General features: G+C 42.1%; 119 protein-coding genes, 1 pseudogene and 1 riboswitch (2 of these 121 cut by a window edge). Of the genes and pseudogenes, 29 read left to right on the top strand and 91 right to left on the bottom strand.

The annotated features are described in order from the left end of the window. The 5 genes from esaA to NSU11_RS15525 all read right to left on the bottom strand — a co-directional run. Positions 1 to 2,392 carry the 5' portion of a type VII secretion protein EsaA gene (gene esaA / locus NSU11_RS15505; RefSeq protein WP_342493659.1) on the bottom strand. Its footprint begins 518 nt before the window's first position, so only the first 2,392 of its 2,910 coding nucleotides appear in the window; the start codon lies at positions 2,390 to 2,392; its stop codon lies off the left edge, out of view. Continuing rightward, entirely contained in the window at positions 2,389 to 6,864 is a 4,476-nt protein-coding gene (gene essC, locus NSU11_RS15510; protein WP_024423339.1) for a type VII secretion protein EssC, read from the bottom strand. The genes esaA and essC overlap by 4 nt, the downstream gene beginning before the upstream one ends. 51 nt (positions 6,865 to 6,915) lie before the next feature. After that, positions 6,916 to 8,229, bottom strand: a complete 1,314-nt coding sequence (gene essB / locus NSU11_RS15515; RefSeq protein WP_024423340.1) for a type VII secretion protein EssB — start codon at positions 8,227 to 8,229, stop codon at positions 6,916 to 6,918. A gap of 14 nt (positions 8,230 to 8,243) precedes the next feature. After that, complete coding sequence (locus NSU11_RS15520; protein ID WP_003213579.1) at positions 8,244 to 8,483, bottom strand: EsaB/YukD family protein; 240 nt, start codon at positions 8,481 to 8,483, stop codon at positions 8,244 to 8,246. Between the two features lie 95 nt (positions 8,484 to 8,578). Beyond that, positions 8,579 to 8,872 carry a WXG100 family type VII secretion target gene (locus NSU11_RS15525; protein WP_003213769.1) on the bottom strand — a complete coding sequence of 98 codons (294 nt, stop codon included), beginning with the start codon at positions 8,870 to 8,872 and terminating at the stop codon, positions 8,579 to 8,581. A gap of 406 nt (positions 8,873 to 9,278) precedes the next feature. Between NSU11_RS15525 and NSU11_RS15530 the strand changes: the two genes are divergently transcribed. From NSU11_RS15530 to NSU11_RS15540, 3 genes are all read left to right on the top strand, one after another. After that, positions 9,279 to 10,508 (top strand): PucR family transcriptional regulator, encoded by a 1,230-nt coding sequence (locus NSU11_RS15530; RefSeq protein WP_024423341.1) that lies wholly within the window; start codon positions 9,279 to 9,281, stop codon positions 10,506 to 10,508. A gap of 110 nt (positions 10,509 to 10,618) precedes the next feature. Beyond that, positions 10,619 to 11,755 carry an alanine dehydrogenase gene (gene ald, locus NSU11_RS15535; protein ID WP_025094176.1) on the top strand — a complete coding sequence of 379 codons (1,137 nt, stop codon included), beginning with the start codon at positions 10,619 to 10,621 and terminating at the stop codon, positions 11,753 to 11,755. A gap of 116 nt (positions 11,756 to 11,871) precedes the next feature. Then, positions 11,872 to 12,468, top strand: coding sequence for a biotin transporter BioY (locus NSU11_RS15540; protein ID WP_042968120.1), 597 nt, complete (start codon positions 11,872 to 11,874; stop codon positions 12,466 to 12,468). Positions 12,469 to 12,506: 38 nt separating this feature from the next. Here the strand turns inward: NSU11_RS15540 and NSU11_RS15545 are convergent, their stop codons facing one another. The 3 genes from NSU11_RS15545 to NSU11_RS15555 form a co-directional block, all read right to left on the bottom strand. Beyond that, the gene (locus NSU11_RS15545; protein WP_197172932.1) at positions 12,507 to 13,283 is read right to left on the bottom strand and encodes a sporulation protein; all 777 of its coding nucleotides are present in this window, start codon (positions 13,281 to 13,283) and stop codon (positions 12,507 to 12,509) included. A 159-nt stretch (positions 13,284 to 13,442) separates the two neighbouring features. Then, positions 13,443 to 14,771, bottom strand: a complete 1,329-nt coding sequence (locus NSU11_RS15550) for a Na+/H+ antiporter family protein (RefSeq protein ID WP_342493660.1) — start codon at positions 14,769 to 14,771, stop codon at positions 13,443 to 13,445. Positions 14,772 to 15,112: 341 nt separating this feature from the next. Beyond that, entirely contained in the window at positions 15,113 to 16,603 is a 1,491-nt protein-coding gene (locus NSU11_RS15555; protein ID WP_056765881.1) for a leucyl aminopeptidase, read from the bottom strand. A 324-nt stretch (positions 16,604 to 16,927) separates the two neighbouring features. Here NSU11_RS15555 and NSU11_RS15560 point away from each other — a divergent pair, with 324 nt between their 5' ends. Next, the gene (locus NSU11_RS15560; RefSeq protein WP_024423347.1) at positions 16,928 to 17,404 is read left to right on the top strand and encodes a divergent PAP2 family protein; all 477 of its coding nucleotides are present in this window, start codon (positions 16,928 to 16,930) and stop codon (positions 17,402 to 17,404) included. 40 nt (positions 17,405 to 17,444) lie between these two features. Here the strand turns inward: NSU11_RS15560 and NSU11_RS15565 are convergent, their stop codons facing one another. The 4 genes from NSU11_RS15565 to NSU11_RS15580 form a co-directional block, all read right to left on the bottom strand. Continuing rightward, positions 17,445 to 18,089, bottom strand: a complete 645-nt coding sequence (locus NSU11_RS15565; protein ID WP_024423348.1) for a 3D domain-containing protein — start codon at positions 18,087 to 18,089, stop codon at positions 17,445 to 17,447. A 99-nt stretch (positions 18,090 to 18,188) separates the two neighbouring features. Beyond that, the gene (locus NSU11_RS15570) at positions 18,189 to 18,509 is read right to left on the bottom strand and encodes a YuiB family protein (protein WP_024423349.1); all 321 of its coding nucleotides are present in this window, start codon (positions 18,507 to 18,509) and stop codon (positions 18,189 to 18,191) included. 81 nt (positions 18,510 to 18,590) lie between these two features. Continuing rightward, positions 18,591 to 18,716, bottom strand: coding sequence for a YuiA family protein (locus NSU11_RS15575; protein WP_157834354.1), 126 nt, complete (start codon positions 18,714 to 18,716; stop codon positions 18,591 to 18,593). 135 nt (positions 18,717 to 18,851) lie between these two features. Then, positions 18,852 to 20,069, bottom strand: a complete 1,218-nt coding sequence (locus tag NSU11_RS15580; RefSeq protein WP_024423350.1) for an NAD(P)/FAD-dependent oxidoreductase — start codon at positions 20,067 to 20,069, stop codon at positions 18,852 to 18,854. 391 nt (positions 20,070 to 20,460) lie between these two features. Between NSU11_RS15580 and yumC the strand changes: the two genes are divergently transcribed. Further along, a complete protein-coding gene (gene yumC, locus NSU11_RS15585) occupies positions 20,461 to 21,459 on the top strand; it encodes a ferredoxin--NADP reductase 2 (RefSeq protein ID WP_024425964.1) in 999 nt (332 codons plus the stop codon). A 47-nt stretch (positions 21,460 to 21,506) separates the two neighbouring features. On the opposite strand, the gene NSU11_RS15590 is transcribed toward yumC, so the two are convergent. Beyond that, positions 21,507 to 21,713 carry a hypothetical protein gene (locus NSU11_RS15590; protein WP_024423352.1) on the bottom strand — a complete coding sequence of 69 codons (207 nt, stop codon included), beginning with the start codon at positions 21,711 to 21,713 and terminating at the stop codon, positions 21,507 to 21,509. Between the two features lie 239 nt (positions 21,714 to 21,952). Here NSU11_RS15590 and NSU11_RS15595 point away from each other — a divergent pair, with 239 nt between their 5' ends. Continuing rightward, positions 21,953 to 22,720 (top strand): MerR family transcriptional regulator, encoded by a 768-nt coding sequence (locus NSU11_RS15595; RefSeq protein ID WP_208945965.1) that lies wholly within the window; start codon positions 21,953 to 21,955, stop codon positions 22,718 to 22,720. A gap of 297 nt (positions 22,721 to 23,017) precedes the next feature. On the opposite strand, the gene NSU11_RS15600 is transcribed toward NSU11_RS15595, so the two are convergent. The 3 genes from NSU11_RS15600 to NSU11_RS15610 form a co-directional block, all read right to left on the bottom strand. Further along, positions 23,018 to 23,380, bottom strand: a complete 363-nt coding sequence (locus tag NSU11_RS15600; RefSeq protein ID WP_024423354.1) for an iron-sulfur cluster assembly accessory protein — start codon at positions 23,378 to 23,380, stop codon at positions 23,018 to 23,020. A 73-nt stretch (positions 23,381 to 23,453) separates the two neighbouring features. After that, positions 23,454 to 24,308: a diaminopimelate epimerase gene (gene dapF, locus NSU11_RS15605; protein ID WP_024423355.1), complete on the bottom strand. Its 855-nt coding sequence runs from the start codon at positions 24,306 to 24,308 to the stop codon at positions 23,454 to 23,456. Between the two features lie 270 nt (positions 24,309 to 24,578). After that, positions 24,579 to 24,815, bottom strand: a complete 237-nt coding sequence (locus NSU11_RS15610) for a YuzB family protein (RefSeq protein ID WP_008346813.1) — start codon at positions 24,813 to 24,815, stop codon at positions 24,579 to 24,581. Positions 24,816 to 25,070: 255 nt separating this feature from the next. On the opposite strand from NSU11_RS15610, the gene NSU11_RS15615 reads away from it, so the two are divergent. After that, complete coding sequence (locus NSU11_RS15615) at positions 25,071 to 26,138, top strand: NAD(P)/FAD-dependent oxidoreductase (RefSeq protein WP_024423356.1); 1,068 nt, start codon at positions 25,071 to 25,073, stop codon at positions 26,136 to 26,138. A gap of 50 nt (positions 26,139 to 26,188) precedes the next feature. Here the strand turns inward: NSU11_RS15615 and NSU11_RS15620 are convergent, their stop codons facing one another. Further along, on the bottom strand, positions 26,189 to 26,419 hold the full coding sequence (locus NSU11_RS15620; RefSeq protein WP_024423357.1) for a hypothetical protein: 231 nt from the start codon (positions 26,417 to 26,419) through the stop codon (positions 26,189 to 26,191). Between the two features lie 101 nt (positions 26,420 to 26,520). Then, positions 26,521 to 26,850 carry a YuzD family protein gene (locus NSU11_RS15625; protein ID WP_024423358.1) on the bottom strand — a complete coding sequence of 110 codons (330 nt, stop codon included), beginning with the start codon at positions 26,848 to 26,850 and terminating at the stop codon, positions 26,521 to 26,523. Between the two features lie 121 nt (positions 26,851 to 26,971). On the opposite strand from NSU11_RS15625, the pseudogene NSU11_RS15630 reads away from it, so the two are divergent. Continuing rightward, positions 26,972 to 27,271 (top strand): annotated as a pseudogene (locus NSU11_RS15630) (NifU family protein). 216 nt (positions 27,272 to 27,487) lie between these two features. Here NSU11_RS15630 and NSU11_RS15635 read toward each other — a convergent pair. The 6 genes from NSU11_RS15635 to yutH all read right to left on the bottom strand — a co-directional run bounded on the left by NSU11_RS15635 (position 27,488) and on the right by yutH (position 35,141). After that, complete coding sequence (locus NSU11_RS15635; protein ID WP_024423359.1) at positions 27,488 to 29,458, bottom strand: S9 family peptidase; 1,971 nt, start codon at positions 29,456 to 29,458, stop codon at positions 27,488 to 27,490. Between the two features lie 102 nt (positions 29,459 to 29,560). Beyond that, complete coding sequence (gene thrB, locus NSU11_RS15640; RefSeq protein WP_024423360.1) at positions 29,561 to 30,493, bottom strand: homoserine kinase; 933 nt, start codon at positions 30,491 to 30,493, stop codon at positions 29,561 to 29,563. Continuing rightward, positions 30,490 to 31,551, bottom strand: coding sequence for a threonine synthase (thrC, locus tag NSU11_RS15645; RefSeq protein WP_024423361.1), 1,062 nt, complete (start codon positions 31,549 to 31,551; stop codon positions 30,490 to 30,492). The genes thrB and thrC overlap by 4 nt, the downstream gene beginning before the upstream one ends. After that, on the bottom strand, positions 31,551 to 32,852 hold the full coding sequence (locus NSU11_RS15650) for a homoserine dehydrogenase (protein WP_024423362.1): 1,302 nt from the start codon (positions 32,850 to 32,852) through the stop codon (positions 31,551 to 31,553). The genes thrC and NSU11_RS15650 overlap by 1 nt, the downstream gene beginning before the upstream one ends. 223 nt (positions 32,853 to 33,075) lie before the next feature. After that, positions 33,076 to 34,044 (bottom strand): D-glycerate dehydrogenase, encoded by a 969-nt coding sequence (locus tag NSU11_RS15655; protein WP_281236972.1) that lies wholly within the window; start codon positions 34,042 to 34,044, stop codon positions 33,076 to 33,078. Between the two features lie 74 nt (positions 34,045 to 34,118). Beyond that, positions 34,119 to 35,141: a spore coat putative kinase YutH gene (gene yutH, locus NSU11_RS15660; RefSeq protein WP_149126310.1), complete on the bottom strand. Its 1,023-nt coding sequence runs from the start codon at positions 35,139 to 35,141 to the stop codon at positions 34,119 to 34,121. A gap of 132 nt (positions 35,142 to 35,273) precedes the next feature. Here yutH and NSU11_RS15665 point away from each other — a divergent pair, with 132 nt between their 5' ends. After that, complete coding sequence (locus NSU11_RS15665) at positions 35,274 to 35,774, top strand: phosphatidylglycerophosphatase A (RefSeq protein WP_025094161.1); 501 nt, start codon at positions 35,274 to 35,276, stop codon at positions 35,772 to 35,774. Between the two features lie 39 nt (positions 35,775 to 35,813). On the opposite strand, the gene NSU11_RS15670 is transcribed toward NSU11_RS15665, so the two are convergent. The 3 genes from NSU11_RS15670 to NSU11_RS15680 are packed head-to-tail and all read right to left on the bottom strand — an operon-like array spanning position 35,814 to position 37,335. Beyond that, a complete protein-coding gene (locus NSU11_RS15670) occupies positions 35,814 to 36,587 on the bottom strand; it encodes a TIGR01457 family HAD-type hydrolase (protein WP_117590494.1) in 774 nt (257 codons plus the stop codon). An 18-nt stretch (positions 36,588 to 36,605) separates the two neighbouring features. Further along, positions 36,606 to 37,040, bottom strand: a complete 435-nt coding sequence (locus NSU11_RS15675; protein WP_024425977.1) for a DUF86 domain-containing protein — start codon at positions 37,038 to 37,040, stop codon at positions 36,606 to 36,608. Between the two features lie 19 nt (positions 37,041 to 37,059). Next, positions 37,060 to 37,335, bottom strand: a complete 276-nt coding sequence (locus NSU11_RS15680) for a YutD family protein (protein WP_024423368.1) — start codon at positions 37,333 to 37,335, stop codon at positions 37,060 to 37,062. Between the two features lie 120 nt (positions 37,336 to 37,455). Between NSU11_RS15680 and NSU11_RS15685 the strand changes: the two genes are divergently transcribed. Continuing rightward, the gene (locus NSU11_RS15685; RefSeq protein WP_024425978.1) at positions 37,456 to 38,091 is read left to right on the top strand and encodes a YhcN/YlaJ family sporulation lipoprotein; all 636 of its coding nucleotides are present in this window, start codon (positions 37,456 to 37,458) and stop codon (positions 38,089 to 38,091) included. A 39-nt stretch (positions 38,092 to 38,130) separates the two neighbouring features. Here the strand turns inward: NSU11_RS15685 and lipA are convergent, their stop codons facing one another. Further along, a complete protein-coding gene (gene lipA, locus NSU11_RS15690; protein WP_008360456.1) occupies positions 38,131 to 39,027 on the bottom strand; it encodes a lipoyl synthase in 897 nt (298 codons plus the stop codon). Positions 39,028 to 39,353: 326 nt separating this feature from the next. Between lipA and NSU11_RS15695 the strand changes: the two genes are divergently transcribed. Further along, positions 39,354 to 40,298 (top strand): M23 family metallopeptidase, encoded by a 945-nt coding sequence (locus NSU11_RS15695; protein WP_342493910.1) that lies wholly within the window; start codon positions 39,354 to 39,356, stop codon positions 40,296 to 40,298. Between the two features lie 26 nt (positions 40,299 to 40,324). Here NSU11_RS15695 and yunB read toward each other — a convergent pair whose 3' ends face one another. The 4 genes from yunB to NSU11_RS15715 form a co-directional block, all read right to left on the bottom strand. After that, positions 40,325 to 41,095, bottom strand: coding sequence for a sporulation protein YunB (yunB, locus tag NSU11_RS15700; RefSeq protein ID WP_024423371.1), 771 nt, complete (start codon positions 41,093 to 41,095; stop codon positions 40,325 to 40,327). Between the two features lie 69 nt (positions 41,096 to 41,164). Continuing rightward, complete coding sequence (locus NSU11_RS15705; RefSeq protein ID WP_024425980.1) at positions 41,165 to 41,470, bottom strand: DUF1805 domain-containing protein; 306 nt, start codon at positions 41,468 to 41,470, stop codon at positions 41,165 to 41,167. Between the two features lie 67 nt (positions 41,471 to 41,537). Continuing rightward, positions 41,538 to 42,911 (bottom strand): bifunctional UDP-sugar hydrolase/5'-nucleotidase, encoded by a 1,374-nt coding sequence (locus NSU11_RS15710; RefSeq protein WP_342493661.1) that lies wholly within the window; start codon positions 42,909 to 42,911, stop codon positions 41,538 to 41,540. 66 nt (positions 42,912 to 42,977) lie between these two features. Next, positions 42,978 to 43,829, bottom strand: a complete 852-nt coding sequence (locus NSU11_RS15715) for a DUF72 domain-containing protein (RefSeq protein WP_024423374.1) — start codon at positions 43,827 to 43,829, stop codon at positions 42,978 to 42,980. Positions 43,830 to 44,134: 305 nt separating this feature from the next. Here NSU11_RS15715 and NSU11_RS15720 point away from each other — a divergent pair, with 305 nt between their 5' ends. Further along, positions 44,135 to 45,304 carry a helix-turn-helix domain-containing protein gene (locus tag NSU11_RS15720; RefSeq protein WP_342493662.1) on the top strand — a complete coding sequence of 390 codons (1,170 nt, stop codon included), beginning with the start codon at positions 44,135 to 44,137 and terminating at the stop codon, positions 45,302 to 45,304. 64 nt (positions 45,305 to 45,368) lie between these two features. Beyond that, a complete protein-coding gene (locus tag NSU11_RS15725) occupies positions 45,369 to 46,526 on the top strand; it encodes an oxalate decarboxylase family bicupin (protein WP_044331228.1) in 1,158 nt (385 codons plus the stop codon). Positions 46,527 to 46,582: 56 nt separating this feature from the next. Here NSU11_RS15725 and NSU11_RS15730 read toward each other — a convergent pair whose 3' ends face one another. Beyond that, complete coding sequence (locus tag NSU11_RS15730; RefSeq protein ID WP_342493663.1) at positions 46,583 to 47,773, bottom strand: MFS transporter; 1,191 nt, start codon at positions 47,771 to 47,773, stop codon at positions 46,583 to 46,585. Positions 47,774 to 47,929: 156 nt separating this feature from the next. Beyond that, entirely contained in the window at positions 47,930 to 49,165 is a 1,236-nt protein-coding gene (locus NSU11_RS15735; RefSeq protein ID WP_342493664.1) for an alanine--glyoxylate aminotransferase family protein, read from the bottom strand. 171 nt (positions 49,166 to 49,336) lie between these two features. Here NSU11_RS15735 and NSU11_RS15740 point away from each other — a divergent pair, with 171 nt between their 5' ends. Beyond that, positions 49,337 to 50,215, top strand: coding sequence for an endonuclease (locus tag NSU11_RS15740; RefSeq protein ID WP_342493665.1), 879 nt, complete (start codon positions 49,337 to 49,339; stop codon positions 50,213 to 50,215). A gap of 13 nt (positions 50,216 to 50,228) precedes the next feature. On the opposite strand, the gene NSU11_RS15745 is transcribed toward NSU11_RS15740, so the two are convergent. The 10 genes from NSU11_RS15745 to NSU11_RS15790 all read right to left on the bottom strand — a co-directional run bounded on the left by NSU11_RS15745 (position 50,229) and on the right by NSU11_RS15790 (position 58,342). Next, a complete protein-coding gene (locus NSU11_RS15745) occupies positions 50,229 to 50,972 on the bottom strand; it encodes an IucA/IucC family C-terminal-domain containing protein (protein ID WP_185853818.1) in 744 nt (247 codons plus the stop codon). Positions 50,973 to 50,993: 21 nt separating this feature from the next. After that, entirely contained in the window at positions 50,994 to 52,031 is a 1,038-nt protein-coding gene (locus NSU11_RS15750) for an iron ABC transporter permease (protein WP_024423380.1), read from the bottom strand. Continuing rightward, complete coding sequence (locus NSU11_RS15755; protein ID WP_024423381.1) at positions 52,024 to 53,040, bottom strand: iron ABC transporter permease; 1,017 nt, start codon at positions 53,038 to 53,040, stop codon at positions 52,024 to 52,026. The genes NSU11_RS15750 and NSU11_RS15755 overlap by 8 nt, the downstream gene beginning before the upstream one ends. A 73-nt stretch (positions 53,041 to 53,113) precedes the next feature. Continuing rightward, a complete protein-coding gene (locus NSU11_RS15760; RefSeq protein ID WP_024423382.1) occupies positions 53,114 to 54,067 on the bottom strand; it encodes an iron-siderophore ABC transporter substrate-binding protein in 954 nt (317 codons plus the stop codon). A 139-nt stretch (positions 54,068 to 54,206) separates the two neighbouring features. After that, on the bottom strand, positions 54,207 to 54,365 hold the full coding sequence (locus NSU11_RS15765; RefSeq protein ID WP_225315508.1) for a hypothetical protein: 159 nt from the start codon (positions 54,363 to 54,365) through the stop codon (positions 54,207 to 54,209). Then, positions 54,325 to 54,546, bottom strand: coding sequence for a hypothetical protein (locus tag NSU11_RS15770; RefSeq protein WP_249366029.1), 222 nt, complete (start codon positions 54,544 to 54,546; stop codon positions 54,325 to 54,327). Before NSU11_RS15770 ends, NSU11_RS15765 begins: the two co-directional genes overlap by 41 nt. A gap of 342 nt (positions 54,547 to 54,888) precedes the next feature. Then, positions 54,889 to 55,689 (bottom strand): HAD family hydrolase, encoded by an 801-nt coding sequence (locus NSU11_RS15775; protein ID WP_034623831.1) that lies wholly within the window; start codon positions 55,687 to 55,689, stop codon positions 54,889 to 54,891. 191 nt (positions 55,690 to 55,880) lie between these two features. Next, a complete protein-coding gene (gene psiE, locus NSU11_RS15780) occupies positions 55,881 to 56,309 on the bottom strand; it encodes a phosphate-starvation-inducible protein PsiE (protein WP_024423385.1) in 429 nt (142 codons plus the stop codon). Positions 56,310 to 56,346: 37 nt separating this feature from the next. Beyond that, positions 56,347 to 57,660, bottom strand: coding sequence for a HAMP domain-containing sensor histidine kinase (locus tag NSU11_RS15785; protein ID WP_197202680.1), 1,314 nt, complete (start codon positions 57,658 to 57,660; stop codon positions 56,347 to 56,349). Further along, positions 57,641 to 58,342, bottom strand: a complete 702-nt coding sequence (locus tag NSU11_RS15790; protein WP_025094146.1) for a response regulator transcription factor — start codon at positions 58,340 to 58,342, stop codon at positions 57,641 to 57,643. Before NSU11_RS15790 ends, NSU11_RS15785 begins: the two co-directional genes overlap by 20 nt. Before the next feature lie 249 nt (positions 58,343 to 58,591). On the opposite strand from NSU11_RS15790, the gene NSU11_RS15795 reads away from it, so the two are divergent. Beyond that, positions 58,592 to 59,797, top strand: a complete 1,206-nt coding sequence (locus NSU11_RS15795) for a DUF418 domain-containing protein (protein ID WP_342493666.1) — start codon at positions 58,592 to 58,594, stop codon at positions 59,795 to 59,797. Between the two features lie 85 nt (positions 59,798 to 59,882). Here NSU11_RS15795 and NSU11_RS15800 read toward each other — a convergent pair whose 3' ends face one another. Then, complete coding sequence (locus NSU11_RS15800) at positions 59,883 to 60,815, bottom strand: WYL domain-containing protein (protein WP_342493667.1); 933 nt, start codon at positions 60,813 to 60,815, stop codon at positions 59,883 to 59,885. 82 nt (positions 60,816 to 60,897) lie between these two features. On the opposite strand from NSU11_RS15800, the gene NSU11_RS15805 reads away from it, so the two are divergent. Continuing rightward, positions 60,898 to 61,542, top strand: a complete 645-nt coding sequence (locus tag NSU11_RS15805) for an NAD(P)H-dependent oxidoreductase (RefSeq protein WP_103131589.1) — start codon at positions 60,898 to 60,900, stop codon at positions 61,540 to 61,542. Positions 61,543 to 61,709: 167 nt separating this feature from the next. Here NSU11_RS15805 and NSU11_RS15810 read toward each other — a convergent pair whose 3' ends face one another. The 21 genes from NSU11_RS15810 to NSU11_RS15910 all read right to left on the bottom strand — a co-directional run bounded on the left by NSU11_RS15810 (position 61,710) and on the right by NSU11_RS15910 (position 81,628). Next, on the bottom strand, positions 61,710 to 63,566 hold the full coding sequence (locus NSU11_RS15810) for an alpha/beta fold hydrolase (RefSeq protein WP_342493668.1): 1,857 nt from the start codon (positions 63,564 to 63,566) through the stop codon (positions 61,710 to 61,712). A 60-nt stretch (positions 63,567 to 63,626) separates the two neighbouring features. Beyond that, the gene (locus NSU11_RS15815) at positions 63,627 to 64,193 is read right to left on the bottom strand and encodes a TetR/AcrR family transcriptional regulator (RefSeq protein WP_342493669.1); all 567 of its coding nucleotides are present in this window, start codon (positions 64,191 to 64,193) and stop codon (positions 63,627 to 63,629) included. Between the two features lie 328 nt (positions 64,194 to 64,521). Next, a complete protein-coding gene (sufB, locus tag NSU11_RS15820) occupies positions 64,522 to 65,919 on the bottom strand; it encodes a Fe-S cluster assembly protein SufB (RefSeq protein ID WP_007500362.1) in 1,398 nt (465 codons plus the stop codon). A gap of 17 nt (positions 65,920 to 65,936) precedes the next feature. Next, entirely contained in the window at positions 65,937 to 66,383 is a 447-nt protein-coding gene (gene sufU, locus NSU11_RS15825; protein ID WP_012011181.1) for a Fe-S cluster assembly sulfur transfer protein SufU, read from the bottom strand. Then, on the bottom strand, positions 66,373 to 67,593 hold the full coding sequence (locus tag NSU11_RS15830) for a cysteine desulfurase (RefSeq protein WP_041107713.1): 1,221 nt from the start codon (positions 67,591 to 67,593) through the stop codon (positions 66,373 to 66,375). The genes sufU and NSU11_RS15830 overlap by 11 nt, the downstream gene beginning before the upstream one ends. Next, positions 67,593 to 68,906: a Fe-S cluster assembly protein SufD gene (gene sufD / locus NSU11_RS15835; protein ID WP_024423399.1), complete on the bottom strand. Its 1,314-nt coding sequence runs from the start codon at positions 68,904 to 68,906 to the stop codon at positions 67,593 to 67,595. The genes NSU11_RS15830 and sufD overlap by 1 nt, the downstream gene beginning before the upstream one ends. Before the next feature lie 18 nt (positions 68,907 to 68,924). Continuing rightward, on the bottom strand, positions 68,925 to 69,710 hold the full coding sequence (gene sufC, locus NSU11_RS15840) for a Fe-S cluster assembly ATPase SufC (RefSeq protein ID WP_007500355.1): 786 nt from the start codon (positions 69,708 to 69,710) through the stop codon (positions 68,925 to 68,927). A 213-nt stretch (positions 69,711 to 69,923) separates the two neighbouring features. After that, on the bottom strand, positions 69,924 to 70,058 hold the full coding sequence (locus NSU11_RS15845) for a hypothetical protein (RefSeq protein ID WP_254965641.1): 135 nt from the start codon (positions 70,056 to 70,058) through the stop codon (positions 69,924 to 69,926). 215 nt (positions 70,059 to 70,273) lie between these two features. Further along, complete coding sequence (locus NSU11_RS15850) at positions 70,274 to 70,642, bottom strand: carboxymuconolactone decarboxylase family protein (protein ID WP_003212803.1); 369 nt, start codon at positions 70,640 to 70,642, stop codon at positions 70,274 to 70,276. Positions 70,643 to 70,745: 103 nt separating this feature from the next. Next, complete coding sequence (metQ, locus tag NSU11_RS15855; RefSeq protein WP_024423400.1) at positions 70,746 to 71,567, bottom strand: methionine ABC transporter substrate-binding lipoprotein MetQ; 822 nt, start codon at positions 71,565 to 71,567, stop codon at positions 70,746 to 70,748. A gap of 14 nt (positions 71,568 to 71,581) precedes the next feature. Continuing rightward, complete coding sequence (locus tag NSU11_RS15860) at positions 71,582 to 72,250, bottom strand: methionine ABC transporter permease (RefSeq protein WP_034623843.1); 669 nt, start codon at positions 72,248 to 72,250, stop codon at positions 71,582 to 71,584. Beyond that, positions 72,243 to 73,268 carry a methionine ABC transporter ATP-binding protein gene (locus NSU11_RS15865; protein WP_024423402.1) on the bottom strand — a complete coding sequence of 342 codons (1,026 nt, stop codon included), beginning with the start codon at positions 73,266 to 73,268 and terminating at the stop codon, positions 72,243 to 72,245. Before NSU11_RS15865 ends, NSU11_RS15860 begins: the two co-directional genes overlap by 8 nt. 154 nt (positions 73,269 to 73,422) lie before the next feature. Continuing rightward, a riboswitch (SAM riboswitch) is annotated at positions 73,423 to 73,531 on the bottom strand. A gap of 102 nt (positions 73,532 to 73,633) precedes the next feature. Beyond that, a complete protein-coding gene (locus NSU11_RS15870) occupies positions 73,634 to 73,975 on the bottom strand; it encodes an SCP2 sterol-binding domain-containing protein (RefSeq protein WP_024423403.1) in 342 nt (113 codons plus the stop codon). 120 nt (positions 73,976 to 74,095) lie between these two features. Then, complete coding sequence (locus tag NSU11_RS15875) at positions 74,096 to 74,398, bottom strand: thioredoxin family protein (protein WP_024426005.1); 303 nt, start codon at positions 74,396 to 74,398, stop codon at positions 74,096 to 74,098. Between the two features lie 12 nt (positions 74,399 to 74,410). Beyond that, positions 74,411 to 74,755 carry a toprim domain-containing protein gene (locus tag NSU11_RS15880; RefSeq protein ID WP_024423404.1) on the bottom strand — a complete coding sequence of 115 codons (345 nt, stop codon included), beginning with the start codon at positions 74,753 to 74,755 and terminating at the stop codon, positions 74,411 to 74,413. Between the two features lie 131 nt (positions 74,756 to 74,886). Then, complete coding sequence (locus tag NSU11_RS15885) at positions 74,887 to 75,123, bottom strand: YusG family protein (protein WP_024423405.1); 237 nt, start codon at positions 75,121 to 75,123, stop codon at positions 74,887 to 74,889. Positions 75,124 to 75,167: 44 nt separating this feature from the next. After that, positions 75,168 to 75,551, bottom strand: coding sequence for a glycine cleavage system protein GcvH (gene gcvH, locus NSU11_RS15890; RefSeq protein WP_008347039.1), 384 nt, complete (start codon positions 75,549 to 75,551; stop codon positions 75,168 to 75,170). Positions 75,552 to 75,617: 66 nt separating this feature from the next. After that, the gene (locus NSU11_RS15895) at positions 75,618 to 75,974 is read right to left on the bottom strand and encodes an arsenate reductase family protein (protein ID WP_034623889.1); all 357 of its coding nucleotides are present in this window, start codon (positions 75,972 to 75,974) and stop codon (positions 75,618 to 75,620) included. Between the two features lie 282 nt (positions 75,975 to 76,256). Continuing rightward, positions 76,257 to 78,038: an acyl-CoA dehydrogenase family protein gene (locus NSU11_RS15900; RefSeq protein WP_025094137.1), complete on the bottom strand. Its 1,782-nt coding sequence runs from the start codon at positions 78,036 to 78,038 to the stop codon at positions 76,257 to 76,259. Between the two features lie 14 nt (positions 78,039 to 78,052). Further along, positions 78,053 to 79,228: an acetyl-CoA C-acetyltransferase gene (locus NSU11_RS15905; RefSeq protein WP_024426007.1), complete on the bottom strand. Its 1,176-nt coding sequence runs from the start codon at positions 79,226 to 79,228 to the stop codon at positions 78,053 to 78,055. 12 nt (positions 79,229 to 79,240) lie between these two features. Then, positions 79,241 to 81,628: a 3-hydroxyacyl-CoA dehydrogenase/enoyl-CoA hydratase family protein gene (locus NSU11_RS15910; RefSeq protein ID WP_056765828.1), complete on the bottom strand. Its 2,388-nt coding sequence runs from the start codon at positions 81,626 to 81,628 to the stop codon at positions 79,241 to 79,243. Positions 81,629 to 81,827: 199 nt separating this feature from the next. Between NSU11_RS15910 and NSU11_RS15915 the strand changes: the two genes are divergently transcribed. The 3 genes from NSU11_RS15915 to NSU11_RS15925 are packed head-to-tail and all read left to right on the top strand — an operon-like array spanning position 81,828 to position 82,602. Further along, entirely contained in the window at positions 81,828 to 81,965 is a 138-nt protein-coding gene (locus NSU11_RS15915) for a YuzL family protein (protein ID WP_003212904.1), read from the top strand. A 44-nt stretch (positions 81,966 to 82,009) separates the two neighbouring features. Further along, the gene (locus tag NSU11_RS15920) at positions 82,010 to 82,243 is read left to right on the top strand and encodes a hypothetical protein (RefSeq protein WP_224426662.1); all 234 of its coding nucleotides are present in this window, start codon (positions 82,010 to 82,012) and stop codon (positions 82,241 to 82,243) included. Positions 82,244 to 82,254: 11 nt separating this feature from the next. Then, positions 82,255 to 82,602 carry a spore coat protein gene (locus NSU11_RS15925; protein ID WP_024423410.1) on the top strand — a complete coding sequence of 116 codons (348 nt, stop codon included), beginning with the start codon at positions 82,255 to 82,257 and terminating at the stop codon, positions 82,600 to 82,602. A 216-nt stretch (positions 82,603 to 82,818) separates the two neighbouring features. Here the strand turns inward: NSU11_RS15925 and NSU11_RS15930 are convergent, their stop codons facing one another. From NSU11_RS15930 to NSU11_RS15940, 3 genes are all read right to left on the bottom strand, one after another. Further along, positions 82,819 to 83,070, bottom strand: a complete 252-nt coding sequence (locus tag NSU11_RS15930; protein WP_024423411.1) for a YusU family protein — start codon at positions 83,068 to 83,070, stop codon at positions 82,819 to 82,821. 71 nt (positions 83,071 to 83,141) lie between these two features. Beyond that, a complete protein-coding gene (locus NSU11_RS15935) occupies positions 83,142 to 83,972 on the bottom strand; it encodes an ABC transporter ATP-binding protein (RefSeq protein WP_008347057.1) in 831 nt (276 codons plus the stop codon). Between the two features lie 146 nt (positions 83,973 to 84,118). Then, entirely contained in the window at positions 84,119 to 84,565 is a 447-nt protein-coding gene (locus NSU11_RS15940) for a YusW family protein (RefSeq protein WP_025094132.1), read from the bottom strand. Between the two features lie 113 nt (positions 84,566 to 84,678). Between NSU11_RS15940 and NSU11_RS15945 the strand changes: the two genes are divergently transcribed. Then, entirely contained in the window at positions 84,679 to 85,518 is an 840-nt protein-coding gene (locus NSU11_RS15945; protein WP_080652907.1) for an oxidoreductase, read from the top strand. Positions 85,519 to 85,564: 46 nt separating this feature from the next. Here the strand turns inward: NSU11_RS15945 and NSU11_RS15950 are convergent, their stop codons facing one another. Continuing rightward, complete coding sequence (locus NSU11_RS15950; RefSeq protein ID WP_056765823.1) at positions 85,565 to 86,965, bottom strand: trypsin-like peptidase domain-containing protein; 1,401 nt, start codon at positions 86,963 to 86,965, stop codon at positions 85,565 to 85,567. 326 nt (positions 86,966 to 87,291) lie between these two features. On the opposite strand from NSU11_RS15950, the gene NSU11_RS15955 reads away from it, so the two are divergent. Beyond that, the gene (locus NSU11_RS15955) at positions 87,292 to 87,969 is read left to right on the top strand and encodes a response regulator transcription factor (protein WP_342493670.1); all 678 of its coding nucleotides are present in this window, start codon (positions 87,292 to 87,294) and stop codon (positions 87,967 to 87,969) included. Continuing rightward, positions 87,966 to 89,297: a HAMP domain-containing sensor histidine kinase gene (locus NSU11_RS15960; protein ID WP_149126300.1), complete on the top strand. Its 1,332-nt coding sequence runs from the start codon at positions 87,966 to 87,968 to the stop codon at positions 89,295 to 89,297. The genes NSU11_RS15955 and NSU11_RS15960 overlap by 4 nt, the downstream gene beginning before the upstream one ends. 20 nt (positions 89,298 to 89,317) lie before the next feature. On the opposite strand, the gene spxO is transcribed toward NSU11_RS15960, so the two are convergent. After that, positions 89,318 to 89,482 carry an anti-adapter protein SpxO gene (gene spxO / locus NSU11_RS15965; protein ID WP_003212782.1) on the bottom strand — a complete coding sequence of 55 codons (165 nt, stop codon included), beginning with the start codon at positions 89,480 to 89,482 and terminating at the stop codon, positions 89,318 to 89,320. Positions 89,483 to 89,674: 192 nt separating this feature from the next. Between spxO and NSU11_RS15970 the strand changes: the two genes are divergently transcribed. After that, positions 89,675 to 90,553, top strand: a complete 879-nt coding sequence (locus tag NSU11_RS15970; RefSeq protein WP_024423417.1) for a TetR/AcrR family transcriptional regulator — start codon at positions 89,675 to 89,677, stop codon at positions 90,551 to 90,553. 21 nt (positions 90,554 to 90,574) lie between these two features. Here the strand turns inward: NSU11_RS15970 and NSU11_RS15975 are convergent, their stop codons facing one another. The 3 genes from NSU11_RS15975 to NSU11_RS15985 form a co-directional block, all read right to left on the bottom strand. Further along, the gene (locus tag NSU11_RS15975) at positions 90,575 to 90,976 is read right to left on the bottom strand and encodes a hypothetical protein (RefSeq protein ID WP_073207364.1); all 402 of its coding nucleotides are present in this window, start codon (positions 90,974 to 90,976) and stop codon (positions 90,575 to 90,577) included. Positions 90,977 to 91,034: 58 nt separating this feature from the next. Next, complete coding sequence (gene fumC / locus NSU11_RS15980) at positions 91,035 to 92,429, bottom strand: class II fumarate hydratase (RefSeq protein ID WP_024423418.1); 1,395 nt, start codon at positions 92,427 to 92,429, stop codon at positions 91,035 to 91,037. Between the two features lie 89 nt (positions 92,430 to 92,518). Continuing rightward, the gene (locus tag NSU11_RS15985; RefSeq protein ID WP_003213147.1) at positions 92,519 to 92,686 is read right to left on the bottom strand and encodes a YvzF family protein; all 168 of its coding nucleotides are present in this window, start codon (positions 92,684 to 92,686) and stop codon (positions 92,519 to 92,521) included. A 112-nt stretch (positions 92,687 to 92,798) separates the two neighbouring features. Between NSU11_RS15985 and NSU11_RS15990 the strand changes: the two genes are divergently transcribed. The 4 genes from NSU11_RS15990 to NSU11_RS16005 are packed head-to-tail and all read left to right on the top strand — an operon-like array spanning position 92,799 to position 96,828. Further along, the gene (locus NSU11_RS15990; protein ID WP_034623851.1) at positions 92,799 to 94,223 is read left to right on the top strand and encodes a spore germination protein; all 1,425 of its coding nucleotides are present in this window, start codon (positions 92,799 to 92,801) and stop codon (positions 94,221 to 94,223) included. Continuing rightward, entirely contained in the window at positions 94,210 to 95,304 is a 1,095-nt protein-coding gene (locus tag NSU11_RS15995; protein WP_024423420.1) for an endospore germination permease, read from the top strand. The genes NSU11_RS15990 and NSU11_RS15995 overlap by 14 nt, the downstream gene beginning before the upstream one ends. Continuing rightward, positions 95,301 to 96,422, top strand: coding sequence for a Ger(x)C family spore germination protein (locus NSU11_RS16000; RefSeq protein WP_024426014.1), 1,122 nt, complete (start codon positions 95,301 to 95,303; stop codon positions 96,420 to 96,422). Before NSU11_RS15995 ends, NSU11_RS16000 begins: the two co-directional genes overlap by 4 nt. A 37-nt stretch (positions 96,423 to 96,459) precedes the next feature. Further along, positions 96,460 to 96,828: a hypothetical protein gene (locus tag NSU11_RS16005; RefSeq protein WP_041107739.1), complete on the top strand. Its 369-nt coding sequence runs from the start codon at positions 96,460 to 96,462 to the stop codon at positions 96,826 to 96,828. Positions 96,829 to 96,869: 41 nt separating this feature from the next. On the opposite strand, the gene NSU11_RS16010 is transcribed toward NSU11_RS16005, so the two are convergent. The 7 genes from NSU11_RS16010 to NSU11_RS16040 all read right to left on the bottom strand — a co-directional run bounded on the left by NSU11_RS16010 (position 96,870) and on the right by NSU11_RS16040 (position 102,140). Beyond that, a complete protein-coding gene (locus NSU11_RS16010) occupies positions 96,870 to 97,505 on the bottom strand; it encodes a response regulator transcription factor (RefSeq protein WP_024423423.1) in 636 nt (211 codons plus the stop codon). After that, positions 97,502 to 98,566, bottom strand: a complete 1,065-nt coding sequence (gene liaS, locus NSU11_RS16015) for a two-component system sensor histidine kinase LiaS (protein ID WP_024426016.1) — start codon at positions 98,564 to 98,566, stop codon at positions 97,502 to 97,504. The genes NSU11_RS16010 and liaS overlap by 4 nt, the downstream gene beginning before the upstream one ends. Further along, positions 98,563 to 99,354 (bottom strand): cell wall-active antibiotics response protein LiaF, encoded by a 792-nt coding sequence (liaF, locus tag NSU11_RS16020; protein ID WP_171464668.1) that lies wholly within the window; start codon positions 99,352 to 99,354, stop codon positions 98,563 to 98,565. The genes liaS and liaF overlap by 4 nt, the downstream gene beginning before the upstream one ends. 3 nt (positions 99,355 to 99,357) lie before the next feature. Continuing rightward, a complete protein-coding gene (locus tag NSU11_RS16025; protein ID WP_024423426.1) occupies positions 99,358 to 100,227 on the bottom strand; it encodes a DUF4097 domain-containing protein in 870 nt (289 codons plus the stop codon). 104 nt (positions 100,228 to 100,331) lie between these two features. Continuing rightward, positions 100,332 to 101,000, bottom strand: a complete 669-nt coding sequence (locus NSU11_RS16030) for a PspA/IM30 family protein (RefSeq protein ID WP_342493671.1) — start codon at positions 100,998 to 101,000, stop codon at positions 100,332 to 100,334. Between the two features lie 15 nt (positions 101,001 to 101,015). Then, a complete protein-coding gene (locus NSU11_RS16035; protein WP_024423428.1) occupies positions 101,016 to 101,408 on the bottom strand; it encodes a membrane protein in 393 nt (130 codons plus the stop codon). A 162-nt stretch (positions 101,409 to 101,570) separates the two neighbouring features. Further along, the gene (locus NSU11_RS16040) at positions 101,571 to 102,140 is read right to left on the bottom strand and encodes a cob(I)yrinic acid a,c-diamide adenosyltransferase (protein WP_024426020.1); all 570 of its coding nucleotides are present in this window, start codon (positions 102,138 to 102,140) and stop codon (positions 101,571 to 101,573) included. A 189-nt stretch (positions 102,141 to 102,329) separates the two neighbouring features. Between NSU11_RS16040 and NSU11_RS16045 the strand changes: the two genes are divergently transcribed. After that, on the top strand, positions 102,330 to 103,076 hold the full coding sequence (locus tag NSU11_RS16045; RefSeq protein ID WP_024423430.1) for a 3-oxoacyl-ACP reductase family protein: 747 nt from the start codon (positions 102,330 to 102,332) through the stop codon (positions 103,074 to 103,076). A 16-nt stretch (positions 103,077 to 103,092) separates the two neighbouring features. Here the strand turns inward: NSU11_RS16045 and pdxA are convergent, their stop codons facing one another. From pdxA to dapA, 7 genes are all read right to left on the bottom strand, one after another. Then, positions 103,093 to 104,118 (bottom strand): 4-hydroxythreonine-4-phosphate dehydrogenase PdxA, encoded by a 1,026-nt coding sequence (pdxA, locus tag NSU11_RS16050; protein WP_103131599.1) that lies wholly within the window; start codon positions 104,116 to 104,118, stop codon positions 103,093 to 103,095. After that, positions 104,094 to 105,437: a four-carbon acid sugar kinase family protein gene (locus tag NSU11_RS16055; RefSeq protein ID WP_342493672.1), complete on the bottom strand. Its 1,344-nt coding sequence runs from the start codon at positions 105,435 to 105,437 to the stop codon at positions 104,094 to 104,096. The genes pdxA and NSU11_RS16055 overlap by 25 nt, the downstream gene beginning before the upstream one ends. Before the next feature lie 25 nt (positions 105,438 to 105,462). After that, on the bottom strand, positions 105,463 to 107,244 hold the full coding sequence (locus NSU11_RS16060) for a sigma-54-dependent transcriptional regulator (protein ID WP_187470517.1): 1,782 nt from the start codon (positions 107,242 to 107,244) through the stop codon (positions 105,463 to 105,465). Between the two features lie 147 nt (positions 107,245 to 107,391). Beyond that, positions 107,392 to 108,567: an exo-alpha-sialidase gene (locus tag NSU11_RS16065; RefSeq protein ID WP_111926707.1), complete on the bottom strand. Its 1,176-nt coding sequence runs from the start codon at positions 108,565 to 108,567 to the stop codon at positions 107,392 to 107,394. Further along, positions 108,564 to 109,970 carry a sodium:solute symporter family protein gene (locus tag NSU11_RS16070; RefSeq protein WP_024423435.1) on the bottom strand — a complete coding sequence of 469 codons (1,407 nt, stop codon included), beginning with the start codon at positions 109,968 to 109,970 and terminating at the stop codon, positions 108,564 to 108,566. Before NSU11_RS16070 ends, NSU11_RS16065 begins: the two co-directional genes overlap by 4 nt. A 63-nt stretch (positions 109,971 to 110,033) precedes the next feature. After that, positions 110,034 to 111,206 (bottom strand): iron-containing alcohol dehydrogenase, encoded by a 1,173-nt coding sequence (locus tag NSU11_RS16075; protein ID WP_197172935.1) that lies wholly within the window; start codon positions 111,204 to 111,206, stop codon positions 110,034 to 110,036. A 7-nt stretch (positions 111,207 to 111,213) separates the two neighbouring features. Further along, positions 111,214 to 112,113, bottom strand: coding sequence for a 4-hydroxy-tetrahydrodipicolinate synthase (gene dapA, locus NSU11_RS16080; RefSeq protein WP_034623861.1), 900 nt, complete (start codon positions 112,111 to 112,113; stop codon positions 111,214 to 111,216). A gap of 295 nt (positions 112,114 to 112,408) precedes the next feature. On the opposite strand from dapA, the gene NSU11_RS16085 reads away from it, so the two are divergent. After that, positions 112,409 to 112,723 (top strand): putative quinol monooxygenase, encoded by a 315-nt coding sequence (locus tag NSU11_RS16085; protein ID WP_197172936.1) that lies wholly within the window; start codon positions 112,409 to 112,411, stop codon positions 112,721 to 112,723. A 166-nt stretch (positions 112,724 to 112,889) separates the two neighbouring features. On the opposite strand, the gene NSU11_RS16090 is transcribed toward NSU11_RS16085, so the two are convergent. The 3 genes in view from NSU11_RS16090 to NSU11_RS16100 are tightly spaced (each overlapping or abutting the next) and all read right to left on the bottom strand, a layout consistent with a single transcriptional unit that may run on beyond the window. Beyond that, positions 112,890 to 114,185, bottom strand: coding sequence for a heme ABC transporter ATP-binding protein (locus tag NSU11_RS16090; protein WP_197172937.1), 1,296 nt, complete (start codon positions 114,183 to 114,185; stop codon positions 112,890 to 112,892). After that, a complete protein-coding gene (locus NSU11_RS16095; protein WP_024423440.1) occupies positions 114,182 to 115,240 on the bottom strand; it encodes an iron ABC transporter permease in 1,059 nt (352 codons plus the stop codon). Before NSU11_RS16095 ends, NSU11_RS16090 begins: the two co-directional genes overlap by 4 nt. After that, positions 115,206 to 115,343, bottom strand: the 3' portion of a protein-coding gene (locus NSU11_RS16100; protein WP_197172938.1) for an ABC transporter substrate-binding protein. Its footprint extends 813 nt past the window's final position; the window shows 138 of its 951 coding nt (coding positions 814–951); its start codon lies off the right edge, out of view; it ends in the stop codon at positions 115,206 to 115,208. The genes NSU11_RS16095 and NSU11_RS16100 overlap by 35 nt, the downstream gene beginning before the upstream one ends.

The raw sequence follows: 115,343 nt of genomic DNA on the forward strand, positions 1-115,343 counted from the left end.
CAGTCTGCGTTTTTTCTTCCGGCACATCGCCGCTGATTTTCAGCGGATTGGCTAAATGGTTATACACATAGTTGCTGTTGCCTTGATCACTTAATGTATTTCCTAAAATACCCTTTAAATCTTGCTGAACAAGCTTTGTAGAGTCGACATTCTTGCTCCAGTTTTCATTCAGCGTATCTGCTTTTTCTTGAACCGTTGTCACACTCTCTTCAATGTTATTCGTATAATCCGCCACCCCTTTTTGGCGGTCGGTTAACGAACTCATATTTTCAGAAAGACGAAGCACTTCCTGACCAATTGAATCCTGTGCACTGACAACAATTGAACTGCCTGCAAGGTCTGCTGTATACACCGCATCTCCTTGATCAGCCATTTGCTCAGCTACATTGTCCGCACTTTCAGAAATTGTCTGTAATTCCTGTTCCATGCTTGCCTGCTGAGTCGTAATGTACTCCGCATAACCATCTGAAAACTTCTGCATCTCATCAATAAAAGTAGACACATCATCGTTTGATGTCAGCATCTGGTTTTTGAGCTTATCCCAGTTTTCTGTTTCTTCTTTTTTGATGGAGAGGATGGATTGGATTTCATCTGGTTTGGTGTCGACCAAAGAAGAAGGATCCTTCTTTTGGTAGAAGCTGTTAAGTAAGGCTTCATACTGTGCTAATTCATTTGAATACTTTAATAATTCAGCCGCATTTTCAGATTCTGTATTAAAATCCACAAGTTTATCCAATTTCGATGTATATTGATTTAATGGAGATTGAGTTGTTTTTATTCGTTCTAATTTTCTTGAAATAGCAGATTCTTGTTTGATAATGGAATTCTTTATATCACGTATGTTTTTATTGTTGCTAGTTTCTATTCTTTTTATTTTTTCTTCTAGTTTGCCTATTTTTTCTGTTAAAGATTTTAATTCTTCACTCAAATGATCGACTTTCCCTTGTAATTGATCATTATGAGCTGTAGTTTTCTCCTCAATATTCTTTCTCACTTCTTCTAATCTTAGGGATAGTGCTTTCAGTTGCTCTTTTGATTGAACTGACGTTGATTGGGTTTCCCCAGTTTGTTCTGGATTTTCTTCACCATTTTCTGAAGTAGGTGGCGTTTCTTCATTTCCAGACAAATCATCTGCCACTTGATTTATTTCTGTTGAGATTTCAGTTAATTTCTTCGTCTCTTCTTCAAGATCGATTTTCAAATCGTCTGTCGAGTCTTTTTGGTCTTCACCTTGATTATTCGAATCCTCATTCGGATCCTCTTTCGGTTTCTCTGCTTCAAGCAAGGCCTTTCTCGAAACTTTCAATTGCTCTTGCAATGGAATAATTTTATCCCCTATGTATGCAAGATATTGAGCTTCATAATTTCTAATCAGTTCTTCCTGAGACGTCTTCACAAGTTCCGTTAACCCCGTGGATTGCTTAGGAATAACGTCTTCTCTCGCCTTTTGAACAGATTGGATGGCGCTGTCCGTTGTTTTCAGCTGACTTTGTACCCCGTTGATGTCTGTTTTGAGTCCGCCCATTTGATCACTAAAGCTGCGGGCATTTTGGTTTTGAATGTCAGCGAGTTGTTTGAGCCCTTGCTGGATTTGCTTTTGGCTTGCTGATTGCGCTTTGATCAAGAGATCCTTTTGTTTATCTTGATACTGCTGGTATTGATCGACTGCTTTCACAAAGTCCTTTAATTGGTTCTTTGCTTCTTCTGTTGTACTCAAGCCGTCTTTATATTGTTTCTGTGAATCGGCCATCGCATTTTTTAATTCTTCTATTTGTTTCTTCTGCTGCTGGACGGCATCTGATAGTTTGTTTGAGTTCGGTTTATAGAAGTTGTACATCGTGTTTTGGAATTCGACTTCTTTGCCGACAATATGCTCAAATTCTTCTCTCACATTGCCAATTTCCTGTGATACAAAACTCCAGTATAGCGTCGACATCTGTTCATTCATTTTCTTTTGCGCATTTTCCAGCTCTCTCTGCACTTTCTCTTTATTGACTGCATTGAGCTGATCTTGAATTGAAAATTGAATGGACGCCTTTTCAGGATGGTCTTTATCATAGCTCAGCACATTTTTAGAGAAATCAGACGGAATATAAAGGACAGCGTCATATTTTCTGTTTTTCAGTCCATTTTCCGCCGCACTGCGATTCACTACAGTCCATGTATAATCAGGACGTTCTGACAATGCTGCCACAACATCCTGTCCGAAACGAGCCGTGTTTTCACTTTCGCTCGCTCCCATATCCTCATTGACCACTGCAATATTTCGTGTGGCATTCTTCTTCTGTTTTGCCGGGTCATCTCCAATCAGGTGGAAAAATAAAACCGGCAGCACAAGAATCAATATCATGGTGGATACGATTTTGATGGAGCTTTTTTGCTGCTCTGTCATTGAACACTCTTCCTTTCTACCGCACATAAAGGAACCTGAATTTTCTTCTCTTTTCCGTTTTCAACCAAATACCCGAAGCCTGGCTGAATCTCTGGTTCTTGTCTTGCATACGGAAGCGGTATGATGTTTTGCTCTGATTTTTTCATGAGTAACATAGCATGACGAACTTGTTTGATTTCGTTTGTGAGTGCATCATAGCCCTTACTGAACTCGGTATGATTCCCTGATGCAATCAGGCTGAAGCCTAAGTGTGCATATGACTTCATGAAATCAGCTAATTGATCTTGAAGACGCGGATCGATCGTCTGCTGAAAACGCGTAATGCCATCAATCACAAGCACAATTTGAGGAAATGACAGCTGATCGGTCTCCCCTTGGCGCACAGCTTCGACATACATTTCTTCCCGCACCTTGAATATGCGGTCCATTTCTTCTGCCCATTCGGTGATATCATCTTTTGTTTCAAGGGAATCAATGTTCTCTTCTTTTGCATAATGGGATAGACCTCGATCAATTGAATCAAAGACAGCCAGCTTTTCAGGCTTTGCCACTAAAAGCTGATCGAGCATCAGTTTTGTCACATTTGTTTTCCCGCGCTGCGTTTGACCGATAATGAGGCAATGTTTATTCTTTTTCAAGTCAAAATAAACAGGTGCCACAGATTCCTCATCTAATCCGACTGGAATGTCATAAGGCAGTTTTTGTTCATCTAAACGACTCTCAAGCTCCCAAACTGTCAGCTTATCAGGAAGCATTGGCACAGGCTTTGGTTTTTCGGATGCTTCAAAGCGGTCATGAAGAAGTTGTATCTCTTGTTTCAAATGCTCAAACAATTCGAGATCGTTCTCTCCTTCAACTGGCAGAAACATTTGCGCAAAATAAAGCTCTTCTTTGTTGATAATAACTCGGCCTGGGATCGGCTCTAAGCTGAACTTCGGTCTGCCGATAATCGAATACGCCTCTCCTTGATCCATTAAGTAATGGACAATCTTCGTTTTCAGATTGTTCATCAGCGATTGGCGCACTGCATTTACCCGGGTCGCTGTAATCAAGAAGTAAATACCTAGTGATTGTCCGTCACGGCTCAGCTGAATAAATTCAGATTCGAGCTCATGCATTTCGTCTTTGACAATGTCAAAGTTGTCAATCACGATAAAAATGAACGGAAGCTTTTTCTCGTTTAAGGCATTGTACATTTTGATATGACTCATTTCTTGCTGTCTGAATAAGCGCTTGCGATATTCAACCTCTTCCCGCAGACGCTTCATTGATTTTTGAATCTTTCTCATCTGATCCATTAAGAAATAATCCGCCGTATGCGGCAGTTTAGCTAACGGAAGCAATGTTCCGTTTCCGAAATCATAAATATATGCGTGCCATTCTTCAGGTGAATACCTCTCCGCAAAGCTCATCAGCAGTGTTGTGGCAGCAAGTGATTTGCCGTAGCCGGAGGAACCGAAGATGCCAATGTTCCCATCTTCCATCATTTGATAAGAAAGTGGATGCTGGCTTTGCTGATCTGGTTCATCGACAAGCGCAAAATGGAAGACATGTTCTTCACTCGACGCATAACGTGTTTTTGGAATACGTTCCTCAAGCGGTGGAAGCCATGGACTTGGCAGCTTCTCGATTCCAAGCTCTTGCTGCATACGTTCAATTTCATCCACAACAGCGGAAATCTCCGTCACTGTCTCTTTTTTCACTGCTGGCTCTGTGCTTACTCCTGATAACGGAATAAGACCAGTATCTGTCACAATGGCAATGTCATCTTCTGAGCCGTAGCCATCTTCCATATATGGTGCACCGCTCCAAGCCGATTGGAACAATTCATAAATTTCATTGTTGCCCACTTGTAAATAACCGCGGCCTGTGACGGTAATGGACGCTGCATCACTATTTTTCAAAATTTCCTTACTGTCTGACGCATCTTGTACTTTTAGTGCGACCTTAAAACGGGAGTTACTCCAAATCTGATCATCAATGACCCCGCCTGGCTTTTGGGTAGCCAAAATGAGATGGACCCCGAGGCTTCGGCCAATACGTGCAGCGCTGACAAGCTCCCTAATAAAGTCTGGCTCTTCACTTTTTAATTCAGCAAACTCATCAGAGATTAAGAACAAGTGAGGCATTGCCTGCTCAGCCTTTTTCTCCTTGTAGAGCTTCGTATAATCATTGATATGATTCACATGATACTGATCAAACAGCCGCTGCCTTTTCTTCAATTCACTTTTAATTGAGGCAAGCGCTCTTTCACTAAAGTTCTTGCTGCCTTCAATATTGGTGATCGTTCCAAGTAAATGAGGAATATTTCGAAACGGCTGCGCCATTCCGCCGCCTTTATAGTCAATCAACAGAAAAGCAACTTCATGCGGGTGAAAATGTACAGCGAGCGATAAAATATACGTCTGTAAAAATTCACTTTTCCCTGATCCCGTTGTTCCCGCCAACAGTCCGTGCGGGCCGTGCGCTTTTTCATGCAGGTTCAGATCGACAATGTCGTTTTTCCCTTTATAACCAATTGGCACAGATAATGATTTGGCCGTTTCTGAAGTCAGCCATTTTTCACGAATGCCAATGTCATCTACCTGTTTGGCATGGAAAAGATCAAGGAATGAGACCGTCTCAGGAATCGAATTGGTCATACCGACTTGATGATCTAATGTTCTCAGTGTTCTGGCAAACAGTTCATTGTCCCCGCGCTGATGTGTATCAAGCTGAAACGGAATTCGTACTGCCTTCTTGTGCTGAATGAGAATATCTCCTTCTTCTTCGTTAATATAACGGACAAGCGTCGAAATATTTTCAGCCAAGCTTTCCTTTGTTTCTGCTGCAAAGATGATGGAGATACCAAGATCTGTCCGGCTGCCTTCTAGGTATTCTAAAATCACATGCTCGGCAATGAGCTCATGATTTGTCACGATGAACACAAAATGAGGCGTAAAGATTTTCTTCTCTTTTTCTTCTTCTAAATCACGCTCGCGTAAAATTTCATAAATCGAGGACAACAGCTGATCGCGTGTTTGTTCGTTGTAAATAAACCCTTTGCCATATGTATGAGGCAGCTGGAAGTGCGGAAGCCATTTCATCCATTCCCAATTCTCATACTCCTGCTCATGAAAGATAAAGACAAATCTCAAATCGTGATAGCTGTGCGAGAAAGCAAGCTGTCCAACTAGCTGATGAAGCTCATTTTTCACAATCGCAGGCTTCCCTATTAATCCTGTTGGACCATCCGCAAGACCGAATGTAATCGGGACATTCTTCACTTCACGATATACTTTTTGCATGTGCTGCGTTTGTTCCATTAAGTCATCAACATCTCGATTGGCCATATCGCCGCCGCTCATCGATAATTCATAGCTTGATGGGACTGCGCCTGTTCCAAGACGCAGGTGCAAGAAGTCGTCACTCACAAGCGTCTTTTCCCAAATGCGTCCGCTGATTTCTGATGTTAAATACTTCATTTTTTCAAATGACGGATAATGATACGTCAAAATATATTGCTGGCGGTCATACAGCTCCTGCAGCTCTTTCCGTTTATTTTCTAAATAAAGAGAATAGACACGCTGCCGCTTCTCTTCTCGTCTTTTGCGCTGTGATTTTTCCTTAAAGTATTGAACGGACGATGTAATTAACGTCATGATAAACATCGCCATTGACACGATAATAAAGATTCCACGCGGCTGGATAAGGGCAACAATCCCCATCACAAGGAGCATCACAAGCGGCGGAAGGACAACAAGCCAAAGCCCTCTGCTGTTATTTTCACTCTCCTGCGAAGGAAAGCTAAAGGATACCCGGTCATCTGGCAAATCATAAATCAAACGCGGTGTACGTCTGTATGAAGGGTATTTTTGTTTTGTTTCTGTACTTGGCGGTCTTGTTTTTTCCAAACGTGTATGAAAGGGTTCGTAAGCTGTCACCTGTAATAAATCATCATCTTTAAATGTCACCGTCAGAAAGTTCCAGAACAGCTCATCTCCTGCATAAATCTTCTCTGGACCGTGGATTTTCTTTCCGTTCACGTAAATCATCTCGTCCTGAGGCATGACATACCATGTTCCTTCGATTTTCTCTAAAGTGAACTGGCTGGCATCTTGAAACATGGAATGAGCTTGTTCTTTCCACACATCAATCTCATCTTTCTCTTCACGTGAAAAAGACAGCTCCACTCTATTTCCTAGGTAATAAATATGTTGATCGTGATGTGCATCCATTAAAATAAGTGTGAGTGAGCCAAGCTGATATGGTTCATGTGGAAGTAATTTGCCTTTCTTCTCATCTCCCTGATAAATAGTAAAACCATCATTCGGTTCATCAGGAGATAAACGAATGACCCCTTCATCAAACGAAAGTGAAGGGATTGTCACCGTATGCTCTATTTCAGGTCCAATCAGAGCTTCTCGATTGAACTGCTCATCTAAACGGACAGTTTGATAATCCTCCTCATAAAAAACCCAAAGAAGACTCAAACGCTCCACCTCCTCATGGGACAGCACCAACTGTCAGTTGTATCGAAAGAATTATTTTTTCTCATCTTTTTTTGTCTGAGAGGTTTTCTTTTTCGCTTCAGATTCTTTCTCTTTTTTCTCTTGATCGGCTTTTGACTGCTCTTTTTGTTCAGCTGTTTCATCTGTTTGGCTTGCGTCTGAGGAGTCACCTGTGCTTGTCTCGGTTGTTTCTTTTTCTTCATATTTCGCCATTTCCTTAATGATCGGATCTAGCTGTTTTTGTTTTTCTTCAGCAGAAAGGCTGTCATCGTTTTGAATTTCATTGCGGTAGGCGACGAGTGCCGTAAATATGTACCTGTCGTCTCCAAGCACCCGTGCAATATCAAGTGCTTCCTTGCTATTGCCTTGTCCAATATGAATCCAGAATAGGAAGTATTGCGGATCTGTCTGCAATGTGTACGTTTCTGTGATTTCTTTTTTATGCTGATCAAGCAACAAACTGCCTTGGTTCGTTTGTACATACGAAATGGCCAGTTCATATTGTAGAGAGACTGGCATTTTATTGGCTGGATATTTCTCTAACGTATCCACCACTTGACTGTACTGTTTATTGAGATAATATTTGTTTGCCTCGACGTATGCTTCTTGTTTTGGCATGGCAAAAAAGAAGGTGTAAATGGTGTACACCAATGCAGGGATTAACAGGACAAGCAGACCTAATCCGATGTATCGCTCGATCTTCCATTTCTTTTTAGGAATGGTTAAGAGCGTTTTTTCTTTCGCATCGATTGCTTTGATCTTTTGCTCAATCAAAGCTGACAATTCTTCCAGCGACTTCGTTTCACTAATATCTTTTGCCAGCTCCGATAATTTCAACGTTTCATTGTAAGCCACATATTCTTGAAATTGATATTCATGGTCAACCACTCGAAGAACGACAGCCTTGACCTCTTTTAACAGGCGATGCTCATCGGTTTCATATGGCGGGATGCTTTCTTTGACTCCATAATGCAAAAATGCAGGAGCTAGGCCTTGATGAAAAACAATGTTTTCAGGAGAAACAATAGGATGCAGCCGCTTCACGTCGTGTTTAAGAACTGCATCGACAAGCTGGTATGAAAAAATCCATTTGCTTTTTTCATCCTTTGCATGGATGAAACGAAATTCCTGATAGGCAGGAGGCGGTTGTATAGAAATGATGACCTCATCTTCAGTTAATTGAATCTCTTTCTGAAATGAAGGATTGATGTCTTTGATCGGTGCCGCTTCTAAACCGTCTAAGAGTTTAATCGTCTCTTTTTGAAAAATAAAGGTATAGGTGCCTCCCTCTTTTTTCATGACTGCTTCTAATTGTTCTTCTAAATAGGAACTCTTTTTATCTGCCATTTACAAAAGTCCTTTCATAGTATTTCCAGCCTGTCTCCTGTGGTAATTCCACAGTCTGACAGCTTATATTCGCCTGAAAACACAGCTTTCTTATTGACTACCCGCACCCATCCGCCTTCTCGCTTTGGAAGTGAGATTTGTTTTGCCTGCCAGGCGATATGGATGACTTGTTTAATATGTAAATAATTTGATAGTCTCAAATCAAACACACTGCCATCATAATTTTTTAAGTCGATGGTAATATCGATATACACAAATTTCCACCTCACAAAATAGAAAGAGCGCCGGCATCCATTGACAGACTCGGCGCTGTTTCTGCTTTTCACACTTAGAAAGGAAATCCCTTTGATTAGCCGCGGATTTGGCTTGCGATGTCTTGGTCAGTGCTTTCAAGTGTATTTGCCGTTTGATCAAGCTGATTGCTGACATCTGTTAATAGATCAGACATTTTGATAAATGAAGGCTTAAGCTGTTCGTATTGATCAGCAAATGCTTCACTAGAAGCACCTTCCCACATTCCTTTTAAATCAGAGATCATTCTATTTAGACGATCAACTTGGTTTAACACTTCTTGACTTTCAACACCATATTGCTTAGCGGTCGCTCTTAGTTCTTCTGGGGTTACGCGAATAATTCCTGACATATTCCTCATTACCTCCCGTGCATAGCCGCCATATAATGGGCTAATCCACTTATTTTTTGACGTTATTATTATAAAAACAGAAATGATACACAGTCAAACAAATCTGTTTTTATTTTACAAAATGAGTCTATAGAATTACTGTTTTTTCGCTTTTTATCTAGTATTTAACATTTTTTTGGTCATATATTCATAATAAGTATCCACCTGCTTCGGTGGATCTTTCCGCCTATTGATTTTTTACTACGTTATTATTGTACTATTTCTTTTTCAGCGTGCTTCAACATGCATTTACTTGCTTCTCACACTTTTTGTTTTTTTAAGTTTATGGCAGTTTTTTGTTGATTTACGTACCTCATTCTCTTCATAATGTAAGTACGTGAAATATTCGAAAAAGCAGGGGTTTTTTATGACAAAAAAGACAGATCCGTTTAAGTATAGTCTTGATCGTTTAGAGGATGTGGCAGACCAAATTAGTGATGTGCTCAATTGCCCTATTACTATAGAAGATACTCATCATCGATTATTGGCATATAGCACACACAATGATTTTACTGATCCCGCCAGAACTTCAACCATTATCTCCCGCCGGGTACCGGAAAAAGTCATTAATCGGCTTTGGAAGGACGGCATCATTCCTACACTCCTTAAAACAGACGAACCGCTTCGTGTCCCTCAAATTGCAGAGGTGGGTTTATCTAGCAGGGTCGCCATTTCGATCTGGAAGGACAAAGAAGTGCTCGGATTTATTTGGGCGATTGAATCCGCACAGCCTTTTTCAGAAGAAGAAATGGACCTTCTCAAAATGGCAGCGCATGCCGTGAAAAACAAATTACTCAATTTACAAATTCGAAAAACGAAAACAGAAGAACGTAATCAGGAGCTTTTCTGGAAGATGCTCACAGGTCATATTCATGAAAAGGATGAGATGCTTGACCTATTTTTAAGGCTTGGCATCAGATGTCCAGACACATATGCCATCATCATCTTCCGTCTTCGTGACGAACTCACAGAGGAAACAGAAAAAAAGCTGTCCTATCTGCTTGAAACAACACAGCAAGTACAGGTACTGTTAACGACTGTTGATTTTCACGAATTCATTATTCTTGTCTCACCAAAAACAGAACATCCGCTTCAAGATATTAAGCAATTCACAAGCGGCATGCTGCAGCAGCTTGCGGACCGGTATCATATTCAGCATGTTCAGGCAGCAATTGGAGGAATTTACGATAACATCTCTCAAATTCAGCCTTCCTATAAAGAAGCACTGGCTGTATTAAAGACGAAAGAACGCTTTCCAGTTGAAACTGAACGTTTAAACAGCTTTTCTGAACTAGGCATTTATCAATATCTCGATGTGCTTGCTGAGAAGCGAAAGGGCTCTTCTTACTCCAGTTACTCTTTATCAAAGCTGGAGGATTACGACCTGAGGCATCATTCCAACCTTGTCGAAACCCTTGAGCGGTTTATTGACTGTGACAGCAATGCCAATATTGCCGCAAAGCAATTAAACATCCACATCAATACCTTAAATTATCGATTAAAACGGATTACAGACATCGCAGAAATTGATTTAAAAAACATGAATGAGAAAATGACCATCTACCTTGATATGAAACTAAAAAACGTCCATTTGTGAAATTTCACAAAGAGGCGTTTTTTTATTTTTTATTTCAACCGAAGAATTTTCTAAACTTTCCGGATACACTAGACATACAATATCAATAGATAAGCATAGGAGGAATAAACATGATCATCGGCATTCCGAAAGAAATTAAGAACAATGAAAACCGAGTGGCTCTAACACCAGGAGCAGCTTCTCAATTGCTTTCAGCTGGACATCAGATTTTAATTGAAACAAACGCTGGTTTTGGAAGCGGATTCACTGATGACGATTATGTATCTGTTGGTGCAGAGATTCTTGATCAGGCGAAAGATGTATGGGCATCTTCTGATATGATCATGAAAGTAAAAGAACCATTACCTGAGGAATATCCTTATTTCAGAGAAGGACTCATCTTATTTACGTACCTGCATCTAGCCGCAGAGCCCTCCTTGGCTGAAGCATTAAAACAAAAAGGCGTTACAGCCATTGCTTACGAAACAGTAACGGACGGAAAAACACTCCCTCTTCTCACACCAATGTCTGAAGTAGCGGGCAGAATGGCCGCTCAAATTGGGGCTCAATTTTTAGAAAAGCCAAAAGGCGGAAAGGGTATTTTACTTGCAGGTGTACCAGGGGTATCAAGAGGAAAGGTCACCATTATTGGGGGCGGTGTTGTTGGAACAAACGCAGCGAAAATGGCGATCGGACTTGGCGCAGATGTCACCCTGATTGATGTAAACGCAGAACGCCTACGTCAGCTGGACGACCAATTTGGCCATCAAATGAAAACGTTAATGTCCAATCCTGTCAACATTGCAGATTCAGTCAGTGAGGCAGACCTTCTCATTTGTGCTGTGCTGATTCCTGGTGCCAAAGCACCAACGCTTGTGACAGAAGAAATGGTGAAACAAATGAAGCCTGGTTCTGTCATTGTGGATGTAGCGATTGATCAAGGCGGCATTGTCGAAACCATTGATCATATCACAACCCATGATCAGCCTACTTATGAAAAACACGGCATTTTACATTATGCTGTCGCCAACATGCCAGGTGCCGTTCCGCGGACATCAACTGTTGCGTTAACGAATGTCACTGTTCCATATGCGCTGCAAATTGCGAATAAAGGCGCTGCAAAAGCTATTAGAGAAAACAATGCCATCGCAGAAGGTGTCAATGTGATGAACGGACATATCACGTACGAAGCGGTCGCTCGTGATCTCGGCTATGATTACGTACCTGTCAGCAAAGCCATCGATGCCTCTTTTATGACCGAAGCTTAATCAGCTACCCGCCCTATTGATGGGCGGGTTTTATTGTTAACCTAAAATTAAAATAAGTTGACAAAAATCCTTCTTCCCCTTAATCTATTTGTACAGATAAGACAGGGGGAAACATCATGCAAAAGAAGACAAGAACTGCTGACTTTGTGCTAGTGGGAATGTTTGCTGCACTCATGGCTATCGGAGCCAATATCACATCCATTGTGCCATTTTTACAGGTCGGCGGAATTCCACTTACGATGCAGCCGTTTTTTTGTGTGCTTGCTGGTCTCTTACTCGGCAGACGGCTTGGCGCATTAGCTATGATTGTCTATGCCTTGGTTGGAATTGCTGGTGCGCCTGTATTCGCCCAGTTCTCTGCGGGCTTTGGGGTCATTTTAGGCAAAAGCGGCGGCTTTGTATTATCATACATCCCTGCTGCCTGGCTTGCCGGATTCATTCTAGAAAAAAGAAAAAACCCTGGCTTTGGCCGCTTTTTGCTTGCAGCCATTGCTGGTACGACCGTGATGTATGTGATCGGAACGACCTATACATACCTCGCATTAAATGTATGGCTCAATGCACCGATTTCCTATCAAACCACATGGTTCTTTATGATCTGGTTTATGGTAAAAGACTACGCATTGACTATATTACTTGCGATACTGGCACCTAAAATTTATCGCTCTGTATCCAAAGCCACATCCTTTCGAAAACAAGAAGCTGTATCATAGAAAAAAGAGCCTGTCTTCATTCAGGCTCTTTTTCATCATTACTCAGCGTATTGATCTATGATTTCTTCCAGCATTCCTTCAAGCACTTCTACATTTTCAAGATCTGATGGACTGAAGCGGTAGCGTACAAGCTGTTCCCCATCATTATACATCTCCTCAAGCCAGCCTCTCAGGCCTCTTGCTCTACGGTCGACTTCGAAAACAATGTCTAATCCGCCTTCATCTATCAGAAAAATCAGCTCTAACTCATCAAGCATATAGCGATAGTAGTCTGATGTCGGAATGAACTCGAATTCTTGGACGAATGGCAGGCGCCGCTGGAAGTAAGGTGCTTGCTCACAGTCTGCTTCGTTCAGGTGGAAGCCTAGATTGCTAGTGGCCTCCAGTACATTTCTCACCCAAGGGTGTGCTTCAACGAAAATGCGGTCATAGTCTGATTTATCGATTCCGCCTTGGATATCAAGGTCTGTCTCCACTGCAATTTCAACTTTTCCGATCGTCATCGGGGTATCGATAGGAAGAATAAAAGAAAACGGAAATTCATGCTTTTCTCCAGGCTGGATGGTAAAAGAATCCGCCACCCGTACAGAATGGATGTTTGCATATTTTCTACGCTCTTCATCATCTTTTACAATCACATACTGTGTTTCAATTTTAACATTGATATGGCGGATTTCCTGAGCAATTTTTCCGCCCTTTACATGGACAGTTCCCGTTACTTCTTGTCCTGGATAATAAGCGTTTTTCTCTAAAATGGTATCTACTTTTGCCGCACCAATTCCTGCACTTGCCGCTAGCTTTTTAAAAAATGACATGTCCCATCTTCCCCTTTTCATTTTTATCAGCATATATACGTAAGATAGAGAAAGAAAGATTCATTTAATTCGTACTTTTGTCCTAATTATTTTTTCATCTGCGAACAACAAAAAAGCTTATAGAAAAAACATCATTGTTTTCTCTACAAGCTTTTCATTTTACAGAATAATCGCCGCCAGCCAGCCGAACAGAACAAGCGGAATATTATAATAGATAAAAGTCGGGACACAAGTTCCCCAAATGTGGTGATGCTGTCCATCCATATTCAATCCAGATGTTGGTCCAAGCGTACTGTCACTTGCAGGTGAACCTGCATCTCCAACAGCCGCAGCAGAGCCAATAATGGCAATGGTAGCCATTGGACTAAAACCTAAGTGTAAGCAAAGTGGAACAAAGATGGTTGTAATAATCGGAATCGTTGCAAATGATGATCCGATTCCCATTGTCACAAGCAGACCAACGAGCAGCATTAAAATCGCCGCAAGACTGTGGCTGTTTCCGATAAATTGGGAAGATGCTTTGACAAGAGATTCAATGTCTCCTGTTTTTGTTAAAACATTGGCAAACCCAGCCGCAACAAGCATGACAAAACCGATAAATGCCATCATATTCATTCCAGATGTAATCAGTTCATCTGCTTCATCCCGTTTCATCATTCCAGTCACAAACAAGACAAGCAGTCCTGCGAGTGCACCGAAGATCATTCCTTCCACACCAAGGCTTTGCGATAAATAAAGCTGGACAATCAACGAAACGAGAATAGCAAGACCGGCAAAGAATAAGCTTTTTTTCGTATAAGCCGATTTTTCTACATCTGTAATTTCACGATCCTCATATACTCTCGGCTTTCGATACACAAAAATGGAAACGATCAATCCAAGAACCATACCCGCAACAGGAATCAGCATGGCATATGGAATATCTGCTAAGTTTACAGTCAGACCCGCTTCCTTCATATTGTCACGAAGCATTCCGTGGAAAATCTGTCCAAAACCGACTGGAAGTAATATATATGGTGCAGTGAGTCCGAAGGTCATGACACACGCTAGCAGTCTGCGGTCAATCTGAAGCTCGTTAAACACCTTTAATAACGGCGGAATTAAGACTGGGATAAAGGCAATATGAACAGGAACGACGTTCTGTGAAAAACAAGACACGATCAAAATGACAAGAACGATGAGCACTTTTGATAGTGTTTTCCGTCTTGAATCGCCTTCTTTTCCTAGAAGCTTCACTGCTCCTTCAACCATGGCATCTGGAAGACCTGTTTTCGTCAGTGCCGCAGCAAATGCTCCTAATAACGCATAACTAATCGCCACTGTTGCATTTCCTCCGAGTCCGTCCGTAAAGGCGTCCACTGTTCCTCCCAAGCCTAATCCACCTGCAAGTCCGCCAGCTAAAGCACCTATTGCCAGCGCAATCACGACATTGACCCGCAGCAAGCTTAATATCAACATTAAAACAACCGCTAAAACAACTGCATTCATGGTGAAACCCCCGAAATCCTTTAGTTTACTAATGTAGTAGATAATTAAAGTACCAACGTATGTTACCATAGAAAAAAAACTTCGTCAAATGGCGTATGTCCTACATAAAAAAGCTCTGCCACTTGGCAGAGCCCAGCGTGTAGACAAACCCTCGCATTCTTTGTCAGGTCTGCGTGCTGGTGCTCACGAATGTCAAATTCGCTCCGCGCCAGTACTCGTCCTTCCTAGACTTCAAAGGCTTTCTATCACGCTGAAAAGAAAAAGACAAAGAGCTAAAATAAAGTTCATTTTAGCTCTTTGTCAACAATCTGAAGCCCTGCCACTCGGCAGAGCCTTCTCCTTTATTTTGTTCCTTCAAATCGTTCCACAAATGTTGCGAGTGATCTCACCATCACCCCTGTTGCCCCTGTTGGTCCAAAGCATGAAGGTTTTTCTGTTGTTGCAGTTCCTGCAATATCTAAGTGAACCCAAGGCGTCTCCTCTGCGAATTCGCCAATGAAAGCACCTGCCATGATCGCATGACCATCACGGCCTGGTGAGTTATTGAGATCCGCCATTTTGCTGTTTCGTACTCGTTTCTTATCTTTTTCCGTGATTGGCAGCTGCCAGATCATTTCACCGCATTCTTCTGATGCTTCTTTAAACTGAGCGTACAGCTCATCGTTATTGGTCATCGCGCCTGTTGTCTCATTTCCAAGCGCCACAATGACACCGCCTGTTAATGTGGCCACATCTACAAGGACAGAGGCACCATGCTGCTTCGCATATGTCACCCCATCTGCTAAAACAAGACGGCCTTCTGCATCCGTATTGAGCACTTCGATTGTTTTACCGCTTAGTGACACAATCACGTCGTCCGGCTTCATAGCGTCTGCCGAGATCATATTATCGGTTGAGGCGATGACCGCAATGACATTTTGCTCTGGGCGAAGTTCGCCGATGATTTCCATTGCGCCTAGAACAGAGGCTGAGCCGCCCATATCTGTTTTCATGCCAACCATACTCGCTCTTGGCTTTAAAGAATAGCCGCCGGTATCATACGTGATGCCTTTACCGACAAGGCCGATGACGTCTGTCCATTCTTCCTTGCCTTGATATTTCAATACGATGAGTTTTGGCGGTTCTGTTGAGCCTCTATTGACGGCTAAAATACCGCCCATTCCGAGCTCTTCCATTTGTTCTTTATCTAAAATTTCAATCTCAAATTCATATTTATATGCAAGCTCTGCCGCATACGAAGCCAGATCAGAAGATGTGAGCATGTTTGGCGGCATATTCACAAGGGTACGAGCCGAATTAACTGACTGTCCGTACACTTCGCCGACTTTCAAACTCGCCTGAATTTCAGCTTGATCATGCTCTGTCGTTGCATAAACAAACTCGATAAAACGATCCGGTTCATTTGTTTTATGTTTAAAATCCTGTAATTCATATGTAGCTAAAAGGCAGCTTTCAGAAAGGGCATGGGCTGCATCTTGAGCTGGCAGATCCTTTCCAATAAACGTATCCAGCAAGACAGAAACCGCTTGCTTTTTATCTTGATGAAGCTTTTTGAATAAATGGGCAAACACTTCTTTTGCCTCTTCAAACGTGTAATCTGATTCCTTCCCAAGCCCGACAAAATAAATGCGTTTGATGCCTGTTTCAGGGGATGGGAAAAATTTCGAAAGCTGATTTCGTTTGGATGAAATGTCGCCTTCTTTTAATAATTCAGTGATTCTTCCTTCAAGTAATTCATCCATTTCTTTTGTTTTTCCTGATAATTGGCTCTTTTGAAAAAGTCCGATCGCCAGTGTATCTTTATGCTGCAATTCATTTGTCGAGAAAAACATATTTATCACACGCTCCTTAATGAACTCCATTTTTCACATTGGAACTTCTATTATATCAAAATTTGCGTGCCTATACGATCATTGCCAGTCTGTCTTTACTTGATGAACATTTATATTTTCACACGCGGAGGGGCATCATGAAAAAGCGGCGAAAACCTGTGCAGCCTGTCCTTGTTCTCCTCGTTCCACATCTACTTTCTTTAATGTTATAATAAACATGGACTTGGCAGCATTTTTTACTGCTATCATTTTTTCATCATACTAGGATTTTTAGTCCATCATTTCGCACGATATTTTTTCTTAAAGAGAGGATGTTTCTTGTTCATGAGCGTACTGACGAATTTTCCGCTGCTTGCCAGCCTTGCAGCCATCTTTTTTGCTCAATTTGTAAAAGTACCGATTCAATTTATCATTTCTAGACGACTAGATTGGTCGCTCATTACAAGCACAGGCGGAATGCCAAGTTCACACTCCGCAGCAGTAACAGCACTCTCAACAGCAGTGGCTTTAGAGCACGGGCTAGATACATCTATCTTTGCCATTTCCGCCATCTTTGCCATTATTACAATGTTTGATGCGACAGGTGTTCGCAGACAGGCAGGAGAACAGGCGACTGTTCTCAACAAGCTCGTAACAGATTTTAACCGATTTGTTTCCGAAGCAAAGAATTTCCCGAATGCGGAAGAAAAAGAAAAGCAAAAGAAATTAAAAGAGCTTCTTGGTCATAAGCCGATTGAAGTCTTCTTCGGCGGTTTAACAGGGATCTTGCTGACACTCATCTTAGATTATTACTTCATGTAGAAGCGAAAAAGCTTTGGACCTTAAACGGCCCAAAGCTTTTTTATTCTTTATTGGCTTGAAACTGCTGACGGAATACTTGCATCGATTCTGCTTCATTAAGCTGATTTAAGTCTTTTTCCGTTAACGTCCCTTCACCCTTTTTGATGATATACACATCGAGCACTTTTTTACCCCATTCTCTATACACATCATCAACGGTTTCATAGTATAAATCAAGCTTATGACCTTTAATGGCTTTCCCGGTATCTGCAACCACACCGTAGCCATAGTTTGGGATAAACAGCACCGTTCCAATCGGAAAAACAGATGGGTCGGCTGCCACTGTTGAGTATAAATCACGTTTCACTTTGACGCCTGAATATGTAATGCCATATGCATGATGTTCCTTCGTTTTGCCTGTTGATTCCACACCTGCTGTATAGCCGGTTGCAACAACTTTCTGTTTCGGGTAATCGTTCCAATTAAAGGCTTCTTCGAGAGAAACAGCCCGCGAATCTTCACTTTTGAGTGCGATCGTTTCCCTTTTTTGCTGCTGAAAAAAAGAAGATACTTGCTTGCCCGCATCGGTTTTTTTCACCCATACAGCTAAATCACTTGGTTCGACTCCAGATATGCCCGTAAAGCTTGTCAAAAGTGCAAGCATGAATAGGGCGGTCATGAACAATCGTTTCATCCATGTTTTCATCTCTATTTGTCACTCCTCTACCCATCTATTTGTTTCCAAACAAAATGGAAACTATGCAAAGGAGAAACAAAAAAACCCACTTGCGTGTCCACAAGTGAGTTAAAACATTTGATACCCTCTTTTTCGAAGTGCATTAATGACAAAACCTGATGTGATTGCACCGATCAGGCCGCTTAATAAGATGATGATATCTGCCGCAGCGAGTGAGACGATCCGGTCTCCTATTCCTGAAAAAGCAGTGCCAGGCTCTCTTACATAAGCGATCATCTTTTGATTGTTAATAATGAAAAGGCATACAATTGGATATAAAATAGCCATAATCCATGACATTCTCAGCAGCATATTGAGCAAAAAGCCAATGCCGAAGAATAACACGAAAAATAAAATAACTGAAATGATAACGACTGGTAAACTGATCACTTCATCTCCACCCCCAAATATCCCATCATTAGTTTAACTTGGAAATAGAGATGAAGTCAATCAATGGAAAAAGCAGATCGATTAACGCTTCTTTCCTGTCCCTTTACATTCCTCACACGTTTCAGATCCGCCGAGCAATAGCTGAAAATACCCTTTTCCTGAACAATATTGACAGATTGATGTTTTTTCCTTTGTTTGTGCATTCATATTGCTCACTCCTTAATCTAAATTTTCTGATAATTCATCATAACATATTTTGCCGTCAATGACCAAGTGAGAAAATATACCACAACTTATAAAAAAACGTGTATCACGAGGATACACGTTTTTGTCTATGATGGTTTAGAAGAACTTGAATTTTCCTTTTTTCAAAACAAGTCCTGGTCCGCCAACCATGAATAAAGAACGGTTGTCGATGATTTTCTTCATTGCAGAAGCTTTTGTTCCTTGAAGTTTTTTACCAAACGCAACACCTACAGCGTCGTGTTCACCAAGAGAAGCAACTGTTCCTTTGATGTCTGGCTTAAAGCTTTCAAGAGAACCGCCTTTTACTAGTGCTGCAAGGTTTTTCGCTACTGTTTCACCTTGCTGCATAGCGATTTGTGCAGTTGGTGGGTATGGACGGTTGATTTCTTCATTGATAATCAATGAACAGTCACCAATGATGAAGACATCATCATTTTCTGGTACACGAAGGTCTGGAGAAACTTTTACGCGGCCGCGCATGTTTTCAAAACCAGCTTCTTCAACGATTGGGTTACCGCGTACACCTGCTGCCCAAACAACAGTTGCAGCTTTGATTTCTTCTGTATCATCGTCTTTTCCAACAATGATCCCCTCAGGTGTACATTCTTTGATCGCTGTACCAATTTTGAACTCAACACCTTTACCTTGAAGGTAGTTCATCGCATAGTCGATCAATTCTGGATCGAATCCAGGAAGAGCTGTTGGCGCAGCTTCTACACAGATGATACGCACGTCTTTTTGATCAATGTCATACTCTTTGCAAAGCTCAGGCACACGGTTTCCAAGCTCACCAAGGAACTCAATACCTGTGAATCCTGCGCCGCCGACAACGATTGTCAAACGCTCTGGACGTTTTTCAGCATCCGTATTATACGTCGCAAATTGAAGCTCAATGTGCTCACGAAGCTGACGAGCAGAGTTGATGTTAGAGATTGAGAATGCGTATTCTTTCAGTCCTGCAATACCAAATGTTTCAGGAACAGCACCAAGTGCAACAACAAGGTAGTCATAAGAAAGTTCGCCATCTGATGTCACAACTTTCTTCGCTTCCTTATCAATGCTTTCAACTGTTGCTTGTACAAAGTTGACACGGGAACTGTTAATCACATCTTTGATTTGATAACGACAGCGGTCATGATGAAGAGTACCTGCACTTGCTTCATGAAGCCATGTTGTTTCGTAATGATAATTATGCTTGTTCACAAGAGTAATGTCCGCATCATTTGTGCCAAGCTGTTTTGTTAATCTTGTTACAGTCATTAATCCGCCATAACCTGCACCTAATACAACGATTTTCGGTTTATTCACTGGAATCACATCCACCTTTTTTAAATTTGCTGTAAAACGGATAAAGAATTACATATCGTTATTCTCAACCGCTTTGCGGCATTTTATGAAATTTAAACAAAAAAATAAGTATGTGAAAATCTGAACTTTCACCTACATAAAACGAAAGCATTTGACCGTATCCGACAAAAATTCATAAAAAATTAATATTTAGTTCCCTTAACAATAATAGCGAGTTCTGCTCCAATTTTCAAGGCTTTAAACTGAAAATCCTTATGATAAACGGTCTTTCTCACTTTTTCCTCCTTTCTAAAGCTTCGGCATCAAAAAACGACAAGTTTTTCAAAACAAGTCAAACGACGATATGTGGTATGATATGATATAGTGATAACAATTTTCATTTGGGAGGATTAAAGGAATGCAAGAAGATTCTAAGGTATATGACATTACCGTTATCGGGGGCGGCCCCGTTGGATTGTTTACTGCGTTTTACGGAGGCATGAGACAGGCAAGTGTGAAAATCATTGAAAGCCTTCCTCAGCTCGGCGGTCAACTATCCGCTCTTTACCCTGAAAAATATATTTATGATGTGGCTGGATTTCCAAAAATCCGCGCACAAGAATTAGTTGATAACTTAAAGGAACAAATGGATAAATTCGATCAAACCATTTGCTTAGAGCAGGCAGTTGAAACGGTTGAAAAGCAGGCAGATGGGATCTTTAAACTTGTGACAAATCAAGAGATTCATTATTCTAAAACAATTATCATCACAGCTGGTAACGGTGCATTCCAACCGAGAAAGCTTGAACTTGATTCAGCAGAATCATTTGAAGGAAGCAACCTGCATTACTTCATTAATGACTTGAACCAATTTGCCGGCAGACGTGTTGCCGTTCTTGGGGGCGGAGACTCTGCGGTGGACTGGGCACTTATGCTTGAACCAATCGCAAAAGAAGTATCCATTATTCACCGCCGCGATAAATTCCGCGCACATGAGCACAGTGTAGAAAACCTGCACAACTCGAAAGTCAATGTACTAACACCATATGTACCAACTGAGCTCATTGGTGAAGACCGCATTGAACAAATCGTGCTCGAAGAAGTCAAAGGCGACAAAAAACAAGTGCTTGATGTGGACGACGTGATCGTCAACTTCGGTTTTGTTTCCTCCCTTGGACCAATCAAACAATGGGGCCTTGAAATCGAAAAGAACTCCATCGTGGTGAAATCTACAATGGAAACAAACATTGAAGGCTTCTATGCGGCAGGAGACATCTGTACGTATGAAGGAAAAGTCAAATTGATTGCAAGCGGATTTGGTGAAGCACCAACTGCTGTCAACAATGCGAAAGCTTACATGGACCCGAAAGCCCGTGTACAGCCTCTCCATTCCACAAGCTTATTTGAAAACAAATAAGAACGGATCAAAAAAGGAGTTCCCACTCGCGGAACTCCTTTTTTCGTTTATTTAAAAACCCCAATATAGGCATTTGCCATTCCAAGCACCATTGCAGCAAGCAGCACCACAACAATTCCTGCCACAACCAAAATCACCCGATCCTTCACACGTTCCTTTTTCGGAAGCGGCTTCTCAATCCCGCAAGATGGACACGTTTTGGAACGATACGGAATCAGTTCATGACAGTTCCTGCAATTGATTTGTTCACTCAAACCTCAGCAACCTCTTTTCTCACTACAGTTTATGTTTGGTTCTCATGATACTCTTTTCGAGTGGAAATAGCCAGTTGTTCGGGCCAGCTGTAACAAAATTGAGCGATTTGCGAAAAAAAACATAGCTCCTTGAATCCGCTGCTTCAAACAAGATCAACAATGATATAAATTTTTAAAAAGATGATTGACCCTAACGCAACGTCATATTTTATAGTGGATATCAAGAGAGGTGAATTGAAATGAAAGTAAAAGAAGTGGCTGAATTATTTGGTATTAGCATTCGTACACTTCATCATTACGACAAGATTGGTTTATTGACTCCAAGTGAAGTCACAGATAATCGTTATCGGCTCTATTCAGAAGAAAACCTTGAAACATTGCAGCAAATATTATTTTTCAGGGAACTTGGATTTCCATTGAAGGAAATCCAAAAGATGATGCACAATCCTTCATTTAATAAGAAAGAAGCATTTATGCTACAAAGAAAAATGTTAGTAGAGAAACGAAATAATCTCGATAAAATGATCGGAAATATTGATAAGACGCTACAGCATTTAACGGGAGAAACTCAATACACCTATAAAGAAAGGTTTGAGAATATGAATATGAATTTTAGCCAATATGAAGAAGAAGCTCGTCACCGTTGGGGAAATCAAGCTGTTGATGAAGTCAGCGCAAAACTAAATCATTTGTCTAAAGATGAACAAATTGAATTATCTGATAGCTGGGATAGCATATTGAATAAACTAGCCTCTCTTCGCAGCCAATCCCCTAAATCCAAAGAGGTGCAAATCGTCATCAAACAATGGTACGACTTTTTAAACGAAAACTTTCGTTATTACTCTCTTGATGCTTTTTACGGTTTAGGCCAACTCTATATTCAAGATGAACGTTTCACAAAGAATATAGATCGTTATGGTGAGGGCTTGGCATCATTTATGAGCGAAGCGATGAAAGTCTTTACTACTCTTCATAAAAGAGGGAACAGCTTTGAAAATGATGATTGAGAATACAATCGATTAATACGAAATGTTATTCTCAACGAAACACAACAAAGAACATTTTTTCCGACACACCATGATGAAACCTTTTGAAAAGATGTGGAAGATGAACAGAGGAAATACTAAGAAACTGCGAGCTTTTTTCTAATTAAATATCTTTATAAAGAGGACGTGCTGAGTGATTGAAGTCATGTCCTTTTTATGCATCTTCAAAAACAACACAAAAAACCTCCTCAAGAAAATGATTAATATGAGGAGGTCTTCATTATACAAATGGTTTTACAGAATGAATCGTTTTAACCCTTAACACTCTTCCGGCGTACCGGTATTCGTTGCTGTTCTGAACGAAGAACCGCATCCGCATGACGCGATAGCGTTCGGATTGTCAATCGTGAAACCGCCACCCATTAGTGATTGTTTGAAATCAATGATGGTTCCGTTCATGATATCAAGGCTTTCGGAATCGACAAGGACATTGATGCCGTGCTGCTCGAACTGCGTGTCTTTCTCTGAGACTTCATGGTCAAAGCCCATGCCGTATGAGAGACCGCTGCAGCCGCCGCCTTTTACGCCCACTCGAAGGAACGCATTTTCTTCTTCATGTTCTTTCATCATATCTTTAATCTGCAGTGCAGCAGCTTCTGTAATGGTTACTGGTGTACTCATGATCATCCCTCCTTTTGACTGGATGTTTCTTTTCAATTATAAACGTGATGATGCCTTTTCTCAAATAAATGGTTTAGAGATAAAATGTGCCGTCACAAATCGTTTCAGCAGGTCCTGTCATGAGCACGTGGTCATTGTCTTTCCAACGAATGATGAGGTCTCCGCCTGCTAAATGAACGGTCATGTCTGTTTCTTTTTTTGCCTGACCATTCACAATTGTGGATACAGCCGCAGCACAGGCCCCAGTTCCGCAAGCCTGGGTAATTCCTGAACCTCTTTCCCACACGCGAAAATGAAGTTCTGTTTCACTGACAACTTCAACAAATTCTACATTGACGCCTTCAGGGAACATGTCGTGTTTTTCGATGATCGGCCCAAGTGTATGAAGCGGCGCTTTTTCAATGTCCTCTAAATAAAAAACGATGTGCGGGTTTCCCATCGAAACGGCCGTTCCATTTAATTTCGCAGTACCAAAATCAAGCAGCTCATTAACCGTTGTGCTAGCCGGTTCACCAAGCATCGGCATTGCTTCTTTTTCAAAACGTGGTTTTCCCATATCTACTGTGACTAGCTGAACGTGACCATCCTGAGCGTGAACGGTCGCTTCAACGAGTCCTGACAATGTCTCAATCTGGAACGTTGTGTCCGTTACAATTTGATGCTCATACACATACTTTGCAACGCAGCGCAGCCCATTACCACAGTTTTTGCCCTCTGATCCATCATTGTTGAAAATGCGCATCTTCACAGGTGCAACATCTGATGGGCAAATCAGGATCATCCCGTCAGAACCGATTCCTGTATAAACAGAAGAAACGCGGATCGCTATCTCTGATAGCTGCTCTTCTGGAAGCTGTTCCTTCATCTGATTGACGTAAATATAATTATTTCCTAATCCGTGCATTTTCGTGAATTGAAATGATGTCATGAGCTTCCTCCAAAAATGTTGTTTCTTTTTAGTATAAAAGGAGTCGATTCAGGAGACAATCTTATCATCCCCCGTTTTTCATACATAGAAGCTCTTTGCTGCCATGGCAAAGGGCTTTTATTATGCATATGCCTCTTTTTCTCTCGTGTGATATTTCATATTGATGATATTTTATTAGCATAACATATTGGATGCGCTTTCTATTGATTCTCCTTAAAAATGGAAGATGAAAATGTGAAAAAAATGCACCTCATGACCCATGTGGTGCATTTAAAACATGTCGTTTTCCTCTATAAAAGCATAAATACGCTCGACTAGCTGCTCTGCATTTTCTCCTGAAACAAATTCTCCATTCACAAGTGCAAATGGGGAGTCCATACATTTGCCGCAATAGCTTAAACAGCCGTATTCCATTACGTCTAGGTTTGGGTCTTTTTCAAGCTTCTCTTTTGCTTCTTGAGACCCTTGTGCAAGATTACTTACACAAAATTCGATCAGTGGAAACACTGTGCTTCACCTCACATTGCCTTACCATCCTACCGAAATTCCTTGTATTAGTCAAAATATGAGCTTCGTCTGTATCGTTACGCCTATTCCTCTTAAAATGTTTTACTATTTGGGACTAACTGATGAATATGTAGGTTATTTTGAAACAATTATTGTGGTTTCACAGTAAATTCGATATAATTTTATTTGGTATTTTAACTTAAAGTTTTTTAGTATAAGTGTTTTTCAATGTCTACGGGGAAAAGGAGAATCGTCATGAAAAATTTAGTCTTGATCGGCGGAGGTTACGGGAATATGCGGGTTCTCCACCGCTTATTGCCAAATCAATTACCTGATGATGTCACTATCACATTAATTGATCGAAATCCTTACCACTGTTTAAAAACAGAATATTATGCACTTGCTGCTGGAACGATCTCTGATCATCACATTCGAGTATCTTTTCCAGAGCATCCGAAGCTGGATATTCAATACGGGGAAGTAGAAAAAATTGATATTGAAAACAAACAGATTTTATTCAGCGACCGTGAACCGATTCCGTATGATGATACGGTGATTGGACTCGGCTGTGAGGACAAGTATCATAATGTCCCTGGTGCGAAAGAACATACATACAGCATTCAAACCATTGATCAGTCAAGACATGCGTATAACAAATTAAACAATTTGAGCGCAGGTGCAACGGTTGGCATCGTCGGTGCTGGACTTAGCGGGGTAGAGCTGGCCAGTGAATTAAGAGAAAGCCGTGCTGATTTAAACATTATTCTTTTTGACCGCGGAGAGCTGATTCTATCAAGCTTCCCAAAAAGATTAAGTTTGTATGTGCAAAAGTGGTTTGAAGAAAATGACGTAAAGATTATTAACTGTGCCAATATTACAAAGGTTGAAGAAGGTCTTGTTTATAACCATGATGACGCGATTGAAGCTGATGTCATCGTGTGGACAGCAGGAATACAGCCAAGCAAAGTGGTACGAGAGATGGATGTTGAAAAAGACGCACAAGGCCGTGTCGTATTAACTCCTCATCACAATCTCCCAGGGGATGAGCATGTATATGTCGTAGGTGACTGCGCAAGTCTGCCGCATGCCCCAAGTGCACAGCTTGCTGAGGCGCAGGCAGAACAAATTGTCCAATCTCTGCAAAAACGCTGGAAAAATGAGCCGCTTCCTGAGGCTTATCCACAGTTTAAGCTAAAAGGTGTTTTAGGTTCATTAGGGAAAAAAGCCGGATTTGGCTTAGTGGCAGATCGTCCACTTGTTGGCAGGGTGCCAAGACTTCTGAAATCTGGACTGCTTTGGATGTATAAGCATCACAACGGCTAAAATTATGTGAATTTTTTCTCAAAGCTCCTTCGTGACGAGGGAGCTTTTTTCTATGAAACGGCATGTGCCGATGAGTTGGTCCATTTGATCGGAGCAAGGGCAAGAATGCAGTCTTTACGAAAGGTTCTCATCGTTTTCTTCGATAAACAATACGCTTGGATAAACTGATCCGTCTCACGGTGGACAATGATTTTTCTCTTCGTGCACTCTCCATTTTTCTTCATATAAATCATCTCAATCGGTGTTTGCTGATGAAGAGATTGTTTCAGTAAATAATTCATGATGCTCACGCTCCTTTCATTTCATTATAAACGAACAAACGTTCTTTTTCAACCCAAAATAGGAACACTCGTTCGTTTATATTTCTCAAAAAAAGAACAGCTTATTCACTGCTCTCCCTGTACCCGTATTTCTCCATTTCTTGATAAATGTCTTTTAATTTCGGATTGCCCTCTCCAACGATTTGATCCTCTACTAAGACAAGCGGATAAAAGAATTCATCATCAAGAATTCGTTCAGACAATTCCTTTTGCTGTTCATTTTCTGGCGGGTGCTCAATATCAATATATGTGATGCGAAATGGCTGATTCGGATATTTTCGTTTTAATGCTGCATCTAACCATTCAAACGTATCTTTTGAAGAAGGCAGATTCACGCAGCTAGCGCACAAGACATCTCTTCCATATACATAAAGATCGACGGTTTTGTTCATTTGACAAGCCCCCTATTCTTTCTTCATTTTAGCTGAATTTTCTGGATGAAAAAAGTCAAAATCACTTTTTGTTTCAAGATGAGATTGTGCTATAATGAGAAGGAAACTTTGAAACCAATCAATAGATTTTTATCGTCCAGATGAATATAATGGTGATATGTTGTGAAAGGAGCGATTATATCTAATGACTGAAGTCGAAATGAAAGACCAAGTACAGGAAGTACTGGACAAACTTCGTCCATTTCTATTACGTGATGGTGGAGACTGTGAGCTTGTAGACATTGAAGATGGCATTGTGAAATTACGTCTTCTTGGTGCATGCGGCAGCTGCCCAAGTTCAACCATTACATTGAAAGCCGGTATTGAGCGCGCATTATTAGAAGAAGTGCCTGGCGTTGTAGAAGTTGAACAGGTTTTCTAATTCATATATGACATGAAAACGACCCAATTAGGGTCGTTTTTTTCATGATTGACAGAGGCTTTAGCCCTTTGTCTTCTTTTCAGCGTGATATGAAAACCCTTGAAGTCTAGGAAGGACGAGTACTGGCGCGGAGCGAATTTTCTATTCGTGAGCACCAGCACGCTGAACTGACACCGAATGCGAGGGTTTGTCAGCACGCTGAAGGGTCGTTTTTTATTAGGCTAGCTTTTCTCTAAACCATTCCTTTATAAAAGTCAGTCTTTGAATACGCTGCCCCGGGTGGCCGCTTCTGGATAAATCATGAGATGCCTTCGGGAATTTGACCAATCTTGTGTCTTTCCCAAGCTCCTTCAAGGCCACAAAAAGCTGCTCTGCTTGATCAACTGGGCAGCGATAATCTTCATCACTGTGCAAGATGAGGAGCGGCGTGTTCACCTGCTTCACATATTTTAGTGGCGAACGATCCCATAGCTTATCGACAGAATCATAAATATCCCCATCAATCTGCCACCTTGTAAAGAAATAACCGATATCACTGATGCCATAAAAGCTAATCCAGTTTGAAATGGAACGCTGTGTGACAGCTGCACGGAAGCGGTCGGTTTGACCAACAATCCAGTTGGTCATAAAACCGCCATAGCTGCCGCCTGTCACGCCAAGCCTTGTTTCATCAAGGAAATCATAGGCTTTGAGCACATGATCAACAGCCTGCATGACATCGTCATAATCAACGTCACCATAGTTTCCTCTCACACGGTCAGTAAACATCTGTCCATACCCATGACTGCCATGCGGGTTGATATACACGATGGCGTAGCCTTCAGAAGCGAGCATTTGAAATTCATGAAAATACGTATAACCATACATGGCATGCGGTCCGCCATGAACCTCTAGAATGAGCGGATATTTCTTTCCCTCTTCCATCTTGGAAGGCTTCATAAACCAGCCATGCACCTCGTCTCCATCTTTTGACTGAAAAGAAAATGGTTCAGGTTCCGATACGATATGCTCCTTTAGAAAATCATGATGCTCGAATGTGATTTGCTTTAGTTCTGTCTCCCCTAATGTCATCTCATACAGCTCACTTGGTGAGACAGGTGAAAGCCGGCTGAGCAGCAATTTGGATTCATTTGGATGAAGGCTGAAATTGGTGATATGTTCCGCCTCTAGTCGAACAGGATAGGCTAAACCTTCAATAGAGAAATAATAAATTCCTGTACTGCCTTGATCAGAAACAAGCGCATAAAACCCTTGGCTGTCCTTTGTCCACTGCGGAAGCTGATAGACCTCTCCCATCACGCTATCTCCTGCCATACAGTTCCCAACATACATATCCAGCATTTCTGACAGTTGAACCGTCTTTTCTTCCTTCAGATCATACAGCCATAGTGATGGGAAGGTAGCATTTTGAAATTCGCGCTCATGTCCAATATACAAAAGACTCTCTCCATTTGGAGAAAAAGATACGGTGGAATAAGCGCCGTTTGCTTGTGTGATCTTTTTTGTCTGACCATCTTCTAATGACAGAAGACACACGTCACTTATGTAAGGTATCTGTGGATTTAATTGAATAAAGGCAAGCCATTTGCCGCAAGGAGAAATCGTATGATTCATATGATGAACCTGCTCGCTCGTGACAGGCTCTATCTCTCCTGAATCGATATCTACCTTCACGATCTGCGTGACACGCCCATCTAAAAAGCCTCTTCCATCTGCTTTATAGGTCAAATCATCATATACCGCTGGAGCAAAGTCATCTTGCTCTTCCTTTTTTTCATCATGAACAGATTCTGATTGTTTCAATGACACAGCCGCATAAAGAAAAGCACCATCTGGAGAAAAAACAGGATGAGATACTCCGTAAGGAATCGTCGTTAAGGTTCGCACGCCGCCTCCTTTGCTCTTCATGAGCGCCAGCTGAGGGACTTCCTTTGGCTTTTGTAAAATAAAAGCAAGCTGCCTGCCGTCTTTTGACCAAACTGGCTGATGATGCTTTCCATCCTCAAATGTCCATTGTGCCAGCTCCTCTGTCTCTTCATCTCGAACCCATAAGTGGATGTTGTAATCGTCTTTTTTCTCATTCACAGTGACTTTTGTAAAGACTGCCTTTTGTCCATCTGGTGAATAAACCGGATGGGAAACAGAAACAATCTTTGTTAAATCTTCTGCCGTCATCAATTTCTTCATGAACGTATCTCCCCCTTTTATGCTTAAAAAATAGTTCGATCCTCTAAATAATAATCCCTGCTTCTTCCCATAAAAACAAGCATAAAAAAAGAACGTGCAGATTCACAGCACGTTCTTTACTTGATTAACAGGATGATGCTGCACGACAACCCCTTCTACTGGCACCGTCAGCAAATCGACTTCGCAATGCGGGAAGTTTTGGGCAAGCTGCTCTTTCAGCGCTTCTCCCTTCCCTTTTTCCACTAAGGTGAGGATCGTCGGTCCAGCACCGCTCAAAGCTGTTCCATACGCTCCTTTGAGCGAAGCGACATGCTCTACCTTCGACAGCTCTGGCACAAGCATTGTGCGGTAAGGCTGATGAAATAAATCCTTATTCATCATTTCTCCAACAAGCGGCCAGTTTTGCGTCATTAAGGCGGCTACAAGGACGTTGCTCACAGCACTCGCACTGACAGCATGTTTATAGGAGAAATCCTCTGGCAGGACATCACGGGCATCCTTTGTGAGCACTTCATAAAAAGGAATCACCACGACGACATCTACATCCACATGCTGCACTTTAACGGCATGTGTTTTGTCTTCTTCGTGGAGACCAATCAGTAAACCACCAAATAAAGAGGCACCCGCATTATCTGGATGACCTTCTACCTCACTTGCATAAAAGAGCTTCTGATCATCTGTCATGTTTAATTCAAGAAGCTGATTGGCGAGTTCAATGGCGGCCACGATGGCAGCAGCACTGCTGCCAAGCCCCCGTGCCAACGGAATGTCACTCCACACTTTGACATGAACAGGCGGGAGTGTTTTTCCAAAGTCATCTGCGACCTTTTTGGCTGTTTGATAAATCAGGTTGTCGGTGCCTGATGGAATCCCAGACACGACATCTGTTTCTGCTTCAAACAGCCAGCTATCATGGTCATAGACCGATAGCTTTAAATAGCGGCTGAGCGCCATTCCAACTGAATCAAAGCCTGGTCCTAAATTGGCAGTGCTTCCCGGTACTGTGATTGAAAAAAGCATGGAGGCTTCACTCATACGCGTGCGGCCTTTTCTAGGTGTTCAAGAATTTGATCTTCATCTGCATCGAGAGTGACCGGCTTGATTTGTGAAATATCAATAGCCGTATTTGGATCTTTCAGGCCGTTGCCTGTTAGTACCGCAACAACTTTACTGCCTGGCTTGATTTCTCCAGATTTCACCTGCTTTAACACACCCGCAATCGATGCACATGAACCCGGCTCTGCAAACACGCCTTCTTCACGTGCAATCAATTGATACGCATGAAGAATTTCTTCATCAGTCACTTCATCAATCTTTCCGTTTGATTCATCTGCGGCTGCCACAGCTTGTTTCCAGCTCGCTGGATTTCCGATACGGATAGCCGTTGCCACTGTTTCTGGCTGCTCAATCACTTCATTTCGAACGATTGCCGCTGCACCTTCTGCTTCAAAACCACGCATGACAGGCAGTCCAGTTCCTTTTTTCTCGTGATATTCCTTGAAGCCTTTCCAGTAGGCCGTTATGTTCCCGGCATTACCAACAGGAATCGCCAGTACGTCCGGGGCAGAGCCTAGCTGCTCACAGATTTCAAATGCTGCTGTCTTTTGTCCTTCAATTCGATAAGGATTGACCGAGTTAACAAGAGCAATCGGTGCTTTTTCACAGATGCTGCGGACGATTTTCAGTGCATCATCAAAGTTGCCGTCAATGGCAATGATCTCTGCTCCGTACATGACGGCCTGTGCAAGCTTACCGAAGGCAATTTTCCCGTCTGGAATGATGACAATACATTTCATATCAGCACGGGCTGCATAAGCTGCTGCTGCTGCAGAGGTATTCCCCGTTGAGGCGCACATGATTGTATCGTTGCCTTCTTCTTTAGCCTTTGCAACAGCCATGACCATTCCTCGATCCTTGAAAGAACCTGTTGGATTAACGCCTTCTGTTTTCACATGAAGCTCGATTCCCAGCTTTTCTGAAAGCTTGGCGAGATGGATCAGCGGTGTATTCCCTTCATTTAATGTTAGTTTAGGTGTAGATTCGTTTACTGGTAAGAATTCTTGAAATTCTTCAATGAGTCCATTCCATTTCATCAGCTTAAACCGTTCCCTTCTACTCGGTACGTGCTCTTCACTTGAACCACCACGTCGAGGTCGTTTAATTTTTGCAGGATATTTGAAAAATCTTCTTCTGAGGTCTGATGTGTAATAATCACAATTTCAGCCAGCTCATCATGTCCTTTCACAGGAAGCTGAAGGATCTTTTCAAAGCTGATGCCTCTTTCAGAAAAAATAGATGTAATGCGGGAGAATGCCCCGACTTGATCTCTAACATGGATTCTTAAAAATTGCTGAGCAAATATTTCTGATGAGGATTTGATCTTCTTCTCAAACTGCGGTGCGATAAATCCGCTTCCGTTCACGCCAAGGCGCATGTTTTTCATTACTGCCACTAAGTCTGATACAACAGCTGTTGCTGTCGGCAGACTTCCTGCTCCAGGTCCGTAAAACATCGTTTCTCCTACAGCACTTCCGTAGACATACACCGCATTAAATTCATTGTTGACGGATGATAATGGATGATGATCAGGAAGTAAGGTTGGCTGAACGCTGACCTCCACTTTCTCTCCGTCCCTCTGAGCAATGCCGATCAGCTTCATTGTATAGCCAAACCGCTTACTGAAATTAATATCCTCATCAGAGATATCAGAAATACCTTTCACCTTGACGTCCTCTAAATCTACATTCATAGAAAAGCCGAGTCTTGCAAGAATCGCCATTTTCCTTGCTGCATCCAGTCCTTCTACATCAGCTGTCGGATCTGCTTCTGCAAAGCCTAGATCCTGTGCTTCTTTTAAGACATCCTCATATGCGCTTTTATCGACATTCATTTTCGTTAAAATAAAATTCGTTGTACCGTTCACAATCCCCATCATCTTAGTGATTCGGTCAGAGGCCAGCCCTTCCTCCAGTGTGCGCAGAATCGGAATTCCTCCGGCGACACTTGCTTCATAATAAAGATCACAGCTATTTTCTTTCGCTACATGTAAAAGCTCCGTACCGTAAAGCGCCATTAAATCTTTATTGGCTGTAATGACATGCTTCTTCTCATTTAACGCATCTATTAAATATTGTTTTGTCTCTTCAATGCCGCCCATCACTTCAATGATGACATCGACCTCTGGATCTCTAATCACATCGTATACTTCAGTTGTGAAGACCTCTCTTGCGACATCCACATCTCTTTTTTTATCGGGATTGCTCACAAGCACTTTTTGTATTAATACCGGACAGCCGATTTGGTGCATTAATTTATCCTGATGGTCTTGGATAATTTTTACGACACCGCTTCCCACTGTTCCTAATCCTAATAGCCCAACTCGAATTGCCTTCACCTGAAATTCCACCTTTCTCCGTAAATGTCCTCTCTAAAAAGACATTTGTTAACCTTACACAGACATTCAATGTACACACATTATAAAGGGGTATCCTCATTTTGACAAGGTAATAAAATAAGAGATTGTCAGAATGAAACCGCTTAACAGCTATTTATATCAAGATTCTATATTTTCAAAATATTTTTGTTAGAAAAGCTCCCGAACACCGGGAAGCCTTATATTATAAACGAACCGGCGTTTTGGCTGGCTCGTCTTGTAAGACAAGCGCAATATTTTCAGCACATAAACGCATCATCGTTTTTCTCGTTTCAACACTAGCACTTCCAATATGAGGAAGGACTGTGACGTTAGGTAATGTCGTTAACGGATGAGACGGGCTGACGGGTTCCTGTCTAAATACATCCAGACCAGCGCCGGCAATTTTTCCTGTTGTGACAGCCTCGTATAAAGCATCCTCATTTACAGTCTGTCCTCTTGATACGTTAATGAAATAAGCAGAGTTCTTCATCAGATCAAATGCTTTTTCATTAAACATGTCTTTCGTTTCCGGGGTTAACGGCGTCAGACAGACGATGAAATCAGACTGCTTGAGCAGTTTTTCAAAAGCCGCATAGGTCACGCCAAGCTGCGCTTCTGCTTCGGGTTTTCTTGAACGATTATGATAAAGGACATTCATATTAAAGCCTTTGGCCCGCTTGGCTAGTGCTGTTCCAATGCTGCCCATTCCGACAATCCCGAGTGTTTTGTGATGAACATCAGCACCGGCAAGAAGAAGCGGCCCCCAGCCTGTCCAGTTTCCATCCTTAATCCAATCACTCGCCTCGACAATGCGTCTAGCTGACGCCATCAGAAGAGCAAAGGCTAAATCCGCCGTCGATTCTGTTAAGACGTCTGGTGTATGACATACGGTGATTCCGTGCTTTTTGGCTGCTTCAAGATCAATATTGTCATAGCCAACAGCAAGGTTTGCAACCACCTTGATATTCGGAGCCTTTGATAAAAGCGGCTCATCTATTTGATCTGACAGCATGGTGAGAAGCGCATCCGCTTTAGCAGCTTGTGTTTCTAACTCTTCTCTTGGACACGGCTCATCCTCGCTTGGCCACATCTCAACATGAGCGACTTCTTTTAATGGTGTAAGTGATGCTTCATCCAGTTTTCTTGTGATATAGACGTAAGGTTTCGTCAAGAAGAACACTCCTTTTATCGATTTCTTTAAGCATAACGAAAAACGTCTCAAGAGAAAAGAGACGTTTCGTCTGTTCACTGAAACTTCAAATCAGCTGCAGGCTGAATCCAGCCAATAGCCGGAATGGGGCTCCCGCCGCTTCGCATGGCACTCATTTCTTGAAAGACCTTCAGAAAGTATTCATAACGATTGGCATCATTTAAGACGTAATCTAACCGCTCTTCATAATATGCTTTTTCATTTTCTCCCGACATGTAGTAGCCTTCCACAATTTCAAAATAATGAAGCGGGAACAGCAGGCGGCTGTATAACAAACGCTTTGAAAAGGAGGAAAGAGGTGTCACCTGTTCATATTGCTGAAGAAAGGAAAAGCCCTCTTCAATTAAATCTTCCTTATGCTGTACAAAGGTCTCTCTTAAGTATTCAGCAATATCACGGGTTGGATGATCAAAGACCCAATCCACAGGTAAACGAAGCGGCTGCTCATGCGGCCATGTCATACGTGAAAAGCGCTGATGACAGACAGTGCCTGAGTCACCTTCTTTCGGTTCATCATCAAGTTCAGTATCGACTAAATATTGAATGGCATTCTCCGTTAATCCAAGATAATACGGAAACGATTCAATGAATTTTTGTTCAAACCGTTCCAGCGGTTTTTGATGCATTTGCTGCATCCAAAAGCCTTCGAGCTGATCTAATCGTTTTGCCCATAATTCCTTCCAGGCACCGACACGTTTTGTTTCGGATACTTCATATGGAAATCCTCTTCCCCTGACATGGAAGGATGCCAGCTCTGACGCTTGCTGAAACGAGCGGCTTGAGAGCGGAGGCGCTGCTTTTAATAAAGCATACTGCTCCTTCCCATGAGTAAAGGTGGGTTTCTCTTCATTTGTTAATTCAAACACAGCGACGTATGGGTCTCCAGCATTCAGTAAATACTGACTGATATGATACAACTCCGAGAGTTCTTCTTCTCGCAAATGAGACACAGGAACAATGAGGAAGAGAGCCTCCGCCGTTTGAAAGCTCTGATAACTGCCATATGGCGTAAATTGACGAACATCAATACCAAATGTGTGATAAATGGTTTCTTTCATGTTTTCACCTGCGTTCCTATGATCAATCTCTTATCATATCGTAGTCGCAGGTTGAGGGATTTATGAATACTATTTACTATCCGAAGCTTTTTACACGTTGTGGACAAAATACGAGGATTGGGTGAGGAATACATGCCGCATCATCATGAGATGAACGAAGTAGAAAAAACAGCAAGACGCCGTTTACAAGAACGAGGCGTAACCATTCAAGATATAGCAGACCTTGTCTACTTTTTACAGGAAAAATATCATCCTGGCTTAGACATGACAGAGTGCATCCACAATGTGGAGCGTGTCATCGCAAAACGTGAAGTCCAAAATGCGATTTTAACGGGCGTCGAATTAGACGTACTCGCCGAGCAAAAGAAGCTGACTGAGCCGCTTCAATCAATACTTGAAACGGACGAAAGCCTGTATGGCGTTGATGAAATTTTATCCTTTGCAATCGTCAATATTTATGGTTCGATCGGCTTTACGAATTACGGATATATCGATAAAGAAAAACCAGGAATACTCGGGAAACTTAACGATAAATCCACGGGCGAATGCCACACCTTTTTAGATGACATTGTCGGCGCTATTGCTGCCGCCGCATCAAGCAGGCTGGCACATAGTGCAAGAAATGCGGAATAAAGAAAAAGAGGACGCGCGCGTAACGCTTGTCCTCTTTTTTTATGATAATCGCTCAATCCACTCGGATAATGAATCAATGACATAGGTTGGCTGCTTTTCGTACTTCTGAAGCAGCTCTTTTGTTGTCACACCTGTATGGACGAGTAATGTGTCCATTCCTGCATTCATTCCTGCCATAATATCCGTATCATAGTTATCCCCCACCATGAGCGTCTCAGACACATCTGTCCCAAGTACACGCATCGCTTGTTCCATAATAATGGATTCCGGTTTTCCAATAAATGTCGGCTGAACCGTTGTCGTCACGGTCAGTACAGATGTTAACGAGCCGTTCCCTGGCAAAAGCCCTCTTTCTGTTGGAATGGCAATATCCCCATTTGTTGAGACAAATTGTGCGCCTTGACGGATGGCAATCGCACCTACTGCTAATTTTTCATATGTAATGCCCCGATCAATTCCAACAACAACGAAATCTGCGTCTTCCTGACCAAACGTCAGCCCTTTTTCTTCAATGGCCTGCTTGATTCCTTCTTCACCGATCACATAAACTGATGCATCTTTCTTTTGCTCAGCAATATAATTGGCCGTCGCCATACTTGTTGTAAAAACTTGTTCTTCTGTTGCTGGGATATCAAATGAAACGAGTTTTTCCGCTACCTGCTTTGGCGTACGTGATGAGTTATTCGTGACAAACAAGTAAGGGATGTCCAACTCATTTAACTTTTGAACAAATTGACCTGCTTCCTCGATCTTTTCTGTTCCTTTATACATTGTCCCGTCTAAATCAATTAAATAGCCTTTGTATTTCATGATGCTCACAACTCCAATGGTTTATTTAAACGCTGATACTGGGCCAAGCTCCTGTTCCAAGTAGGTACGGATGCGGCTTGGAAAGACCTCTAGCGCCTGCTCTACTTCGCTGATCACCTGCAATAAGTCATGATGATTTACTTCCTGATATTGCTGCACAAGTGTTTTGCGGGATGAGACAAGCTTTTTCAGCTGACTCCCTTCTCCTTCTGGTACAACCTTTTCATCAACAAGTATATCCATGATGTCATCATAGCTTCCTGGGTCACGCATAATAAAGCCATCAATCATGTCATTTCCGGTATCAAGAATACATTCGACGAGCAAATGAACAATTCGTTCCAGCGCTTTTTTCTCTAGAGGACTTGTCCATGTTTGATGACTCTGCATCAACTCATATTGCTCCTCGAAAAAACGTAATGTCTCTTCAATCTTTTTTCTGTCTACGAAATACATTATGACGCTCCCCTTTGCGTTATTTTCTAATTCGCTTTAAGACAAAATAGGCACAGCCAAAATTACAGTATTCATAAATGTATTCATCGAGTGTGCTGATTTTAGTATCAAATGTGGCCTTTTGGTTTTGGTCATCAAAGAACCCTTTCAGCCTGAGCTGATTATAGCCCCAGTCCCCCACAATATAATCATACTTATTTAAAATATCTGAGTACCTTGCTTTAAACGCTTCTTCATTAAAGCCGTCTTTGATATCTCTTACAAGATCAAAGGTAGCATTCTGAACGACGATCATCTTCTCACCTCTTTTTAAACGATCCATCTTTAATGATAATTCATTGGAAGAACTCCATCAATTGCTAAAGCATGTTTTTTCCGATTTAGCCGAAGCTAAAGGAAAAAGGAGGTCACATTTATGAAGAAACAACTGACTGCCGCGATTCTCCTCAGCATGCTTTTAGGCGGGTGCGGCTTTCAATCAGGTATGAACCGGCAAGTGGATGAAGATTCTTCAAGTAAAACCATCCGTCTGTCGGATCGTCATGAAGGAAATAATTCCAATATGCCAGAAGCAGATACAAACAGAGCAGGATATGTTCGTTATCAGCGCCAGCAAGTAACGGATCAGAAAGAAAGAACCCCTGCTTTAAATCGTGAGCATCTTGCCCACGTGATTACAAGTCTAACGGTGCAGCTGCCAAACATCAAAGATGCAGCCACACTTGTAACAGATGAGGATGCACTCATCGTTTATCGAACAGGAAACAAAAACCGTGATGAATCTGCCGATCAAGTAAAGAAAACGGCAGTTTCTGTTCTCCCTCGTTATTATCATGTATACGTCTCTGATAATCCAGAGCACTTTCAATCCATTGCCAATTTTTCACGTCTTCAAACCAATTCACGTGATTTTGACCAAATTTTAACCAAAACGATTCAGCAAATGAAGTATTCCCCTCAAGGCGGGAACATATCGAATCAAGAAGATGCAAATGGGATGACGAATTCCGACCGTACGATGAGAAGAAACGCCCCTTACGGCCAAAATTAATACGAGAAAAAACGCCAGAGAGCTCTGGCGTTTTCTTTGTTACGCTTGCGCCTGACGCTTTTTAGACGCTTCGTTTACTTGTTCATCTGCATGGTAGGAAGAGCGCACAAGCGGCCCAGCTTCACAGTGGCTAAAGCCTTTTGACATCGCAATTTCCTTCAGCTCTGCAAACTCATCCGGATGGTAGTATTTTTGAACTTTCAAATGCTTTTTCGAAGGCTGTAAGTACTGGCCAATCGCCATAATATCCACGTTATTGGCAAGAAGATCATCCATGACTTCAATGATTTCTTCCTTCGTTTCACCAAGTCCAATCATAATGCTTGATTTTGTTGGAATATCGGGCTGCATTTCTTTTGCACGACGCAAGAATTCTAATGAACGATCATATGTAGCACGCGCACGAACTCTTGGCGTTAATCTGCGAACTGTTTCAATGTTGTGATTTAAAATGTCAGGACGAGTGTCCATTAACGTCTTCAAGTTATCATAATTACCGCCCATGTCTGAAGGGAGAACTTCAATGGTCGTGAATGGGCTTTTTCTTCTAATCGCACGAACGGTTTCAGCGAACACACCTGCGCCGCCATCCTTTTGGTCATCCCTTGCAACCGCTGTTATAACAGCGTGCTTTAAGTTCATTAAGGCTACTGAATCTGCCACGCGTTCTGGCTCTTGCAGGTCAAGCTCAGTTGGAAGTCCAGTTTTCACCGCACAGAAGCGGCATGCGCGCGTACAAACAGATCCAAGGATCATAAATGTAGCGGTTCTTCTCACTGCCCAGCATTCATGAATATTCGGACATTTTGCTTCCTCACAAACGGTATGCAGGTTGTTTTCCCGCATCATTTTCTTTAAACCGGTATAGTTTTCATTCGTATTCAGCTTAATTTTAAGCCAGTCCGGTTTTCTTACGTGCTCTTCCTTCTTTGCCAATTCCATCATCTCCATATGAATTCGTTAAAGGTGCATCTACAAAAATCTTCCTGCTATATACGATGGATGCAGCTAAGAAGCTGCAAAAAATTGAATCTTCGGCCTAAAGCCTTTTCTTTAGACACTTTAACATAGTACAGATTGAACAACAAGGGAATGAGCTGCAAAAATACCCAAAAGCCTCCTAAAAAAACAGAAGAAAATTACTAACATTTTCTTCTTATGAAATAGAGTGTTCTAACCACACTAAACGGTAGAAGATGATGCTCGATGAAAGGAGATGGACGTTTGTGAAAGTGGTTTTAGCCATCATGATTGCTCTTTCAATGCTCCCTTTACCTGTTCATGCAAAAGGGACGGGCAAGCAGCCAGATGAATTGAAGCAAAGAATGGCCCTATATGAAAAAGTCTCCATCACAACACAGGTTCCATGGTATGTACTTGCTGCAGTTGATCAGTATGAACACAATATTCGAAAAAGCAGAAGAGATTTACCGAAACAAAAAGGCGTCATTGGCATCTACATTCCCCGGGAAATGTGGATTGGACCAGAAAACCCGAATAAACAGGATACCTCTCCTTTAAGCATTAAAGTGTTTGATGGAATTGGTCTTGATGGGAATGGGGATGGCAAAGCAAGCAGCGATGACGATGAGGATGTATTATTCACTTTTACACAATACTTGCTTCACTACGGCAGCAGCATTGATCAATTAAAAATTGGCTTATGGGACTATTATGGACGTGATCAAACCGTTGGAATCATTTCATCTTTTATGAAGCTATATAAGCACTACGGCCACCTTGATCTTGGAAAGCATGCTTTTCCTCTTCCGGTTGGAGCTGACTACAGCTACCGGAGTACATGGGGAGATGCGAGAGGGTTTGGAGGAAGGAGAATTCATGAGGGAACCGATTTATTTGCCCATTATGGACTTCCCGTTCGTGCGACATCGTATGGCGTAATTGAAATGAAAGGCTGGAACCGCTTTGGCGGCTGGCGGATAGGCATTCGAGATATTCATAATCATTATCATTACTTTGCTCACTTAAATGGCTTTGCGAAAGGACTCAAGACAGGTCAAATTGTTGAACCTGGCCAGGTGATTGGATCTGTCGGAAGCTCCGGTTACGGTCCTCCAGGCACTGCAGGAAAGTTTCCGCCGCATCTTCACTATGGCATGTACAAAGACAACGGCAGAACGGAATGGTCATTTGATCCATATCCTCATTTGAGGGCGTGGGAAAGAGCTGAACGGAAACGAAAGTAAATAACAGCCCAATCATTGTTGGGCTGTTATTCCTTTTTCTTCTTTTTTTCTGGAAGAACAATTGATGGAGCACCTGAGTTTGTTCCGCTGCCATTATAATAATCTGGCACGTCTCCTTGAACGGCTTGTATGGAGACAGGAACAGAGTTTTTCACTACGATTGTTTCAGAAGCAAATGGGATAATGACTCTTACCTTGACCTCGATCAGAACACTAATATCAATCAAGGCATTGTTGATGCCATAAGGCTTAATGTTTTTTTCAACGTCCGTATGCGGATCACCAATCACACTAAAGCGTACAGGCACTTTGGGTCCGAGGTTGGCAATGAGTGCATTTCCGGACGCTTGCCCAAGCGGAATGTTATATATAATGCCGTCATGTCCATCTGTTTGATCCTTTAATGCTTCTTTTGCCTCTTTTTGAAAGTTCCCCTTTTCAATGTCCTCTAAATTTTTTTGAAGATGACGCGAGAGGTCAGCCATTGCTTTCGATGTTGCTTGCGCATTAAAATCGATGGTCGTCACTTTTCCGTTCTCACTTGTATTCATGACCACCATATCCTTCATATTCTCCTGATCATCTGCAAAGTCTTGAACTGAATATTGTATGAGGTGATTGGCGATGCGCTCTGTTTCTAGTTCAGCAATGTGAATAAGGGTAGGTTTAATGGATCGGTTGATAAAAAATAAACTAATTACGGTTGAGAGCACAAAGAATAAGATCGCAAGCAGCATGACGTAACGAAATGGCAAAGGGCCCTTCTTGTAGGGGCGATAACGGCGGTTCATTCTCAATAAAAAATCCCCCCTTCTCCATTACATGTGTATGCAGACAGGCGGGGGGATAGGAATCATCTCTCTATTTTATTTCACCATTTTTAATAATGCATCTCTTCCAATTGTTCCAGCTGAGATGCCCAGCGCTTCTGCGGCGTATGTCACAGATTCTAAAGGAGCATCGAGCAATTGCTCAATGGTTCTTACACCAACTGCTCTTCCTGCAATAATTCCTCTATCTGCAAGCTTTTCATTCAAGAGCCCGACATCCAGTGCACCGCACATGATATACCCATGTTCATTTGTTACTGCCATGAAATTTGTCTTCGGCAGCTTGACGGTGACCGCTGTAAAGGAATGGCCATCAATTGTAATAGGTGTTAAATTCACCAAATCCCTTCACTCCTCTCATCACAATCTATGTGAAAAGAGGACGCGTGTTGTTAGGCTGAAGCGGATTTCATGTTGCTTCCTTCAAGCGCCATGTCAGAACATCACGTAAAAATTCAGGCATAAAATATTCAATGTGTTCGTGATCACGGATATGAGGAAAAAGAGAGCCTAATGTATACATATCGACTGTGCCAACAGTATAGGAGGCGTCTTTTTTGATCAATTGACCATGTACAAAGACATCCTTCACCCGTGTGGCCTCGCCTTCTTCTAATGTATAGCTGAGGCCGCTATATAGCATTTTCCCCATCAGCTCACCTCTAAAGCCGAAGCCCTTGATGCGCAGCTGTTCCATTTTTTCTTCACAGCCCCGCTGAACCGTTTCGATAAGCTGTTGACCGGTAAGCGTCACCCGAATGGGATTAATGGGATGCGGACATATCCGGTGGATTTCTTCTCTTGTGACGATCCCTGCCTCTAATGAATCAAGCACCATACCTGCATTCATCATGCCAATATCTGCTCCGCACCAATCTTTAATGGCATCTGTTAAGAGCTGCGGAAGCGGAGAATCGTCGAACCACTTCGTTTCTAGCTTCGACTCAATCGTTGTCACTTTTTCCTGCATGAGTGCTTTCGCTCTTCTTTCTGCCTGCTGCAAGGTGGTGATGGCTTCATCTGATTCACTAATGAGCTGATCCACTGACTGTACTGTCGCTTTTTTCTCTATCAGCTCTTTGCGCGCTGTATCGATCGTCAGCTCAACGCAGCCAATATAATGCCCGTACTTTTCAGCGCATGCAAGCAGCACACCATTGTCCATTTCACCTTCTTCTAACAGATGATGCGTGTGTGAACCTAGGATGATGTCGATTTCAGGGAAATCACGGGCGACCTCTCGATCATGGATGATACCGAGATGAGATAAAAGCACAATGACATCTGCCTGTCCCTTCACTTCCTGCAGCATGTCCTGTATGCTGTCAAACGGATCAGTAATGTTCCAGCCCAGCTTTTCATATACAGGTGTATACGCAATGGTCACGCCTAAGAGACAGAGCTTCAGTCCGTTTTCCATTGTGATCATATGATAGGGCTTTGCCCATGATGGCCTTTTGCCTTTCTCAAATAAATTAGACAGCACCACTGGAAATTGTGCATTCTCATACAAGTGATCCAGCTGATCATGGGGAAGCGTAATGCCTTCATTATTCCCGATGGTGACTCCATCATAGCCAAGCTGATTGAGGAGCTTGACGTTTACCTTTCCATAATCCGCTTCGGATACGAGGTTCACTCGATCCATATGGTCGCCAATATCAAACAAGAGCATCTGATCGTGAACTTGACGCTTTTCTTCAATATAAGCTGCAATTTTTGGCCAGTTCTCAAAGTGGCTGTGCAAGTCGTTTGTATGATATAACCATAGCTTCTGCAGCATGTTGATCTCTCCCTCAAGTTGTCACTAACCGTCTCATTCAGGTTGAAAGCTTCAGTCAGCTCTCGGTTAACTAAATAAATCTAACTGCTTCGGAGACAGGTTTGAATAGGTGATATCCAGCAAATCAATCATCTGCTGGCCATTTGCTGCTGCATCTCCGCCGGAGTTATTATTAAACACGACATAGACATCTTTCGATTGCTGATGCAGGATGTCGAGATTCTTTTTCCACTCTTTTAATTCAGCTTCATTATATAAATATAAGTATCTCACTTCACGCCAATTCTCATGGTCTGCCGGGTGAAGCCAGCCCTGTTTATTCCTTCCATGAAATCGGACCAATGTTTTATCACGGTGTGTAGCTTGTATGACCGGCGGAATGGAGCCTTCTCCGACTTGCGGTTCATCACAGACGGAATGAATCCATCCTTCCTTTTCCATAAAGGACAAAGTCTGCTCATAAAATTCATCTGAAAACCATGTACGGTTTCGGAATTCGAGGGCACATGGAATGTCCCCCATCTTCTCCTTACACCATCTTAAATAGTGGACGTGCTCTTTTTTGCAATCAAACCAAGGTGGAAATTGAAAGAGCACCATGGCTAGTTTCCCTTCACGAATAAGCGGAGTCAGCGAAAGAATAAATGCATCAAACATTTCTTCCTTTGAAGCAAACGGAATCTCGCCCCTTTGATGTCCTGTCATTCCTTGATATGCTTTCACAACAAATTGAAAGTCATCTGGCGTATCCTTTATCCACTTTTCATGATTACGCTCAGGCTGAACCGCATAAAAGCTGGCATCCAGTTCCACAATCGGAAACGTTGACGCGTAGTGAAACAGCTTTTGCGCGCTGCCGATTCTCGGCGGATAAAGACTGTCATGATCTCCCCAGCCAGTTAATCCGATATAAATCATGTTTCTCACCTCTTGCCACTCTCATGTATAGACGGCTTCCTCATTCGAAGCCTTTGTTTCTTGTGATACCCATATTTTCTGAAAGAAATTCTTCTGTCTACAACATATCATATTTGCTCGTAATTCTGAATGAAGATGACTGGCGGCACGTGATTTTGTCCTGGCGCTCTGTTTGTTTGTTATATTAATTGACAACTTTCTATCTAAAATGATTTTAGCTGATAACATAAAATGCATATCAGAGATGCTGACAGTGATTGTCCATTTTTTTATTCATCTTCACCAATAAAGGAGATTGAGTGGATATGAACATAGACGATAACCAGTTTGAAATTTTACAAAAAATGGCCAAAAAGATTCACAAGCCCATCTATTTGTTTAACCAGCATGGACGTATTCTCTATACCTCGCACCCCATGATCACAAGCTCAGAATGGATGCACATTCTCCCCTTTTTTCAAAGCAGGACAACTCATTCTTTTTCAACGATACATGCAAAACAAACCTTTTCCATCTTTCCAATTGATCTAAACGAACAAACATGTGATTATCTGGTCATCCTTTCTTTCATTCACCCGCAGAATAAAACTTTTCATGGGATCATTGCAAAAGCAGTAAACGAAATGTTGATTGCACGCATGAGACAATATGCCGCCCTGCAAACGGCCAAGCGTGCTAGAAATGAGGGCTTTCGCAAATGGATAGAGAGGGCATCGTCTTCCCAGCAAGATTCCTTACATTTCGCTCAGGCGTTTGGATTAAACGCCGAATGCCGCTATCTATGTATGATCTGTCAGCTTGACGAGCGCAGTGATACCACATGTTTTATGAAGCAGCGAATGGTTTTGGATCAAGTGGCTGATCTGCTCGAAAGTGCACTTCCAAGCTGCCCATTTCCTGCCTTTCTGTTTTTAAAAGGTGATATGGGGGTTGTATTGATGGAGGAGACTGGCAGTTGGCCGGAGGTTAGCGACAGGCTCAGCTCTTTTTTAAAACAGTTGCAGATGCTTGTTAAACTGCAAGTGAATCATACTATTTCTTTTGGGGTGAGCTTGACGGGCTGCCATATCTCCCATCTGTCTGAAGGCTACAATGAAGCATTAGAGGCTCTTCAAACCGGACATCTCTCATCGCGGACTGAATATATTCAATTTTATCAAGCAAAGGATGTGCCAGATTTACTAAAGCTCATTCCAAGAAAGGATATGATCACGTTTCACCAGCTGCACCTTCACCCGTTATCTGAATCATCACAAGTCGATCAAAGCCTTCTTCACACCTTATCTGTCTATTTAGAAACCCATTGCCACATTTCAGAAACAGCCAAACGATTGTCCATTCATCGCAACACGGTCATTTATCGCCTCGAGAAGTGTGAAGAATTGCTTCGAATCAGCTTAAAAGATTCTGACGCAACATTGCGGCTGCGCTTAGCCTTCCGTATTCAAATGTTTCTCTCATCCCATCCTGATTGAATTTTTTCTTCTGAAACCTCATATAGTTTGGAGGAGAAAAATGAGACTCAAGGAGGGATGACAAATGGATGATGAGCTCCGTCACATCCCGCAGCCCATTCGAAAGGACGGCGCGGGTGCCACCGACTTAGGACCGCGCGATGTCCTTCGAGATATAGAGAACCCAGATATGCTCGTTCCCCCTAAAACCGATGCCGGGACCATCCCAAATTTAAAATTTTCATTTTCTGATACACACATGCATTTGAATCACGGCGGCTGGTCTAGGGAAATTACAAAGCGGGAACTGCCTGTTTCAACCACGATTGCAGGTGTCAACATGCGGCTCACACGCGGAGGTGTTCGTGAGCTTCATTGGCATAAGCAGGCGGAATGGGCGTATATGATTTTAGGCAAAGCCCGCATCACATCTGTAGATGCCGAAGGGCGAAATATGATTGCTGATCTAGAAGAAGGCGATTTGTGGTATTTTCCACCTGGTATCCCGCACTCTATTCAAGGACTTGAGGATGGTTGTGAGTTCCTTCTTGTATTTGATGATGGCGATTTTTCTGAATTTGATACATTCACGATCACAGACTGGTTTGCCCATACACCGAAAGAGATTCTCTCCGCCAATTTTGGTGTTCCGAGGAAATTGTTTGACCATATTCCGAATAAGCAGCGCTATATGTTTCAAGGCTCGCCGCCGTCATCCTTAGAAAGCCAAATGGTATCTGATCCATACGGGAGCATTAAGCCACCATTTACGCACCAGCTCCTTCGTCAAAACCCGATAACGACATCTGGCGGAACCGTCCGAATTGTCGATTCACGGAATTTCCCAATTTCAAAAACGATTGCGGCTGCACTTGTTGAAGTAAAACCTGGCGGCATGAGAGAAATGCACTGGCACCCTAATAATGATGAGTGGCAATACTATTTAACAGGTACAGCTAAAATGACGGTCTTTGGAGCAGGAGGTACTGCCCGCACCTTTAATTACAGAGCAGGTGATGTTGGATATGTTCCTTTTGGTATGGGACATTACATCCAAAATATCGGCCAAACGAGCCTTTGGTTTTTAGAGATTTTTAAAAGTGACCGGTTTGCAGATATTTCGTTGAATCAGTGGATGGCCTTAACCCCGCCTCAATTAGTGAAAGAGCATTTACACGTAGATGAAGCGATGATTCGTGCGCTTCATAAAGAAAAATCTCCTGTCGTGAAATATGAGAGATGATGCCCATCATAAAAAAACCGATCAATTCGTCCTGATCGGTTTTTTATCAGCAAAATTTAAGAAGCTGCCGAAGCATGCTGCACTTTTTTCCCCCACACGATGGATGCAGCGAAGCTTACGCAAAGCACCAGTGTTCCAAACATAAAAGGATACTCAATATTTACATCAAATAATATACCCGCAAGACTCGGTCCGACGATATTGGCAAGGCTCATAAAGGATGTATTGAGACCGCCTGCTACCCCTTGCTGATTGCCTGCCATCTTGGACAGCAATGTATTGAGGGCTGGTCGGACAAATGACGTAGCCGATAAAAATAAAATCGAACCCGTAAAAATCAACCAAAAGGACGGCGCAAAACGGCAGACGATCAGCATGAAAGCCGCACCTAACAGCGCATAACGGACGACTCTCATCTCTCCAAATCGTTTCACACAGGCATTCACTAACGCCCCTTGAACAAGCACCCCGGCAAGACCCGCAACCGTAATCACAAACGCAATATCCTTCGGTGAAAATCCGTGTTTTTGGTCTACATATAAGCCGAAAATCGATTCAAAATGAATGATTCCGAAATTGAGGACAAAGGCCAATATAAACAAAAAGCCGTAAGATGTCCTTAGAGCCTCGATCATTTGTACAAAAGGATTGAAATGAATATCCTTGTTGAGCCGCGCCTCTTCCTGTTTTTCCTTTGTTAATGTTTCAGGTAAGAAGAGGATGGATAACAAAGTAGAAAGAGCAGCAAAGGAACCGGCAATCAGAAATGGAAATGCGATCCCGTACTCAACCAAATAGCCGCCTACGCCCGGCCCAATGACAAAACCTAGTGTCATCGCTGCACTGAATAGACCCATTCCTTTCCCTCGGTCCTTTTCACTTGTGATATCAGCAATGTATGCAAACATGGCCGGCATAAGCAAAGCTCCGGCAGCACCGCCTAAAAATCGAGACACGAACAGCATCCAAAGCTGATCAGCAAAAGCAAAAATAAACTGAGCAATCGTAAAACCCGCAATCCCGGCAATGATCAATTTTCTTCGTCCAAATCGATCGGTCAGTGCCCCGGCAACCGGCGATAACGCAAATTGTGTTAAACCTGTTGCAGCGACAAGAAAACCAAGTGTTTTTCCTGTTGCACCAAACGCTTCGATATAACTCGGCATAACAGGTACAATGAGGCCAAAGCCAAGCATGGCAATAAAAATATTGAGCATCAAAATGTACAATCTTCCCATCTTCTTCATACAAAAACCTCTTTCTTCAAATAAATGAAAATGATGACAAAATGATAAGAACTTCTCCAGTATAGCGATAACCTCATCTATAAGTCTAGTTTTTCAAAAATTAGTGTTCTTTTCCAAATAAAAAATACCCGCCAATGGCGAGTATGTTGGAGCTCGTTATTCAGCTTGTTCATAGATAGAAAGAGCCGCCTGAAGCCCTGCTCCGCAATGGATAGATGCACCGTGTTTGATGAGAATCGCTTCCAGCCCCGCTAACACAAACAGCACATTTTCCTTTCGGCAGCTGTAGCCCATTGTCCCAATTCTCCATATACGGCCGGCAAGCGGACCAAAGGAGCTTGCAATCTCAATTCCAAAATGATGAAGCAGGTCGAAACGGACCGCTTCTCCGTCAATACCCTTTGGAATGACAACACAGGTCACAACCGGCATTTTACAATCTGGATCACCAAACAATTCAAGCCCCATCGCTTCAAGACCTTTCATCAAGGCTTTTTCATGATACGCGTGTCTTTGAAAACGTTCAGACAGCCCTTCTTCCAGCACAAGACGAACCCCTTCTCGCAGTGCATAGAGCATCGTTGTCGCTTCTGTATGATGATTTAATCGTCTTGGGCTCCAATAATCCTGAAGCTGGCTTAAATCAAAATAATTGCTTTTGATTGGAGAAATGTCAATTTGTTTTTGTAATTCATCCTGTGTCGCAATGCCTTTTTCTACTTTCTTTCTCGATTCAATGACAGCTGCGACTCGGTCATTATACGTAATAGGTGACATGCCTGATGGAACAGATAAACATTTCTGCGTGCCGCCAATCGCCGCATCTATTTTCCATTCGTCCACTTTTACCTCGACACCGCCAATGGTTGCCACAGCGTCTACAATGAACAGCGCATCAAGAGCCCGGCATGCTTCACCGATTTGCTTGAGCGGCTGCAATCGTCCGGTGGATGTTTCACCATGAACCATGGCAACGATTTTAGGCTTGACCTGCTTTATTTCTTGGATGATGTCGGCAGGATCAAAAACCGTCCCCCATTCACATTCCATAGTATGTACCTCAGCACCGTAGCGCTGCCCTATTTCAATGAGCAAGTGACCGAAGCGTCCAAAGACAGGCACAAGCATCGAATCTCCCGGCTCAATCACACTGGCGAGCACAGCTTCAAGCCCTGAACGGGACGTACCGTCAATTGGATAAGCCCATTTGTTTTCTGTTTGAAAAAGTGACCGCAATAAGGTCATTGTTTCGTTCATTATGTTTGTAAATGCTGGATCAAATTGACCGAGAATAGGGGTGCTCATCACACGGAGCACTCTCGGATCTACTTCTACGGGCCCCGGTGTCATTATCGTTCTCGAAGGTGTTTGCAGTTCTTTCACTTTATCCATCCTCTCCCTTGCTGTCCATCCTTATAAGCCCACTTATACAGGAATGCTCTTAAAATAGCAATCTCTTTTCCTACGAACTCATTACATAAAATTTACGAGAAATCCATTTATTTCTTCATGACAATATGATAGAAATAAAGAGAATACATTCCCTATCAAGGAGGAAATCGAATGAAAAGAACTTTATTTGGAACTGTGGCCGCCGGAATCATGATATTCGGCACATTCGCCGCCCCGCTGCCTCCAGCTGCAAACGCTCAAGGTTTCAATCTGAATGAACCTAGTCAAACGATCACCTTTTCCCCGTTACAGCTTCAAAACGAAACATCTGCACAACAAACGCAAACTGCCGCCACAAGTCAAATCGATTCCTATTACCAATCTGCTTCTGGCAAATCAGGACCCGCTCTTAAGAAGGCTTTACACGATATCATCGATGATCACACGCAGCTATCCTACAGCCAGGTGTGGGATGCCTTAAAGAAAACAGATGAAGACCCCAATAACCCAAACAATGTGCTGCTGCTTTATAGTGGTGTCTCCCGTTCAAAGCAGTCGAATGGCGGAAATGTGGGCCAGTGGAACCGGGAGCATGTCTGGGCCAAGTCTCACGGAAATTTCGGGACAAGCCAAGGGCCTGGGACAGATCTCCACCACCTTCGTGCGGCAGATGTGCAAACGAACAGCACACGCGGAAATTTAGATTTTGACATGGGTGGTAATGAATACAAAGGAGCGCCGGGCAATTTCTACGACAGCGACTCATTCGAACCTCACAGCAGGGTCAAAGGAGATGTTGCAAGAATGCTCTTTTATATGGCGGTTCGCTACGAAGGAGATGACCGCTTTCCAGATTTAGAATTGAACGACAAAGTAAATAATGGAAGCTCTCCTCTTCACGGCAAAATGTCTGTACTTCTCAAATGGCACAAGCAGGACCCAGTCGATCAAATCGAACGGAACCGCAATGAGATCATATATCAAACGTATCAGCACAATCGCAACCCTTTTATTGATCACCCTGAATGGGCAAGTGAGATTTGGGAATAAAAAAAGGGCACTGCTACGAGCAAGCAGTGCCTTTCTTTTTTTCAAGCGGACAAACAAGACAATAATCGAGACTCTCCGATTTTTTCTCTAGCTTATAATACATACAGCAGGTCTTCCGGTTGGATGTTTCAAGTAAACTGTCGTCTAGGTTTAGGCTGTGCTGAAATGGATTTTGCTGAGCTCCAAAAACATCTCCAGCCGCCTGCTTCAGATACAGATAATCCTCCCGCACGCGCTGCTTCACCGCAGGCTCTTCCGCTTCCCGCATCATGCTTCGATAAAGAGAGTTGATTCGAACCGCTACATTTTCCCATAAAATACGATAAGAGAGTTTCGATGTGCGGTTCAGCACGTCTAAAAGAGGCGTGACACACTCCGTAAACAGCGCACGCACGACCTTCTCTCTCCATTCATGCCGCTCTCCTTCTAGTGGAACAAACGAACACGACGCCTCATCTATTTCAATTTTTCGATCCTCTCTAAATGCACATGCTGCTGGTGGAAACTGATAGACACCGTCATACAGCGTCATCAAGTATAAAGAGGAACTGACGGCTAAGTAGGCGTACCGCTTTGAAAACATAGAAGCTGCTACCGCAAGATTCGGTGCATGCATCGCTTCCTTTTCAGCTTCTAATAAACGTATGACGGCTGCTTCTGAAAAAAGCGCAGCAAGTGTGCGATCAGATGTCATAGGTTCATTTATGATGTGTACCCCGAAATCAAGTAATTCTCTCTCAACCCACTCTGGCCTCATATCAAAACCCCCATCTTCTGTTTATCGATTACGCTGTTGATATAACAAATAAATAAAGAACGGTGCACCAATAGCTGCCGTAAATACACCTGCTGGAACATCTAACGGTAGAAATGCGGTTCTAGCCACAAGATCAGCCAGCATCACGAGAATACTTCCAACTAGCGCAGATGCTGGGACAAGCGCTATGAATGAACGTCCAATGATCATCCGTGCAACGTGCGGCGCCATGAGTCCAACAAATTCAATGCCGCCTGCAAATGCGACTGCAACACCAGCCAATGTCACACTCATCAGGAGAAAGAATAATCGTTTCGCCTGCACTTTTACCCCGAGACCTGTTGCAAGATCATCGCCAAGTTCTTTTACATTCATCGTTCTTGCTAACACCATGACAATCGGTAAAATGATCATCACCCAAGGAAGCATCGCAGTGACGTCTTTCATCGTAGAACCATATAAGCTCCCCGTCAGCCAGATGTAAGACTTGGTCGTTGTCATCGTATCACTAAGAACAAGCGTAAACGTCACACATGCCTTCATAATGGCAGAAATCCCAATTCCCATTAGAACAAGTGTGATCGGCTTGACCCCTTTTTTCCATGAAAGCAAATAGATCAGACTCGATACCGCAAAAGCACCTGCAATCGCCCATAAGGATTGATAAGCAATAGGCACAGTGCCCATCCAAAAAACGATGAACATAATCGCACCAAACGAAGCACCACTTGTAATTCCAATGATATCAGGTGATGCCAGCGGGTTGCGGATCAACCCTTGCAAAATAAGCCCTGATACCGCAAGTGCAGATCCAACTAAAACAGCCAGCAGCGTTCGTGGAATCCTCAGTGTATTTAACACAAAGGAATTCCCCTCTCCCTGACCGATTAAATGAAGCAGCACATCGACCGGCTGAATGAACCGGCTTCCCATACTGAGACTGAGAATAAATAAGCCAAAGGCAATGGCCGTCAATACAAGTAAAATCAAAAACGTCCGCTTTGAAAATTGAAATGAAATGCGCCCGCCTTTAGAACGCACTGTATATGTTTTAGCCACCTGTCTTCAACCCCTTGCGCACGAGATAAACAAATAGAGGCGCTCCTGCTACCGCCGTCATGACACCAATCGGCACTTCCTGCGGCATGATCAGAAAACGAGCCGCCAGATCCGCGGCAAGTAAAAGCGACGCCCCCACAACGGCACAATACGGCAGTACCCAGCGGTGGTCAGGCCCGACGAGCTTTTTCACAATATGCGGCACAAGAAAACCAACAAAACCAATTGAACCAGCAACAGCGACGGAACCACCTGCTAAAAAGACAACGAGGACACCCATCGTGATTTTCAGCAGCAGTGTACGCTGGCCAAGTCCTTTGGCAATATCATCTCCCGACAAAAGAACATTAATAGAACGTCCAAGAAGCAGCGCCACTACAGTCGCACCTAAAATATAAGGCAAAACAGGGATTAACATATCAATGCTTCTTCCAGACACTGACCCAGCCATCCAGAACAAAATGCTTTGAATCGACTGTTCATTCACGATTAAAAGACCTTGTGTAAAAGACGCAAACAGTGCAGATATCGCCGCACCTGCAAGGACTATTTTGACCGGCGTCAATCCATCTCTTCCAATAGAACCTAATAGAAAAACGAGCATCCCTGCAATCGCTGCGCCTAGAAAGGCTGTCCACATATAGCTTGTTAACGACTCTGTTGAAAAGAAAACAATCGAAATCACGATAAAAAATAGTCCACCTGCATTAATTCCTAATAAATCAGGCGCCGCAAGCGGATTTCTTGTCAATGCCTGCATGAGTGCACCTGAAATCGCCAGGCTTGAGCCAACGACCGTTGCAATTAAAGCTCTTGATAATCTGGATGTCATGACAATGACACTGTTTGGATCCGATTCATCAAATTGAAGAAAAGCATGGATGGTGGCTTTGAGGGAAATTGAGGTTTGCCCAAGGGAAATACTGAGCATAAAAAAGACCAACATCAACACAATGAATCCAGCAAAAAGCAGTGCCTTGCTTGAATCCTTTTTTATTAAACTTCTCATCTGATTCCCGCTTTCAATCTGTTATGGAAAAAAGGAGAAAATGGTATATTCACATTTTCTCCTCTTTTAAGACTTATTTATCAATTCCTAAACGATCGTAAATATCATCAAGCATCATGTTTGCAGCGATAATACCTCCGCCCATGTTCCAAGTGATTTCATCAACTTTATGCACTTGTTTTGCTTTCACTGCGTCAAGCTGCTTCCATAAAGGATGACTCGTCCACTCTTTATATGCTTTTTCAACCGCTTTATCCTTTTCATCCATAAAGTAATAGATCACATCTGCATCCATTTGCGGAATGCTCTCTTTGTCTGTCAGTGTAATGATGTCTTGCTTTTTATCTTTGACATTCTTAGGTCCTTCAAAGCCTAGCTCTGTTAAAATGGATCCTGCGAAACCAGTTTGATAGATTCTAGCATGATCTGCACGGAAGTTCACCACAGATACACTCATTGGCCAGTTTTTGATGTCTTTTTTCGCTTTTTCTTTGAAATCAGCGACGCGGTCATCCCACTTCGTCAGCAATTCTTTTGATTTGTCTTCCTGGTTTAACGCTTCACCCATCAACTTCACTGTATCTTTAAATGTGAACACAGTTTCAGTTGCAACAGTTGGAGCGATTTCTTTCAGCTGATCAAAAATTTGCTCGTGACGGATTTTCGATGCAATGATCAAATCAGGCTTGAGCTTTTCAATTTCCTCTAAGTTTGGCTGTGTTTCCTGCCCAACAATTTTAACATCCTTTAAGTCATTTCTTAAATATTTATACGTAGGTGCTTCAAGCCATGATTCAACAACACCTACTGGTTTAATGCCCATAGCGACTGCTGCATCCGTTGCTCCTTGGTACAGTGTCACCACACGTTTAGGCGATCCTTTAATTTCAGTTGAACCGATAGCGCTTTCAACGGTTCTTGTTTTCTCTTTACTATCTGACTTGCCGTTACTGCTGTTGCTGCCGCAAGCTGCAAGTAAAACGATGGAGAGCACAACTAATAGCGACCAAAAAGATTTCTTGAACATGTACCTCACCTATCCATTCTATATGTAGTCATATCGTTTGATAACGATTCTCATTATCACATTATGATTTTATCATAGAAAAGGATGGTGTCAATGTAAATTTTTAATTAAATGGGAGAGTATTGACTAATTGTTCATACTAAATAGAAGGATTCCACATCTGGATGGTCCTGCCAATCTGTTTTCCTGCTTCTAGTAAAACTGACAAATGGGTATGGCCACCCAGCACTTGATAGACTGATTGCTGCTTGATCTCTTCATGCGGCAGCTTGATAGGCAGGGAATTTTTCAATATCAAATAGTTCATCCTCGTTGCCTACTAACATCGCATATGGCTGATCTATCTTTGCAAGTTGTTTTTTAGGTGCAGACGGGGTCAAGGCAAGTAATAAATTGACGGTGATGGCTGTCAATAAAAGTGGATCCTGCTCGACTGCCCATGCTGAATAATGAAAACGTACGGCTTCAGAATACCCCATCAGCTTTCCTTTTGTCATGGCAGACAGAACGAATTTTCCATACTTGAACGGTCGTAAAAGGAATTTAATCTGGCCTTTGCAGTGTCTGATTGATAGCCGAATTCAGGTGCAATAAAAAAGTAGCCATCAACTTCTCTTTTTTTGGACCAAGATAGGTCACTCAATAAAAAAAAACAGTTATTCATGAATAAACAACTGTTTCTTTATTGCTACTCATATACTCCTTTTTAGTTGCACGCCAATCCATTGTCTTTCTGATCCTAAACCATTCATTAATAGACAGATAACGACTGAGTGTTCATCTCGCGAACTGGGCAAGTTCGTCTTCTTGGCAGAGAGCGGTTAAGGCTGCAAGCTTAGGATTTTTTGAATCGTATGCATGACCCCGCTCTCTTCATTTGAGAGCGTAATAAAATGCGCAGCATCTTTTACCTCTTGGACGGCATTTCTTACAGCAAAGCTGTATTGAGCGGATTCCATCAGTTCTAGATCATTACGTCCATCACCAAATACCATCGTTTCCTCTTCTGTTACCCCCAAAATGTTCTGCAGCTGCTTCACGGTGGTTCCTTTATGAACACCAATATTGGAAATGTCAATCCACGTATCTTCTGAAGCGACAACATATACTTGTTCAAAGAATTCACTTAACATTTCTCTCGTCTGTACGCAATTTGCCTCAGGATCATGAACGGTGATTTTCACAAAGTCATCTTGTATGTCTGCAAAGTTTGAAACCTTGAGGACATTTGTATAAGAGCCCGTCACAAATCTCATTTCACTCTCAGATAAATGCTCATTGACCACTGCACCATCTTTCGTACATGCAATGATCGTCTGCACTTTACTTATCTCCTCCAGCTTATGGATGATCGATAAACCCAGATCATTTTTTATTAAAGATTCATAAACAAATTGTCCATTCTTTTTAATCCGCGTTGCGCTATCCCCTAAAATCCAAAAATCCTTTGCATGCTCACCAAACAATGCCTCCACTCGTTCACACTGCTTTCCCGTACAAGGAGCGAACGCTACATTTTTCTCTTCCATTAATGCTTTTATTTTCTGAAATAAAGCTTGATCAAATGATCCTTGGCGATTTAAAAAAGTGCCGTCTAAATCCGTAATAATTAATTTAATCATGTTCTTCCTCCAATTCCTTAGCTGAACAAACACTATGAAAATTGTATATGTGTAAATGCCAGAAAGTAAATAAGCCAGGAACATGTTGTTTTTCATCACACATAAAGGCACTTGTTACAGGTACGTCACAAGGCGTTTCATTAATCAACATATAAAAAAATAGACGAACGGTCATCGTTCGTCTTCTTCCCTCACTTCACTTCTTCATGCTCCTGAACCGCATGTCGTTTACTAGCGATAAAGAGTGCAACCGTCATGGCTAAGATAGTCAACGCCCACCAGAACGTCGATACAGCCTCCTTATGATCGATGATAATCAAACGAATAACGGCTGTGATGCCAATATAAATAAAATAGCGAAGTGGAAAATGAAAGTTTGATTTAAAGTACTTAATAATTAAGGCAATAAACTCAAAGTACATAAAGAAGATCAGCAGCTCTCCAAGCATTTCATAATAACTGTCTTCTTTGCTGAGCAAATTCTTGTAGACGAATTGGACAATATACCAAGTTTCACTAATTAAGAGGACGCTTAAAGCAATGGCCAGAAAGAATAGACAAATATTCAGAAGGCCTTGCAAGAGATCCGGTACCTTTTGGAAGTTGTTGAATCGTTTCATTAGATTGTCTCTCCATTCCATGTTATTCATTTGCTACCTATATTTTGATGTGCCAGAATCGCAGCACGATGTAGTAAACGCCGTTCTTTTCCATCCTTTCAAACTGCCCGTGCATGCGGGACATCATTCGTTTTATGCTTCGTTCACCAAGTCCAGTGCTTTCCTGGGTGTCATTTGTCTCGTTTATCGCATTGCTGATATGGATCTCAAAGATTTCTTGGTCGGATAGAAACGTGAGATTGATATCTTTTTTCGGGTCAGCGTATTTCAGTATGTTCGACATCAGATTATCAAACACTCGGCCAAGCTCCTCGACATTCACATTGATATAGCTGTCTGGCAGCTCTCCTAAAAGATGAACCTTAAATGTCTCTTGCTGCAAAATCGCCACCTGATCTGATAAGAGATCGTAAATGACCTCTTTGACTGCAACTGTCTCAAGCTCAGGTTCATGTTCTTTATCAAGTAGAAAATAGGCGAACAGATTATCAGATAGATTTTTCAATTGCAGTGCTTTTTCATAAGCACTTGCTATATATTGATCCTTACGGGTATCCGCTCCAGCCTCCTCTTTTTTCGCAAACTCCAAATTCATCATCAGCGATGTCAGCGGTGTCCTCATATCATGGGACATTTCGGTGACCAAGCTGCGGCTCTCTTCTTGCAGCTCATCAATGGCTTGAAGCTTGTCCAAAAAAGCTTTACGAAGATCCTCAATACTTTTGGCAATCATCGCTAATTCGTCATGCCCTTTCACCGTCATCTCATAGTCCAGCTCTCCGCCTTCAAGAATATGTATCTCTTGGTGAATCGTTTGCAGGTAGCGCAGACTTTTGCGAATCCCGAGAAGAACCATGAGGAGAAAAATAAGCGTTGCTCCGAGCAGCTCGAGTGTAAAGGCTAGATCGTGGTAGCGAGATGAATAGAACCCGTCCACCATGACGCGGCCTTTACCGTCGCTAAACTGAACCGGATACGAATGTTGCTCAGCGTACTGAGTCATCCTTTCTTTTCCGTACACCGATTCATCCGCAGCCGAATAGATGGAGTCATATTGCAGCACCTCATCCTTGAAGATAGTCAAATTAATGTAATTCTCTTTTTTCACCCACTCGCCAAACGCTTTTCGATCCGTTGAAGACAGCTCATTCTCAGACACATAGCGGCTGAATTTTTGAATGTACTTGGCTGACTCCTGATCGTAATACTCGTCTGAACTCAAATATCCATCGATCAAATCATTGGTGATCTTTTGCAGCGTCAAAAAGACAATACCACTCACAATTGCAGCCGCCAAAATCAGCAGTGCAAGCTTTTTGGCCAGTGTATATTTACGATGTGGATGTGCCAAATCGATATCCTCTTCCCCATTCAGTTTTGATATATACAGGACGCGCAGGATCATCCTCAATTTTGGCACGCAGCTTTCGAATATGCACCATCACCGTATTGTTGGAACAATAGAAATAAGGCTGTCCCCACACGCTTTCATAAATATTTTGGGCTGAAAAGATTTTGTTTCGCCTGCTCATAAGCAGTTTTAACATCCGATATTCTAGATCAGACAGCTTAATTTGCTGGTTTTCTTTCCATACTTCATTAAATTCTTCACTTACCTTCAGTTTGCCCCCAACAAGAAAGGTCTCTTCCTGTTCCTTCTTTTCCTGATAGACAGTATACCTGCGTAATTGTGCAATCACTCTAGCATGAAGCTCCTCTTGTGAAAAAGGTTTTGTCATATAATCATCCCCGCCGGCAAGTAAGCCTTCGGTTTTATCGAATGTACTTGATTTGGCTGTTAGAAATAGAATCGGAACATTAGAAGAGGCTCTTATCTGCTGGCACGTTTCGATGCCTGAGAGCCCCGGCATCATCACATCCAAAATCACCAAATCGAGCGAATCGTCCACAAACTTCAATGCTTGCTCGCCATTCATCGCTCTTAGCACCTCATATCCTGCACGTGAAAGGGATTCCTGCAGAAGGTCACCAATATCCTGATCATCTTCTACGACTAATATTCGATGGGTCATGTCTCTCACCTCATGTAATGTGTTGCTCTTTCTTTTATGTCTTTACTATATATCATCTAGCTATGTGAAAAGATACAGCATAAACCTTAACAGTTTATGAATTTGGCCATCTGCCATCAATTTGTCACATTTATTTTCAAAAAATTGGATCTTCATAAATTGTTAAGAATTGGGCCGTATATTGATTCATTGTAAGGATCGATGAATTGATCCGAATCACATTATCATAACAAGAAAAGGAGCATGGATATGAATGCAAACAAAGTAGCACACGGACAACCGATGAGTCTGCGGGAACGGGTTCATTTCTTGGACATTGTACGAGGGTTCGCCTTAATGGGGATTATTCTAGTCAATTACTTTTTGATCGTGGATTCGGCCAAGGGATTTGACATGCAGTCAAATGATGTCTTTCACAATGTGGTGAATTGGTTTGCCTCAGGGAAATTCATTACGTTGTTCTCCTTCCTATTCGGCGTTGGTTTTATGATTTTTATGGATCGAGCTGCTCAGAAGGTGGATAGTCCCAACAAACTGTTTGCCCGCAGATTAACCATTCTCTTAGGATTTGGCCTTCTGCATTTAACTTTTGTTTGGATTGGTGACATTTTGGCCTATTATGCAGTCGCTGGCTTTTTATTGCTTTTCTTTTACAAACGCACAGCCAAAACCATCCTATACTGGCTCATCACACTTTTTGTGATTCAATTGCTCACACCTATTTTCACGATGCTGCTCAATACCGTCAGTTCAGGATCATCAGGCAAGCCGGACTTTGCTGATTTTGAATTAATCAGCCACAACAGTCTGACTTATTTAGCATCTATTGGTGATCGGTGGACAGATATGGTGACAATGGCTTCAAGTTCTTTTTCCACCGTCTATTCTATGTTTTTCATGTTTTTACTTGGTGTGTATTTTGTGAAAATGGAGTTTTTCAAAAACATGGAGGCGAAAAAAACGATTTGGAATCGCATTTGGATCATTTTTGCCATCGCTTTTCTCATCACCCAAGGCAGTACGATCATAGCAGCGGTCAATCCTTTTGAAAATACACTGTGGGTGAACATTGCCTCTGCCCTTGAACAAAACGGCGGATTAACAGGCAGTATGTTCTATATGAGTACACTTGCGATGCTGTTTTTTCACGTCCCTCAGCTGCGAGGTGCTTTGATGGTCTTTACCAAAGTCGGACGCATGTCACTGACCTGTTATTTGCTACACTCGATCATTGGCACAATGCTATTTCTGAAATACGGAGCCGGACTTGCCGATCATCTTCAGCCTGCTGGCACGTTCATGATTGGACTCGGGGTTTATGTCTTCCTCGTGCTCTTTAGTACATTATGGTTAAAGCGGTTTAAGTATGGACCGATGGAATTTATTTGGCGGCAGCTGACATATGGGAAGGTTGATGATCAACCGAAAACAAACACAATGGATGTGGCGAAGTAACTGACATCATAGTAGTTAAATAGAGTGAGAAAAAGGCGAACTTTAGTGGTTCGCCTTTTTATGTAGTATATTAATTTTTTTTGGTTCAATACTTGTCAATCACTTCTCGTAATTGATTCAAATAACTTTCTTTCAATTCCTCTGGGTATTCAATTTTCACATGTTTCCCAAATGACATCAAATAGTGAGTCATATACGATAATTCTTCTTGGTTGTATCCACCCATAATATAAGGAATCTGATCAATGATCTCCAATCTCATATTTGGGTAATGATGCTTCAAAAACTTTTCTTTTCCTTGTTCCGTTAATCGACATTTAAATGAGATATCATGATAAGTTTTTTCGTACTCGAGTTGCATTGCTTTTAATTCTTCCTTCGTATAGGTGCCTCTGCCTTCTTCTTCAATGATCAAGTCCTTCATAAAGTCACATCTATAGATGCCCCACTTTTTATTTTGAACATCATATGCTTTGGTGAACCAAATCCCATTTCGATAAAATAACTCAAGAAATTGCAGCCTGATCCATTTATTTTCATATTGAGTGTACGTCATCTTCACGATTTGATCTTTCATCATCGCCTGTAAAATCAATTCCAAATGATTTTGTTCACTAACTGGAGCGACATTATAGTAATGAATCACATCCAAAGTCTCCGTAATCATTTGTTTTCTCTCATCAGACATTGTGGCAAACAACTTTTGCCGAATTTGTGAGTAAGATTTTTTAAATGGTGTTGCTGACACCAGGTCAAGAGCTTTAAGAGCGAAAAAAATAGCTTGGACTTCTTCTATATTGAAATAAATAGGAACCAATGGAGATTGATTCACGAGTCGATATCCTCCGTGTCTGCCAGATTCAACGTAAAAAGCTAAGCCCATTGACTCTAGCTCTTCTATATCTCTTAAAGCCGTCCTTTTAGAAATGCCAAATTCGGATTGTAAGTCCTTTAACTGAAAAGAGTGTTTATCGCTTAAAAAAATAAGTTCTTGGTTTAATCGTTCTGATTTTTTCATTTGTTTTCCCTCTTAAAAAGGTGCCTTCTTTTGTCACCTTTATCATTTATACTCAGCTTATCAAAAGAAAAGGAGCATGTACATGCAAACATTAATCATTAACGCGCACCCAGATTTCACTCATCGAGAAAGTTATTCAAACAAACTGCAAACACTATTTTTAACACAATTTAAAGAAAGGTTTCCTCATGAGGAACCAACCATTTTACATTTATATGGAACTGAAATTCCTCGTATCGAAAAAGAACAGCTGCTAGGGATTTGGGATAAGCAAGCATCCAAACAAGCATTAACGGCTGCCGAGGAAAAAATCGCCGCTGCTTCATCTGCTTTATTGGCTCAATTCAAAGCACATCATCGAATTGTGATCGTGTCACCTGTTCATAACTTCAATGTGACTTCACGAATGAAAGATTATATAGATAATATCTTTATTGCGAGAGAAACGTTCAAATATACAGAAAATGGTTCTGTTGGTCTGATGACTGACGATTATCGTGTACTTTTACTTCAAGCAAGCGGCTCAATTTTCACAAATAACGATCGATATACACCTCTGGAATTTTCACATCATTACCTAAAAGAAATATTTCAAAACTTGATGGGATTTCATCAATTTCATATTGTCCGAGCACAAGGAACAGCGATTTTAGAACAAGATGCGATCTTACAATCTGCATCTGATGATATGACGAAAACCTTAGAGGAGTTTTATGCACCTAATTAATTTCTATTTAATCAAAAAGACCCAAAACGAAAAATCGTGCTTTTTTTAATAAAAATCACCTTTTTCGTTTTAGGGTGCTATAAAATCTTTCAGTTGGTGTGCATCGGCGGGATCACAAGCACTGCGATTTCATTTCAATTACGACATACTTTATTTATCCCACATTCTCAACTGCTAGTAAGACTATTTTTTATAACCAAAGCTGCCGTTTCACTCGGATGGCTAAGAGGATAATGATGGCCGTATGGAACAACATCAACTTTACCAAGATGCGATGGAGGTGAATAGCCTCTGTCATACTCCCCCCAAATCATATGAAGATTATGCTTTGTTGCTTCATTGAAATCACCGTGATCGTTTTTCAATAGTAACTGGTTAAGCTGAACCGTCGTATTTAAAATTCTAGGAGAAGTAAAGCTGTTTCTGATTTTTTCAATATAACGTTCAGGGATGTTCTCCGTCCTTTTAAATAAACCATTACTTAATAAATAACGCTCTATCATATTAGGAGTTGCTAATTTTAATGACCATTTGTTCATCCATTGTGGAACATTTAGCGATTTAGCATTTTTTTTAGCAACAGGCAGCTGAAGTAAAGTGATTGAATATTTCTTATCTATGTACCCTTGTCCCAATGCTTTCAATAGAATAAACGCACCGAATGAATGGCCGATTAGATGTGCACCATGAGCCGCTTTCTCCAATAACTTTTTCACTACATTCAAATAGATATCTAGAAGATGTTTCTCTCGTTTAAATGGGGAACGTCCCAAACCTGGAAGATCCAAGATCCATACAGGTTGACCCGTTTTTTCATGAAGCTCTTGTGCTAAAGGAAATAAATCCTCTCCATCACTCAATAAACCATGTAATAAAATAAATGGTTTCCCCTCGCCTTGTAATTGGTAAACGGTATTGTTATCGCATAATGTTCGTTCAAATACATGATGGTGCTCACCATGTTGATCCATCATGCGATAATCCAGATCAGCTACTACAGCAGGGAAAAAGTGCATGACACTCGTCTTCTTAAACCAATCTTCCCCCATCATTTTTTTCACTGAAGCATTTGAAAATGTTCGTTTTGTCATAAAATTGAGTCCATCAGAAGGAATGTTTGTTATTTTACTTACTCCACTTTTCATCATTGCTTTCATAAACGGCATTGGGACAGAGATTTTTGGTGCCCTCATATTCATACTTTCCGACATCACACTTAATAATTCAGCAATGTTCTGATCATGCTCTTTGTCTTCAACAAGTGTATATGTTTGAATAGCCGGCTGCTCCATCCTGAAAACCTGCACAATAAACTTCGCAAACTCATCGTTTGAAATCAGTGGCAGCCTATATCCTTTACCTCCAGGAATCACTGGCATAAGCCCTCTTCGCATACTTGTTACAAGCAAACCTAATCCTGCTATCTGTTCTGTACTCCCTGTTTTACTACTGCCGACCACAGTTGGCGGATTAATGACAGACAGCGGATAACCGACAGCTGATGCTTGTTGACGGATATAAAGATCTGCTAAAAATTTTGTTCTCTCGTAAGGATTCTTTATTTTCAGGTAATCATTTCCTTCTTTAAACACATCAATTGCAATCTTGCTATTTTCATCATCAAAGGGACTCATATAACCGACAACATGAATAAAATGCTGCAAGCCCTTCAATTGATGAATATTTTTAGCTAATTCACCAATATATTTGGCGCCATTTAAAAAGACAGAAGCTGCCTCTTTACTGGTCGCTTGAATATCCATGGGGCCTCCTGCATGAATCATCACATCCGTTTTCATTACCCTCTCCTTATCCTCAGCACTTAGACCTAACTCTATTTTCGTCAAATCACCTTCAATAAAGTGCATCACTGATTCTTTTAAAATACCTCTTTCTTGAAAAATGCGTGTCGCTTTACTTTTCGACCTCACTAAAAGAAGAATGTTCACATCCTCTTTCACTAGTTCTTCAACTAATTGCTTTCCAATAAAGCCTGTTCCACCTGTTAAAAATACTGTTTTCATATAAAATCTCCTTTTTAGTAGTACTATTCAGTACTAATTTGATGTAAAAAAAATGCTTCTTTATCGAAGCAAGTTAAATAAATGATCTGCTGTTTTTGTGATGACCGTGGCATTCTTCAATGTTTCTGAAATAAATAACGCTCCTTCAAGATTTGTAATAAAAAGTGATGCCACCTCATCAATCTGAATCGTATCCCTGAATTCCCCGTTCTCTACACCTTGTTTCAGTAATAGAGAAACTTTCTTTTGTAATCCAGTGAAAAAAAGACCTATTTTTTCTTTTATTTGCGTGGCCTGTGCAGGACTTTGAATATAAAGAGTAATAAATGGACAGCCGCCCTTATACTCTCTCGACTGAACGCCTTGTGATAATTGCTTTAAAAACATTTGGATACGATCTTCAACTGAAAATTGGGTCTGAGAAATTACGTCGTCTATTGAAGCTTGATACATGTCAATCCAATAATCAACGACCCCTTCTAATAATTCCTCCTTATTAGAAAAGTGATAATACACATTAGACTTTGACACTTTGCTTACACGAACTAATTCGTCCATACTTGTATAAGCAAACCCTTTTTCCAAAAATAATGTTGCAGCTACTTCAAGTACACGTTTTTGATTCATTAATTTTACCTTTGTCATAATTAGAACTATACAGTACTAATTTGAATGTTGCAAGTATTTATGTTCGTTTAGAAAAAAGTTAATTCCACAGAAAAATATGATGGCTTTAATGATGGTGATGTTGGAGGGGTGGACCTGGCTTCACGAATTAAATACATCTGTCGTTTCATCATGAATGTGAGTAAGAGCCACCTTTGTTGAGGATGATGAACACTGTATACTTCTCCACATTCACATAAAAAAACACAACGCCATGAAGGCTTAATTAACAAGTGGTATCACTCGAAATTAAATGCCTTCAAAAAGCGTTGTGTATCAATGTTTTTTATTAACCAATAGAACCTTCCATCTCGAATTTAATCAAGCGGTTCATTTCAACGGCGTATTCCATTGGCAGTTCTTTTGTGAATGGCTCGATGAAGCCCATGACGATCATTTCTGTTGCTTCTTCTTCAGAAATTCCGCGGCTCATCAAGTAGAATAGCTGCTCTTCTGATACTTTTGATACTTTTGCTTCGTGCTCTAATGAAATGTTGTCGTTTAAGATTTCATTGTAAGGGATCGTATCAGATGTTGATTTGTTATCCATGATGAGTGTATCACACTCGATGTTTGAGCGTGCACCCTCTGCTTTGCGTCCGAAGTGAACGATTCCGCGGTATGTTACTTTACCGCCTTGTTTGGAAATCGATTTCGATACGATTGTTGAAGATGTGTTTGGTGCAAGGTGAATCATCTTCGCACCTGCATCTTGGTGCTGACCTTTACCTGCTAGGGCAATACTTAATGTCATACCACGAGCGCCTTCACCTTTTAGGATGACCGCTGGGTATTTCATTGTCAGCTTAGAACCGATGTTTCCATCAATCCATTCCATTGTTGCATTCTCTTCACATACTGTACGTTTTGTCACAAGGTTGAAGACGTTGTTTGCCCAGTTTTGAATCGTTGTATAACGGCAGTAGCCGCCTTTTTTGACGATGATTTCAACAACCGCACTGTGAAGTGAGTTTGTTGTGTAAACTGGAGCTGTACAGCCTTCTACGTAATGCACATGTGCGCCTTCGTCAACGATGATCAGTGTACGTTCGAACTGACCCATGTTTTCAGAGTTGATACGGAAGTATGCTTGAAGTGGAGTATCTACTTTTACGCCTTTTGGTACGTAGATAAATGAACCACCAGACCATACAGCCGAGTTAAGCGCAGCAAATTTGTTGTCAGTCGGAGGAATGACTTTTGCCCAGTGCTCACGGAAGATGTCTTCGTTCTCTTTTAATGCGCTGTCTGTATCTTTAAACACAATTCCTAGATCTTCAAGGTCTTGCTTCATGTTGTGATACACAACTTCAGATTCATACTGAGCAGATACACCAGCTAAATATTTTTGCTCTGCTTCTGGGATACCAAGCTTATCAAAGGTTTGTTTGATTTCTTCTGGTACTTCATCCCAAGAACGCTCAGAGCGCTCTGATGGCTTTACGTAGTACGTAATTTCATCAAAGTTTAATGCATTTAAATCTCCGCCCCATTGTGGCATCGGCATGTTGTAAAAGTGCTCAAGAGATTTCAAACGGAAGTCGAGCATCCACTGAGGCTCTTCTTTCATACGAGAAATTTCTTCAACGATCTCTTTTGTCAGTCCGCGCTCTGAACGGAAAATGGAAACGTCTTTATCAGAAAAGCCGTATTTATATTCACCAACATCTGGCATTTTTTTAGCCATCCATTTTCACTCCAATCTTATGATTTGCCGTTATCTTCGGCAGATGCGCCTTTTTCAAGCGCCTTCCAGGATAATGTTGCACATTTGATGCGGGCAGGGAATTTTGCCACTCCCTGCAGCGCCTCAATGTCACCAAGATCAATGGAATCGTCGTATTCTTTTCCTAGCATCATATCGGAGAAAATCTGAGACATTTTCAAAGCTGTTTCAATATCTTTCCCTTTAATCGCCTGCGTCATCATAGAGGCAGATGCCATCGAAATCGAGCATCCTTCTCCTTCAAATTTCGCATCCGTGACTTTTTCGTCTTCGATTTTCATCGTAAGACGAATGCGGTCACCACACGTTGGGTTGTTCATATCGACGACAATGCTGTCGTTTAGTACACCTTTGTTTCTCGGATTTTTATAATGATCCATAATCACTTGTCTGTACAGTGTATCTAAGTTTACATTAAAAGACATTCGTAAAATACTCCTTTGTCTTACGGAGCGCTGCAATGAGTAGATCAATCTCTTCTTCTGTATTATACAGATAAAAGCTTGCTCTTGCAGTCGCTGATACACCAAGCCATTTCATGAGCGGCTGTGCACAGTGGTGTCCAGCACGAATGGCGACACCTTCCGTATCCAGAACAGTTGACGCATCATGCGGATGGACGTCGTCTAAGTTAAACGTCACAAGCCCAGCTCGGTGCTGCGGTCCATAAACAGTCGCACCGTCAAGCTCTTTAAAGCGCTCAAGCGCGTAAGTCGCAAGCTGATGCTCGTAACGGCTGACTTCCTCCATACCAATGTCATTTAAGAAGTCAATTGCTTTTCCTAGTCCAACTGCTCCAGCAATAATCGGTGTTCCCGCTTCAAATTTCCACGGCAGCTCTTTCCATGTAGAATCATATAGATCCACAAAGTCGATCATTTCACCGCCAAACTCAGCAGGCTCCATATTATTCAAAAGGTCCTTCTTCCCGTAAAGCACACCGATGCCAGTCGGTCCACACATTTTATGCCCAGAGAATGCGAAAAAGTCACAATCTAGATCCTGAACATCAATTTGCATGTGCGGGGTGCTTTGCGCACCGTCGACGACAATGATTGCCCCATGATCGTGGGCAATTTTGGCGATCTCTTTAATCGGGTTGATGGTTCCTAATACGTTTGAGACATGTGTGACTGCGACAATTTTCGTTTGATGTGTGATCGTTTGCTTCACATCTTCAAGCGATAGCGTGCCGTCTTCCTGTAACGGAATGTATTTCAATGTGGCGCCAGTTGCTTTTGCTGCTTGCTGCCAAGGGATGATATTCGCATGATGCTCCATATGCGTAATGACAATCTCATCGCCTTCTTTGAGGTTGGCTCTAGCATAGCTGATCGCCACTGTGTTTAGTGCAGTTGTTGTACCTCTAGTAAAAATAATCTCCTGGACAGATGAAGCACGGATGAATGCACGAACTTTCTCTCTCGCACCCTCGTATGCGTCCGTTGCTCTTGTGCCAAGGGTATGAACACCCCGGTGGACGTTCGAGTTGTAAGACCGGTAATACTCATTCATTGCATCAATGACCACTCTTGGTTTTTGAGAAGTCGCTGCACTGTCCAAATACACCAAATCATGTCCGTTCACTTGCTGATGAAGGATTGGAAATTGCTCACGAACGTCTTTGATATTCATTATTTTACTTTCCTTTCAATCACAGAAATCAGCTGCTTTTTAACTCCTTCAATCGGCAGTTCTTTCACAACTGGATTTAAGAAGCCATAAATCACAAGTCTTTCTGCATCTTCTTTGGAAATCCCGCGGCTCATGAGGTAGTACAATTGAATTGGATCAACACGTCCAACAGAAGCGGCGTGCCCTGCTGTCACATCATCTTCATCAATTAAAAGAATTGGGTTTGCGTCACCGCGTGCTTTCTCACTCAGCATGAGGACACGTGATTCCTGCTCTGCATTTGACTTTGTTGCGCCATGCTCGATTTTACCAATTCCGTTAAAGATAGAGGATGCTTGATCCTTCATCACACCATGCTTCAAGATATACCCTTCAGAGTTTTTACCGAAGTGGATGATGCTTGTTGTGAAGTTTTCTGTTTGGTTTCCTCGGCCGACAACAACTGATTTCGTATCACCGAATGTACCGTCGCCCATCAGTTTTGTGATGTTTTCAGATACGACGTCTCCATCATTCATCAGGCCAAGCGCCCATTCGATTTTACTGTCACGGCCATTTGCCATACCGCGTCTGTTTACATATACTGTGACTCCTTCTGCAAGGTTATCTACAGCACCGTATGTGACGCGGGCGTTAGCGCCTGTGAACACTTCAGAAACGATATTGAAGATCGCTTCTTCCGGTTTTGCTGTACTGATGTAGTTTTCTACATATGTCACAGCACTATGATCGTCTGCTACGACGATGACATGGTTGAACAAAGTCGTTTCATCATTTTCATGAAGATAAACAGCTTGAATTGGTGCTTCAAGCTCTACGTTTTTCGGTACATAGAGGAAAGCTCCGCCATTCACTAAAGCAGCATGTAAAGCTGTTAGTTTATGCTCATCCACTTTCACTGCATCTGTCATGAAGTATTGTTTCACTAAATCTCCATGCTCACGAATCGCTGTATGAAGATCAGTGAAGATCACACCTTTGTCTTTCGCTTCAGCTGAAAGAGACAAATAGGCCGGCGTTTGATCACGCTGAATGTAAACTGTCTTATCTGTGTCCTCTAAATCAATCAGAGATTTCACTTCTTCTGGAAGCTCTTCTAATGATCCAAATGGCGCACTTTCGACTGTATGCTGTTTGAAATTCGTTAAATTCCATTTTGAAATATTCGTTTTGTCAGGCTTTGGCATTGGGAGGTCTTCTGCTTTTTCAAGAGCCTGTAAGCGAAGGGAGCTCATCCATGCCGGTTCCTGATGCTTCTCGGAGAAGCTTTTGACATAATCTTGATCTACTGATAATTTCGTTTCTAATGTCATCAATAATCCTCCTAACGCTTACGCTTCTTGACCAACAGTTTCGTCTTCAATTCCTAACTCTTTTTTAATCCAGTCATAGCCTTCTGCTTCTAGACGCTGCGCGAGTTCTGGTCCGCCAGATTTCACGATACGACCTTGCATCATGACATGAACGTGATCTGGTGTGATGTAGTTCAGCAGACGCTGATAGTGAGTGATCATTAAGCAGCCGAAGCTTTCGCCGCGCATTTTGTTAATTCCTTTAGAAACAACTTTCAAGGCATCGATATCAAGACCAGAATCGATTTCGTCAAGGATGGCGATCTTTGGTTCAATCATCATTAATTGAAGAATTTCGTTGCGTTTTTTCTCCCCGCCTGAGAAACCTTCGTTTAGGTAGCGCTGTGCCATATCTGGGTCCATTTCAAGGAACTCCATGTTTTCGTCCATTTTGCGGATGAATTTCATAAGAGAGATTTCATCGCCTTCTTCTCTGCGTGCGTTAATTGCAGAACGAAGGAAGTCAGCATTTGTAACACCGCTGATTTCAGATGGGTATTGCATCGCAAGGAAAAGACCAGCTTGAGCGCGCTCATCTACTTCCATTTCAAGGACATCTTCGCCATCAAGCAAGATGCTGCCTTTTGTTACTTCATATTTTGGGTGACCCATAATGGCAGCAGATAAAGTAGATTTACCTGTTCCGTTTGGTCCCATTACTGCGTGGAATTCTCCACCTTTTATCTCGAGGTTTACACCCTTTAAGATTTCTTTCCCTTCAATCTCAACGTGCAAGTCCTTAATTGTTAATGTCGAAGCAGTCATATATCGATACCTCCAAAATAATCATTATTCTCAATTTATTCTCATTCTAATTTTATAACAAATTAAAACTGAATACAACACATTCACGATAAGCGTGAGAGGATGCTCTCAAAATTCTAACAAAAAAAGCAGGTAGATAAAAGGATTTATGTCGAAAAGACTGTTTTCATAAAGAAAGGGCGGGAAACTGTTCTCCCCGCCCCTCAGCTATTATTAGCCTCGTATATTCATTTTTGCGAGCTGTCTTTTCTCATCTCGATAGGACTGCTCTCGTTTATATTCCACTTTCATCCTTAAGTCATGGTCTCTTTCGTACTCTGCATAGCTCATGCCATGAGCTTGATGCATGGCCTTTTCCATCTCGGCGGTATAATCCAATCCCAGTGTACTATGGTCCGAACAAATAATAAACCATTCCCTTCCTTGAGTGTAGCTTTATTGTAGCAAACGTATGCGGCTTCACTCAAAAGGGATATGACACCTTATGCTGGCATATTTTCTCACACAATCGGATGAGAAGCGTTCAACTCCCTGAGATGGAAAAATACCGTGTTTTGCTTCCCTTAATGCGTCTGTCCTCCAAATTCATCAATACATTGCTGAACGACAGTGATTCCTTGGCTTAGTGCTGCCCCGCCGCCAAAAGCTGCCGCCACGCTGACAACCTCCAGCAAATTCTCTTCTGTCGCCCCTTGATCGAGCGCTCCTTTTGTATGATAAATCATGCAGTATTCATCCTGCGCATGAATACTGATACCGAGGGCAATCATTTGTTTTTCCTTTTGCGTTAATGAATCGCTTTGGAAGCACTGCTCCGTAAATTCATTGAATTTCTTTCCAAACACCGGCATTTTCTTCTGGAATTCACCCATTGCGGTTTTATAATCAGTCAGTGATTGCTGCATGGATCCGCTCATATGCTGTTCATTCATCTTGATTCCATCCCTTCAGGTCTTTTGTACGTTTTTATTATGAGCGAGATTTGAAAAAATACACAAAAAACCTCGCTTTGGTAGAAGCGAGGTTGAAATGTTGTTACTCAGATACAGGCAATACTGCACCGTCATATTTTTTGTCGATGAATTCTTTGATTTTATCAGAGTGAAGAACTTCCATTAATGCCTTGATCTTATCTGATTTTTCGTCACCTTTGCGAACCGCAACGATGTTTGCATATGGGTTGTTCTTTGTTTGCTCAAGTTCGATTGAATCTTTTTTCGGATTCAATTTATTTTGGATCGCATAGTTGACGTTGATAAATACAGCATCGCCTTCACTGTTTTCATAAGCTTTCGCAGTTAATTCAGGCGCGATTTTTTTGAATTTTAGATTCTTTGGGTTTTCTTTAATGTTCTTTACTGTTGCGTTAATTGTATCAACCTTTGGATCAAGCTTGATGACACCAGCATTTTGCAGCAGGGCAAGCATACGGCCTTGCTCAGCTACGTTGTTTGTCATGATGATTGTGCCGCCGTTTGGAATATCTTTTACGGATTTGTATTTCTTAGAGTAGATACCGAAAGGCTCAAGGTGAACCGCACCAGCACTCACTAGGTTATAATCTTTGTTTGATTTATTTTCTTCGTTTAAGTAAGGGATATGTTGGAAAAAGTTCGCATCCACTTCTTTTTCAGCTAACGCTTTGTTGTACATTTTATAATCGCTAAGCACTTTCACTTTTAAATCGTAGCCTTTTTCTTTTAGAAGTGGTTTTGCTTCTTCAAGAATTTCGGCATGCGGCGTTTTTGAAGCGGCAACCGTAATGGTTTTGCTTTCACTTGCGTTATTAGATGAACCGCACGCAGCTAAAATACCTGCAAATGCTAGAAATAGTGCACTTAAAATCAATTTCTTCATCAATAAATCCTCCCTTAACGTTTATCAATTTTATTTGTAATCAAATCACCGATTATTTGAATAATAAAGACGATGATCAGAATAAACACAGTAGCTACAAGTGTGACATCTGTATTACCAGATTGGTATCCTTCCACATAGGCGAGGTCACCAAGTCCGCCTGCTCCAATTGCACCTGCAATCGCAGTAGAGCCAATTAGAGCAATCGCTGTTACGGTAATACCTGAAATAAGGGCTGGCAATGATTCTGGCAGCAATACTTTGAAAATGATTGTCGACGTTTTTGCTCCCATTGATCGTGCTGCTTCAATGACTCCTTTATCTACCTCACGCAGTGCAATTTCGACAAGACGTGCATAGAATGGAGCTGACCCTATGACAAGGGCAGGGAGTGCTGCATTTGGGCCAAGAATCGTGCCCATAATGAGTTTTGTAAATCCTAATAATAGAATGATTAGAATGATAAAAGGAATCGATCTGAAAATATTGACGACTGCCCCAATGACGGTGTTAATCGGTTTATTTTCCCAAAGACCGCCTTTACTCGTTAGAAAGAGTAATAGTCCAAGGATAATACCAATGGCAAAGGCAAATGCCAATGAAATCAGTGTCATATACACCGTTTCACCTGTTGCACTCCAGATGACGTCTAAATCAACGTTCGGAAACCATTTCTCAAACATGTGTCATCACCTCGATTTCAACCTGTTTGCTTTGGATATAGGCGATGGCTTTTTCTACCTCAGTCTCTTCTCCATTAATGTGGATAAAGAGTGTTCCAAACGCGCCTTCCTGCGTTTGAGAAATCTTCCCTTGAAGGATATTCACATCGACATTGAAGGATCGAATGATTTCAGTGATCAGCGGCTGCTCGGCAGAGTCTCCAATAAAGGACAACCGTACGACCTGACCTTCTTTTACTCGTTCTAAGACGTGCTCGATTGTTTCTTTCGCTTCCTCTGGTTCTGCAAGCTGTTTCACAAATCGTTTCGTCATTTCTTCCTTCGGTTGTCTGAAGACGCGTAATACTTCGCCTTCTTCGACAATGCGTCCATTTTCCATGACCGCGACGCGATGACAAATTTTGCGAATGACGTGCATTTCATGTGTAATGAGCACAATCGTGAGCCCTAACCTTTTATTGATATCCGCCAAAAGTTCAAGGATCGAATCGGTCGTTTGCGGATCTAGCGCAGATGTCGCCTCGTCACATAGAAGAACCTTTGGATCATTCGCTAATGCTCTCGCAATGCCTACACGCTGTTTTTGCCCGCCGCTCAGCTGAGACGGGTATGCATTTTCTTTTCCTTCTAAACCGACCAATTTAATCAGTTCATTCGCACGCTCTCTCCGTTTCGATGTCGGTACACCTGCGATCTCAAGCGGGAACATAATGTTTTGTCTCACCGTTCTTGACCAAAGCAAGTTAAAGTGCTGGAAGATCATGCTGATTTCTTGTCTTGCTTTCCGAAGTTTCGCATTTGATACTTCATTGATCCGGTTGCCTGCCACTTCAACAATTCCTTCTGTTGGCAGCTCCAGACCGTTTAATAGGCGAATAAGCGAGCTTTTCCCTGCACCGCTATACCCGATAATTCCGAATATTTCACCTTTATCAATATCCAAGTTGACGTCTTTCACGGCATCAACATTTCCGCTTTTTGAATGGTACGTTTTTGATACATTCTGTAAATGGATCACAGTCTGATCACCTGCTTTCTTGCTGAATCTATAGGTTTCCATCACATACGTTATTTATTCTTCTTTCTGTCATGACTCTAGCCTGGCGCCAGGTCAGTAAAAAAGACCTAACTGCAACGCAAGCAGAAAGGCCTTTTATGTCAATTACGCCTTTCTCTCATCTTTCAAAGCGCTGCGGCTTTGAGTGAATTGGCACCAATTTCAGCTATGCTGACGGTTGCCGGGTTTCATAGGGCACGTCCCTCCACCTCTCTTAATAAGAGAAAATATGTTGTTTTATGTGATGTTCATGTTTTTACTAACGTAGAATATCATGCTACCCGAGATATGTCAACGCTGTAAATCGCTAATTTCCAAGTAAACAACTACGTTATCATTTTTCGAAAAAAACCGTTCGTCAGCCAAAGCACTGCCTCTAGTCTAAGGAGCGCACGGAATGACCCTTTCACTTTGACTTGTCCTCTGCTGATTAACTGCTGTAAGGACATATCTCCATCTAATAATTGAAGAATTTCTTTCCTCTCACCATAAAAGATGAGATCCGATAACTCAATTGCAGGTAGTTTCTTCACTTCACCACGTTCATCCACAATCAATGTACAAGAGTCAGTTTCCGCCTCAAATGTAATCTTCAAGGATGATGATGAGAGCAGCGGCTTTAATAATAAACGCTGCCCTGTGTTACCATGGGCTTTCACATTTTCCACATGTATAACCTCCCTGTCATTTGGTTATACATAACATTTCTCTACAAACATCGGCTTGTCCTTTATAAATAACTCGACAAATTTTCAAATGAATTTCTTGAAATATGACAAAAAACCGCTTTATTTAGCGGTTTCAATCATTTCATGAAGATATGGAACTGAGTGAAAGGCATAGCCTTTTTGCACCAATTCACCTTTTTTAAACAGGAGAAAGCAAGGAACACTCTCAATTTCAAATGCTTTCGCAAAGCCTGGTGAATAGTTTAAATTGTTTTCGTAAAATGGTACATCCGGCTGCATGGCGTCTACAACTGCCAGCATTTTCTTTGCCAGCTGGCATGTTCCGCAAAACGGTGTATATAAGTATAAAAGAAATAAATCGTCCTCTATCTCCTTGAATTCGTGTTCTTCAATCTCTTTCATATACGTCCACCCTCATAAATATTTCGAATGAACATCAATGTTTGCAGCTAATAGGATAGATGCAATGTGGGCTGACGGTGAAGCGGCCACTTCGCGGTACGTTCTGTCGACAAAAAGATGAAGTGCTTCAGGGAATTCTTTTCGAAATTGCTTCCGCAGTTTGTCGCCTGCATCGTCACTGTCAGCTAATATGTAAACGTCTTTCCCCACTAAATCGTCCACAAGCTGATCCAACTTCGATGTACTGATCGTGCCATTGGTGCAAATGATGGTAACAGGTTCACTTATGACTTCTTTTAGCTTTTGTTTGTCTGTTTTACCTTCTACAATGATGACCTTTTCTATCTCGACATTCATCACGATCACCCGGCCCTTTTGACGTTGATTCACTTCTTCCTTAGATTACAATCTTTCATTCAGGTTGTAAAGATTGAGCGCCTCGTCATCAAAAAGACTGCAGCTTCTGTTCACTGCAGTCTCATCTGTGATTAGCACCAGCCATTTTCATCGTCACAGTCAACATATTTTTCTGTCCCATCGGTTAATGTATCCGTTAAACGATAAAAACGATTTTGATCATAGGAATATCCCGATTTCAGCTCATATTGGTTTTCACTAATCATCGTGCCAATCTCTTCATTTTGATGATAAAGCACCATGCCGCTTTCTTTGAATCGTCCAGTGACATGCTCTGTTATATCCACGTGTTCTTTTTGAAAAGACAAATTGGACACCCCCCATAAAGGTAGAGTGTCCAATTTCTCATGAATTAATCTTCTTTTGTCATTTCTTCGTATTGCTCAGCCGTCATTAAGTTCTCAATTTCAGAAGCATCAGCTGGTTCTACCACGATCATCCATGCTTTTTCGTATGGAGAGTCGTTGACGAATTCTGGGCTGTCATCCAGCTCATCGTTCACTTCAACGATTGTGCCATTGATCGGTGCATAAAGTTCAGAAACGGTTTTCACTGATTCTACACTTCCGAAAGGCTCGTCCGCTGTGATTTTGTCTCCTACTTCAGGAAGCTCAACGAACACGATATCGCCCAGCTCAGATTGAGCAAAATGCGTAATACCGATACGCACCTTATCTCCTTCTACTTTGACCCATTCATGTTCTTCTGAATAACGTAAATCTTTTGGTGTGCTCATTCAATACCCCTCCAGTCTTTTCTTACAATCTATATTGAAGATACCACAATCTGAATGAAAGTTACATCATTTCCAGACGCTTTTAAATGTATCTTCATTAAATCCTACCGTGACTCGTTTTCCGTCTGTTGTAATCGGACGCTTAATCAGCATTCCGTTAGACGCGAGTAATTCTAGCTGCTCGTCCTCTGACATTGCAGGAAGTTGATCTTTCAGCTGCAGCTCCCGGTATTTTTGTCCGCTTGTATTAAAGAATTTCTTCAGCTCTAAACCGCTTTTTTCGTAAAGGGCTTTTATTGTTTCTTTATCAGGCGTCTCTTCGACGATATGTATGCTGTTGATGTCTTTATTGTGTGCTTCCAGCCACTTTTTTGCTTTTCGGCATGTACCGCAAGATGGGTATTCGTAAAAATCTAAAGCCACCATTTTCACCTCCTGCAAATTGTGACAACATTTTATCACAAAATATTTTAAAAACCTAAATGTATGCTTACAAAAAGGTGCGGAGTAATATCCGCACCTTTCAGATTGTTGACAAAGGGCTAAAATGATCTTAATTTTAGCCCTTTGTCTTCTTTTCAGCGTGATAGAAAACCTTTGCAGTCTAGAAAGGACGAGCACCGGAGCGCAGAACTGACACCGAATGCGAGGGTTTGTCTGCACGCTGAAAGGTGCGGAGTGATATCCGCACCTTTTAAGCCATCCTTATACGATATATTTCTCTGCTTCAAAGATTCGTTTTGCCACTTCGCGCTTTTTGGCGATGACATTGATCGGCGTAAATCGTGTCAGCTTGCGAAGGGCTGACAGGCTCATGCGGAGTGAATCTCCTTCCTCCATCGCAATCAAGGATTCTTTTGCATGGGCTTCAATCTTTAAGAAAGCCTCCTGCGTGAAAATTTGTGTGTAAGCAAGCTTTTGTTCATTCTTTTCTGCCCCCGTTGCAGCGATTGCCTTTTCTGTACGCAGAATCGCTGATTCAGCAGCAAAAATTTCATTGACGATATCGGCTATGTTCACAAGAATTTCTTGCTCTTTGTCTAAGGCTTTCCCGTATTTCATGGCTGCCATACCAGCCACCATTAAGGCGATCTTTTTCGCATGGGCGAGCAAATATTTTTCTTGATCGAGCGGCTGATCGCCTGGCTCTTCCGGCATCATCATCATTAGCTCTTCCTGTAAGGTTTGCGCTTTTTGAAGCAGCGGAAGCTCTCCTTTCATCGCTTTCTTCAAGAATGTACCTGGTACAAGCAAACGGTTGATTTCGTTTGTCCCTTCAAAAATCCGGTTAATTCGTGAGTCGCGATAGGCTCTTTCGACCTCGTATTCTTGCATGAATCCATATCCGCCGTGAATCTGCACGCCTTCATCCACAATATAATCTAACGTTTCAGAGCCAAGCACTTTACAGAGAGAACATTCAATCGCATATTCCGCAATGGATTGGGCAATTTGTTTGCCGTCTTTTTGCTCTTCATCACTTAAGAGCCCCATCCGCTGTTCAAATAATCCAACCGTACGGTAAACAGCACTTTCCATCGCATAGAGCTTTGCTGACATATTGGCTGCTTTTTCACCAATTAAGCTGAATCGAGAAATTGGTGTTTTGAACTGCTTACGCTGGTTCGCATATTCTGCCGACAATTGAATGACGCGCTTTGATGCACCGATTGTGCCGACTGCCAGCTTATAGCGCCCAATATTCAAAATGTTAAACGCAATCACATGACCTCTGCCAGCTTCACCGAGCAAATTCTCCTTCGGTACTTGGGCATCTTCAAGAATCAATGTTCTTGTCGATGATCCTTTAATACCCATCTTTTTCTCTTCAGGCCCCGTTTTGACACCTGGAAAATCCTTTTCGACAATAAAAGCAGAGAAGTGTTCACCATCAATCTTCGCATACACAACAAAGACATCGGCAAATGCGGAGTTTGTGATCCACTGCTTTTCTCCATTGAGGACATAATGGGTACCTGCTTCATTCAGAACTGCCGTTGTTTTTGCTCCAAGAGCGTCAGAACCTGATCCCGGCTCAGTGAGTGCGTACGCCGCAATGGTTTCACCAGAGGCGAGTCCAGGCAGGTACGCTTCCTTTTGCGCTTGATTCCCGAAGAGCACAATCGGCAGAGAACCAATACCGACATGAGCACCATAGGAAAGTGAGAAACTTCCTGCTCTAGCGAATTTTTCAGTAATGATAGCTGAACTGATTTTATCTAATCCAAGCCCGCCGAATTCCTCAGGCACATCAGCTCCAAGCAGCCCAAGCTCACCAGCTTTTTTGAGAAGCCTGACCGAATGCTCGAACTCATGGTTTTCAATTTGATCAATATGCGGAACCACATCTTGTAAAATATAATCCTCTGTTGTTTTTCCAATCATTTGATGTTCATCAGAGAAATCCTCCGGTGTAAAAATATGCTCATAATTCGTCTCATCAATTAAAAAGCTTCCACCCTTTTTTACATCTTCCAATGCTTTCATCCTGATTTCCCCCTTTAGATCAATTCAAAAATGCCTGCTGCTCCCATGCCCCCGCCGATACACATTGTGACAATGCCAAATTGCTCGTTTCGCCGTTTCATTTCATGAATAAGTGACAGCGTTAGTTTCGTTCCTGTACAGCCGAGCGGATGTCCGAGCGCAATTGCCCCGCCATTGACATTCACCTTTTCCTCATCAATTCCTAAATGACGAATGACTTGAATTGCCTGCGAGGCAAACGCTTCGTTTAATTCAAACAGTCCAATATCCTTCAGCTCGAGTCCAGCGATTTTCAGCGCACGCGGAATGGCTTCAACCGGACCGATCCCCATCACTTCAGGCGGTACACCGCCAACAGCAAATGCTCTGAATTTAGCGAGCGGCTGAAGAGAAAGTGAGGATGCTTTCTCGCGGTCCATCATCATCACACACGCAGCCCCGTCACTTGTTTGAGACGAGTTCCCTGCGGTCACCGTGCCTTTTGTTGAGAAGGCTGGACGCAATGTGGAAAGAATCTCCTCCGTTGTGCCTGCTCTCACACCTTCATCCTGTGAGAACGTGAATTGATGCTCTTCTAATTGATATTGCTCACCTACCCGTCGCTCTGTTACATCAACAGGCACAATTTCATCTGAAAATTTCCCTTCTTGAAGTGCCTTTGCTGCCTTTTGATGACTCCTCACCGCAAAGGCGTCCTGATCTTGACGTGTGACCTGATACTTTTGCGCCACTTGCTCTGCCGTGTGCCCCATGCTCATGTAGTATTCAGGTGCTTGCTCTGCCAAGAGAGCATTTGGACGAATGGAATGCCCCATCATCGGCACCTGCGACATCGATTCGACTCCTCCGGCTAAAATCGTGTCTGCCTGCCCGAGCATAATACGTTCACCCGCATAAGCGATAGATTGAAGACCAGACGAGCAGTAACGGTTTATGGTGATGGCAGGTACCGTATAAGGCAATCCCGCTAATGCCCCAATATTCCGCGCCACATTTAACCCCTGCTCTGCTTCTGGCGTTGCACAGCCAATGATCAAATCATCTATTTGACCGTCGTATTCACCGGCACGCTTTAACGTTTCTTTTACACATAATGCGCCCATATCATCAGGCCGGACATGTTTTAACGATCCTTTTTTCGCCTTCCCTACTGGTGTTCTTGCGCCAGCGACAATGACTGCTTCTCTCATTTTGACTCCCCCTTAGTTACGTAAAGGTTTTCCTTTGACGAGCATGTGCTGCATACGTGCCTGTGATTTCACTTCTCCTACAAGACTTAAAAAGGCTTCTCTTTCAAGCTCTAATAAGTATTGCTCCTCTACCTCTGTTCCAAATGGCAGTTTCCCGCCGGAAATGACATGAGCTAATTTTTTTACAATGGTCATGTCATGTTCTGAAATGTATCCTGACAGTCTCATATTTTCAGCAGCCAAAATCATTGCTGCATAGCCTGTTTCTCCCATGACCGGCACCTTTTGCTTGAGCGGCGCACGATAACCGGCTTCATCAAGAGAGAGCACCAGTTGTTTTGCATCATAGATCAGGTGATCGCCGTTCATACTGATCCCGTCACTCACGCGGAGCATGTTCATATCCCGCGCATCCTCAGCTGAAGTCGATACTTTTGCCATTGCAATTGTTTCAAATGTTTTCAGCGTGGCATCCTGTATAGCCGTCTGCGACGGCTTCGCTGATCCTTGCAGGTGACGAAGATATAACTCTTTGTTTCCGCCGCCTCCTGGAATCAGTCCAACTCCCGCTTCCACAAGTCCCATGTAAGTTTCGCTGGACGCCTGAATAGCTGCTGCCGGCAGACAAACTTCTGTTCCGCCTCCTAATGTCATCCCAAATGGGGCGGCTACGACTGGGCGATTGCTATATTTCACCTTCATCATTGCCTGCTGGAAGCGTCTGATCACAAAGTCAATTTCAAAGAAATTGTCGTCCTGTGCTTCCATTAAAATCAGGGCAAGGTTTGCGCCAACACAGAAGTTCTTCCCTTGGTTTCCGATGACAAGCCCTTTATAATTCTTTTCCGTCTCATCAACAGCGCGATTGATCATATCAATGACATCTAGTCCAATGGCATTGCTTTTAGAGTGAAATTCGAGCAAGGCGACATCATCACCAATATCGATCAGGCTCGCACCAGAATTTTTGAAGATGACGTCGTGTTTCTTTTTCAATCTAGCTAAAGATATATGTTTGTCGTTTCCTTTTTCCTGTTCATAAGCCCCGTTATGATAAAACGCTCGCTCTCCATCAGCATTCTCTTGATAGAATGTCTCGTGTCCTTTTGACAGCATGTCTTGCACCCATGCTGGAATACTGCGGCCTTCTGCTTCCATGCGTTCGGCGGCTTTTTTGACACCTATTGCATCCCACAGCTCAAATGGGCCGTGCTGCCAGCCGAATCCCCATTTCATGGCGTTATCGATAGACTGAATATCATCCGCAATTTCACCTTTTAGATGAGCTGAATAAAGAAGTACGGGCGCTGTCATATTCCAAAGTAGTTGCCCTGCACGGCCATCCTGATAAATAAGCGCTTTCAACTTTGCTTTTGCACCCTTTTGCTGTTTCGCCATTTCAATGCCTGGATCTTTTAGCTTTGTGCGTTCACCATATGTGAGCGTCACTGGGTCAAGCTCTAAAATGACCTTCCCATTTTTTTGATAAAAACCTTGGCCTGCCTTGCTGCCAATCCATCCTTTTTCGAGCATTCTTTCAATAAACTCAGGCAGCTGGAAAATCTCTTTTTCCTTTCCTTCTACCTGTTCATATACGTTTCGTGCCACATGAGAAAACGTGTCGAGTCCCACTACATCCAGTGTACGGAAGGTCGCACTTTTCGGTCTTCCAATGAGAGGTCCTGTGACAGAATCCACTTCTCCGATCGTGTATTTGTTCTCAAGCATTTCACGCACTGTGACAAGAAGTCCATAAGTGCCAATGCGGTTTGCAATAAAGTTCGGCGTGTCCTTTGCTTCAACCACACCTTTGCCGAGTACATCCTCGCCAAATGTTTTCATAAATGACAGTACTTCTGGATCGGTTTCTTGAATAGGAATGATTTCTAAGAGCTTTAAATAACGAGCTGGGTTAAAAAAATGTGTGCCTAAAAAATGGCGTTTAAAATCATCTGATCGGCCTTCTGCCATTTTTTCAACTGAAATACCGGATGTATTGCTTGATACGATGCTTCCTTCTTTGCGGTGTTCGTCGATGAGAGAGAATACGTGCTTTTTGATGCTGAGCTTTTCAGTGACGACTTCAATGATCCAGTCAGCATCGTGTAATAAGGAAAGGTGGTCTGTGAGATTTCCCGGTGTGATGTATGATAGGTTTTTTGCTGAAGTAAGAGGTGCTGGCTTTTGCTTTAACAATTTTTTCATCGCTTCTTGACTTAATCGATTCCGAACACTAGGGTGATCAAGCGTCCGCTTTTTCGCCGTTTCTTCCTTTGTCAGTTCATTTGGCACAATATCTAGCAGTGTAACTGGTATCCCAATATTGGCTAAATGTGCAGCAATGCCTGAGCCCATGACACCTGAACCAATGACAGCCGCCTTGCGAATATGTTTGCCCATAAATATCCCCCTAAACATTTTGAATGAACAGTCATTCATTTTTTGTCCAAAAAAAAGCAATGCCTCTTTCTTTATCTTAAAAGATTTTCCGAAACAGTTCAATAGCAGATTTCAAAAATTTACACATTCTCGTGTGCCTTATTTTGCGGCGTATGAATTAAAGATGAGAGGGAATTGTAAGAATGGAGGTGATGTCCACATGTCTCGTTTGAAGAAAAACCCATCGAAAGCAGGCGTTAGTGCTGCAAGTGTAAAAGGAAACGCAGGTCCATCACAGGAAGCAGACCTAGGCGGGAAAAAAACCAGTCAAAATCAGCAATATAAAAAGAATCAGTAAGGAAACAAATTCGTAAGGAGGAACACAAGTTGAACAATCAGCAAATGAATATGCCCCCAGAAGTCATTTCAGTGAAGGATTCCTTGTACTTAGAGGATATGCTCAACTGGAACTTGATCGCCATGAAAAAGGCTCATTTTATGGCCGAGCATTGCCAGGACCAAACATTGAAACAAGAATTAAATCAAGTTGGGCAAATGCATCATCAGCATTACACACAAATTCTTCAGCATTTAGGCAGCTCAGGGCAAGGCCAGTCTACTGGCTTTATGCAATAGGAGGAAAAAACATGGAACAGCAAAACCAACAAAAAATCGGGAATCCACAAACTCCGGTTCCCACAACAACCAACATGAACGATCGTGATTTTGTCACAGATCTCTTGTCGACTGAAAAATATATGACAAGTGGATACAACACAGCGCTCAATGAATTCAGTCATGAATCTCTTTATCAGGATATTCAGCGAATTGCACTGGAAACACAGAAAACACAAAGACATTTATATGATGTCATGTTCCGATATGGCTGGTATTCTGTTGAAGCCGCTGATCAGCAAAAGCTCCAGCAGGCACACCAGAAATTCCAGCAAACACTGACAGATCAATCTCCGTACGGTTCATCACAAATGTCATAAGAAAAAAACTGCCAGTCTAGAGCTGGCAGTCAATTGTTGATAAAGGGCTAAAATGATTTTTATTTTAGCCCTTTGTCTTCTTTTCAGCGTGATAGAAAACCTTTGCAGTCTAGGAAGAACGGCTACTTTTGCGGAGCGAATTGAACATTCGTGAGCACCAGCGCACAGGACTGACAAAGAATGCGAGGGTTTGTCTACACGCTGCTGGCAGTTTTTTTAACGGTCTTTATTGGCGCGGTGAGCTTCGTTCAACTGTTTGATTCGTTGAATCGTGTGTTTGATTTCTTCTTTTGCTTCTGGATACGTTTCATTGAAATGCTTTGCTAGCGGCGGCATGCTTTTTGCGATATGGGAGTAGATCACCCATTGTTTCACATCTTGTTTCAGCTCGTCTGTTGATTCACCGAGCAGCAGCTCTGTATATTTATCAAGCAAGCCTTCCAGCTTTTCATCTAATTCATTTCCCATTGATATTCCGCTCCTTTTTCAGAAAAAAGCCTGACTCTGTGAGACACAGATGTCAGGCTTTTGACATACGATTATCTTGCAGCAAGAAACGTTTCAGCTTGCGCTTGCTGCACAATACAGCGTCCTCTACCGTGCGGAATACATAATGGTGTTCCAAATAAAGGATCTGTTGTCACTTGGCAATTCATATCAAAGACATTTTTCACGAGATCACAATTAATTACGGTTTCTGGTCTGCCTTCTGCATAGATTGACTTGTCTTTAATCGCGACAAGATGATGAGCATATCTGCATGCGAGATTGAGATCATGAAGAACCATCACTATCGTGCGCTGCTCTTTCTCATTTAAATCAAACAGAAGGTCCAAAATTTCGATTTGATGCGTCATATCTAAATATGTCGTCGGCTCATCTAACAAAATAATATCGGTCTCTTGGGCCAGCGTCATCGCAATCCATGCACGCTGCCTTTGTCCACCTGATAATGAATCAACGGTCCGATCAGCAAGATCTTCCATCTTTGTTGACTTCAATGCGCGGTTCACAGCTTCTTCATCTTGCTTCGACCACTGCTTCAGCCAATTTTGATAAGGATATCTGCCTTGCTTCACTAACTGATGCACGGTTAATCCTTCTGGCGCTTCTGGTCCTTGTGGAAGAATGGCGAGCTGTTTCGCTACTTCTTTTGTTGGTAATTTTGCAATGGAATGACCTTCAAGCAGGACAGAACCACCCATTGGCTTCATGAGTCGAGCCAAAGAGCGCAGTAGCGTGGATTTACCACATCCATTACTGCCAATAAATACTGTGATTTCACCCTTAGGGATTGATACATTTAGTTCATCGATGATCATTGTTTCTCCGTAGCCTAAGCTTAAACCTTCAGTAGAAATGGCACTCATTCCGCTCAAACGCTCCTTTTCTCATCCAAATTTTTATATGAAATATCGTCTATGTACAGACGTAAAAGATCACTTATCTCAATTTAGTGTATCAGATTTAAGTGATCTTGAAAATCATTTTCAATTAAAAAATGAGAAAGTCTCGTTTATTTCTTCCTTTGGAATGTACGTTTGGTCCCATCCTCGAGCTTTAAATCGATCTGAATCCGCTGATAATCATCATCTAAATTAAAAGCAGTTAATAGTTCATTTACATACGCTTCATTGATCTTTGCACTAGGAATCGACATATCATTCAGCTTCATCTTCATCTCGCGCAAAGCTTCTTCTCCTTCATAGCGGGCTCCATTCATATGGTCACGAATGATTGCTTCCTCTTTGCCTCTTGCCTGACGGTAGGTCGCTTCGTATAATTCGTTTTTCTGTCCATATTGGACAAGCAGATGCACATGCTGAAATGGCAGTTCCTTCATTTGAACAGCTGACAGACTTTCTGCTTCTGCTTCATGTGTTTGTTGTAACGGTTCAACTGATTGACAGCCGGACAGCATAAAGAGCAGCACTCCTATTCGTCCCGCCTTCTTCCAACACATCATGTGTTTCCTCCTATTTCACAGCATCGCTTTTTATTCTTCTCCAGGCTCCTTTTTGTTATTCAATAAAACAGCCCACTATGATAAATTGAAACAAAAAGGAGGACCGGATGATGAAAAGAACAGCCATTGTAACTGGTGCCAATAGCGGCTTTGGCAAGCTCATCACGATGTGTCTCGCCAAGCGGGGCTATACAGTGATTGCCGGCGTCAGACAGGAAACCAATGCCAAAAAGCTCGCTGAAGAAATCGAGGAAGCCTCTTTATCTGGCATGATACATATTGAAGCGTTAGATGTGACCGATACGCAGTCGATTCAAGCATTTCAGAAGAAGCTTCATGCTTATGCACCCATTACACTGCTTGTGAACAATGCGGGAACAGCCTTTGCTGGTTTTGCGGAGGAGGTTCCTGTCGATACATACCGCCAGCAATTTGAAGTGAATGTCTTCGGTGTGATGGAAATGACCCAAGCCGTGCTGCCGTTTATGACGAGTGGTGCAAAGATTTTCAATATGAGCAGTATCAGCGGATTAATGGGAATGCCTGCACTTTCTCCATATGTATCATCTAAGTTTGCGTTGGAAGGCTATACAGAAAGCTTGCGGATTGAACTGGCTTCGTTCGGTATACAGGCGGCCTTGATCGAGCCGGGCTCTTTCCAGACGAATATTTGGAACACTTCCATGAACGAACAAATGATTCAGCCAGCAGAAGGATCGAAATACACAAAACTCTATCAAAAGATGATGGCCCATATTGATGCCCAGAAATCCAACTATGGAGATCCTCGTGAAGTAGCAGAGCTTGTTGTACGTTTAGCAGAAAAGAGACGGCTGAAACGGCTGAGATATCTTGTTGGAAAAGGTGTACGACTTTCATTCACAGCAAAGCAGCTTCTGCCGTGGAACATGTGGGAACAGATCATACTACGTACACTTTCAAAAAAATAAGCACAAAAAAACAGGTGGACATGTTGACATCCACCTGTTTTTTCATTTATTCGCTATCTGACTGTCCAAGGGTAATATCTAGATTTTTATTCTTTCCTTCACGGATGACAGTCATTGTAGTTTTATCGCCGACTTTTGTTTCTTTGTAAAGAATTTCTTTCAGCTGAGAGCTGTTCACTACGTCTTTTCCTTTGAACTTAATGATGACATCTCCAGATTTCAGGCCTGCTTTTTGAGCAGGTGAACCTTTTGAAACATCCTTTACGTAAATGCCTTTGCCGATTTGTTTATCAAATAAGCCGAGCGTATTTTCCTGATACGTCTCAGGCACTTGCTCAAGGTCAATCATTTGTACGCCAAGGTATGGACGTTCGACTTTTCCATTTTTCAACAGCTCATCTACAATCGGTTTGACATCGTTACTTGGGATCGCAAATCCGAGTGATTCCACACCGCTTTCGCTGATTTTCAAGCTGTTAATGCCAATGACTTGACCATCTGTATTGATCAGTGGCCCCCCGCTGTTTCCTGGGTTAATCGCTGCATCTGTTTGCAGTACATTCATCTCCACCGTACCAGATGACGTATTTGCTTCTACGGTACGATCAAGACCACTAATGATTCCTTCTGTCACAGTACCTGAGAACTGTGCACCGAGCGGATTCCCAATGGCAATGACTTTATCTCCAGCACGAAGCTTAGAAGAATCACCAAAGCTTGCCACTTTATCAATGCCGTCTGCGTTCATTTCAACAACGGCTAAGTCGGTCATGACATCACTGCCGACAAGCTTTGCGTCTTTTGTTTTTCCATCATAAAGGGTGACCTTGATTTTATTGGCCCCTTCGACAACGTGGTTATTTGTAATAATGTACGCTTTTTTTCCATCTTTTTTGAAGATGACACCAGAGCCTGTTCCAGCTTCAGCTTCTGTTTGATCACCGCTCAAGCCAAACGAGTTTTGTGTAGATTGATAGTTTGAGACCCCAACAATAGTGGGCTCTAAATCTTCTACCATATCAGCCACATTTGTGGCATTTGTGATTTGTTTTGTCGAGAAATTATCTGAGGCTGCCGGCTCGCTTGATGCGGTCTGCGTTTGCGTGTTGGCAGCTGTATCCTGTGACTGCGGCAAAAGCGGTGTAATGCCAAGTACAAGACCCCCGCCAATAATTCCTCCAAGAATTGGGCTGAGCCATGCCGCCTTCCGCTTTTTCTCTTTTTTCGACGCACGGTCATCCACCATTTGAGGAGAATGCTTTGTCACACTCTCCTGCGAGGCAGATGCTTCATTTTCATGCTGGTGAAAAACGAGTTCCTTCTCTTTTTCTGGTGCGTCTATTTGTTTCTCATTCTCTTGATGGGTATCTTTTTGATGATTCATTTCATTGTCTTGATTTTCTGGATGATTCATCTTATTCTCTTCATCTTCTCTTCGGAAATCCATCGCTTGCACTCCTTTACATCATGTTTCATTCATATGTCTAGATAGGACTCAGGTCCTCTTAATGGAAAGATCATTGAAAAATACTTTATGGCAATATGTCAAATTATATAATACTTATTCATAGAAAAAAAGCAAGGTGCGCACATTGATGAAAAGCACCTATTCATCCGCCTTTTGTCTATGCCCTTTTTTCCCTTGACCTTATCATAATCAAACATTATGGGATAATGATGAGAAGAATATGTGAAATTGTGAAAAAAGCGTGTGATTGTTGACATGCCGCCTTCGTATCCCGTTATAATGACGTTGAGAGGATGTGGAAGACTTTGTCGTACACCATTTATTTAGTTGAAGATGAACAAAATTTAAATGAACTGTTAACCAAATATTTAGAGAGTGAAGATTGGAATGTCTCCTCTTTTTTAACCGGAGAAGCGGCACGCGAGGCCATAAACAAGCCGCCGCATCTATGGATTTTAGATATCATGCTGCCTGATACAGACGGCTATACCCTCATAAAAGAAATTAAAGCCGCATCACCTGACGTACCGGTCATTTTCATTTCAGCACGTGATGCAGATATCGACCGTGTCCTCGGTTTAGAGCTGGGAAGCAGTGATTATATTGCAAAGCCGTTTCTTCCTCGTGAGCTGATCATTCGGGTTCAAAAGCTGCTGGAGCTTATGTATAAAAACAGCGATACCCCGCAGCAGCAAAGCGTCACTTCAGTTTCTTCTTATGTCATTCATGAGGATGTAAGAGAGGTCTATGAAGAGGGGCAGCTCATTAACTTAACTTCTAAGGAATTTGACTTGCTGCTTTTATTTACACATCACCAGGGACATGCTTTTTCTCGTGAAGATATCCTCGTCAAGATTTGGGGACACGATTACTTCGGGACAGATCGTGTGGTGGATGACCTTGTTAGACGGCTGCGTAAAAAAATGCCCGACTTAAAGGTCGAGACCATCTATGGATTTGGCTATAGGATGCTGAAAGGATGAAGAACAAACCGCTCGCTTTTCAAATTTGGGCTGTGATCTCTGGCATTTTGCTCACCATTTCCATTGTCCTGATTATTCTATTTTCCAATACATTACGTGACTTCTTTACAAATGAAATTTATAAAAATATCGAAAATGAACAGCAAGTGCTGACAGAATATCCATTGAACCGAGACGGCTCGCCAAAGTCGACACCGGAAAACCGCTCCGTGCAGCACATTTTGATCCCGTCAGATGAATTAGATCAAATGGCGCAGTTTTTTCCGCATGCTTTTATTGAGAAAATCCAATCGTTTGTGAAAAAACAAAAAAGCGCAACGAAACGGTATTCTGAAGAGGTGAACGGCCAGCATATCTTTTTTGTCATCAAAAAAGTATCATCAGGCAATACACAATATATTCTTCTGTCCTATGCACCAGACTCTTATCGAGATGACCTGTCCTTTACGCTGTTTAAACAGCTGATCTTTATCTTAGGCACTGTTATTTTACTAAGCTGGATTCCATCGATTTGGCTTGCCCGCTATCTATCCCGACCAATCGTTGCGTTTGAAAAGCACGTCAAACGCATTGCACAAGAGGACTGGGACGATCCTGTCATCGTTGACCGGCAAGATGAAATTGGCAAACTTGGTCATACCATTGAAGAAATGAGAAAAAAACTCATTCAAAAAGATGAAACAGAACGGACACTTTTGCAGAATATTTCACATGACTTAAAAACACCTGTCATGGTCATCCGCGGCTACACGCAGTCCATTAAAGATGGTATTTTTCCTAAAGGAGATCTTGAACAAACGGTGGAAGTCATTGAAGGTGAAGCGGAAAAGCTTGAGAAGAAAATCAAGGATCTGCTGTACTTAACAAAGCTTGATTATTTATCTAAACAACATCCCGCACATTCTTCCTTCCTACTCAGTAATACGATGCTGGAAGTGGTCGACCGAATACGCTGGTCGAAAAATGAATTGCAGTGGAACGTGGACTTAGATGATGAGGCTGCTCTTGAAGGCGATCCAGAACAATGGAGCAAATTATTTGAGAATGTACTAGAAAATCAACTTCGCTACGCAAAAAGTAAGATTGATATTCAGATGAAACAAGAAGAGGATCAAATCCGCATTATCATTCGTAATGACGGTCCTCCAATTGAAGAACATATGCTGTCCAACCTATACGAACCTTTTAGTAAGGGAAAAAAGGGCGAATTCGGTATTGGATTAAGCATTGTCAAAAGAATTCTTTCAATGCATCAAGCGTCCATATCTATTGAAAATGATGATCTAGGTGTACGTTATACAATCATGGTTCCTAAGAAGAGACTGTAGGTTTTTGACCGCAGTCTTTTTTAAATGAATGAATACCCATTGAAATCACGGTATGTGGCTTTGATCTTTTTGCCAGCTTGATACATCCATTTCTTTTCAATGGTTGTCTCTTTCGGCATTTTGACTTTTTCTACTTGAATCCCTTTTGTTCGCAAGCGTCTAATCATATCATCGATTTCTCTCATGGAACATCATCCTTTCACATATTTTGACCAGTTGGTCACCTTACTTTATAATATAAAGAATTACACTGTAAAAAACAAGTTACAATCTGATTAATTTTTGAAAACTTTCGTCGTTTATGACCAATAAGTCACATCTCTTTGCGCACGTTTCCTAAGACATTTGTCTCTCGGTAAGAAAGGATGACATTCATATTGAAAAAGAAAGAAAAAATGATCATTGAGGCTGGCATGAAATTATTTGCCAGCAAAGGCTACAACACAACGTCTGTTCAGGAAATTGCGGATGAATGCCACATGTCAAAGGGTGCTTTTTATCTTTATTTTAAATCAAAGGAAGCATTGCTCATTTCGATCCTTCATTACTATTACGATAAGGTATTTACCCGGATTCATGAGGTTCAAACAGAGGGCGGCACACCAAAAGAAGCCTACCGCAAACAGCTCACTGTCTATTACGATAATATTTTGCAGCAAAAGGATTTTATTAAAATGCAGCTGAGCGATCGAGCGCTTCCTATGACTCAAGAAACGCAGCAGCTCGCAAAACAAATTAGGCTTGCGACGATTCAGCTTCATATCGATAATATTAAACAAGTGTATGGAGACGCTGCCATTCCTTATATGGCTGATTTATGTTTGACGATTGAGGGCATGAGCCACGTTTATTTCGAGCTTGCGATTTTATATGATTTTCAGCTGGAAGCAGAAGAGCTTGCCACAACCATGATTCACCGTATCGATGATTTGATGGGCGGTATGATGAAGCGAAATGATCTTCCTCTCATTTCTGTAGATCAAGCGAGCGATTGGTTTGGTCCGATTTATGAAAGGTCATTCGATCCGCTCACAGAATCTCTTTTACAGGAATTAAGAGAGATGGCTGAAGCACACTATGAAGTGAAAGACGAGCCTGAATTATTTGAAGCACTTGGCATTCTGGAAAATGAATTAAACAAACAAAAACCAAGACAAGTCATCGTGAAAGGCATGCTGTACCAATTGAAATTATATGCACCGCTTCAAACCAACTCCGAATCTCTTTTGCGCATTTTGAAAGAGGATCATTTGTAAAACCCAGGGGATTCCCTGGGTTTATTGTTGTGATAAAAAATCAAAATCCTTATGTGTCAGTTCAGGAAGTTTGCTGGCTTGAACTCTATTTAGTAAGTCATCTACATATCTTTGAACAGCAAGCATGTCACAAGGAAAATCAAATTCAAATTCTTCCTCTATCGACAGTGTGTCCATACAATACGAACAGGTTGGTTTAAAGCCAAGCATATCATTATTGAAACTTAGAACATCTTCATACGACTCTTCTGACAGCTCAAAATGAGAAATCAAAAATATATCAATATGATTCCCACCCTCAGGCCGTCTTTGATCAATGTATAACAAAAAAGCTGACTCCTCCGTATCTTGGGACATTACTTGAAAGAATTCAACATCACGTGTCCGCAACCATCTAATAAACCTTGTCTTTAATGTTCTCACAAGTATTCACCTCAAATATCTTCCCACATAAAAACCAGGGGCAGCCGCCCCTGGTTTCTTATTTTGCTTTCGGTGTCACCATTTCCTCTGGTTTCACAAATTGCTCGAACTGCTCTTCTGTTAACAGCTCTAATTGAAGTGCTGCTTCTTTTAGTGTTAATCCTTCTTTGTGCGCAAGCTTCGCAATTTTCGCTGCATTTTCATATCCAATGTGCGGGTTTAGTGCCGTCACAAGCATCAATGAATTGTTTAAGTTTTTCTCAATCGTTTCAAGGTTTGGTTCGATTCCAACTGCACACTTGTCATGGAATGAGTTCATGCCGTCAGCAAGCAGTTCAACTGATTGCAGGAAGTTATAAATGATGACTGGCTTAAATACGTTCAGCTCAAAGTTTCCTTGGCTTGCCGCAAAACCGATTGTGGCATCATTCCCCATGATTTGTGCTGCAATCATGGTTAAAGCTTCACTTTGGGTTGGGTTGACTTTTCCTGGCATAATGGAGCTTCCAGGCTCATTTTCAGGAATGATCAATTCACCAATTCCGCAGCGAGGACCACTTGCAAGCCATCTCACATCATTGGCAATTTTCATTAAATCAGCTGCAAGTGCTTTTAAAGCACCGTGTGCATACGTAATTTCATCATGGCTTGTCAGCGCATGGAATTTGTTTGGTGAAGAATTAAATGTTTGACCTGTCAGCTGGCTGATTTCCTCAGCAACATATTGACCGAACTCAGGATGTGCGTTAATGCCTGTACCAACAGCCGTTCCGCCAATGGCCAATTCTCTCATTTTTTCAGTTGATTCTAGAATCATTTCTTTTGAACGGTCCAGCATGTATACCCAGCCGCTAATCTCTTGGCCAACTGTCAGCGGTGTTGCATCCTGCAGGTGCGTACGGCCGATTTTCACAATCTCTTGATACGCTTTTGCTTTCTCATCAAGAGTTGTTCTTAACTGGTCAATAGCAGGCAATAATTTTTTGTACACAGCTAAAACAGCTGCCACGTGCATAGCCGTTGGGAATGTATCATTTGAGCTTTGGCTGCGGTTAACGTCATCATTCGGATGAATGCTGAACTCGCTATTTTTATCTTTCAAGTAAGCAGTTGCTCTGTTTGCAACGACTTCGTTCATGTTCATGTTACTTTGTGTTCCACTGCCTGTCTGCCAAACAACAAGCGGGAAATGCTCGTCATACTTTCCGCTGATGATGTCATCACATACAGCAGCAATAGCTTCTGCTTTTTCGCTTTCAAGGTTGCCAAGACGTTCGTTCGCAATCGCTGTGCTACGTTTCAAAATTGCAAACGCATTCACAACTTCCTTTGGCATTTTCTCAGAACCGATTTTGAAATTTTCTTTGCTTCGTTGTGTTTGTGCACCCCAGAACTTGTCCTTCGGCACTTTGATTTCGCCCATTGTGTCTTTTTCGATTCTAAATTCCGTCATTATGTATCCCTCCATAGCTTCTCATCACTCAACTCTATTCTATACAAAAAACGAAAATCCTTTAAGCGTTTTCAATTAAAATTTTATCTTTATTTTAATTTTAGTTCAATATAAACGCGAACATCCTTCGAATATTTGTATTTTGGGTTCGTTTTTCCGTAATCCTTTGATGTATATGTCACCTCATAATGCTTGTCAAACGACTGTAGAATACGGTCGATCTCCTCTTTTGTTCCTGCTAAACGAATTTGTGCCATCTTGTTTCCTCCAAAACCCTCATTCTTTCTTTTACCACAAAATAATGTAACACAGAATATTGTTTTTTCAAGCAGGTAATGCTAAGAAAAAGATTTGAGGCGGGTGATCCGAATGAATCAAACTCCATTAAAAGAGCACTTATACGATAATCTCTCCGTCCTCCTTCCACAATTAAAGGAAATGGACGATTTGGTCCATGAGAAAAAAACGCTGCCTCACGGACAGGTGGTTTACTATTTATACATAAAAGAAATGAACGAAAAGATGGAGATTCAAACCTTTTTAAAGCTGCTTCTCCAAGATCATACGTCACTCACAAAAGAGAAGCTGGAATCCAATTTATCGATGATGACCACCCGTTCGGTGAAGACCACCGAGGAATTGGTCGATGCGATTTTTGATGGGCATTGTGTTGTTCTGATTAACGGATTTCAGCATGCGTATATTTTAGAAACGCATGGAACAAAGAAACGCAGTATAGGGGATGCTACCTCTGAAACAGTTGTGAGAGGACCGAAAATTGGCTTTATTGAAGATTTAGATACGAACTTAGCTCTTGTAAGACAGCGCTTGAAAAACCCCGATCTTAAAACCGTCGACATGAAGATTGGTCAAAAAAAGTACACCAAAGTGACCATCATGTACATTGACGGTATGGCTCAATCATCTGTTTTAAAAGAAGTGAAAAAACGGCTCAAGCAAGTCACTATTGATGATATACAAGATTCCGGTGTTCTTGAGGAACTGATTGAGGACAATGTGTACTCTCCTTTCCCGCAAATACAAAACACAGAACGTCCGGATAAAGTGGCATCTGCTTTAAATAATGGACGTGTCGCCATTTTTGTTGACCATTCACCTTTTGTGTTAATTGTACCTGCTTCTCTCGCGACGATTATGCAATCACCCGATGATTATTATGAAAGGTGGATCGCTGCCTCTCTCATTCGGATGCTGCGGTTTACCTCTATTTTTCTGACATTATTTTTATCAGCCATTTATATTGCGCTTGTGTCCTTCCATCAAGGGCTTTTACCAACAACTCTTGCTATTTCAATCTCAAGCACTAGAGAAAATGTCCCCTTTCCGCCTATTGTGGAGGCACTAATCATGGAGATAACGATTGAGCTGCTGCGGGAAGCAGGTTTAAGGCTGCCAAATCCGCTCGGGCAAACGATTGGACTTGTAGGCGGAGTTGTCATCGGGCAGGCGGCCGTTCAGGCTCATATTGTGAGCTCGATCATGGTGATTATCGTCAGTGTGATTGCCCTCGCATCATTCACTGTCCCGCAATATGGGATGGGCATGTCGTTCCGCGTGCTCCGGTTTGTGTCCATGTTTACAGCAGCTACCTTTGGTTTATATGGGATTGTGCTGTTCATGCTCGTTCTCCTTACTCATTTAACACGGCAAAAAAGTTTTGGGACGCCTTATTTCTCACCAGATTTTGTGTTCAGCTATAAAAACGAAGACAATTCCATCATTCGATTGCCTTTAAAAAATCAAAAGAAAGGAGAACGATATGGTCAATCATAAAGAGTCGATCACCAGCTATCAGGCAAGTGCCATCATTGCCAATACAACATTAGGTGCAAGTATGATGATTCTGCCAAGAGCAATGGCTCAGGCTGCAGCTACACCTGACGGCTGGATTGCGCTCTTACTCATGAGTGGCATTTACATTGTATTTATTTTTGCGAATGTCCTTATGATGAAAAAAGTCCCCTTCTCCTCTTACTATGATTATACGAACGAGGGGCTTGGCAAGTGGATCGGTGCCCTTGCTAACCTGCTCATTATTATTTATTTTCTCGGCGTTGCCAGCTATGAAGTGCGGGCTATGTCGGAAATGGTGAAGTTCTTTTTGCTTCAAAACACTCCTGTAGCGGTGACAATGATCAGCTTTATTTTGGTCGGTCTTTATCTTGTCGTCGGCGGGATTGGTGATTTTGCCAGACTGTGCCCTTTTTTCCTCATTGTCACCCTGATTATCTTATTTATTGCTTACGGACTCAGTGTTCAAGAGTTTAAGTTAGATAACCTCCGGCCTGTTTTAGGCGAGGGCTTCTCACCTGTCTTCAAATCCTTTAATGCATCAGCCATTTCGTTTGTCGGCATTGAAATGATGCTGTTTATGCCTGTCTATATGAACACGCAAAAACACACCTTTGCTTATGGCGCAATCGGCTTTTTGATTCCTGCGATCATTTATATATTCACCTATATTCTTGTCGTTGGTGCGTTCACTGTGAAAGAAACTGCGACGTTGACTTGGCCGACGATTGCTTTATTTCAATCGTTCGATATACAGGGGATCTTTATTGAGCGGATTGAATCTTTTTTGCTTATCGTTTGGCTTGTTCAGCTTTATACGAGCTTTGTAGGATATACGTTTTTTGCTGCAATGGGGGTATCCAAACTAACAAAATTACCCAAAAAAGTCGTACTCACGTTGATGGGAATTGTCATCTACTTTGCCGCCGTTTTCCCAAAGGATGTTGATACAGTGCGTGATTATTTAACCTATGTGAACAATTTATTTTTCCTTTTATTCGGCATTCTCCCGTTTCTCTTATTTATCATCGTGTTTTTTAAAAGGAGGCGGAAAGCGGCATGAAAAAGAAAGCGGTTTTTGCATTAATGACCCTTTTTCTATTAAGTGGATGCTGGGATAGTACCAATATTGAGGAACTCAACATGGCGATTGGTTATGGCTTAGATAAAGGAGATGACGGTCATAAGCTTAAAATATCAATGCAAGTCCTTGTTCCTCAAAAAATTGAACAAGAATCCAGCGTAAAAGACCCAACAAAGATTATAGAAACTAGTGGTGATTCCGTACATCAAATATTCCGAACAACGACGCTCAAAAGTCACCGGATTTTCGCCCAGCAGCTGAGGGTGTATTTATTTTCTGAGGAACTCATCAATGAGAATAATTTCGACCTCGTCATTAATCAATTCATTCGCGACAATGAAACGAGGAGAGGAAGCCTCGTCTTTATGACCTCAGAAAAGCCTGGGGACTTGCTGAAAATCAATGACGCTGGTCAGCCAGCTTCTTCTACATTATATGATCTTTCTGCGAATACAAAGTCGACCATACGTATGTTCAAGCCCGTTTCATTAGGAGATATTTCTTCTGCTATGCAAAACAACGTATCTTTTGCTGTTCCGAAAGTCGGTGTGGATCAAGGGAAATTAATACTCGACGGAGCCTCTATTATTAAGAACAGACGATTTCTCACCAGCATCTCTCCGTTAGCCGTGCAGTCATACAACCTGTTGACTGGGGACGGAAAAGGCGGAGTGATTGAATTTGAATATGATCACAGCATCTATTCGTTTGAGATTTTTAAACTGAAACACAACATTGAAACGAATAAAACAGCGAGCGGAAAATATCAATTTAATGTGTCAGTGGCGCTTGAAGGAAGGTTGTCTGAGGATTGGAATGAGCGGGAAAATGCATTTAATGAAAAGTATCTCCAAGAGATTGAAGGTGTCGTGGAGCGTCGAATAGAGAAAAACGTAAAAGATTTCATTGGAGAATTACAGCATGAGATCAAAGCAGATATTTGCGGGTTTTCTCAAAAAGCGAGTATTGCGTATCCGAAGGACTTTCGAAAAGAAGCGAAGCATTGGGATGAAATTTTTAGTGAATCGGACATTCGTTACAAGGCAAATGTGAAAATCCGTGACTTCGGGACTAAGGGCGCAACACAATCTTTATAGAGTGTGTTAAAATGGTAAGAAAAAAAGGGTGTCAATCATGAAACGAGCTTTACTTTCGGCCGGCATTCTATTTTTGATTCTAGGGATACTTCTGTTAATCGTTGTATTCACGCAATCAAAAGAAGATTTCTTCATTGAAGCCGACAGCTTTTCAAGCACATTTTTGATCGTGGTTTATTATGGACAAACCCCTGCGCTCCTTCTGTTGGGAGGCGGTTTATTCGTCGGACTTTCACAGATCATTGATTTGCAGGAAAAAAAAGCGGCAGCAGCAAAGGAGAGCGTAAAGCTTTTATCCGAAATGAAGAAAACCCTGGAAGAAAAATCGGCCAAGGAGCAGGAGGCTTTTCCAGTTCCTGAGCTCCATCAACTATCCGAACGTCCGATCACAGGACAGAAGGACTAATTTTACGCATGTTCTAGCAGCTTTCACCTGAAAGCTGTTTTTTATTGAATCAGCTTATGACGGTGCGCATACACAGCCGCTTGCGTTCGATCTTCCACATCAAGTTTGGAAAGAATATTGGTAATATGGGTCTTCACCGTCTTAATTGTAATAAATAATTCCTCGGCAATGACCTTATTCGATTTCCCATCCGCAATCAGCTTCAAGATCTCCATTTCTCTTGCTGTTAATGAATCGTGAAGGATGGACCCATTTGATGAATGACGGAGTTTATTCATGACCTTTCCAGCCACTTTCGATTCAAGTCTTGGTTCACCGATACTTGCTGATCTGATGGCATCAGCAATTTCTCCTGCCTTGGATGTTTTTAATAAATAGCTTAAAGCACCCGCCTCAATCACCGGATAGACTTTATCATCGTCAATAAAGCTCGTCAGAACGATGATTTTGGCATCTTCAATTTCCTGACAAATTCTTTTCGTTGCTTCGATGCCATCCATCCCTTCCATGACAAGATCCATTAAAATCACATCTGGCTTTAACTCAACGGCTAGCTCTACACCTTTTTGTCCATCTGACGCTTCACCAATGACTTCAATATCAGCCTGCGCCTCTAAAAAGGCCGCAAGACCCATTCTCACCATTTCGTGATCGTCGATTAAAAGCACTCGAATCATCGAACGTTCTCTCCTTTTCCTTCATCAAAAATGGGGACCTTCACATCAATTTGTGTGCCTTTTCCCTCAAATGACATAATCTCTGCGACACCGCCTACTTCACTTGTTCTCTCTCGAATCGATTCAAGTCCGTAGGAGGCTGTCTTCACATGATCTGTTTGAAAGCCGATACCATTATCAATAATCTTTAGCTGCACTTGCCGGTTTCTTATGAGCAGGCGCACAGTTACCTTTGTCGCCTTTGCATGCCTAAATACATTAGACAGGGCTTCTTGCACAATTCGGAAGAGGTGGTCCTCTACTCCTTTAGATAACGGAACATCATCTTCGATTTCCCAATCAATATCAATCGGCTGCTTTGCTTGGAATTCATTTAGCAGCTCAATTAAGCCTTTTTTCAGGTCTTTTCCTTCTAGCGTGATCGGTCTTAGGTGAAGCAGAAGAGCACGCATCTCATTTTGTGCATCGCCAGCCATTCGTTCGACAAGCTGCATTTGCTTTAATATCTTTTCGTCCTTTTCCTTCATGCCTTCAAGAATAGCTGAAGTCATCATTGAAATCGCAAATAACTGCTGACTGACCGCATCATGGAGCTCTCGTGCAAGCCGCTGCCGCTCTTCTGAGACGACCGATTTCTTCATTTGAACCTGCCATTCAGCCCGTTCATTTGAAAGCTTTTGCAAAGAGGCTACTTGCCCTTCGACCCGCTTCGCCATTTCATTTAATTGATCGGCGGCTAAGCCAATTTCATCGTCGCCAAGAGACGGCAGTCTATATGCAAAGTTTCCATTTTCAAATTTCAAAATCGACTCAACAAGCTGATCGAGGCGTTTCTTATGCTGATAGCCAAATACACTCCCGGCAGAAATCCCAATCGCAAGACTAACGATGAGTAAAATACAAAAAAACGGTATGCCAAACCAGCGGGTAGAAAGCAGGATCATCGGATCAAGCTGATAATAAAAAAACATCGGCAGTGTCGTCATCGTCACAACACCGAGCGAGATACCGACGCCAAGACGAACAGATTGCCACTGGAGACCTAAATGCAATTTCCTCATAAGTATCTCACATCCACATCTCCGATCAGCAGAGAGATGGAGATTTTCACTTTTCGTTTGCTCTCATCGTAATCGTTGGTCATCACGTACACTTTACTGCCAAACCCGCTTCTTTTTTCATCTATGATTTTCATATCACCAATCGCGGCGGAAGCACTCACACATACTTCAATATCCTGCGGTACGTAAATATCCACATCTCCGATCAGCCCGCTAATCACGATCGTACTCTCTTCTTCTGCGATGATCGCCTTTGATAAATCGATTTTAACATCGCCAATAAAACCTGAAATCGTCAAATCACTTAATTGAAACGGCTTTTTCATCAGCCTGACTTCACCAATAAAAAAGTCATGCTCTTTGCGCGGCTTTGTCTGGCTTTTTGTTTTCTTCTGATCGCTCTTTTTTTCAAGATTGACTTTCAGTGAAGGCTTCCCTTCGTCTGATGTTTCCTTTTTATCGACATCAAAAACAGGTTTATTTTTCAATAAGCGGTAGCCGGCATAAATCAAAAAGGCCGCAAATAGGTAACCTGTTAAACTAAATGTAATATTGAGCAGAAATTTTAAGAAGAGAAAGCCGGCAAAAATATAGGAAACTGAACCGAGCCAACGTTTGGATCGTGAGTGCAGCCAATAACCCGCCAGCGCAAAAAACACAGGCCAAAACAAATCTGCTCCGATCCCAATAATTTTGAGAAATAAATTAATACCAAATATCACAACAATGATGCCTAAAATTTGATTCCTTGTAAAACGCAGTTGACTCGCCTCCTTCCTTTCTTTCATTCATTACCGCAGTTTGAGGTTACCACTTGTCATTTCAATATCGACTACATGTGTCCCTTTTCCCCGCGTACCTGTAAAGCCTCGACCTTCACTATCCACTTGATCAAAGTCATACGAGTGATCGACGCTTCCACTTGTTTTTTTCACCTGAACGTTGAAATCTCCGTCATCTGGCAAATTAAATTTCGCACTCCCTGATGTCATATGAAAGGAGACAGGTGACTCAATTGTATCAAAACTTGCTGTCAATCGGCCGCTTGTCATGCCCAATTGCAGCTCGCCTTTGACATCATTAATATCGGCACGCCCTGAAGTTGCCCCAATATCACTATCCTTCGCATCAATGTGCGACACTGCCAGTCTGCCAGAGGTAGCTTTGATTTCTACATTTTTTGCTGAGAAATTCTCAGCTGTGAGGTTTCCGCTCGTTGATTTGAGTATCACATCTTGAAGGGACAGCTTTCCTTCTCCATCAATCTCACTGACGCCGCTTCCACCCGTAATCTTCACATTTTTATGATAATCTGTTGGAATTTTAACTAAAAGCTCTCCTTTTTCAAATTGAGTAAAAAACAAGAAGCTTTTATTTTCAGCACGAATTTTGAACGTACCGCCTGTTTGCTCCGCATACATTTTCCCTTTTCCATTGACAGCAGTCACCGAGATATCAGAACGATTTTCAGGTTTTACCTTCACGCGAAACCCAGAAAGAGAAATATCTAATTGATCAATCTCCTCTTTTTTCGCTGAAGCTGTTGTCACTGGTTTTTCACGGGAAAAACTTAAATGAAAGAGATTTTCATTTTTGAAAAGCATGCCAATCATTAAAAAGATACCTACAAGTATACAAATTAGACCGATTAATCGCTTCATTTATACCATCCCTTTATCTTCTGACCTTTTCATTATAAGGAAAAGCGAAACAGAAAGAAATCAAATATCGGAAGAAAAAGCCTGCTTTTCTTCCGATTTGACCTCTATACGTTTGCTTGCTGCTGTTCAGGCTTTTTCTCAAGCTTCAGCTTCTGCCATTCTCTTTCAACCTCATCGGCGTAGTCTAAATGAGCATATGCCCCTTGATCTGCAAATTGTGCATAGCTGCCTGCTTTTGTTTCCATTTCTTCAATACGGTTCTCCATTCGAAGAAACTCTTTATATGCACTCTCACTGTCTACTTTATTGATGGAATCATTCATATGCTGCTTTGCCTGTGCGGCATTGGCTCTTGCAATCAGTGCCTGCTTCTTGTCTTTTATATCACGCAGCTTCGTTTCTAAGTGCTGCAATTGCTCTTTCAGCTCTTTCAATTGTTTCACAGATTGCTGGTAGGCTTCCTGATATTCGTTGTGCTTTTCTTCAAAATACTTCATTTCTGTGAGCGCTTTTCGTGCAAGCTCCTCTTCTCCCGCATGATATGCCAGCTCGGCCTGTTTCTTTCGCTTTTCAGCAAATGCTTCCGTCTCTTCTGCTTTTCGCAGGAAGCCTTGCTGAATCGTTTGCTGTTTGATGATGGCATGTTTCGCTTTCGCAACATCATCCTCCATATCACGAACGTATTGATTCAGCATGACACGCGGATTCTCCAATTTATCTAAACCTTCATTGACAGTTGCAACAAACATATCTCTTACTCTTCTTAATACCATTTGATATTCCTCCCTTTATTTTTTCTTTAAAAAGTCTTCCCATTCTTGATCAAAAGACGTATGAATCGGTTCTTCCGTATTAGGTGCCGTGTTTGGCTCCATATAGGCTCTGCTTGATGATTTTTCGGTAGATTCACCATTGATCATCGACCAGCCAAAATAAAGAAGTACCCCTGCAAATGCGATGCCGAGTATAAACGGCAGAAATTGCACGACGATCAGTACACCAATGACTGCTAGAATGACACCTAAGGTTGTACTGCTTTTTTCGTATTTTTTAACACCTACATAGATGAGCCCTGCACCAATCAAAACCGGGATCAGCCCACCTAATGAACCACCAAAGAAGATGGATAAACCGACAAACAATAAAATTGAACCGATAATGGTTTTACTTGTTATTTTCATCTTCATGCCTCCTTTCTTGCTCCTTGCTTTAACTATAGTCAAAAAAGAAAGCCGGCAAAACGTGTCACAGATTGATCTTTGATTGCGACTAGAGTCGTAACAATGCTCAGACTAAGAAGCAGAACCTAATAAAAAAGCACTCTTCTATGAAGAGTGCTTTCCTTATTTAGAACGAAACACATCGGCACTTCGTTCATATTCAACATCAGCTTCACCAAGCCGATAATTCACAATTCGAGCGGCTGCAAATAAATAATCGGATAGACGGTTTACGTATGAGAGAGCAACGGCTGGAATCTCCTCCTGTTTTGCAAGCGTCACAATATGCCTCTCGGCTCTTCTGACGACTGTCCGCGCTACATGTAAGAGAGCAGCGCCTTCCTGACCACCCGGTAAAATAAACTTAGTAAGCGGCTCAGCCTCTTCTACATAGACATCCATTCTTTCCTCAAGGACTGTCACAGAGGCTTCTGTTAATTTGCCTTCTTTACGTGGTTTGACTGCTGCCAAATCACCCCCGCAGTCAAACAGCTCATGCTGTATAACGATCAGCTCTGACAAAAGGTCCGGAAACAATTCGCCATGCTGCCGTAATTTTGCATGCGCGAGTCCAATAAAGCTATTCGCCTCATCTAACGTACCATACGCCTCTACTCTCACATCATCTTTATCGGCTCTTCCGCCAATCAAGCCTGTTTGGCCCTGATCCCCGGTTTTCGTATAAAGTTTCAACGGTTTTCCCTCTTTTCTACTGCTTTGTCCTTTTAGTATAACCTGAAGTTAAAAAGATGTATTTGTTTTATTATGAAACACTTTTACTGAAAATCACTCCAACCCTCTTATATATGTTGAATGATGAAACATCCCGTTTTATAATGAATGAAAGCGCTTTTTAATTATGAGAGATGGGGTGGGATGTACGTGAGTTTACAAAATAAAGTAGCAATCATTACAGGTGCAAGCAGAGGAATTGGCCGCGCCATTGCAGAGGCACTTGCCTGCGAAGGAGTGCGCGTCGTTCTCAATGGAACGAACGACATGCTGCTGCAAGAGGTTTGCTCCTCACTGAATAAAAAAGAGAAACGAGCCGTTTATGTAGCTGGTGATGCTAGTTTACCAGAGACAGCCTCTTCACTCGTGGAGCAAGCGAAAACACATTTTGGACAGATTGATCTGCTGGTCAACAATGCTGGGATCAATTTACGAAAATCAACAGTCGAGACATCCCTTGATGAGTGGAAACGATTGATTGATATTAATTTGACCGGCACGTTCCTCATGTGCCAAGCGGTCATTCCTGACATGATCAAACAACAAGGCGGAAAGATTATTAATATGAGTTCTACAACTGGCAAAACCCCTCATCACAATGCATCACCTGCATACGGTGCATCAAAGGCAGGCATCAATTATTTAACCATGCATCTTGCCAAAGAATTAGCAGAACACCACATTCATGTGAATGCTGTCTGCCCTGGTCCAATTGAAACAGACATGAGCAAACAGTGGAGCGATGAATACCGGCGTTCGGTTTTAGATAGAATTCCTTTGAAAACGATTGGAACACCAGAACAAGTCGCAAATGTTGTGACATTTTTAGCTTCTGACCAGTCGGATTTTATCACAGGAGAAACCATCAATATGAATGGCGGAACGTATATGAACTAGAAAAAAAGAGCCTCTCTTAAAGGCTCTTTTTCTTTTCATATTGATTTTCTCTCGTACCAGAAAGCATGATGGCCTGTCTAATAGCTTCTTCCATGCTCGCAGAATCAGCTTTTCCTGTTCCTGCGATATCAAATGCTGTCCCATGATCGACACTTGTACGGATAATCGGCAACCCAACTGTAATGTTTACACCCGACTCTAAGCCAAGCACCTTAATCGGTCCGTGCCCTTGATCATGATACATCGCCACAACGATATCAAAGTCACCTCTTACTGCCCTAAAGAACAAGGTATCAGCAGGCAGCGGCCCAAATACTTGAATCCCTTCTTCCTGCGCTAGTTCAACCGCTGGGATGATCTTCTCCTCTTCTTCTCCGTTCCCAAACAACCCATTCTCCCCAGCGTGCGGGTTAATCCCGCATACAGCAATTTTAGGAGCAGAGATCCCAGAACGGACGAGTGTATCATGTGCCAGCTTAATCGTCGTGTATACACGCTCAGGATTAATCTTTAAAATGGCATCCATTAATCCAATATGTGTGGTGACATGAACTACCTTTAAGTTAGGGGCCGCCAGCATCATCGCATAATCTTCTGTACCTGTCAGGTCAGCTAAAATTTCTGTATGTCCTGGATACATATGACCTGCCTTATGAAGTGCTTCTTTGTTTAGCGGCGCTGTGCAAATGCCGTCAATTCTACGGTCATTTGCAAGACTAATGGCTTTTTCAAGATATCGGAAAGCAGCATTTCCTGCTTCTTTTGATATGTCCCCAATTGGAATCTCGTTCGTTAAGAGCTTAAGGTCTAAGCACGGAACTGCTCCGGCTTTCACCTGCTCCGCTTCCTCTGGTTCTTTGATACTTACAATCTCCACATCTGTATTCACAAAGTCTTTTGCCCTATTTAATATACTGGTATCTCCGATCACAAATAGAATGGCTTCTTCATGTAAACGCGTTTGCTGAAAAGCTTTTAAAATAATTTCAGGACCAACACCAGCCGCATCTCCCATCGTTACAGCAATGATTGGTTTTGACATTCGACTTCCCCCTCTATCTTTTTCAGCACTTCTACCGCGTGGAGTACTGAATTTTTTTGACCGTAAGCTCCTGCTTTCGTAACCGCATATAAATTCGTATCAACAAGCTGACCGAGCGGGATGCCAGGTTCAATTTCTTTCAGCAGCCGAATACCTCCTGCTCCAAGCTCTTGGCAAATCGCCCGCGCTGTATCTCCGCCAGTTAGGAAAAGTCGTCTCATTCCTGATAATGTGACAATGTCTTTTGTGATCATTCCAAGAAAGACGGACAAAGCACTTCCAACCTCTTGTCTTGACAGCCCTTTCTTTTCTCCGTAAACCATCATCTTTTCAACCATCTCTGGCCGTGCATCTGTGTAAAGGAGAATATCTTCGTTCTGACGCTTACGCAGTTGATCGAGAACTGATTTTCGTTCCCATGCTTCACGGCCGTTTAATACATTCAGCGGGTTCACTTTTATCTCAAAACAATCGTGAGTTTCTCTTAAATAAGCAAACTGCTCATTTGTTTTTTGAGAGGCACTTCCAGATACGATGAGGACAGGTCTCTGTTTTTTAAGGCGAGAAGTATTTCTATGTTTAGCGACATATGCCGATAATGCACCAGCTAGTCCCGCTGAACCGACCCATAGTATTCTTTTATCCATCTTCATAAACACTTCCACAATCCGCCCTAAATCATCACTTGTTTCTGCATCACACACAAACCATTGGTGACCATGCTTCAATAACGATGATACCTCATCATTCATTCCTTTGAGCTCTTCGCCGATTGTTTGTTGAGAAAGGTTTTTTGGTCTGACGTTCGTCTGCTCCTCAATTAAATCTGATATGCTGGATGTCAAAACTGGTGTTTTCGGATCCTTTGCTGCCTCTGACAGATGAACAGGCACTCCTTCCACATAATGTATGCCATCATTGGTTGCTCTTTGTGCATCTGGGTAGGCAGGTGCGATAACCGCCGCATCAAATGGGCCAATATCCATTAGTGCTTGCAGTTCAATTCCTATATTGCCTCTTAATGTTGAATCTATTTTTTTTAAGAAAAGGTGCGATTCATCTTGGAGAAATGGCTGCACCATTTGGCTGACCTCATGGTAGGCGTTCTCTGAAGACATACTTCGTGAATCGGTATCCACTATCAGCACATCCTCTTTATACCTGTCAATACCTTCAAATGACGGCTGAAACAGGACAGAGGCTGTGAAGCCCGCTTTGACAAATTGAACACCTGTATCGTTGGCACCTGTCAAATCATCCGCCACAATGATTACCTTTTGCTCTAGTTTCGCTCCTTTTTTTAATAGATCGTTTGTCATTTAGACACCTCGGCCTCATTACATATTATTCCTTTAGCTTTCTCCATAGCGTCGTACGGTTGATATTCAACCGCTTTGCCGCCTTTGATTGATTCATATTTTCTTCTTCCAGCACCGTTTTGATAATCCGTCTTTCAATCTCATCAAGCGTTCCATTCAAATAGCTGGACAGCTGCTTTTCTTCATTTTCAAAAACAAGCTGATCAATTGCTGCCTTTGCCTTATTCAACGTGATATATCCACTTTTTGTCGTCAGCACAAGCTCCTCAATGATCCGCTTGAACTGCCTGACATTTTCTCTGAATTTCTGGTGTTGAAAGGCTTCAATCACATCTGCTGACAGCCCAACCACCTGCGTCCCGTAAAGAGAATTTAGTTCCGCAATAAATAACCTGCTCATGTCCTCAATATCTTCTGGCCGTTCAGATAACGGAGGGACATGAATCGTGAGCTCCTGTAAGCCTGTATATAATTCCTCACAAAACGCTCCAGATTGCATCAATTTGAACAAATCCACTTGAGACGCAGCCATCCAGCGAATATTCTGATGATGATGCATCTGCTCGGCAATGAGCTGCTGTATATCCATTGGAACGCTCTCAATATCCTTTAGAAACATCGTCCCTTTTTGATGCAGAGGGATTGATTTTAAATCTTCCGGTTCTATCAAACGTCTGCAATGTACCGTCGTAAAGCTCTCATCTTTCCTCTCGCTCATTTGATGGATGGCAAATGCAAGGCTTGATTTACCAGTTCCTTGTTCACCATACAGGCAAATCGAGCGCTCCGTTTGGCTAAACGCTTTTGCCCTTTTGATCACATCTTTCATTTTCGGGCTCTGTTCTGTAAAAAGAGCAAATGGATGTTCTGAATGAATAGGCGACGCAAGCGTCCAAATACGATGACCTTCTTGATTCATCACAGCCGAAGGCCTTTCAATCGTGACAAGCAACTCGCCTTTCGATAGCATGCTTCCTTTGACATGCCACACTTGCTGCTGATGAGATATTTGAGAATAACCATTTTGTTTCCCTTCTCGAATCGCCTTTAGTGCCGGTTCAAGTGCTGGACACCATGTAATCACATCGGCATGAGAAGTAGACGGTGCAAATAATCCTTTTTCTGTCCATTGTTTCATTTGTTGATTCATAAAATGAAGTTTGTTGTGTGGATCGACGATCAGCATGCCTTTTGGCTCTTGATCAATCATTTCACGAAAAAGACGCTGTTCAGCTGTCGCCTCTTTATATAAACGATACATTTGTTTTGCTTGATGAAATGCTTCTTTGACCGATTCACGACCTGATGTAATGAGCATACTCTGCATTCCCAGCTCTTTAGCCGCTTTATCTGTAATGACATCTCCAAGCACAACCTGTGTCCCTTGATCTTGTAATTGTTTTAAGAGATCCCATACCTCTTCCTCTTGCTGCACTGTGTAAATATCAATTTTAATCCCGTATAATTCCCCAATGGTGCGGACACCTTGAGTGATATTTTCAAAACCCACGACCGCTTTTTTACCTTGATAATCTTTTATCAGCGTTAAGGCACGAAGCAAGTCGTACCCTGACACAGGGATATCCACTACTGGGATGTTCACATGTTTTTGAATGAGCGCAGCTGTTCCGCCCCGGCTCATAATGATATCCATCCCTTGAGCTTCTGCTTGTTCTGCGAGAGCAACACCAGACCGAAGATCTCCGACTACAAGCTGGAATGTGATATTTTTTTCTTCTTTGGCAAGGTCGATTAACACATCTCCCAACCCTTTATACGGCGCAACACCTAACACTTTGATATTCATGAAAAGGACCCCCATTTTTTATCTCTTCATCATGAGACATACCTTGAGGGAGTCCAGCCGATAGAAAATGGGGACAACCCTCCAAACATCAATTATAAATGAAGCAAATGAGGGTTACAATTCACCAGAAGCAGGGCCCTCTTGCATTTAAGAAGTGCGATTGACCCATTCTTCTGTCACACACACATATTTGATCGCCTGCCGATAATACGTAAACGCAATATGCAGCTTCCCGTCTTTTCCTTCCGTGATGGATGGATAAGAATACTCTCGATTTAGTTTATCCTTTGAATTGTTTGTCATCGCATATCCATCACCCACTTCAAGGTTACGTCTGATAGGCCATGTATTACCATTATCCTCAGAGAGCGCCAAAGTCATTGGTGCACGCGGTGTTCCCCAAAACGCTGGACGTGCTTCTGTATCAACCGCCGTGCGCGTATCACCTTCATCCTCAATTTCATCGTATAAAGAAGCTCTTCTTTCTGTTTGCTCATCCGCATTGATATGATTATAGACTAGGGCAAGATGCCCATTTTGGAGCACTGTAAATTGAATGGATGAATTATTATTGGGCAGCTCCGTCGCCTTTGGCTCAGACCATGTCCGTCCATGATCGACGGAACGGCTGATATAAATCGAATCAGCAAACCGGCTTCTAAAGAGGGCTATGAGGGACCCGTCTGCACACTTTCCAATATTCATATGAACACAGCCCGTGCTGTTTGGTACAATGACCTCATCCCATGTCTTTCCTTGGTCGGATGAAATTTTCACAGCACTGACATCCCGGTTCCCTGTCCATTTGACGCCTGGAATGGTCTTACAATAGAAGACGGGCAGCAGCCAATCTTGATTATCCAGTACAACAATCGGCTGCCGTATAAACGTACCCGGCTGTTCAAACAAAGTATCAATCTCACCCCATGTCTCACCTCTATCCTCTGATAGCCGGTATCTCACGATGGCGGTATCTTGATTCCCAGATAGCTGCGCGGTATACAGCAGCCATAGTCTGCCATTTCCCTCTTGAAACAGAACTGGATTTTGTTCAGAGCGTGCAGGATCGTTAGATAACTTCACTGCCTCTGTCCACTTGTTACTTCCCCGTTTGAGTCTCGACATATAGATTGAGATATCAGGTATTCCCTCCTGCGTTCCGCCAAACCAAACACATAATACATCTCCATTATCCAGCTCAAGTAGATTGGCCGCATGATTTTGCACACAGTCTGTTGGCAGAAAGGCTTCTTTTCTCTCTGTATCTTGTTCATTTTGTCGCAAAATTCCATCTATTTTCATCATAGTCTCTTCATTTGTCATGACAATTCTCCTTTCAATGATTGATCCTTTTTAGCAGGCGGACTGATAAGTCGATCGATTACCAGCACAAGGAAAGGAATGATAATGGCAATATACATATTATCGATTCCGAACGGATTATCGAGTAAATACCAAACCGTCGTTGTAACACCTGAAGCAGCAAGGCCAATGGTCGCCCCTCTATTTGAATTAAAGTATGGCAAGTAAAAGCCCATTGCTGCTACAACGGCGATCGATGTTCGAAGCGCCCTTGTAAAAAAGGAAAGGGACAGCAGCTCCGGCGCAAGTGCCACTCCGACAAGAGGCACAATTCCAACGAGTACAGCCACATACCTCGTGATTTTCATTCTCTGCTCTGGTGTTGGATTCATTTTCGGCACATAAAAATCATCGATAATTAAGGTTGTCGTCGCAAGCGCGACCGTCGACACACCGACAAAAATGGATGCCACAAGCGATGTTGCCACAATGGCACTCAAAATTGGATTCATATGCTGTAAAAAGACAGGGAAGGCATAAATAGGATCAATGTCTGGATACAAATAATGTGCAGCTACACCGATCACACCAATCGCAACGGCGAGCGGCAAACAAAGCAGAGCTGCATAAAGTGTCGATTTCTTTGCCTCACGCTCACTTTTCGACGAGGTGATTGCTTGAATAATAAACTGCGTAGCAAAGATGGCTCCCATGTTTCCTATAAACCAAGCTCCAATTGTCCCCCATCCAATTGTCCCGTCCCATGTAAAGAAATGATCAGGCATCGTTTGTTTCATCGGTTCAAAGCCTTTTGTTAAATAAAGGGCTACCCCTAGTGTAATTAAAATCCCCGCATACTTCACGATCGAATGAAGGATCGTGACCCATGCTACCCCTTTCATTCCTCCGAATGTAAAATAAAATGTACTCACAACGGCCGTAATGATCGCACAGGTCATTAAAGGAAGCCCTAAAATGGATGCAATAGCAGCTGACCCACTTAAATAGTTTCCTAGATTCACAAGCAGTAATGCAGCAATCATAATAACAGAAACAACTAGCTTCGTTGATTTCCCAAACTTCTGATCGATAATACCTGAAATGGTGTACTGCCCTGTTCGATAAAACTTGCCTACTAAGAAAAAGGAAAAGATAAAAAAGGCGATAGCGACGGTCACAATAGACCATGAAGCAGAAAGCCCATGCGTAAAGGCAGATTCTGCAGTTCCAACAGTGGATTTCGTTCCAATGAATTCACTCATGAGCAAAATACCGACTACAATGGCTGGAAGTGACTTAGCAGCATTGTTAAATTCTGAATTGGATTTACTGCGGAAACGCATCGTCAGCCAAGTCGTAAATAGTATATAGAGAATAATGACGATCAAAATAAATGTGATGACAGAACTGCTTAAGACATTCATTTAAAATCCCCCTTTGTGTGCAAGCCGTGTGAAGCAACTTCTCATGTCCCATCCAATGAAGCATTAAGCGTCAAGCAGTTTCATGTATACCTGTTCAATTTCGGAAACAGACATTGGCTTTGGATTGTTGTCCATTAATCTCTTCACCTCTGAAGCTGCTTGAGCAAGTGCCGGTACATCCTCCTTCGACACGCCAAAAGCTTTGAGCTGCTGTGGAATGTGTAAATCCGCTGTCCATTCTTCAATTTGATGAATCACACGCTCTGCAAGATCCTGCTTTGTGTGAGCTCCCGCTAGTCCTATTACTCTTGCCACATGTTCAAGCCGATCAATGATATGATCTGCATTAAAAGCAGTGACATGCGGAAGCAGCATGGAATTAGCAACACCATGAGAAATCTTGTATTTCCCCCCTAATGGATAAGCCATGGCGTGAACAGCCGCAGTTCCGGCACTTGTAAGCGCCATTCCCCCATACATAGCACCAATAAGCATATTTTCTCTTGCCTTCATATGATCCCCGTGATGATACGCTTCCTGAATACTACCTGAAATCAGCCGCATCGATTCCAAGGCAAACATGTCACTGAATGGATTGGCTTTATTTGAAATATAAGATTCAAGCGCATGCGTAAAAGCATCCATACCTGTAGCTGCGGTAATAGATTTCGGCAAGTTGAGAGTAAGTGCAGGATCTAAGATGACAAGGTCTGGCAAAAGATGCTGACTAACCATTCCAATTTTCAGTTCCTTTTCTGGAAAAGTCACAATTGCATTTGGTGTCACCTCAGATCCCGTACCAGAGGTTGTCGGAATTAGAATCGTCGGCACTCCCCTTTTTTCCACAAGGTTTGTGCCAACGAGAGCAGAAATCGGCTGATTGTTTGTCTTAAGAACAGCTAGAATTTTTGCAGCATCAAGGACACTCCCGCCACCAATGCCAATAATGGCGTCATGCTCTCCTTTTAAAAAGGTGTGGAATACGCCCTCGATATTTTCTTCTGTTGGTTCAGGTTTGATTTCTGTACTTATCTCACTTGCTATCCCCTTTTTCGCAAGTTCTCTTTTGATGTGATCTGCATAACCAAGTGATACGATAGATGGCTGCGTTAATATAAAAATGGATGTGAGTCCGCTAAGCCCTAAACTATCTAATTTCTCCCCAAGAAGGTCTAAAGAACCTGCGCCAGATACAATGTGTGATGCCGTCTGAAAGTGATAATGCGTGATCGTCATCTCTTCACTACTCCTTTGCCGCTTTTCCTTGTTTGCGATAGTCTTCAACCATTTGTGCCACAGCTTCCAATGCCTCACCTGACAGCTCTTTTACAGGGCTTCTGGGCGGGCCAACCGGAATTCCATAAAGCTCTGCTGCCTTTTTCAAAGGTGCTGGTAATGTCCCTAAACCGAATGTTGCTCTTAATGGCTGCAGCTGCTTCTGGAAGTGCTCACTTTCGTCAAGCTTCCCTTTTTGAAAAGATTCATAGAGTCCAACGACAGTTTCAGGCAGTACATTTGCAGTTGCTGCGACCGCCCCTGCTCCGCCGAGTTTCAAGGTATCTAAAATGAGTGAGTCCGTACCTGCAAGGACAACAAAATCTTCATCTTTTGTGACATCCAAATATGCCTTGATATTTTCAATGTTTCCACTGCTGTCTTTAATACCTAGCACATTCGGCAGTGCACTGAGCCGCGCAACCGTCTCTGGTGCTAGCGACACTCCTGTTCTAGATGGAATGTTATAAAGCAGAATCGGAATATTCACATTCTCAGATATGTGGCGAAAGTGCTCATACAGCTCTTCTTGGGTTGGTGCAACAAAATAAGGTGTAATGATAGACAGAACATCTACCCCTAGATCTGCCAGTTTATTTGACAGCCTGATGGTTGCCTCCGTACTATTTTCACCTGCTCCAATGAATACCGGTACTCGTCTGCCAACAGCATTCACGACAGTTTCAGCAATTTGAAGCTTTTCTTCCTCTGAAAACAGATGAAACTCTCCATTTGTGCCTAAAGCAAAGATGCCGTGTACACCTGAGTCGATCAAACGATTCACTAATTGCGTTGCCACTTCGGGATGAAAATGTTCTTTCTCAGTAAGCGGTGTCAAAATAGCTGGTATAATTCCTTGAATGTTCAAATGATCCTCCCTTTCTTGCATGTTGCATTTTTAAACACATTATAAATTAAGCGCTTTCATGTTATTTATTATAAAAGAATTTCGATTAAATTAGCAACACTTTTTTTGATTTTTCACTATAATCCGCCCTTTTCTTATATAGCTGTTGATGTTTTCAACAAAAAAAGTGAACCATTTTGGTTCACTTTTGAATGACATTCAACTTACCACCCTTTTTATTTCATTATAAAATAGCGATTGAAGATATAGTTTTTAATGCCTAAAATATGATTAAGACAAAATGAAGGAGGATGGTATGGGTAAATTCAGTTTATTTAACAAGTTTTTGGTAAAAGGAGGCGAAAAAGAAAAAATGGTTGATATTCTGTTAGAAGCAGCAGAATCAATGAAGAATTTGGATGAATGTGAAATATATCTTGTGAATATTTCCGAGAATGAACCAAGTTCTGTTTATGTTTATGAAGTGTGGGCAAATGAAGATGCCCATCAAGCGTCTCTAGGTCTTGAAGCTACCCAAACATTAATAAGTCGTGCGAAACCAATTATTACTGGTATGGAAAGAATCAATACTTTAATAACACAAGGCGGAAAGGGCATTTCATCTAATTAGAATTCGACCGTCTTAGATATAAAATTAGAACTGGCTGTCATTGTGGCAGCTTTTTTTCTTATTTAAAGCAAAGATTAAGAACTATTGTCAGGACTACACATTTTAGATATGTGTAGTCCTTTTATTTCAACTGTTTTACTCAACTAACCTAAATATAATTGTACATTCACTTTTGAATGATATTCAACGTTTGAAGAAGCCTTTGTACCTTTTGTCCTAATCTTTCGTGTAAATGGTCAGCATCTTCCGTTTCTTGCGTATTTGGTGCAGCGATGCACAGATGATGGATCGGATAACTTGTTTCTTGCTTCATGATGTGCATAAGCTGCCCCATGAGCTGAACAGCTGCGCCATCTGCTAAAGATCGTTTTAGGATAAGCCAAATGGTCAACGCTTCCTGCTGAAGCATGCCGTAAAGGATCATATCGTCTTCAGCGTCTTCAGCGTCTTCTGCGGCAAATTGTGCTAATCTGTTTGCTTGCTCAAAAAACAGCATATCTTCATCTGACTCTAGCTGCTCATGAAGCGTCTTCGTCCCCGTTCCAATAGACCTTTTCCAAAAGAACCCGCCGTTTTTCTTATGTGAGGAAAGGATGCGAAGAGGCTGATTAATGGAAAACGTCATTCCTTCTGAACCATATGTCCTCCAACCATCCGCTATGTTTACAATTGATGCTTTAGAAGGGGCTGCAGGCTCAACCATCAGCTGAGGGTTTGCCCTAAATGGATGCTGGAGCGGTGTCACATTTGTTTCATACACACGGTTGATTCGTTCAGTGGTCAAGACGTGATGCGGCATTCCTAACATGTCAGTCTTTCCTTCATGAAGCAGCAGCAGCCGATCACAATATAAACTGGCGATGTTCACATCATGGAATACGCCAATGACCGTTAACCTAGAGGAAGCAGTTTCTTCTTTAATTAAATCAAGCAAATCTTTTTGATAGGCTAAATCAAGGAAACTCGTTGGTTCATCCAGCAATAAATATTCAGGCTGCTGCGCCAATGCCTGTGCTAAATACACTCGCTGCTGTTCTCCTCCGCTTAACTCATGGATGGATTGATTCTTAAACTGTGCAACACCCGTTTGTTCCATGACTTTGCTGACGACCTGCACATCTTCTTGCGTGACAGATTGCAGCCACCCTTTTTGATATGGATAACGACCAAATTGGACGGTTTCTTCCACCGTAAATGAAAAAGCTTGGTCCGTTTTCTGCGGCAGAACTGCCATCTTTTGCGCAAGCGCCTTTGGCTGATAGGATTGAATAAGGTGACCGCCGAGACGTACTTCACCGCTCATAGGTGCTAAAATCCCTGCCATCATTTTAAGAAGGGTCGTCTTACCGCTTCCGTTTGGACCGAGTATACCGAGAAATTCTCCTTGCTTTACTTCAAGATTAATGCCACGAATGACCTCTTTCTCTCCATATCCACCTCTGATTTCTTTCACTTGAATCATATGTGCGTCCCCCCTCTATATTTACGAATGAGGATGATGCCAAATACAGGTGCACCAATTAACGCAGTAATGATGCCAATCGGTAATTCAGTCGGCTCGATGATGGTACGGGATAACACATCTGCTAACACAAGAAAGGAAGCACCGTTCAACATAGACAAAGGCAGCAGATGCCGATGGTCCGTGATAGTTAAGAGGCGGATAAAATGCGGAATCACAAGTCCTACAAAACCGATCGTCCCTGATACCGCAACTGCACTTCCAGTCAGGATCGAGCCCGCCAGCAGCACAATATATTTGCTCCTTTTCACATGTACACCTAATAACTTTGCCTTCTCCTCGCCATACGTCATTACATTCAAATCCCGCCCCATCAACATTAACGCAAAGGTTCCAATAAGAAAGAAAGGAAGAAAAAGCACAATATAACGCCAGCCCCTCATGGACACACTGCCAAGCAGCCAATGAATGATCTCTTTTAGATCATCACCTGTTAAAGCAATCATCAATGAAATGAGCGCACCCAAAAAAGAGCTGAAAATTACTCCTGTCAAAATTAAAGAAGAAATGCTCATCCCCCGATGAACAAGACGCGCAAAAAAGAGAACGAGACAGAGGGTCACAAGCGCTGTTGTCATACTGAATAATGGCAGTGTGAAACTACCAAAAAGCGGGAGCTGCAAGCTGAAAAACAGGGTCGCTACGGCTCCAACTGATGCCCCTTGAGATACCCCCAGCGTATAAGGGTCAGCAAGAGGATTTTTTAATAAACCTTGAAAAGCTGCACCAGATAACGCAAGTGCTGCTCCGACTAATGCCGCTAATATGACCCTTGGCAGCCGAATGTTCATCATAATATTGCGATCGATAGAATCAATGGTTCCAAACTGCACGCCGAATAGTTCATGAACAAATATACGAAGAATAGAAGGAATGGGAATCCCTAAGCTTCCAAAGGAGATTCCCATTCCAATGCTCATCACAAGAAGTAAAACACTTAGTGTATATGCGATGGTCAATTTATTTGAACGTATCAGGATAGACGTTTTTCGCAAGAGCCTCGACTCCTTCAACCAATCGCGGTCCCGGTCTTGATGCGAGATCCGTATTCAATTGAAAGACTTGTTTTTCTTTCACTGCTTTCATTGCATTCCAGCC

The organism is Bacillus sp. FSL R5-0712 (assembly GCF_038593285.1).
Classification (GTDB): domain Bacteria; phylum Bacillota; class Bacilli; order Bacillales; family Bacillaceae; genus Bacillus; species Bacillus safensis.

What these genes read in the sequence shown, in the direction of transcription:
- essB (WP_024423340.1), bottom strand. Translation starts at nt 8,229, where the DNA reads ATGGCAGATAAAAAGAGTTCCTATTTAGAAGAACAATTAGAAGCAGTC.
- NSU11_RS15525 (WP_003213769.1), bottom strand. Translation starts at nt 8,872, where the DNA reads ATGTCAGGAATTATTCGCGTAACCCCAGAAGAACTAAGAGCGACCGCT.
- NSU11_RS15530 (WP_024423341.1), top strand. Translation starts at nt 9,279, where the DNA reads ATGACAAAAAAGACAGATCCGTTTAAGTATAGTCTTGATCGTTTAGAG.
- ald (WP_025094176.1), top strand. Translation starts at nt 10,619, where the DNA reads ATGATCATCGGCATTCCGAAAGAAATTAAGAACAATGAAAACCGAGTG.
- NSU11_RS15540 (WP_042968120.1), top strand. Translation starts at nt 11,872, where the DNA reads ATGCAAAAGAAGACAAGAACTGCTGACTTTGTGCTAGTGGGAATGTTT.
- NSU11_RS15545 (WP_197172932.1), bottom strand. Translation starts at nt 13,283, where the DNA reads ATGTCATTTTTTAAAAAGCTAGCGGCAAGTGCAGGAATTGGTGCGGCA.
- NSU11_RS15550 (WP_342493660.1), bottom strand. Translation starts at nt 14,771, where the DNA reads ATGAATGCAGTTGTTTTAGCGGTTGTTTTAATGTTGATATTAAGCTTG.
- NSU11_RS15555 (WP_056765881.1), bottom strand. Translation starts at nt 16,603, where the DNA reads ATGTTTTTCTCGACAAATGAATTGCAGCATAAAGATACACTGGCGATC.
- NSU11_RS15560 (WP_024423347.1), top strand. Translation starts at nt 16,928, where the DNA reads ATGAGCGTACTGACGAATTTTCCGCTGCTTGCCAGCCTTGCAGCCATC.
- NSU11_RS15565 (WP_024423348.1), bottom strand. Translation starts at nt 18,089, where the DNA reads ATGAAAACATGGATGAAACGATTGTTCATGACCGCCCTATTCATGCTT.
- NSU11_RS15575 (WP_157834354.1), bottom strand. Translation starts at nt 18,716, where the DNA reads ATGAATGCACAAACAAAGGAAAAAACATCAATCTGTCAATATTGTTCA.
- yumC (WP_024425964.1), top strand. Translation starts at nt 20,461, where the DNA reads ATGCAAGAAGATTCTAAGGTATATGACATTACCGTTATCGGGGGCGGC.
- NSU11_RS15595 (WP_208945965.1), top strand. Translation starts at nt 21,953, where the DNA reads ATGAAAGTAAAAGAAGTGGCTGAATTATTTGGTATTAGCATTCGTACA.
- NSU11_RS15600 (WP_024423354.1), bottom strand. Translation starts at nt 23,380, where the DNA reads ATGAGTACACCAGTAACCATTACAGAAGCTGCTGCACTGCAGATTAAA.
- dapF (WP_024423355.1), bottom strand. Translation starts at nt 24,308, where the DNA reads ATGACATCATTTCAATTCACGAAAATGCACGGATTAGGAAATAATTAT.
- NSU11_RS15615 (WP_024423356.1), top strand. Translation starts at nt 25,071, where the DNA reads ATGAAAAATTTAGTCTTGATCGGCGGAGGTTACGGGAATATGCGGGTT.
- NSU11_RS15620 (WP_024423357.1), bottom strand. Translation starts at nt 26,419, where the DNA reads ATGAATTATTTACTGAAACAATCTCTTCATCAGCAAACACCGATTGAG.
- NSU11_RS15625 (WP_024423358.1), bottom strand. Translation starts at nt 26,850, where the DNA reads ATGAACAAAACCGTCGATCTTTATGTATATGGAAGAGATGTCTTGTGC.
- NSU11_RS15635 (WP_024423359.1), bottom strand. Translation starts at nt 29,458, where the DNA reads ATGAAGAAATTGATGACGGCAGAAGATTTAACAAAGATTGTTTCTGTT.
- thrB (WP_024423360.1), bottom strand. Translation starts at nt 30,493, where the DNA reads ATGAGTGAAGCCTCCATGCTTTTTTCAATCACAGTACCGGGAAGCACT.
- thrC (WP_024423361.1), bottom strand. Translation starts at nt 31,551, where the DNA reads ATGAAATGGAATGGACTCATTGAAGAATTTCAAGAATTCTTACCAGTA.
- yutH (WP_149126310.1), bottom strand. Translation starts at nt 35,141, where the DNA reads ATGAAAGAAACCATTTATCACACATTTGGTATTGATGTTCGTCAATTT.
- NSU11_RS15665 (WP_025094161.1), top strand. Translation starts at nt 35,274, where the DNA reads ATGCCGCATCATCATGAGATGAACGAAGTAGAAAAAACAGCAAGACGC.
- NSU11_RS15675 (WP_024425977.1), bottom strand. Translation starts at nt 37,040, where the DNA reads ATGTATTTCGTAGACAGAAAAAAGATTGAAGAGACATTACGTTTTTTC.
- NSU11_RS15680 (WP_024423368.1), bottom strand. Translation starts at nt 37,335, where the DNA reads ATGATCGTCGTTCAGAATGCTACCTTTGATCTTGTAAGAGATATCAAA.
- NSU11_RS15685 (WP_024425978.1), top strand. Translation starts at nt 37,456, where the DNA reads ATGAAGAAACAACTGACTGCCGCGATTCTCCTCAGCATGCTTTTAGGC.
- NSU11_RS15695 (WP_342493910.1), top strand. Translation starts at nt 39,354, where the DNA reads ATGCTCCCTTTACCTGTTCATGCAAAAGGGACGGGCAAGCAGCCAGAT.
- NSU11_RS15710 (WP_342493661.1), bottom strand. Translation starts at nt 42,911, where the DNA reads ATGCTGCAGAAGCTATGGTTATATCATACAAACGACTTGCACAGCCAC.
- NSU11_RS15715 (WP_024423374.1), bottom strand. Translation starts at nt 43,829, where the DNA reads ATGATTTATATCGGATTAACTGGCTGGGGAGATCATGACAGTCTTTAT.
- NSU11_RS15720 (WP_342493662.1), top strand. Translation starts at nt 44,135, where the DNA reads ATGAACATAGACGATAACCAGTTTGAAATTTTACAAAAAATGGCCAAA.
- NSU11_RS15725 (WP_044331228.1), top strand. Translation starts at nt 45,369, where the DNA reads ATGGATGATGAGCTCCGTCACATCCCGCAGCCCATTCGAAAGGACGGC.
- NSU11_RS15730 (WP_342493663.1), bottom strand. Translation starts at nt 47,773, where the DNA reads ATGAAGAAGATGGGAAGATTGTACATTTTGATGCTCAATATTTTTATT.
- NSU11_RS15735 (WP_342493664.1), bottom strand. Translation starts at nt 49,165, where the DNA reads ATGGATAAAGTGAAAGAACTGCAAACACCTTCGAGAACGATAATGACA.
- NSU11_RS15740 (WP_342493665.1), top strand. Translation starts at nt 49,337, where the DNA reads ATGAAAAGAACTTTATTTGGAACTGTGGCCGCCGGAATCATGATATTC.
- NSU11_RS15745 (WP_185853818.1), bottom strand. Translation starts at nt 50,972, where the DNA reads ATGAGGCCAGAGTGGGTTGAGAGAGAATTACTTGATTTCGGGGTACAC.
- NSU11_RS15755 (WP_024423381.1), bottom strand. Translation starts at nt 53,040, where the DNA reads ATGAGAAGTTTAATAAAAAAGGATTCAAGCAAGGCACTGCTTTTTGCT.
- NSU11_RS15760 (WP_024423382.1), bottom strand. Translation starts at nt 54,067, where the DNA reads ATGTTCAAGAAATCTTTTTGGTCGCTATTAGTTGTGCTCTCCATCGTT.
- NSU11_RS15770 (WP_249366029.1), bottom strand. Translation starts at nt 54,546, where the DNA reads ATGGGGTATTCTGAAGCCGTACGTTTTCATTATTCAGCATGGGCAGTC.
- NSU11_RS15775 (WP_034623831.1), bottom strand. Translation starts at nt 55,689, where the DNA reads ATGATTAAATTAATTATTACGGATTTAGACGGCACTTTTTTAAATCGC.
- psiE (WP_024423385.1), bottom strand. Translation starts at nt 56,309, where the DNA reads ATGAAACGATTCAACAACTTCCAAAAGGTACCGGATCTCTTGCAAGGC.
- NSU11_RS15790 (WP_025094146.1), bottom strand. Translation starts at nt 58,342, where the DNA reads ATGACCCATCGAATATTAGTCGTAGAAGATGATCAGGATATTGGTGAC.
- NSU11_RS15795 (WP_342493666.1), top strand. Translation starts at nt 58,592, where the DNA reads ATGAATGCAAACAAAGTAGCACACGGACAACCGATGAGTCTGCGGGAA.
- NSU11_RS15800 (WP_342493667.1), bottom strand. Translation starts at nt 60,815, where the DNA reads ATGAAAAAATCAGAACGATTAAACCAAGAACTTATTTTTTTAAGCGAT.
- NSU11_RS15805 (WP_103131589.1), top strand. Translation starts at nt 60,898, where the DNA reads ATGCAAACATTAATCATTAACGCGCACCCAGATTTCACTCATCGAGAA.
- NSU11_RS15810 (WP_342493668.1), bottom strand. Translation starts at nt 63,566, where the DNA reads ATGAAAACAGTATTTTTAACAGGTGGAACAGGCTTTATTGGAAAGCAA.
- NSU11_RS15815 (WP_342493669.1), bottom strand. Translation starts at nt 64,193, where the DNA reads ATGAATCAAAAACGTGTACTTGAAGTAGCTGCAACATTATTTTTGGAA.
- sufB (WP_007500362.1), bottom strand. Translation starts at nt 65,919, where the DNA reads ATGGCTAAAAAAATGCCAGATGTTGGTGAATATAAATACGGCTTTTCT.
- sufU (WP_012011181.1), bottom strand. Translation starts at nt 66,383, where the DNA reads ATGTCTTTTAATGTAAACTTAGATACACTGTACAGACAAGTGATTATG.
- NSU11_RS15830 (WP_041107713.1), bottom strand. Translation starts at nt 67,593, where the DNA reads ATGAATATCAAAGACGTTCGTGAGCAATTTCCAATCCTTCATCAGCAA.
- sufD (WP_024423399.1), bottom strand. Translation starts at nt 68,906, where the DNA reads ATGACATTAGAAACGAAATTATCAGTAGATCAAGATTATGTCAAAAGC.
- sufC (WP_007500355.1), bottom strand. Translation starts at nt 69,710, where the DNA reads ATGACTGCTTCGACATTAACAATTAAGGACTTGCACGTTGAGATTGAA.
- NSU11_RS15845 (WP_254965641.1), bottom strand. Translation starts at nt 70,058, where the DNA reads ATGCATCAAGCTCATGGCATGAGCTATGCAGAGTACGAAAGAGACCAT.
- NSU11_RS15850 (WP_003212803.1), bottom strand. Translation starts at nt 70,642, where the DNA reads ATGAATGAACAGCATATGAGCGGATCCATGCAGCAATCACTGACTGAT.
- metQ (WP_024423400.1), bottom strand. Translation starts at nt 71,567, where the DNA reads ATGAAGAAATTGATTTTAAGTGCACTATTTCTAGCATTTGCAGGTATT.
- NSU11_RS15860 (WP_034623843.1), bottom strand. Translation starts at nt 72,250, where the DNA reads ATGTTTGAGAAATGGTTTCCGAACGTTGATTTAGACGTCATCTGGAGT.
- NSU11_RS15875 (WP_024426005.1), bottom strand. Translation starts at nt 74,398, where the DNA reads ATGAAAGAGATTGAAGAACACGAATTCAAGGAGATAGAGGACGATTTA.
- NSU11_RS15880 (WP_024423404.1), bottom strand. Translation starts at nt 74,755, where the DNA reads ATGAATGTCGAGATAGAAAAGGTCATCATTGTAGAAGGTAAAACAGAC.
- gcvH (WP_008347039.1), bottom strand. Translation starts at nt 75,551, where the DNA reads ATGAGCACACCAAAAGATTTACGTTATTCAGAAGAACATGAATGGGTC.
- NSU11_RS15900 (WP_025094137.1), bottom strand. Translation starts at nt 78,038, where the DNA reads ATGAAAGCATTGGAAGATGTAAAAAAGGGTGGAAGCTTTTTAATTGAT.
- NSU11_RS15905 (WP_024426007.1), bottom strand. Translation starts at nt 79,228, where the DNA reads ATGAGAGAAGCAGTCATTGTCGCTGGCGCAAGAACACCAGTAGGGAAG.
- NSU11_RS15910 (WP_056765828.1), bottom strand. Translation starts at nt 81,628, where the DNA reads ATGGGCAAACATATTCGCAAGGCGGCTGTCATTGGTTCAGGTGTCATG.
- NSU11_RS15915 (WP_003212904.1), top strand. Translation starts at nt 81,828, where the DNA reads ATGTCTCGTTTGAAGAAAAACCCATCGAAAGCAGGCGTTAGTGCTGCA.
- NSU11_RS15920 (WP_224426662.1), top strand. Translation starts at nt 82,010, where the DNA reads ATGAATATGCCCCCAGAAGTCATTTCAGTGAAGGATTCCTTGTACTTA.
- NSU11_RS15925 (WP_024423410.1), top strand. Translation starts at nt 82,255, where the DNA reads ATGGAACAGCAAAACCAACAAAAAATCGGGAATCCACAAACTCCGGTT.
- NSU11_RS15930 (WP_024423411.1), bottom strand. Translation starts at nt 83,070, where the DNA reads ATGGGAAATGAATTAGATGAAAAGCTGGAAGGCTTGCTTGATAAATAT.
- NSU11_RS15935 (WP_008347057.1), bottom strand. Translation starts at nt 83,972, where the DNA reads ATGAGTGCCATTTCTACTGAAGGTTTAAGCTTAGGCTACGGAGAAACA.
- NSU11_RS15940 (WP_025094132.1), bottom strand. Translation starts at nt 84,565, where the DNA reads ATGTGTTGGAAGAAGGCGGGACGAATAGGAGTGCTGCTCTTTATGCTG.
- NSU11_RS15945 (WP_080652907.1), top strand. Translation starts at nt 84,679, where the DNA reads ATGAAAAGAACAGCCATTGTAACTGGTGCCAATAGCGGCTTTGGCAAG.
- NSU11_RS15950 (WP_056765823.1), bottom strand. Translation starts at nt 86,965, where the DNA reads ATGGATTTCCGAAGAGAAGATGAAGAGAATAAGATGAATCATCCAGAA.
- NSU11_RS15960 (WP_149126300.1), top strand. Translation starts at nt 87,966, where the DNA reads ATGAAGAACAAACCGCTCGCTTTTCAAATTTGGGCTGTGATCTCTGGC.
- spxO (WP_003212782.1), bottom strand. Translation starts at nt 89,482, where the DNA reads ATGAGAGAAATCGATGATATGATTAGACGCTTGCGAACAAAAGGGATT.
- fumC (WP_024423418.1), bottom strand. Translation starts at nt 92,429, where the DNA reads ATGACGGAATTTAGAATCGAAAAAGACACAATGGGCGAAATCAAAGTG.
- NSU11_RS15985 (WP_003213147.1), bottom strand. Translation starts at nt 92,686, where the DNA reads ATGGCACAAATTCGTTTAGCAGGAACAAAAGAGGAGATCGACCGTATT.
- NSU11_RS15990 (WP_034623851.1), top strand. Translation starts at nt 92,799, where the DNA reads ATGAATCAAACTCCATTAAAAGAGCACTTATACGATAATCTCTCCGTC.
- NSU11_RS15995 (WP_024423420.1), top strand. Translation starts at nt 94,210, where the DNA reads ATGGTCAATCATAAAGAGTCGATCACCAGCTATCAGGCAAGTGCCATC.
- NSU11_RS16000 (WP_024426014.1), top strand. Translation starts at nt 95,301, where the DNA reads ATGAAAAAGAAAGCGGTTTTTGCATTAATGACCCTTTTTCTATTAAGT.
- NSU11_RS16005 (WP_041107739.1), top strand. Translation starts at nt 96,460, where the DNA reads ATGAAACGAGCTTTACTTTCGGCCGGCATTCTATTTTTGATTCTAGGG.
- NSU11_RS16010 (WP_024423423.1), bottom strand. Translation starts at nt 97,505, where the DNA reads ATGATTCGAGTGCTTTTAATCGACGATCACGAAATGGTGAGAATGGGT.
- liaS (WP_024426016.1), bottom strand. Translation starts at nt 98,566, where the DNA reads ATGAGGAAATTGCATTTAGGTCTCCAGTGGCAATCTGTTCGTCTTGGC.
- liaF (WP_171464668.1), bottom strand. Translation starts at nt 99,354, where the DNA reads ATGAAAGAAAGGAAGGAGGCGAGTCAACTGCGTTTTACAAGGAATCAA.
- NSU11_RS16025 (WP_024423426.1), bottom strand. Translation starts at nt 100,227, where the DNA reads ATGAAGCGATTAATCGGTCTAATTTGTATACTTGTAGGTATCTTTTTA.
- NSU11_RS16030 (WP_342493671.1), bottom strand. Translation starts at nt 101,000, where the DNA reads ATGGTATTAAGAAGAGTAAGAGATATGTTTGTTGCAACTGTCAATGAA.
- NSU11_RS16035 (WP_024423428.1), bottom strand. Translation starts at nt 101,408, where the DNA reads ATGAAAATAACAAGTAAAACCATTATCGGTTCAATTTTATTGTTTGTC.
- pdxA (WP_103131599.1), bottom strand. Translation starts at nt 104,118, where the DNA reads ATGTCAAAACCAATCATTGCTGTAACGATGGGAGATGCGGCTGGTGTT.
- NSU11_RS16055 (WP_342493672.1), bottom strand. Translation starts at nt 105,437, where the DNA reads ATGACAAACGATCTATTAAAAAAAGGAGCGAAACTAGAGCAAAAGGTA.
- NSU11_RS16060 (WP_187470517.1), bottom strand. Translation starts at nt 107,244, where the DNA reads ATGAATATCAAAGTGTTAGGTGTTGCGCCGTATAAAGGGTTGGGAGAT.
- NSU11_RS16065 (WP_111926707.1), bottom strand. Translation starts at nt 108,567, where the DNA reads ATGACAAATGAAGAGACTATGATGAAAATAGATGGAATTTTGCGACAA.
- NSU11_RS16070 (WP_024423435.1), bottom strand. Translation starts at nt 109,970, where the DNA reads ATGAATGTCTTAAGCAGTTCTGTCATCACATTTATTTTGATCGTCATT.
- NSU11_RS16075 (WP_197172935.1), bottom strand. Translation starts at nt 111,206, where the DNA reads ATGACGATCACGCATTATCACTTTCAGACGGCATCACACATTGTATCT.
- NSU11_RS16085 (WP_197172936.1), top strand. Translation starts at nt 112,409, where the DNA reads ATGGGTAAATTCAGTTTATTTAACAAGTTTTTGGTAAAAGGAGGCGAA.
- NSU11_RS16090 (WP_197172937.1), bottom strand. Translation starts at nt 114,185, where the DNA reads ATGATTCAAGTGAAAGAAATCAGAGGTGGATATGGAGAGAAAGAGGTC.